The sequence below is a fragment of the Cobetia sp. 10Alg 146 genome, assembly GCF_029846385.1.
GTDB lineage: Bacteria > Pseudomonadota > Gammaproteobacteria > Pseudomonadales > Halomonadaceae > Cobetia > Cobetia marina.
Window position 1 is genome coordinate 115,344 of the sequence record NZ_JARWKT010000004.1, and the last position, 114,671, is coordinate 230,014.

Sequence of the window (114,671 nt, forward strand, 5' to 3'; positions counted from 1 at the left end):
CATCGCCCCTGTCACTCGGGACGACCGCCAGCCCTTCGATCTTGTAGTACGGCTGGCCAATGGCCGTTTCCAGCTTCTGACGAAACTCCAGTGAGCCCTCGACCCCATCACGTGGGTCCGGGTCGACCACCTGTACCTTGTCGGGTTCGCCCAGCGGCCAGATCAACAGGTGGTTGTAGGCATTGAGGGCATGGCTCTCGCTGTCGATGCGATCAAACCCGGTAGTCGCCAACATGTGACGCCCATCGGTGGTCAGCGCGAAGTCTTCATACTTGACCGCCTGACGAATCAGCGGGGTGGTCAGATACTCAAGTTGGCTATCATCCGGCCCGCTGGAATCCAACGGCAATGAAAAGACGGCTGAACGCCCCTCGCCCGGAATCGGTTTGTCACTCGCCATCAACAACCGCTCACCGTCATAGGCCACGGCGGAAATCTCGGCATTCACCAGCTTGCCATCCTCATCCTTCAAGCCTGCCGGAAAACAATGGATCGTGCCCTGTTGCGTGATACGTACCTTCGCCATCCGTTGCTCCTCGAAACGAAACATCATGACAATGGGACAGGCCAGGCTGGATTGAGTTCGGGGCGAATACTGCAAGCTTGAGAGGCCATGGCCCGGCAGCAATCAATGCATCACATTGCGAATGAAGCGCAGCATGTCAGTGCCGGTGTTGCGGTAGGCATAAGCCTGGTCACTGGGATAGACATGAAAATCGCCGGCGCGAATGACGATGTCCTCGCGTTCCAGCGTCAATGTCAACTCTCCCTGGGTGACCACCAGCATCTCGTGCCAGCCGGCATCATCCGGGGCGGAGTCGTAACGCTCGCCGGGGGCCAGAGTCCAGCTCCATAACTCGACTTCCTGTGTGGCCGGCTTGCTGGCCAGCAGTACGGCTCGGCTCTCTGGTGCCTTCCCGACCCAGGCCACCTCATTGATACGTGCCGAATCCTCGCTTTCCGGGGGCTGCACCAGCGCGTAGAAGAGCACCCCGAGCGCCTCGGCGAGCTTGTCGAGCGTGCCGAGGCTGACATTGACGTCACCCTTCTCGATGTTCACCAGCATCCGCCGACTGATCTCGGCCTGATCCGCCAGTGCCTGCTGGCTCAGCTCGGCCGCCAGCCGCAGGCGGCGGACGTTGGCCGCGACGTGAACCAGTACATCAGGTCTCTGATTTTCGTTGTGCAATATAATGCGCATCCGTACAATCTTGCCGACGACGAGGAAGTGGGGGCATAACGCCCGGCCCGCCTCCTCCCTTGCTACCTCATTGTCCACGAATCATGCCGCATGTGTTGCTGACTGACCATGCCCATCACCCACTGGATCACTCAAGGAGACCCCCATGTCCGTTGCTGTCGCAGCCTCCTCTTCTCGTCTGTGGCCCGTCGCCATGCTGCTGGTCGCCATGTGCTCGATCCAGAGCGGTGCTTCGCTGGCCACTTCCCTGTTCCCGATGATCGGTGCCGCTGGCGCGACGGCGATTCGTCTGATCATCGCCTCCGTTCTGCTGCTGGCCATTCTGCGCCCATGGCGCAAGGCAGTGACACGCAAGGCCTGGAAGTCCATCGCGATCTACGGCGTGGCACTCGGCGTGATGAATCTGCTGTTCTACCAGGCCCTCAAGACGGTGCCGCTGGGTATCGCCGTGGCACTGGAATTCACCGGCCCGCTGGCCGTGGCATTGTTGAGCTCACGTCGTTGGCTCGACCTGGGCTGGGTCGCGCTGGCCATCATCGGACTGGTACTGCTGTTGTTGCTGGGCGAGGACACCGCTGCGCCGATCGACCCCGTCGGTGCCGCCTTCGCCCTCGGCGCCGGCGTGTGCTGGGCGCTCTACATCCTGTTCGGCCAGAAGGCCGGGGCAGGCAACGGTACTCAGAGTGCTGCGTTGGGCATCACGATCGCGGCGGTGGTGGTCGCACCCATCGGCGTGATGGAGGCGGGCAGCGCCATGTTCTCACTCGAGATATTGCCGCTGGCCTTGGCCGTCGCCGTGCTCTCGACCGCCCTGCCCTATACGCTCGAGATGATCGCTCTACCGCGCCTGCCCACTCATACCTTCGGCACCCTGATGAGTCTGGAGCCGGCCGTGGCGGCGCTGTCCGGGCTACTGTTCCTCGGCCAGACACTGGGCCTACTTCAATGGCTTGCCATTGGACTGGTGATCACCGCCTCGGTTGGCACGACGCTGACCGGTCGCCGCACGGACGTCTTCGACGCCCCGATACCGGACTGAACAACGTGTGAGTCATGGTCGTTTCTCATGGCCCAGCGTGGTATATCGTTCTTTCCTTCATCACGTCCCATGAAAGCAGGAGGCAGCCGATGACCTTGCAGCGTTCACCGTCCTCACCCCCCACCGCCCTGCGCGCCACCGTGCAGATGGGAATCTGGTTCGGGCTGAGCTTTCTCACTGCCGCCATCGGTGCACTGGCTTCGGTAGATGCCAAGGCCTTCTACGCAAGCCTCACCCAGCCCGCCTGGGCACCTCCGGCAGGCGCCTTCGGACCAGTCTGGACGGCGCTCTTCGTGATGATGGCACTCGCCGCCTGGCGGGTCGCGCGCGACGGTCTGCATGCCAGCAACGGTTTCCGCTCGCGCCATCGTCTGGCGCTCGGACTCTTCGTGGTGCAACTGATCGTCAATGCCCTGTGGAGCTGGCTGTTCTTTGCCTGGCATCTCGGTCAGGCGGCCTTCATCGATGTGCTGGTGCTGTGGACGCTGATCGCCGTCACCCTGTTCACCTTCTGGCGCATCAATCGCTTCGCTGGGCTGTTGATGCTGCCCTATCTGGCATGGGTGACGCTGGCCAGTGCGCTGACCTGGTCCGTCTGGCAAGCCAATCCCGCCTTGCTGGGGAGCTGAGCGCTGCGCACCGTGAGCCTCTCGCCCTGACGAACACACCAGATACGCCAACGCCCGGCCGACACTCTGCAGGAGTCTCGGCCGGGCGTTGGCGTATGAAGCACTGTCTTTTGAATCGTCCTCTTGCTGTCGCGACCCTGCCGCCATGGGCTCTGATGAGTGATCAGAGCTGCTGACGCGCCTTCAAGCGACCTTCCTCCACCACCAGCACGCGATCCGCGACCTTGCGCAGCAGCGCCGCATCATGACTGACCAGCACCAGCGCCGTACCCTGCTCCCGCACCATCTTCACCATGCAGGCGATCACCTCCTGCTGGACCAGCGGGTCGAGGCGTGAGGTCGGCTCATCGGCGAACACGAAGCGCGGCTTGATCAGCATCAGACGCAACAGCGCGAAACGCTGCAGCTCGCCACCCGAGACCTGTCCCGGCAGACGCGAGAGCAATTCCGGCGCCAGGCTCAGTTGCGCCATCAGCTGCGGCAACTGGCTGTCATCGAGACGATGGCGTGCGCTGAGATCCTTCAGCAGGCGGCCCAGTGTCCGGCGTGGCGGGAAGGTCGCCACGGGGTCCTGATAGAGCTTCTGATACTCCAGGCGTTCGGCATACTGAAGCACGCGTCCTGAATGCGGTGCCAACAGGCCGAGCAGCGCATCCCCCAGCGATGACTTGCCGCAACCTGACGCGCCCTGGATGCCGATGATCTCACCGCCCTTCACGCTGAGCTCCACGTCACGCAGGAGCGAGGTGCCCCCGCGCGCGATGGTCAGATTCTCGGCACGGAGGATGGTATCGCCTGCCGCCTTGCCATCACGGCTTGCACTGTCCGCTGCCGGCTTGAAGGCGACCTCCGGCCAGGCCTGCGGCGCGGCATTCACCAGGCGTCTCGTATACGCATGTGTCGGCGCGGCCAGCACGTCACGCGTCGCGCCCTGCTCGATCACCTGACCCTTGCGTACCACCATCAGGCGGCCGCCGATCTGGTGCGCCAGCGCCATGTCATGGGTGATGACCATCAAGCCGGCACGCGGTGTCTCGGCCAGCGACTTGAGCAGCAGCTCGCCGATCTCGCTGACGCGGGCGGCGTCCAGCCCCTTGGTCGGCTCGTCGGCGATCAACAGCGGCGCGCCGCCGGCGCGGGCGGCCACGAAGGCCACACGTTGCGCCATGCCACCGGACAGCTTGCCCGGCAACTGCTCGCTGGCGGCGGCGACACCCAGCTGCTCCAGATCACTGCGCGCGGCCGCATGGGAGGCCTGCGCTGGACGCCCCGCGACCAGACGATATGCCTCACCGACCTGACGAATCACCTTCATCAGCGGGTCCAGCGCCAGCCAGGGCTCCTGGGGCAATACCGCCATACGGCGACCCCAGAGCGGGCGACGATTCTCTGGCGTGTGCAGAGGATATGACTCGCCGTCGAGCCACAGGCTGCCGGAGGCCACAAGCTCCCGGGGCAGCGTGCCCAGCAGAGCCTGAGCCAGCAGGCTCTTGCCGGAGCCTGTCTCGCCGATCACCACCAGCGGCTCTCCCGGCTTGAGCGCAAGCGAGACAGGCGCCAGCAGTGCCGTCTGCACGCCGCGGACCCGCACGCTCACGTCCTCGGCGCTCAGCACCACATCATCCGCCGTTGCCCCACGCCGCGTGTGAGAGGCAGGCGTGGTCATTGTCGCGACATTCATGGGCGCGCTCCTTCGAGGGTGTCAGCGGCGGTTGACGTTCTGGCCTTGCTGCCGGACATCAGCAACAGCCCCAGCAACAGCAGGAAGGTGACCAGCACCGGCGTCAGCAGCGCGAAAGGCGCTTCACGCCAGTACGGCAACAGCTCGACCATCATGGTACCCAGCTCCGGCGTGGGCTCCGGAATGCCGACGTGCACGAAGCCCAGCGCGGCAATCGCCATCAGGGCGTTGGCCATGCCGAAGGCCATCGCCGTCATCATCACGGGGGCCATTTCCGGCCACAGGTGATGACGAAAACGGTACCAGGCCCCGAAGCCCAGCAGACGGCTGGCCTCGACGCCGGGACTCGCCAGCACGCTGCGACCGGTGGCACGTGCCAGGCGGAAGAATTCCACCCACAGCACCAGCGACAGGCCCAGCCACAATGCCAGCGGCGTCGACGGCAGGATGACGCTGACCATCAGCACCAGCAGCAGCCCCGGCAATGCCAGCAGGCTATCTGCCACCAGGCTCAACAGGCGCTCGGCCCAGCCACCGCGTCCCGCGGCCAGCAGGCCCAGCGAGATACCCGAAAACGCCGCCAGAATCACCGCCCCCGCGGCAATGGAGAGCGACAGCCCGAGCGCCGCCACCAGGCGGTGATACAGGGAGCGCCCCAGATGGTCATAGCCCAGCGGGGCGCTGGTGATCACCTCCCCGGCATCAGAGACACCGACGGCGTCCGCGCCCTGCAGCGCACGATAGAGATGCTGTTCCAGCGGGTCCCCCGGTATCACCAGATTGCCCAGCAGAGCCAGCAGCACGAGACTCGCGACAATTGCGGCCCCGATCACCCGACGCAATGGCCAGTCAAGACGTGGACGACGCACGGCACCCATGCGCTGCGGCGCAAGCCCTTCCACCACCTGATTCATTTCACACCTCGTGGGTCCAGTTGGCGACCCAGCAGATCGACCAGCAGATTGATCAAGACAAAGCCGACGCCCAGCACCAGGGCGGTGCCCTGCACCATCGGCACATCGCGCGAGAAGATGGCGTGCACCAGCGCATGGCCGATGCCCGGCCAGCCGAAGATGCTCTCGATCACCACCACCCCTTCCACCAGGGTCACGAACTGCAGTCCCAGATAGGTCACCAGCGGCAAGGCCACATGGCGCAGGCCGTGACGCCAGAAGGTCTGGGCGTTGCTGAGGCCCTTCCAGCGCGCGAAATCATGAAAAACCGTCTGGGTGACGGCGGCCATGGCATCGCGTGCCAGGCGTGCCGATACCGCTGCCAGCCCGAGCGCCAGCGTCATCGCCGGCAGGATGAAGTGCTGCGGCTCACCGTGACCGGCGGCCGGCAGCAGCCCCATCTCCACCGAGATCAGCAGGATCAGCACCAGCGCCAGCAAGAACTGCGGCGTGGCGCGCAGCAGACTGCAGACGGCCAGCAGGCTTCGGTCCAGCCAGCCACCGGCACGCAGACCGGCCAGCAGCCCCAGCGGCGGGCCGATCAACAGCGAGATGCCCAGCGCCGCGCCGGCGAGCGACAGGGAGTTGCCCAGCTGATGACGAATCTCTACCCACACCGATTCCCCGGAAATCAGTGAGGTGCCCAGCTCCAGGCGCAGGATATCGCCCAGCCAGTAGAGGAAGTGCAAGCCGCCCTGTGCCTCGAGGCCCAGTTCGGCGCGTACCGAGGCCGCAGCCGCCGCATCCAGCGCGTCATAACCATAGCGACCGGCCGCGATGCGCCAGGCGGCATCGCCGGGCAGACTCTGCATCATCAGATAGCTGGCGCCGCCGACCATCAGCACCACCATCAATAGCTGCAACAGACGTGAAGGGAGATTCATGGTGCCCACCGCAATTCTGAAAGGCCGAAACTACGCTCCCAGGGATCTACCTGAGCGCGTTGCAGTCGATGAGAGATCGCCAGGTTCTGGTAGTACCAGGCGATGGGGATCACGGGTAATGCCCGCTGGATCACGCCGCTGGCCTGTGCGCGCGGGTCCTCACCTTCGGGCGTGGGACCGTAGCCCTCGCGTGCCATGCGCTCAAGCTCTGCGGTGAAGTCCGCATCGAACCAGCCCATCGCGCCCCAGTCGCCACCGGGGGCTTCAGGCGTTCCCGCGTAATCGCTCAGCACGTTGCCGATGGGGTCCGGCACCATGGCCAGATTGCGCGCGAACAGCGCCATGTCGAGGCTGCCGTCATGATGACCGGCCGGAATTGCCGAGAAGTTGGTGATATCCAGACGTGTCTGGATGCCGATGGCGTGGAACTGACGCTCCAGCACCGTGGCCACCAATGGCAGCTCCGGACGATCCGAAAAGGTGATCAAGCTGATCGCGAGGCGCTGACCATCCTTTTGACGAACGCCATCCTCCGCGACCTTCCAGCCAGCGGCGTCCAGCAATGCACGCGCCTCGGCGACATCCTGATGGAGTTCAGGCAGCGCGGGGTCATGCCAGCCTTCCACCATCGGCGGGAACAGCTGGCTGGCACCACGCGGGTAGCGCAGCACGACCTGCGCGATGGCGGTGCGATCGATCGCCAGACTCAATGCGCGCCGCACATCCGGGTCCTGGAAGGCAGGGTGATTGGCATTGACCTTCAACAGCATCGTGCGCGGCGTCGCGGCCGCCGCCAGGGTCACGCGCGGTGACTTAGAGAGACGCTGACGACTGGCGGGGTCCAGCCCGTAGGTGAAGTCGGCATCTCCGCTCTCGGCGATCAATGCCCTGCCCTCGGCGCGGCTCACCGCCTGATAGCGCGCCTGGCGCACCTCTGGCTGCGGGCCCCAATAGTCCTCGAAGGCGGTGACTTCCAGGCTCAGCGGCGGCGTCATGCGCAGCATGCGATAGGGGCCGGTGCCGATGACCTGCTGAGCGGTGCCTGACTCATCGAAGGACGCCGGTGCCAGAATCTGCTGGCGATAATCGGCCAGATAGGCGGGCAACGCGGCGAAGGGCTCGCTGAGGGCAATCACCAGCGTCTGGTCATCTGCGGCGACGATCCGCTCGATCGGCACTGACTTCAGAAGGCCCGGCTTGGCACGTGCGATCTCGAGTACCTGACGCGCGACTTCGGCATCCAGACGGCTGCCATCATGGAACTGCACGCCGGAGCGCAGCGTGAAGCGCCACTCCAGGCCATCATCTGAGACCTTCCAAACGGTCGCCAACCCCGGCTGTAGCTCTCCCGTGGCATCCACCTCGACCAATGTCTCGACGACCTGCATGCGCTGGAAAAGGATACCGCTGAGCAGCGGGTCCGCTCCCTTGATGTCAAAGGGCGCGACGATCTCCAGACGACGCGACGTCGCCTGCTCATCGCCCGAAGACTGAGCGGATGCCTTGACGGCCTGAGGCATGCCAAGACCGAGCACCATGAGCGTCATTCCCAGCCAGCACGTGATCTGCTCAGCCACGGGCCGGGAATGCCTTGCAGATCGGGAAAGATCAGCCGACACGGAAGCTGTCAGAGAGCGGAAAAGCGACTTGTACCATCGCCGTTCAGCGTCAGGAGGCCTGAGCCTGCTCAGAGGGTGGACCATCGTCATTGCGCATCCTGTCAAAAAGACATGTTCGCTGCCGTCAGACAGCGCGAGAAAAGCGCAATGTTATAGTATAACGAACCAGCGTTGGCAATCCCGAGCGGCATCTGGTACTGGACAGGCATTCACTTGTCAGGCTGTCCTGAAAACCTGAAGATAGTGCGCTTGAATTAGCACTCACTAACTGACTGGATGGTCGGCCTGCAGAAATTGCAACGTGACGGATGCTACTCCCTGACATAACTCTCAAAAGAATCGGAAGGATCATGGATGATCTCAGCATTTCCCCCATCTACGACACACCTGCCAACCGCTACCTGAATGCAGCGGCGCAACGGCTGAGTTGTGGCAACATGCTCGCGACCTACAAGCGTCATGGTTTCCATTGGGATGCAGAGCAATTCGAGGAAAAATGGCAGGACAACAAGAACTTCGCCGTGCGCCTCAATGGCGAATGGATCGGCTTCATCAGCCTCAAGTCGCTGAACGACATGGTGTATCTGCGTGACCTGCAGCTGGTGGCCCAGTGGCAGCGACGCGGTATCGGCTCCACCTGTCTGAGCTGGTTGATCGATTGCCTCAGCAAGCGTCAGCCCCACGACACCCTCCTGCGGCTTCGGGCCTTCTCCGACAGCCCGGCCATCGCCCTGTATGAACGTCATGGATTCGTGAGACTCGAGGAGCCCTTCACCCCGACGCGCGCGGGAGGCATCATCGCCATGCAGCGCAAGGTCAAGACGGGGGCCAGGGCCATGACATCCAGTGAGATGTCTTCGCCCCCTCTTCGCCATGACGCCATGGCAGAAAGCTCGGCAGCGTCTCTGCAATGACAACAAAACCGCCCGATCTCATGACCGGGCGGTTTTGTTTGCTTTCTGGGATGGCGCCCGACACCCCGCTTGGGCATCGGGGCTGGCCATCTCTCAGCGCGCCAGGAAATCCAAGATATAGCGCACGGTTTCTTCGGGCTTCTCGTCAGTGACCCAGTGACCGGCGTCCTTCACCCAGATCAGCTCGGCACCCGGGATGGCATCTGTGAGCATCGGGGCGTAATCCGGCTTCTGGAAGTTGTCCTTGTCGCCCCACAGCACCAGGGTCTTGATCTCGATATTCTTGAGCTCACCGGCAATGGCCTGGGTGTATTCCTTGTTGAGACGACGCATGTTGCGGAAGAAGGCTGCCTTGCCTTGCTCGCTGTTCCACTGGGACACGTAGCGCTCGACCATCTCTTCGGTCGCCACCGCCGGATCATGCACACCACTGGGCATGAAGCCGCGCATGGTGCTGATGAATTCCTCGACGCTGGTGGCTTCCTCGACGCCCGGCTCCAGCAGCTGCTTGAACTCCGGAATCGGCCAAGAATCGAAGCATACGCTGTCGATCAGCACCTGGCGACGAACGCGCTCGGGGTGGTTGACCGCCATCAGCTGACCGATACCCCCACCGATATCATGCGAGACGACATCCGCACTCGCCACACCCAGTGAATCCATCAGCTTGATGAAGATGCGTGTCTGGGCATTGATGGAAACATCAGCATCCACCGGCATGTCCGACTCGCCATAGTTGAGCATGTCCGGGGCGATGACACGGTAATGTCTGGCCAATTCCGGCATCACATCGCGCCACATCAGCTTGTTGGTCGGAATGCCGTGAATCAACAACAGCGGCTGACCTTCCCCCATTTCCTTGTAGGCAATGCGGTGACCTTCGATCATCGCATAACGGGTTTCCAGGGCTTCCATTGTCACGTTGTCGTGGCTCATTGCTGACCTCCTTGCTTGCTCGATTCTCAATCACGGCCTCGGCGATCTCGATTGCCGAACCTTGTGCGCCGTGAACGTGGAGCCACCGTACGTATTTTTGAGCAATCACTCAACCTCTTTTTTGATCAATCACTCAAAATACGTTTCAATAGCCGCAATCTTCAAAGGGAAAGCCCAATGGCCCGTGTCATCAACCGTAGTCTGCTCGATCTTCGCCGCCTGACCATCAATCTGGTGACCTACCCCGAAGGCCACAGCGTGATGCGTCATAACGACCCGATGGGTAGCGGCAGCTACTACAAGCTCAATATCGTGATCAAGAAGCCCCGCCAGGGCGGTGTCTTCGAGACCGATGGCAGCCTATTTCGCCTCACGGACCGCGTGGTGTTCTTCCGCCCCGACCTTCACGAACACAGCGTCAGCCGCATCGAGCGCGGCAAACGTGTGCTGTTGAGCATCGCCTTGCACGCGCCCTGGCGCTGATCCGCAGTGAGCCTGCGATCGAGAGTCGTGAAGTGAAAGCGGATAGTGAAACAGATAGCGGGTAACGGCTGGCGACAGAAAAACGCCAGTCAGCAATCGCTGACTGGCGTTTTTTCCCACCTGAATCCAGGCCAATAACTACGTGCTCAACAATGAGCTACCTCGGCTATTTCATCCGGTCCAGCCCGACGCGATAGCGGGCAAAGCCCATCTCGTCCTGATCCACCAGCGTCATCGGATAGACCGCCTGGGCATCGATGAACTGCTGCGCATCCTCGCCGGGGGCGGTGGTGAAGCGAATGTCCAGCGGGGTGTCCGTGTCGATCGCGGCCAGCCGCCAGTTGTGATCCGCCGCCGGGTCCACCGCGCCCTGCTGCTGCGTCTGGCGCGAGATGTACTGGGCCAGAATGCTGCGATTTTCATCCGGTGACGCGAAAGCGACATGCGACTCTCCGGTGCCGGGGAAGTCCTCGCCGTAGGCGCGATAGTTGTTGGTCGCGAGCAGGAAGACATCGTCGTCCTTGACCGGCTCGCCCTGGTAAGTGAGGCCCTGGATACGGTGGGCATCGGCGTCGATCAGCGCGCAATTGCCGTCATAACGCGCCGGCTGCGTGACATCCACCTGATACTCGACGCCGTCGATCACATCGAAGTTGTAGCTGCGGAAACCTTCCCAGTTGATCAGGGGCTGGGGCGTGGCGAGATTCGGGTCAATGCGATGGAACTGCCCGGCACTGCACTCGAGCCATTCCCGCACTTCCTTGCCGGTGACCTTGAGCGCCACCAGCGTATTCGGATAGAGATAGAGGTCGGCGGCATTGCGGAAGCTCAGCTCGCCGGCCTCCATCTCGGTGAACTGGGTCGGGTCATTGTGACGGCCACCGACCTTGAACGGCGCGGCCGCCGAGAGAATCGGCAAGCCTTCCAGATCCGGGTCGCCTTCGACGAAGCGTTTGACGTAATCAGCCTGGGCACGATTGACGATCTGGATCGTCGGGTCGTCCTGCACCAGCGCCAGATAGCTCTTCATCGCCGCACTGGCGCGGCCGATGCTGCGATTGACGTACTCGCGCGTGGCGTCGTGCTCATGCTCGACCAACGCTGCCAGTTCGGCATCTTCCGCCACCTGTGCCTCGCCCCCTACCTGAATCGGGCGCGCCTCTGTCTGGCCGCTCACTACCCGCCACTGGCCCGAGGCATTGCTCAGTTCGAGATCCATCACGCCGACATGGCTGCCCCAGTGCCCCGGCATCATCGCCGGCACCCCATTGAGGGTGCCCCTGGCGATATCGGCCCCCGGCACCTCGGCGAATTCCTCGCTGGGGAAGACGGCATGGGCATGTCCGAAGGCGATGCCATCGATGCCCTCGACCTGCGAGAGGTAATACACCGAATTCTCGGCCATCACCCGGTAAGGGTCGGTCGAGATGCCGGAGTGCGGGATGGCGATCACCACATCCGCGCCCGCCCGGCGCATCTCGGGCACCCAGCGCCTGGCGCTTTCGGTGATGTCCTCTGCCGTCAGACGGCCCTGGAGGTGCTTGCGGTCCCAGGTCATCACCTGCGGCGGCGCGAAGCCGATATAGCCGATCTTCAAGGTCTGAGCGTTGCCTTCACTGTCGGTGAAGACATGAGCGGTGATCTGGTAGGGCGTGAAGTACGGCTCGCCGGTCGTGGCGTCCAGCAGGTTGGCATTCACATAAGGGAACTGCGCGCCGGAAAGCGCCCGTTCGAGATACTCGAGCCCGTAATTGAACTCATGATTGCCGATGTTGCCGACATCGTAATCCAGCTGATTCATGACCTTGTAGGCCGGGAAGACATCGCCCTCCTTGAGCCCCTCCGCCGCCATGTAATCGCCCATCGGGCTGCCCTGAATGAGGTCTCCGTTGTCCAGCAGCACGCTGTTGGCCACCTCGGCACGCGCCTGCTGGATCAGACTCGCCGCGCGCACCAGGCCGATGCGCACACTGGGACGGTCCTTGTAATAGTCGTAATCCATCACGTTGGCGTGGATGTCGGTGGTCTCGATCACGCGCAGTGACAGCGTCGCGGCATTGGCTGGCTGAGCGATCATCACGATACCCCCAATGCTGGCCAGACCGAGGATGGCTGCCCGCAGGCGACGCATTGCACGCGGACGCCGGGTGTTCCCCGCAGCCTCTCTGGTACCAGAGGCCGGCTGACCTTTCCTTCCGGATGATGCATTCGCCATCTCTCACTTCCTTGTCATGGGGTGATGTTCCTGTGGCCCTTCAGGGCAACGCTCCATTATTCAGATGCCGACGCCTCAGGCAACTGGCGGTCCCTGCCCGCCAACCAGCCGATTCCCGCCATCAGCACACTGAGGGAGGCACACACCATCAATGCCAGCTGCCAGTCACCCTGCCGATCGTAGAGCGCCCCGATCAACGGCGGCCCCATGGCCGCGAGCAGGTAGCCCAGGGTCTGCGCCATGCTCGACAGCGACGCCGATTGCATGGCATCGCGCGCTCTGAGTCCCATGAACGACAGGGCGAGAATGAAGCTGGCCCCGGAGCCCGCGCCCAGCAACAGCACCCACACCAGCGCCCACCCCGGCATCAGCCACAGCCCGATGAACCCTGCCAGCGACATGCAAGGCGTCGCGAAGGCGATCAGGCGTTGATCCTTCAGGCGCGGCATCAGGGGCACCAGAATCAATCCCGGCAAGGCCGAAGCCAGCTGCAGCAGGCCGTGCAGCGAGCCCGCCTTTTCCGGCGAGAAGCCATTGTCCGCCAGCATGCTCGGCAGCCAGCTGTTGACGGTATAGAACAGCAGCGAATTGATCCCCATGAAAAGCGTCACCTGCCAGGCCAGTGGCGAGTGCCACACGGCTGCCTGACGCACCGGCCGCGCGGCACCCTTCTCGGCTACCTTCTCGGCTTCCTTCGCCGCCGTCGGTAGGGAGCGATGCGACAACTGTGGCCACCACACCACCATCGTCACCACTGGCAGGATGACCACGATGAGCATCGCGAACTGCCAGCCATCCGCACTATCCTGCGCCAGCGGCACCATCACCGCCGAGGCGATGGCGGCCATGATGCCCATGGTCAGCACATAGCAGGAGGTCAGCAGCGCGATGTGTCGGGGAAAGCTGCGTTTGACCAGACTGGGCAACAGCACATTGCCCACCGCGATGCCCGCCCCGATCAAGGCGATCCCCACATAGAGCGCCAGCGTGTTGCCCTGCACCCGCAGCACGATGCCGGCGGCGATCGCCAGCAAGGCAAGGAAGACACTGCGCTCAAGCCCCACATGCCGTGCGAGACGGGGTACCCAGGGGGACACCACGACGAACGCCAACAGCGGCAGAATCATCAGCAACCCTGCCGCCGTGGCATTGAAGCCCAGCGCCGCCTGCAGACGCTCAAGCAACGGCGCGATACTGGTAAAGGGCGCACGCAGATTCATGGCAATCATCAGGATGCCGGCGATCAACACGGCAGGATGGCTCAATCGCCGAACAGGAGAAGAGTGGCAGAGTTCAGTCATGAGACGCTCGCAGCGAACTTGGAACGGACAGATAGCGGGACGACACATCAGAGGTGAATTCCCGCGCAGATTAACGATAGCGTAATCGCCAATATCGCTGCAGAATTGAGCCATCATGACATCAGATACCTGAAATCAGACAATCTGCGAGCCGACATGTCAGCCACCTCCTCAAGGACCTCCGCGACGCCGATTTCCCTTGCCACGCGAGACGCAACCTCATCGTCGGGAGTCGCCAGCGGTCACTCCTCCGTGCCCTTCTCCAGCAGCGTCTGCGAACATGACCCGGACATCTACGAGATTCCGGCCAGCGCCCTGCATGTGGATACCGGACAACAGGTGATGGAAGTCCCGATCCATCAGCATCGCAAGGGACAGCTGGTCATCGCCCTGCATGGCGTCGTGACCAGCCGCGTGCCGGAAGGGCTGTGGATGGTGCCGCCGCACAGCGGCGTCTGGATTCCCGGCAACCTGCCCCACAGCAACCACCTGACCCGTGGCGGCCGCGTGTGCCACCTGTTCATCGAGCCCGGAGCGCTCGAGATGCCGAGTCACAGCTGTACGCTGTCGATCTCGCCCCTGCTGCGTGAGCTGGTGCTGCGTCTGGCGGAGCTGCCCCAGCCATATCCTGAACAGGGGCCGACAGCGCGGCTGGTCGATGTCCTGCTGGAAGAACTGGCCTGCATGCCCAGCGAACGTCTGCATCTGCCCTTGCCTGAAGACCCGCGGCTGACCCGCATCAGCGATGCCTTGATCAAGACACCGGATGATCGGCGCACCCTGGCCGAGTGGGCGAGCGAACTGGCGATGAGCGAACGCACCCTCGCCCGCCTGATCCAGCGCGACACCGGCCTGAGCTTCAGCCGCTGGCGCCAGCAACTCCACCTGGTGGTGGCGATCCGCCTGCTGGCCGAGGGCATGAGCGTGCAGCGCGTCTCGGAAGACGTCGGTTATCAGTCCGTCAACGCCTTCATCAGCATGTTCAAGAAGCTGCTCGGCACCACGCCTGCCCGCTACCTGCAGGAGCGCGAGCAACGCCGCTCGGGCAGTGAGCGGCCTCAAGAAGTGACTTGAGGGTCAGATTCATCCTCACGTTACCCCAGTTCAGATATCCTCCGCTGTTCCTCATTTTCCCTTTTCCTTTTTACCGACGAGACATTGCATGAACCGCATCAACCCCGAAAAGCTGTTGCAGAGCAAATGGACCGCCGTGACCCCCAGGAATCGTGAGCGACATTTCATCGTCACGCGCGTGATTCGTGATGATCAGGATGAGCATGTGGTCGAGGTCGTGTTGCAGGCGGTGCTGACACATCGCGATCACGTGCTGGGCTGGCATGAGCTGAAGCAGGACGATGTCTGGCAGATGGGCTGGAAATGATTTCCTGAAATGAGCATCGCTGAACGCACAAACGCCGCTCATGAGCGGCGTTTGTGCGTGAACCTGCACGAAATTGAGCGAAAGACTGTGCATGGCCGAAGTCGCGCCTCAGACGATGACTTCCCCTTCCAGCTGATCACACAGTGTCGCCATGCGCTGCACGGCTTCCAGCAGGGTGTCATCCGGCACGGTGAGGGCAACACGTATCAGTGGCCTTCCGCAGTCGCCGAAGACACTGCCGGGCATTACCGCGACCTGCTGCCGTTCCAGCAGCCGCCAGGCGAACTGCTCACCGTCCAGGCCGGTGCGTGAGACATCGACCATCAGGAACATGCCGCCCTGGGGCAGGCTGGAGGACAGCAGCGGGATGGCCGCCAGCGCCTCATGGACCAGGCGCGCGCGGCGCCCGAGTGCCTCGCGCAGTCGCTCGGTGGTATCGAAATCCCTGCGCAGCGCGGCCTCGGTCATATCGGCGATGAAGGGCTGATTGCCGAACAGCATGGTCTCGGAGACAGGCAACAGCCGGCGGCAGAATTCCGCTGAGCCGATGGCCCAGCCACTGCGAAAGCCGGTGGCAGCATGGCTCTTGGAGATGGAGGACACCACCACGGTGCGCTCACGCAGTGCCTCGATCTCCAGCGGCGAGACGAATTCGCCCGCGAAGATCAGCGCTTCATAGACCTCATCACAGACGATCCACAGGTCATGCTCGCGACACAGCTCACCGATGCGCTCGAGCGTCGCACGGTCCATGACCGCCCCGGTCGGATTGTGCGGCGTATTGAGCAGCAATACGCGACTCTGCGGCGTGATGGCCGCGGCCAGATCTTCCGGCTGCAATACGAAGCCATGCTCCATGCGCAGCGGTACCGGCTGCAGGTCACCGCCGGCACCCCGGATCACGCCTTCATAGGTGGCGTAATAGGGGTCGCCGGTCAGTACGCCGCATCCCTCTTCCACCAGCGCCAGCATCACCGCAAACAGCGCCGTCTGAGTGCCGGGGAAACACAGCACGTTGTCTGCGCTGATCTCGGGCATGCGCGCTGCGTAGCGCTCGGCCAATGCCGCGACCAGCCCCGGTTCACCACGGCCATCGGAGTAGCGGGTACGCCCGGCGCGCAGCGCCTCGACACAGCGCTCGACCAGAGCCGGGTGCGTGGCGATGTCGGGTTCCCCGATGGTCAGCTCGATGATCGGTTCTCCCGCCAGAATTCGCTGACGAGCGGCACTGTGGACGGCCCATTTGTCACCGCCCAGTTCGCTCAATCGTTCGGTGATGGTGGCGTAGCGCATGCTCAACTCCTGTGAGGTGGGGATGTTGTTGTCATCTCGACATGCTCAAGCAAGGTGCCGTGGGGCAGCCGCAGGATGCCCTCTGCCGCCCGTATCGCGATCGCGGGCAGGCGCTCGACCGGATAGAGGCCATGTTCCAGCCCACCTTCCAGCCACAGACCATCGATCAAGCCATTGAGGGCGATCGCCTGTTCCTCACAGATGGCGTCATCAGCGGGCTGATCATTGGCGCTCAGAACGGGTTGGATCAGTAACCGCAGCAGATCGAGAAACTCGCGATAGGTTTCCTGATGGACCGCCGAGTAGGTGGCATCGTGACGTACCCGACCGATGAAGGTCGCCCACAGGGAGACCTTGTGGGCGGCCAGATTGGGCTGGGTGAGGCTTGCCGCGATGAAGCGTGCCAGACGACACGCCGAGGATTCATCACTGGCCGGGCTGGCATCGGCGATATCGGAGGTCAGCTGGCCCATCATGTAGGCATAGGCGGCCCGCACCATGTCGTCCTTGGTACCGAAATGGTGGCGAATCAGCCCGGGGGAGACACCGGCTGCCTCCGCCACGCGGCGCACGCTGGCGCCGGCCAGACCATGCTGCGCGACACAGTTCAGCGTGGCTTCCAGCAGGTCGCGCCGACGCTGATCCTGGGAAAGGCGCTGGAACACCTTGCGACTCATCTGGGCCCCTCTCCTTCACTCAACGCCGGGATTGCCGCACTTGCCTCACTCTCACGTGACAGCGGCCACGCATCGAGGGAAGGCTTATCGACGATAGTCACTGCCAAGGCTCTCCAGCAGACGCAGGTGGGAATCCCATTCCAGTGCCAGATCGCCATCCTCATGGATGGCCATGTCGTACTGGCCGACCACATGCGCACAGATCTCGGGCGAGAGACGGCGCACCGGCTGGCCCATGGACAGGGTCGCGACCTGAATCTCGCAGCTGCGCTCGAGGTAGAACATGTTGTTGAACATCTCGGCGGCAGAGGCACCCGTGGTCAGCAGGCCATGATTGCGCAGGATCAGCGCCGGATTGTCGCCAAGGCTTGCCACGATGCGTTCGCGCTCATCCAGATCCAGCGCGATGCCTTCGTAGTCGTGGTAGGAGACGCGACCATGGAACTGCAGGGCGATCTGATTCAGCGGCAGCAGTCCTTCTTCCAGGCTCGATACCGCCACGCCGGCGCGCGTATGGGTATGCATGATCCAGCTGGCAGAGTGGCTTGCCGCATGAATCGCCGAGTGAATGGTGAAGCCGGCTGGATTGACCCGAGCGGCGCTGTCATCGACCTTCTCGCCGTTGACGTCGATCTTGACCAGCGAGGATGCGGTGATCTCCTCCCAGCGCCAACCATAGGGATTGATCAGGAAGTGCCCTTCCTCACCCGGCACTCGCGCCGTGATGTGGGTATAGATCAGGTCGGTCATGCGGTGGTGCGCCGCCAACCGATAGCAGGCTGCCAGATCAAGGCGTGCCTGCCATTCCGCGTCACTCATGGTTGATGTCTGCATGTCGCTGTCTCCTGTGATCAAGATGTCGCTGCCTGGGGTCGAGAAAGGCTCGGCTGAGCCCTGAAAAGCCTTGACGCCTCCACCTTCCGGTTCTCAATAGCCGAGGGCCACAATAGCCAAGGTCCTCAATAGACCAGGGCCTCAATAGCCGCGCTGGCGATCCACGCCCAACGTGAGCGGCAGGCCATCGCGCAACTCGCGCGCCGTGGCCACCACCTGCTCGGCCACCACCTCGGGGAGCGAGTCACTGGCGACATGCGGCGTGATGCGCAGGCGCGCGTCCTGCCACCAGCGATGATTGGGCGCCAACGGCTCCTCACGGAAGACGTCCAGCGTCGCGCCCGCCAGCTGACCGGACGCCAGTGCCGCATCGAGATCGGCTTCCACCAGGTGCTCGCCGCGGCCGATCTGTACAAGCCATGCCCCCGGCCGCAGCTGGGCGAACAGGGTCGCATTCAGCACATTCTCGGTGACCGGAGTCAGCGGCAGGATGTTGATCAGGTAATCCGCCCCCTGAGCCGCGGCCATCACCGCATTGTCGCCCGTCAGATAGCGCACGCCTTGCACTGGTGCGACGGGTTCGCTGCGACAGGCGACCGTCACCGTGAATCCCAGTGCCGACAGCGAAGTGACCACCGCGCGCCCCATGCTGCCGTGGCCCAGCACCGCCACCTGCGCCTTCTCGGGCGCGCGCATCGGCAAGGGCTGCCACTCACGGCGCATGGCATTGTCTGCCATGACGGCAAACTCGCGCTCTTGATGCAGCACTTCATGCGCGGCAAACCCGGCCATCAGAAATGCCTGATGCGGATCTCGTACCCGTGCCACCTGAACCTCATCTGACAGCCACGGATGACTAAGCAGAGCATCCACCCCCGCCGCGATCGACATGGCAAGCATGAGATTGGGGTACGGCGCGAAGGCGTCTTCTCCCGGCTGCCAGCAGATGGCGAACGCGACCTCCGTGGGGTCTTCGATCTCATGCGGGTTCTGCAGCACGACATCCTCGCCCAGCTGGCGCAGCGCCTCACCGTAGAGGCTGTCCAGGTCCAGGGATTCACTCAGGTAGACACCCAGAATCGGGGCTTGGCTTGGCATTGGCTCTCCTTGTGTCACGACTGGCAGCGAATGGGTTGCGGTGGATTTTCCGTCACTATTGCACACTCGTATAATTACTGCCAGCCGTCCTGTACTCCCCCGAGCCTTCATCGCCCTGCTGGCGCAGCGCCGCCTTGAGCCACAAGGAGAGGCGCAAACGCCTCTCCACTCTCCTCCCTCAAATCGAGGCTTCGCGCCGCCAGGGGGATTGAGCAAAGGGGATTGAGCAAACAAGAACGCCCGCGATCATCGAGCAAGGGCTCATGAACGCGGGCGTCAGTCATCGATGTCCTTTCACGGACTTCAGTCCTGCTGATTCTCCAGCAATGACTTCAGACCATGCGGCTGGCAACGCAGATACTGGGGCGAGACCTTGACGGTATCTCCCAGCGCGGCGGCCGCATGCCAGGGCCAGCGCGGGTCATAGAGAATGCCGCGCGCCAGGGCGATGGCATCGGCACGCTCTGTCACCAGCAGGTCTTCCGCCTGCTGTGGCTCGGTGATCAAGCCGACCGCGATGACGGGCATGACCACCTGAGCCTTCAGGGCCTCGGCGTGCGGGACTTGATAGTTGGGCTCCACCGGAATCTGCTGCTGCTCGCTGAGCCCGCCGCTTGAGACATGCAGATAGTGGCAGCCACGGCGGTCAAGCGCCTTGGCGAGTTCGATGCTCTGTGCGAGATCCCAGCCGCCCTCGACCCAGTCCGTCGCGCTGATCCGGATGCCCAGCATGACCTCGTCAGGAATCGCGGCGCGAACGGCGTCGAACACCTCAAGCGTCAGCCGCATGCGATTCTCCAGTGAACCGCCATAGTCGTCCTCCCGCTGATTGCTCAACGGTGACAGGAATTGATGCAGCAGATAACCATGCGCCGCGTGCAGCTCGATCCCGTCGAGACCGATCTCGACGGCACGCCGGGCCGCTTCCACGAAGGCGTCGATGGTCTGGGCGATCTGCTCGGCGCTCATCGCCTCGGGAAGCGGCCCCCCTTCACTGAAGGGAATCGCGCTGGGTGCCAGAGTCTGCCAGCCGTTGGGTTGTCCCGGAGCAATGGCAGTTCCGCCCTCCCAGGGCTTCTCGCATGAGGCCTTGCGGCCCGCGTGACCGATCTGCACGGCCAACGGCATCGGCGAATAACGACGGATACGCTCGATGACACCTTGCATCGCGTCACGCGTTGCCTCGTCAAAGAGCCCCACATCGCCATGGGTGATACGCCCTTCGGGGGAGACGGCACTGGCCTCGAAGATCAGCAGGCCGGCACCTGACTGGGCCAGGTTGCCGAGATGCTGGTCATGCCAGGCTTGCATCCGGCCATCCTGGGCGGAGTACTGGCACATCGGTGCAATGATGATGCGATTGTCCAGCGTGAGCGGGCCGAGCTTCAGCGGGGAAAACAGTGTGGACATGGATATCCTCCAGACACGTGCAGGAATAGGTTGGGCAAGGCTCATGAGCGGACATGACAGGGGGAACGGGTTCCATCTCCCCCGGCAAACCATTGCGGATACAGTTCAGGCACAATGCGGGCGAGAGGCAGGAGTCACAAGCAAAGGATGGCATCAGGGCCGGCAACGCTGAGTTGCCCAGGCTTCACGCAGGCTTTCTCAGGCACGCTCCTTACGCACGTTCTCTCATCCATCACGCGATCAATTGTCAGCGTGAGTGTCCACACCTTCGGTGGCCAGTCCTTCGATGGCCAGCCCCTCGATGGCCAGTACCTCGGAGACCAGCAGACGCCCGACATCGGCAATCGCGGCGTCACGCACCGCACGCTCGGCCTCGCTCTCGGTCAGATAGACCGCCACGATCAACGGGGCGTGATTCGGCGGCCAGATGATGGCGATATCATTGTTGGTGCCATGCCCCCCGCCCCCGGTCTTGTCAGCGATCTGCCAGTCATCCGGCAAGGCGGCACGCAGCTTGTCACTTCCCGTGGTATTGGCCAGCATCCAGCCCTGCAACGTGAGACGCGACGCCTCGCTCAGCGCCTCCCCCAGCAGCAGCCGCTGAAGGGTGGACGCCATCGCGTCAGGAGTGGTGGTATCACGGGGATCTCCCGGAGTGGCCTCATTGAGCGCCGTTTCACGACGATCCAGACGTGTGCTGTCATCCTTCAGAGTCCGCAGATAATTCGTCAGCCCGACAGGCCCACCGATGGCATCGAGAATCAGATTGCCGGCGGTATTGTCGCTGGTGGTGATGGTGGCCCGGCACAACGCCGCCAGTGTCATGCCATCGCCCTCCACCTGACGTTCGGTGACGGGGGAATAGGTCACGAGATCCGCCGGGCGAATCTCCACCTTGCGTGACAGCGACTCCTGGCGGGCATCCACCCGCGAGAGCAGATTGCCGCATGCCAGCACCTTGAAGGTGCTGCTCATGGGGAATCGCTCATCACCCCGCCAGCTGACACGTCTGCCATCGGCAGTATCCAGTACTGTCACACCAAGGCGCGCGCCGACCCGCTGCTCTATTTCCTGCAGATTGGCGACCACAAGTCCCTCGCGCTCCGCCTCGGAAGCGACCACGGACGCTGCGTGAGCCGGACTGATCATCAGCCATGACAGACAGGACGCCAGCATCGCGTCACGCCCACGACGCAGGACTCTTGCCCTTGCCGCGCCATGGGGCCTGGCCGGATCGCGCGGCGTTGTCGGGCGCCGACCATCGGCTGAGGCGCTACAGGCAAATCTCATGGGTCCATCACCTTTCATGGGGGCGCTACCTGACACCTCAGGTCGCGCAGTCAACGTGTCCGTCTGCAGACGTCGTGCAGCAGGTTGGTTGCATCATTGCCATGATGCTATGGCACAGGCGTCCTCGACAGATAGACGTATCGCCAATGGTGAACCCCCCATCCATCGGAGACAGTAAGCCCAGCATCCCCTTGGCGATGTCCCTGGACCTCGAACGATCCGCCTTCTCTCCTTGGATGGAGTTCTGCATGACCATCACCTGCATCAATGATCTGCAACGCCTGGCGAAACGCCGTGTGCCGAAGATGTTCTACGACTATGCCGACTCCGGCTCATGGACGGAAACCACCTATCGTGCCAACGAGGCTGATTTTGCCGCCATCGGACTGCGTCAACGGGTGATGGTCGACATGGACAATCGCACCCTGCGCACGCAGATGCTGGGAGAGGATGTGGCCATGCCGGTGGCGATCGCGCCCACTGGCCTCACCGGCATGCAGCATGCCGATGGCGAGATGCTGGCCGCGCGCGCGGCGAGTGACTTCGGCGTGCCCTTCACGCTCTCGACCATGAGCATCTGCTCCATCGAGGATGTCGCATCCGTCAGCACACGCCCCTTCTGGTTCCAGCTCTACGTGATGCGCGACAAGGATTACATCGGGCGGCTGATCGATCGCGCCAAGGCGGCGGAATGTTCCGCGCTGGTGCTCACCGCTGACCTGCAGATCATCGGCCAGCGCCACAAGGACCTGATCAATGGCCTGAGCGTCCCTCCTCGCCCCACCGTGGCCACCGCGCTAAACCTGGCGACCAAGTGGCGCTGGTGCGCCGGCATGCTGAAGACGAAGCGCCACAGCTTCGGCAACATCGCCGGTCACGTGAAGGACGCCGACAACCTCAGCTCCCTGTCGAAATGGACCGCCAGTCAGTTCGACCCCAGCCTGAGCTGGGATGACATCAAATGGATCAAGGATCGCTGGGGCGGCAAGTTGATCATCAAGGGCATCATGGAGCCGGAGGATGCCGAGATGGCCGTTCAGGCAGGCGCCGATGCCGTGATCGTCTCCAACCACGGTGGACGTCAGCTCGATGGTGCGGCCTCCTCCATCTCCGCTCTGCCGGACATTCTCGCGGCGGTCGGCGACAGGACAGAGGTCCACATGGATGGCGGGATTCGCTCTGGCCAGGATGTGCTCAAGGCGGTGGCGATGGGCGCCAAGGGCGTCTACTTGGGACGCGCCTTCCTGTATGGACTCGGCGCCATGGGCGAGCAAGGCGTGACGAAGACCCTGGAGATCATCCACAAGGAGCTCGATACCACGCTGGCCCTGTGCGGACTGCGGGATATCCATGACGTGGACACGCGTATTCTCAGGCCCGGCACCTATCCGGTGGCCAGTTCACAGACCAGAAGCTCGTGAGAAACACGAGCCTTTGATGACAGGCCGACATGCGCCGGTGGGATCCACCACGGCACATGTCGGCCTGTCCTCCTTTGCACGCAGCCCTCTCGGGCCAGCGCACCGGCTTGCATGGGCTTGCCTCAATGCACCTTGAGTCGTGGCCCCATGGCGTGGCGCAGAACGTCACTGACCACCTCGGCTGAGCCCTTGAGCGGCCCCAGCAGCAGGAACTGATGCTGACGCTGCAGTCCTTGATAGGCCGCGCGTGCAAAGCGCCCTCTCACCTGCAGATCCTCATGCCCATCGTTGCCTTGTGCATGGCTCAGCTTGCCGCTGAGCTTGCCACCGAGCTCACCGACGCTGCCCGCCCTGGCCAGCGACAACAGCGTGCCGCGATCCTTGAACACGAAGGCCTGAGCCGCCTCGCCCTGCTGGCGACGCGGCAGTTCTTCCGCCAGGAACTCGGCCTGTTCGCTGGCCACCTGTGCCGTGGGTGGCAGGGGTGCCTCATCGATGCAGGCACAGTCGCCCAGCGCGAAGATGGCTTCCTGCTCAAGGCATTGCAGTCCGGGCGTCACCTTCCATTGACGCTTCTTGTTGCTGGCCAGACCTTCGATCTCCTCGACGATGGCAGGCCCCACACGACCCGCTGCCCAGACCACCAGATCCGCGTCACGCGTCACCGACTCGTCGCCTTCACTGATCTCGACACTGCCGGGGGACACCTTGGCGACCTGACGAGACAGTTCGATCTTGATGCCCTGCTCCTCGAGTCGCTGATGGATCGACTCGCGCAGTTCCTGTGAGACACCGGGCATGAAGGTCTCGGTGGCCTCGAGAATCGTGATCTCGACCTTCGCGCCCTTGGGCACAGGGGCATCATGCATGCCACGCGCCTCATGCAGGTAAGCGGCCAGCTCGACACCAGTGGCGCCGGAACCGACGATCACCACCTGATACGGTCGCCCCGGAGACGCATGAGCACCATTCCCGTCACCATCCAGAGCGCCATCCTGGGTAGTTGACGCGCCAGCATCGCCTGTCGGTGCTGTTTCCATCGCCACATGATTGGCCAACAGGCCACGCGAGAACTGCTGGGCGATGCGCTCGGCGTCGTCGGGGGAATCCAGCAGGCAGGCATGCTCCAGCACGCCCTCGACGCCCATGTCAGGCGTCACCCCTCCCAGGGCCAGTACCAGCTGGCGATAACCTCTGACGCGGACCGGCACCTCGGCGGTCGCGTCATCTTCCCTGCCCGGTATCGCCGCAAGGGTGATCTGGCGTTGTTCAGGGTCCACGCCTTCGAGGGTGCCGCACTCGAAGCGAAATCCCCACTGCTCCGCCAGACCGGCATACCCCAACTCATCGACCTGGCGCCGTCCGAGCCCCGCCGCGATCTCATGCAGGCGCGGCTTCCACACGTGACTGGTGTCGCGATCGATCAGCAACACGTCCTTGTGGCCTGCCTTGGCCAGGCGGACCGCCAGTTCCAGTCCACCGGCACCGCCACCGACGATGACGATATCGGCGTCACGCGTTCGCTGAGAGTCATGCGTTTCCATAGGGCCTCCTTTCGCGGGGTCGAATAGAGAAACCTTATGTCAGACCAGGCGCTTTTCAAGACTGCCCCCCGGAACTTCGCCAATGCGCAGCCTTTGGTGCGACGCGTCATGTCCTTGATCGAATTCGCGACGCTCACGTTCACATTGCGGGTTTGACAGCGCTCGAGTCCGCGACTAAAGCTTATTTATACGAATAAATATGAATGACTCGCCTCCGCTCAGGACATCGCATGCCGACATCGCCTTCCCCCCTGGACACTTCACGTGCCAGCACCAGTGCCAACGCCTCCGGCACCCACCTGCCCAAGCGGCAGAAGCTGGCCGAGCTGATCAGTGATGATCTGAGGCGCAGCATCGTGCGTGACGGGTTGCGTGAAGGTGACCGGCTACCCAACGAGAAGGCGCTGATGGCGCAATACGGCTGCGCCAAGGGCACGCTGCGTGAAGCCCTCAAGATTCTGGAAGTCGAAGGCTTGATCACGCTGAAGACGGGCCCCAATGGCGGCGCCGTGCTGAATGCGCCGAGCATGGAGCCCGCCAGTCGCATGCTGAGAAGCTTCCTGCACTTCAAGACGCTCAGTGGCGCCCAGGTCTATCAGCTGCGCCGGCTGCTGGAAGTCGAGATGGCGGTATCGGTGGTGGGCCTGCTCAGCGAAGAGGATCTGGTCGCGCTCGAGCACAATGTCAGTGACTGCAGTTGCCATCAGCCACAGGACGAGGACCAGCGTCGCCAGCGTTTTCTGGAAATCGAGTTCCATCAGGTACTGGCGCGTGCCTGCCCCAACCCGCTGCTCAGTTTCATGTGCCAGTTCCTCAACGACATGCTGCACGAGCTTGTCGTCATCAAGAAGGCCTATCTCCCGGAGCGCAAGCAGTTCGATGCCGCCAATCAGCATTACCACACCGGCCTGATCACGGCGTTCCGCCAGCAGGATCACGAACAGGTCCGTCAGCTCATGACGGAGCACATGCAGGATGCCGAGCACCATATGACGGCCCTCGAGGTGGAAATGGCCGACCAGCTGCTCGTCACTCCGGCGCAGCTGATGGCCGACAGCAGAGCCTGACACCGCACGACACATCACAAGAACAATATTCACGAGAGGAAGGAAATCGATGACCACTGCCCAGATGGATACCTCCCCCGTCAGCACCCTGAGCGAGCTGCGCACCGACAGTGATCGCCTGTGGCAATCCCTGATGACCCTGGCCGAGCTGGGCGCCACGCCCAAGGGCGGCGTCAACCGCCAGGCGCTGACCGAACTGGACCGCCAGGCGCGCGATCTCTTCATCGAGTGGTGCAAGGCCGAAGGCTGCACGATCCGTATCGATGCCATCGGCAACATCTTCGCGCGCCGCGCCGGCACCGATCCGGACGCCCCGGCGGTAATGACCGGCAGCCACATCGATACCCAGCCCACGGGCGGCAAGTTCGATGGCTGCTTCGGGGTGATGGCGGGACTGGAAGTGCTGCGCAGCCTCAATCAGCACGACATCAAGACCCGCTGCCCGGTAGAGGTGGTGGTCTGGACCAACGAGGAAGGCTGTCGCTTTGCGCCCTGCATGATGGGGTCCGGCGTGCATACCGGCCAGTTGTCATTGCACGAGATGCTGGCTCAGAAGGACACGGATGGCGTGACCGCCGGCGAAGCGCTGGATGCCATCGGCTATCGGGGCAGCGATGAGATCCCCCGCGAGAACGTGCGCGCCTTCTTCGAGAGCCATATCGAGCAGGGCCCGATTCTGGAAGATGAAGAGACCACCATCGGCGTGGTGATGGGCGCACTGGGCCAGCGCTGGTTCGATCTGTCGCTGACCGGTCAGGAAGCCCATGCGGGCCCCACGCCCATGTCGCTGCGCCAGGACGCCATGCTCGGGGCGGCCGAGATCACCGTCGCCGTCAACCGCATCGCCATCGATCACGCACCGCACGGTCGCGGCACCGTGGGCGTGATGCAGGTCCATCCGGGCTCTCGCAACGTCATCCCGGGTCAGGTCAACATGACCATCGACCTGCGTTCGCTGGAGCCCGACTCCCTCACCGCGATGGTCGCCGAGCTGAAAGAAGTCGTCGAAGCCGTCGGTCAGCGACATCGTCTGACCTATGAGCTCACCCCTACCGCCGACTTCGTCCCCGAGCACTTCGCCGACAACTGCGTGAACGCGGTGCGCAATGCCGCCAGCCAGCTCGGCTACTCGCATCTCGACATCGTCAGCGGCGCCGGTCACGACGCCATCTTCATGGGCCGTATCGCCCCCGCCGGCATGATCTTCGTGCCCTGCGAAGGCGGTATCAGCCACAACGAGATCGAGAACGCCGCCCCCAAGGACCTGCACGCCGGCTGCAACGTGCTCTTCCACGCCATGCTGGATCAGGCCGAGATCGTCAGCTGAGGCGTGATTCCCCTCCCACAGGATGACAAGACGCCCCGCTCGAGAGGTCATCGAGCGGGGCGTCTTGTGTCTGGCGCTGAGCATGGCCTATCCGTGCGACCCGCCATGAGTCGCTATTGCAGAGACCGCTTCCAGAGACTCTCGATACTGTCCATCTCCGCCGGACCGAAGAGTGCCTCGGGCTCGCCGCGGTACCAGGCCCAGAGCTGATCCCCGAAGTCGAAGTGCCACCATTCGCTGGGCAGGTTGGTGAAACCGGCCTGGGTCATGACGTGATAGAGCAGCCGCCGGTTGTCGCGTGCCGCAGCCTGGGGCGTGTCTGCGCCAGGCGGATGACGTTCGAAATAGTCCGCGTGGGACTCAGGTGTCGCCTCATCGAACAGCGTCCCCATCTCGAGCAGCAAGCCATCGGCATCGCAGATCGTGACATCCACGGCACCGCCGGTGAGGTGCGGGCTCGGCGCGTCAGGATCACGACTGGGCAAGGAGACGAATTCCCGCGTACGCGCCAGCAGCTGGGCCTCGCAAAGCGAGGGGTCATACGTCTTGAGCGACTGATACAGCGTCTCGAACAGATACTGCTGTACCCGCCAGGGTCGCCAGCCATCCATCACTACCAGCGACAGCCCTTCCGGCAAGGCGCGTGCGGCCTGCAGCAGACGCTGATACACCGCACGCCGCACCAGACATTCATTGACCGCCCCGGGAATGCCGAGGCGTGCGTAGGCGGGATAGACCTTCAGGCATGACGGCCCGAGGCTGGTCGGCACCAGAGGACTGTCACAGCCCTTCACGGGAATGCAGGTCACCTGCGACCAATCCGGCTCGTCATGACTCGGGATGGCAGGAGGCGTAAAAGTCAGTGATGACGTCATGAGGTGTTATCCAGACAGGGTCGGCAACCACAGAGTTAAGGGCGGGAAGACGATCAGCATCAGCAGTACCGCGACTGCCACCAGCACGAAGGGCCAGATGGTGCGAAACAGTGAGGTGATCTCGAGCTTGCTGACCGCGGCGGCCACGAAGACGCAGGCCCCCATCGGCGGCGTGATCAGCGCGATGGTGATATTGAGCGTGATGATGACACCCAGATGCACGGGGTCGATGCCGGCGGCCATGGCCACGGGCACGAAGATCGGTGTCAGCAGCATCAGCGCCGAGACCTCTTCCATGAACATGCCGGTGACGAAGGTGATGGCACTGAGCAGCAACAGGATCAGGATCGGGCTGTCGATGTAGGGCGTCAGCAGGGCCACGAACTGATTGGGCACCTGGGCATAGGACAGCAGCCAGCTGACGATGGACGACACCGCCATGATCACGAAGATGGCACTGGTCAGACGCGCCGTATCCTTGATGGCACCCCATACCTCGACAAGCTTGAGCGGCCCCTGACACAACCCGCAGAGCAGCACGTAAGCGACGATCAAGGCGCCGGATTCCGTCGGGGTCACGATGCCCAGCACGATACCGGAGACGATGATCACCGGCGCGACCAGTGCCGGCAGCGCGCCGATGATTGCCGAGATCACTTCACTGCGTGCCGGTGCCTGACCGCGCGCCTGCAGGCCATGCCGACGGGCATACCAGGCATTCATCGCCATGAACGCCACCGCCAATACCAGTCCGGGCACGACCCCGGCCAGGAACAGGCTGCCCACGGAGGTATTGGTCAGCGAGGCGTAGAGGATCATGAAGATACTGGGCGGTATGATCGGCCCGATCAACGAGCTGCCTGCGGTCAGGCCTGCGGCGAAGGACGTCGAATAGCCTTCCTTGCGCATGGCGGGCACCAGCAGCGAGCCGAGCGCGGAGGTATCGGCGACCGCCGAGCCATTGACGCCGGCGAAGAAGACGCTGGAGACGACATTCACGTGACCCATGCCACCGCGCAGATGCCCGACCATCAGCCGCGCCAGGCGCATCAGGCGCTCGGTCAGACCACTGATGTTCATCAGGTTGCCGGCAAGGATGAACAGCGGAATCGCCATCAGCGAGAAAGCATTGATGCCACCGAAGAACTGCTGTGGTCCGAGACGTTCCAGCATCGAGATATCGATGAACAGAAAGCCGGTCACGGCGGTGGCGAGCAGGGAGAGAAACAGCGGCAGGCCCAGCAGGACGTGCACCACGAAGATGGCCAGCATTGCCCAGATCATGTGCGCGGCCCTCCTGTCTTGTCATCATGCGCCGGAAGGTCGGCGGCCTCCTCGTCCGGTGCGATCTCCAGTGTCTGGGATCTCAGCGGCCGTGGGCCATGCAACAGCACCTGGGCCGTGATCAACGCGAAACCGATCGGCATCGACAGCATCGGCACGCTGCGGCTGATGCCCAGCCCCATGGTGCGGAACATGCTCGCCGACATGGCGTAGTGCCAGGTCATCCAGGTCGCGCCCGTCATCAATACGAGCGTCAGCCACCATTGGTAATGGATCAGCCCCCTGGCCATGCGCGGAGGCAGACGCCGTTCCAGCAGCGCCACGCGCATGTGTGCCCCTTCTGCCCAGACGACGCCGATCGCCAGCATGACACTGGCGATGATGAGATAGCGGGTCAGCTCATCGACCCAGATGGGCGCGCCGCCCAGTACATAGCGCATCACCACGCCGTAGAGCATGATCAGCACCGTGGAAGCCAGCAGCATCGCCGCGAGCGCCAGCGTCACGCGGCCACAGGCATGCAGCAGGCCTTCCCTGAAGGAAGACAGTCGTGAAGGAGTCATGGAAGTCATTTACCGCAATCCACCAGAAAGGAGGGAGAATCAGAGCCCCGATGCCCGGACGACATTGCCCGGGCATCGAGGGAACTGCACCATCAGCTCATCAGGCCCAGGGCTCTCTCACGTCGAGAGGCGCTGACGTCGAGAGGCGCCCGGGCACTTGAGCGCTGTGGAAACCGCGCGCCTCACATGCCCCTCATGAAGAGAGACCGGCATCCTTCATCGCGGTATCGATCAGCTCTGGTGCGATGTCCTGACTCTTGAGCCACTCGAGGTAGGCCGGCTGGCCCTTGCTGCGAAACGCCTCGAGGTCTGCCTCGCTCGGGCGGATCACTTCCATGCCCTGCTCTTCAAGCGATGCGATGCGTGACTCGACCTGGCTCTGGTTGTCCTGACGGGCCTGGGCATTGGCTTCCTTGACTGACTCGAGCAGTGCGGTGCGCTCTTCGTCCGACAGGCTCTCGAGCAGCTGACCATTGGCGACCAGGAACTGATCCGAGTACTGGATGTTGGCCAGCGTCAGGTACTTCTGCACTTCCTGCAGGCTGCCCAGCAGGATGTACATCGGCGGGTTCATCTGACCATCCGCCACCCCGGTGCGCAGCGCCATGTAGACTTCCGTCCACGGAATCGGCGTGCCCGAGGCGCCGAAGGCCTCGTAGAGCGCTACCTGACTCGGGTCCATCGCGCGGAAGCGAAGCCCCTCGAAGTCATCCGGGCTGGTGATCGGACGCTTGTCATTGGTAAAGGCCAGAAAGCCCCCTTCCTCCACGACGGCCAGAATTTCGGCGCCATTGGTGCGCTCACTGAACAGTTGCTGCACCTGCTGCCAGTACTGACCTTCATCGAAGAAACGACGCGCCTCATCAAAGCCGTCGAACATGAACGGCGTGGCGCTGACATAGACTTCCGGCACGATGGGGGCCATGCCCGCGAAGGAGGCGATGTTCAGGCTCGGTGCGCTGATGACCTGCTCCATGCGCTCCTGCTCCTCTCCCAACATGCTGTTGGGGTAGAGCTTGAGCTCCAGCTCACCATCAGTCTTCTCTTCCACCAGCGTCTTCAGGTTGCTGGCAAAGACGTGCACGGCATTCTTGTCGGCATCCGGTGCGCCGTTGTAGCTGAGATTGATGGTCTGGGCCTGCACGCTGGCCGCCAGCAGGCTGAGCGCCAGAGTGGAACCGGTAAGCGTCTTGCGCAGCAGAGATGTCTTGGACAAGGACATGTGGATTCCCTTTTGTTTTTGTAGATATCGGTGGTATGCGGCGGGAGAAACGCCGTCCCGGGGATATGGCACTGTGGCCAGCCAGGTGGTGGGCGTTACCCTCACACGTCGAAAGTAGCGTTGTCGCTGTAGACTAATCAATCGTGCGAGTGTTGTTTTTTCGTCCACACCCATTGGACCTGACAAGCCCATCTCTGGCTTGGCGTTCCCACAGACCTGACATATCCAAAGACCTGACGTACCCCAAGACCTGACGTACCCAAAGACCAGAATGGCCCCGAAAACCGGAGTTTTCGGGGCCATTTCAATGACACGGCGAGGCCGTGCTGAACGAGGCAGTGTTGAGCGAAGCAGTGCTGATCGCGGCGCTACATCGTCAGTGGGTATGCTCTTCCTTGAGATCACTGCGCCAGCCCATGCCGGACTCTTCCATCAGGCGCTCATGCACGCCCTCGATATTGAGGCCGACCCACTCCTCATACTGAGCCAGATCACTGTACTCGGAGAGATCGACCTCCTGCTGGATCTGCTCCAGTGACTTGCCGGCGAGAATGCCCTCCGTCACCTGAGAATACAGTGACTCCAGATAGGTCAGGTAGCGTTCGACATCGGCGTGATCACCGATCTCGGCATGCCCGCCAACGAAGGTGTCGAAGTCATATTCCAGCACTTCACGCGTCGAGTTGATCATGCCCTGGATGTCATAGCTCCAGAGCTTCTGCCACGGCATGCGTCCGATGACGATCCAGTCGACCACGAACATCGTGGCGTGGTCCTTGAAGTACATGCTGATCGACCCCCGCCCGTCATTCGGGCCGTGATAGCGCAGCTGGACTTCCTTGCCGCCCAGTCGCAAGGTCATTTCATCCTCGAAGACGAGATCCGGCGGTACGGCCTTCGCCCGGGTGCTGGCGATATCCTGAGCTGCCAGCCGGTGCGCGATGAAGGTGGTATCCGGCGTGTCGAAGACCTCGCCGCCATAGATGTGATCACTGTGGTTGTGGCTATACACCACATAGCGAACCGGAGTGTCGAAGCGCTGCTTGATCTCGTTGTTCAACCAGCTCGCTGCGGCGTGATTCATCGGGTCCGTCACCAGCGCGCCCTGATCGGTGATCATGAACACGGAGCGATGGCGATCATCGATGAAGCGATAGAGCCCCTCTCCGAGAGGTTCTATCTCATAGGCTTGGGCCTGCAGACTGAAAGGAAGCGCTGCCAGCGCCAGTAGTGTCTTGAGGGGGCTCAGCATCGGAGGAAATCCTCGCATCAGGTGTTGTTGTCGTGAGATATCACTATGCCCAGACTCTGATACGAGAAGCCGTCAAGACTGGATGCGCCGAGGATTGACCCACTCGTGGCGCTGTCCAGCGGGTGTCACTTGCCGAGCAGACGCGGCGCGTCTGCGGTGAAGAACCGCAATCCCTGCTGCAGGTGGGTAAGGCAGGCCTCGACGGCCACCGTCATCTCACGCCCGCGCCGCGTACACATCTGCGCGCGGGTCTGTGCCAGGGCCGGATGCTGCATCGGCAACAGGCAGATATCGCCACGCCGCAACTCCTCCACCACGCTGAGCTCGGGCATGAAGGTGACACCGATTCCCGAGCGCACGAAGTTCTTGAGCACCGAGACGGAATTGGTGCGCAATTGCGCACGCAGTGAGACCCGCTCCTGCTGCGCCGCCTGATTCACCATCTGGCGCATGCCGGTGCACTCGTCGATCAATGCCAGTGGCCAATCCGCCACCTGTGCGAGCGTCAATGGCTTGCCGATCTCGAGCAGCGGATGTGCCGCCGGCACGATCAGGTCCAACGGCTGGCAGGTCTCCACATGACAGCAGAGAATCGGGTCTACCGGCGGGGCGTAGAGAAGCGCGATATCCACCTCGAAGTCGCGCAACAGCTCGGTCGCCTCATTCACCCCCGCCATGCGCACCACGACTTCGATACCGGGATGACGCGCCATGAAGCTCTGCAAGGGCAGCGAGATCAGATCGGCGATGAAGCCCTCGCCCACCGCGATTCTCACCTCACCGCTACGCAGCCCCTGCAGGGCACTCAGCTGCGAGAGCGCTGCGGCCTCCGCCGCCTGCTGACGATGGAAATGATCCAGCAGCAACACCCCGGCCTGGGTAGCGCGCATGCCCGTCTCGCTGCGCTCGCACAGCGCGACACCCACCTCTTCTTCCAGCTGCTTGATCTGGCGGCTCACCGCTGAAGGGTCGAGATTCAGATGTCGCGCCGCTCGGCGCAGTGAGCCCCGGCGGATGATTTCATTCAGCGCCGTCAGCGCCTTAGGATTGAGCATGGAGACAGTACCTGCCAGCAGCAGTGGAGGAAGAGGCAAGACTCGGATCACGCAGGATATCCTTGCAGACCGAGCGACTCCAGAGGCCCATATCGGGAAGCGATCGACAACGAAAAAGGAGCCGCATGAGCGGCTCCTTCTGGTTCGACGTGATCAGCAGTTACCTTTCTTGGCCTGCCCCGGCGGGCAGAAGTCACCGCCTCCCCGCTTGTGGTCATGGTGTCCATCACCGATCTCGATGATTGGCTCGGCATCGATCCGCGCCGGTGTATAACTGCACCCTGCTACGAAAAGGGCACTCAGCATCACCAGGCTGACAACTCGCACGCTAGACTGCATCATCATTTCCTTTCTTGAAAATACACATTTCTCGATGCTCCACATCGTACCGGAATGCACGCCATCGAGAACGCAATTTCTCAACGAATGGTAATGTGAGCCCCAAGCTTGCGGCATCAATCACAACAGGATCTTGCCATGTTCGATTTCAAGGAAGTGGAAGCCTTCGTGTGGATCACCCGCCTGGGGTCGTTCCGACTGGCTGCCCAGCATCTGCATCTGACCCAGCCGTCGATTTCCGAACGTATCAACAAGCTGGAAACCACCCTGGAAACCCGCCTGCTGGAGCGCACTCGCCGACCGGTACAGCCCACTCTCAAGGGGCGCGAATTCTATCGTCACGCCGAGGCGCTGCTGGAAGCGCGCCAGAAAGCACTGTCCATGATGGCATTGAGCACGCCCTTCCAGGGCGTGTTGCGACTGGGCGTCGTGGAGACCGTGGCGCACAGCTGGCTGCCCGGCTTTCTGGCCGAACTGGCGCGCCGTTACCCGGATCTCACCCTGGAACTGGAGGTCGACAGCTCCCCGGGGCTTGCCGCCATGCTCACCGCCGGCGATATCGATCTCGCCTTTCTGATGGGGCCGGTCACGGCGGAGAACGTGCTCAACCGCTTTCTGTGCAACTACACGATGGGCTTCGTGACCAGCCCGTCTCTTGGCTTCACCGAAGACAACTTCTCCTTGCGACGCCTGAATGCTCTGCCGCTGATCTCGTTTGCCCGCAACAGCCGGCCGCACCATGAACTTGGCTCGCTGCTGCATCAGATGGGACTCGATGACGTGAAGCTGCATTGCTCAAGCTCCTTGTGGACCATCGTGCGCATGACCCTGGATGGCCTGGGCGTCGGCGCCATCCCGCCGCGCATCGTCGCCGAGGAAATCCGCCAGGGCACCCTGCTCAGCCTGCCCTGCGACCTGCCCGAGCTGACCTTCACCGCCTCCTGGCCGACCCATATGGAAAGCGCCCTCGCCGAAGGGGTCTGCGAGCTTGCCATCGAGATCGCCCACCAGGATCAGGAGGCACATTCACGCCTGTCCTGAGCATCGCTGTCTGCCAACGACGCTCTCGCATTCCCCATGTTCCTGCTCCCACGTTTCCTGTCTCGCTCACGTCTCACGGGCCTGCGACCGGCCATTTCACACACCACATGAAAGGAATTTCCGATGGCTTGACTCGATAAAAATCGATTGGATTTATCTGGGCGTGCTTCTTATGGTGAAGACAGACAACAACAACTTCACAAGAAGCCCCCACGATGCCCCAGACACTTCTCAGTGCCGCGTCGTCCCCCCGCGAGGCGCGCGAGCAGATCCGCAGCGGTCATTGGGCCAGCCACACCAGCGGTATCGCTGCAGGCTTTGCCCAGACCAACCTGATCATCCTGCCAGCCGAGGCTGCCGGCGAATTCCTGCAGTTCTGCCAGGCCAATCCCAAGGCCTGCCCGTTGCTGGATGTCACGGCCGTCGGTTCTCCCGCCCCGACAGGGCTCGGTGAGAACATCGACCTGCGCCACGACCTGCCCGCCTATCACATCTACCGTCACGGCAAGCTTGAAGAAACGCGCACGGATATCGCCGCCCTGTGGCAGGACGATTTCGTGGCGTTTTCCATCGGTTGCTCGTTCTCGTTTGAAGAGGCGCTGCTCAACGAAGGCGTCGAGGTTCGCCATGCGCGCCTGAAGCGCAACGTGCCGATGTATCGCACCAACATTCCGCTGATCAGTGCCGGTCGTTTCCACGGCAACCTGGTGGTGTCCCTGCGCCCGATGTCGGCGGCGCATGCCATTCGCGCGATCCAGATCACCACCGACATGCCCCGCGTCCACGGCGCGCCCGTCCATCTGGGTGACCCCGCCTTGATCGGCATTTCCGATATCAACACCCCTGATTTCGGCGATGCACCTACGCTTGAGACAGGCGACCTGCCGGTGTTCTGGGCCTGTGGCGTCACGCCGCAACTGGCGCTGGAGAATGCGCGCCTGCCGTTGGCCATCGCACACAGCCCGGGCCACATGCTGATCACCGATATCCCCAATCATCGCCTCAAATACGGATGACCGCTTGTGGGAGCCACGGACCTGCTCCGCAACAGACAAGACCGTCAGATTCTTTCGATAACACCAGATGCACAACAACAATGGTGACTCCCATGAAGACACGTTTTGCCCTCTCCGCCCTTGGTCTCGCGCTCGCCGCTGCCGGTAGCGCCAATGCTGCCGACACCCTCAACGTGGTAGGCAGCTGGAGCAGTCTGGAGCTCAACCGTCAGTTCGAGAAGCCCTTCTGGAGCGAGACGCTGCCAGCTGCCAGCAGCGGTGAACTCAGCACCCAGGTGACCACCTTCGACCAGATGGGCATCCCCGGCTCCGACGTCTATCGCTACCTGGGCGATGGCGTCTTCGATGTCGGCATGACCGTGGCGGATTACACCGTGTCGGACGCGCCGGAACTCGAAGGTCTGGACCTGCCGATGATGGCCCCGACGGCCGAGGAGGCCCAGAAGGTTGCCGAAGCCTTCCGCCCACTGGCCGAATCCGCCATGAACAAGCGCTTCAATAGCCACGTGCTGGCCATCGTGCCGTATCCGGCCCAGGTGCTGTTCTGCAATACCCCGATCGAAGGGCTCGATGATCTGAAGGACAAGAAGGTACGTGCCAGTGGCCGCTCCACCGGTGAGTTCATCGAGGCGCTGGGCGCGCAGAGCCTCAACATCGCCTTCAACGAGGTGCCGGGTTCACTGGAGCGTGGCGTGATCGACTGCGCGGTCACCGGTTCGCTCTCAGGCTACAGCGCCGGCTGGCACGAAGTCTCCAGCCACCTGATGCCGCTGCCGCTGGGCGGCTGGGATTACGTGATCACCGCCATCAATCAGGACAAGTGGCAGAGCCTGAGCGCTGATAGCCAGACGCTTATCCAGCAACAGGTGGACAGCGAGTTCACCGCGCCGGTCTGGGAAAACGCTCGTGGCGAGACCGCGCGTGGCGTGGCCTGCCTGACCGGCGAAGGCGATTGTCCGCTGGGCAAGAGCGCCGACATGACGCTGGTCGACTTCAGCGATGACGATGCCAAGCGCGCACGTGCCGCACTCGAGGACACCGTCCTGCCTGCCTGGGCGGCACGTGTCGATGCCGAGACGCGCACGGCCTGGAACGAGAGTGTCGGCAAGGTCGTCGGCCTGACCGCCACCGCGGAGTGATCCACCGGCCCCTGCTCGCGAAAATTCGCTCGTCAGCAGGGGCCGATAGCCCCGCCCTGCCCTGATACGGCAGACATGCTCCCCAGAGACACGGCGCTGAACGCCAGAACCTCGCCTGATTGGCACGGGTCATCCTCGTTCAGCGCCCCAGCAGGACCCGACTCATGAACTCCTTCCTTCACGCACTCGATGTCCTCGTGTGCCTGACACGCGCGATATCGCGCCACGCCGCACGCCTGATGGGCCTGTTGCTGCTGGCCGTCGTGGTCTTCATCGGCGCGGAAATTCTCATGCGCCAACTGTTCAATCATCCGCTGCCCGGCGTGCATGAATATGCCGGCTATGTGCTGGCGATGCTCTCGGCGTGGGGTCTGTCCCACACCCTGATGGAGCGTGCCCACATCCGTATCGATGTCGTGCATGGCAAGCTGCCGGCCTTCTCGCGCCACACCCTGGATATCCTCGCGATGCTGGCGCTGAACCTGGTGGCCTGGGTGATCCTGATCAATGCCTGGCCGGTGTTCGGCAAGTCGCTGAGCAACGGCTCCACCGCCAACACCCCGCTGGCGACACCGCTGTGGATTCCGCAGCTGCTGTGGCTATCCGGTTATGCCTGGTTCGCGATCACCACCAGCGTGCTGGGACTGCGCGTTCTCGTTGCCGCCTGTCTGCGTGATACCACCACGCTGGAGACACTGGCCGGCCCCGATCACGGAGAAAGCGAAGGGGCTCTGGCCCAGGCGGCCTCCACGACCAAGGAAACACGCTGATGTTGGGCTTTCTTTCGGTGGGTATCCTCACCCTGCTGCTGGCCGGCATTCCGGTTGCGGTCACTCTCTTCCTGCTCGCCTTCGGGATCGACCAGTTCTACTCCTTCTTCCCACTGACCAAGGCGCTGGGCCAGAACCTGTGGTCTGCCGCGGACTCATTCCTGCTGATCGCGATTCCGCTGTTCGTGCTGATGGGCGAGATCATCGTGCGCGCCGGCATCGCCGAGAAGGCCTACCGCGCCATGGACCACTGGCTGTCGTGGCTACCGGGCGGCCTGCTGCACGCCAACATCACCACCTCTGCGCTGTTCTCGGCGACCTCCGGCTCCTCGGTGGCCACAGCGGCGACGGTCTCGACCGTGGCGCTCCCCCAGGGCAAGAAGCTCGGCTACGACCCCAAGCTGTTCTGCGGCAGCATCGCCGCAGGCGGCACCCTCGGCATCCTGATTCCGCCGTCGATCAACCTGATCGTCTATGGCTTCCTGACCGAGACCTCCATCCCGAAGCTGTTCATGGCCGGTCTGGTACCGGGCCTTGGCCTGGCAGCGCTGTTCATGCTGGCCTCGCTGCTGCTGTGTGTCTGGAAGCCATCACTGGGCGGCCCGCGCAAGAGCGCGAGCTGGAGCACCCGCCTCAAGAGCCTGTCGTTCCTGCTGCCGCTGCTGGTGCTGTTCATCGTCATCGTCGGTTCCATCTATCTGGGCTGGGCGACGCCCACCGAAGCCGCCGCCATCGGCGTGCTGGCCTCACTGGGCCTCGCCGCCATCAACCGCTCGCTGAACCTGTCGATGATCAGCCGCGCGCTGGACGGCACCGTCAAGACCACCTCGATGATCCTGTTCATCATCATGGCGGCCTCCTTCCTCAACTTCGCGCTGGCCTCCTCCGGCATGGTCCAGCAGGTCACCGGCCTGCTCGAAGCCTATGACCTGGGTCCCTTCGCGCTGCTGATGGCGGTGATCGCGCTGTTCATCGTGCTCGGCTTCTTCATCGAGACCCTGTCGCTGATGGTCATCACCATTCCCATCGTCACCCCGCTGATCGTCGCGGCCGGCTACGACAAGGTGTGGTTCGGCATCGTGATGATCCTGTTCGTCGAGCTGGCGCTGATCACGCCGCCAGTCGGCTTGAACCTCTACATCGTGCAGGCCTCTCGACGTGGCGAAGCCTTTGCCGACGTCATCATCGGCACCCTGCCGTATCTGGGCGCGATGCTGGTGATGGCAGCGCTGCTGGTGGCCTTCCCGCAGATCGCGCTGTGGTTGCCTTCGGCACTGTAAACCTGCTCTTGCCTGGCACCTGCTGGCAAGCCGGCAGGTGCCATTGGCGCCACACCGTTCATTCAAGACTTCTTGCACAGAACAACGACACCCCCCGATAACGGAGCGATTCCCATGCTGACCTTTACCCATGACAACGGCGAATTCACCCTTGATATCCAGCGCGTCGCGATTGCCGGCTGGGCCGGACGCGACCAGGCGGGCGTGCAACACCATATCGACGAGCTCAAGCTGCTGGGTGTGGCACCGCCCTCCCAGACTCCGCTGTTCTACCGCGTGAGCCGCGAGACACTGACCCAGGCCTCTCAGGTCGCGATGCTCGGCGGCGAGGGCTCCGGTGAGGTCGAGACCTGTCTGGTCAGCGACGCCGAGGGCACCCTGTGGGTGACGGTTGCCTCGGATCACACCGACCGCAAGCTCGAGGCCGTCGGCGTCGCCGAATCCAAGCAGCTGTGCGCCAAGCCGATTGCCCGTCATGCCTGGAAGCTCAGTGAGGTCATCGACCACTGGGACAGCCTCGAGATCGAAAGCGAGATCGAGGACGCCGGCAAGACCGTGCGCTACCAGCAGGGCACCCTCGCCGAGCTGCTGCCGGTCGCCACCCTGATGGAGCGCCTGCCCGCCGCCATCGCCAAGGATGGCCGCCTGGCCCCCAACAGCGTGCTGCTGTGCGGTACCGTGCCGGCGATCGGTGGCATCCGCCCCAGCCCGAGCTTTACCATGCGCCTGATCGACCCGCAGACGGGTCGTCGCATCGAGCACCGTTACGAGGTGGAAGAACTTGAGGTGGTGGCATGAGTGATGAAGGCATGAGCGCTGAGCGCGTGAAGATGGACAACGCCCGTGAATTCTGGGCGCGCTCGCCCCGCCAGCGTACGTTGACGCAGCTGCTGGCCGCCTATCAGGCAGGCAGCTTCGGTCCCGAGCAGACTGCCACGGTGCTTGCCGAGCGCCATCAGGCCCTGGGCGAGACCGCCAGCCACAGCATCATCAGCCGCGATGACGCGGTCATGAGCGCGCAGGCAGCGGCCCAGCAGCAACTCAAGGCAGCTGCGACGTCGTTGCCGCTGGGAGGGGTCCCTGTCTCGATCAAGGATCTCTTCGATGAGGCCGGCATGACGACCATGGCGGGCTCTCGCGCACTGGCAGAGAGTCACCCGGCAAGCCAGGATGCCCCGGCGCTGGCCCGCCTGAAAGCCGCCGGCATTCTGCACGCCGGTCGCACCAGCATGAGCGAGTTCGCGTTTTCTGGCCTTGGCCTCAACCCGCACGTCGGCACGCCGCCCAACCCCTTCGATGGCGAGCGCATCACCGGCGGTTCGACCTCCGGCGGGGCGGCCTCCGTCGCCTTCGGGCTGGCCGCGGCGACCCTGGGCAGCGATACCGGCGGCTCGCTGCGGATTCCGGCGGCCTTCTGTGGGCTGACGGGCTTCAAGCCGTCACAGGCCAGCGTGCCGGGAGATGGCGCCTTTCCGCTGTCACCGAGCCTGGACTGTATCGGCCCCATCGCGCCCAGCGTCGCCTGCTGTCGCACGCTGTGGGAAGTCCTGAGCGGTGAGGTCGCTGACCCGACGCCCCTCACTCGCCCGCTGACGCTGCTGGTGCCGGAGAGCGAGCTGGTCAGTGAAGTGGACGCCGATGTAGCCGCCGACTTCGCCGCCCTGCTGGAACGACTCGAGGGGCTGGGGGTTCGTCTCCAGCGCGCGCCGGTCGAAGCCATCGAGGCCGCTTACGCCATCAATCAGCGCGGCGGCCTGGTCATTCCGGAAGCGGCCGCCGTGCATCACGAACTGCTGGCTGCCCATGAAGATCAGTATGATCCGCTGATCGCCGAGCGCCTGAATGGCGGGCGTGACATCACGGCCAGCGAGTATCTGGCGCGCCTGTGGCCGCGCACCGCCATCCAGCAACGCTTCGCCCAGCAGGTGCAGGATGTCGATGCGGTGCTGATGCCGACCGTTGCCATGCGCGCCCCGCGTCGTGACCTGCTGGAGCAGGATGGCGCGCTGTTTGCCCAGCTCAACAAGCGTGCGCTGCGCAACACCAGCGTCTTCAACTATCTGGATGCCAGCTCGATCTCGATTCCCGCGCCGGCACCACAGAACAAGGAACCGCTGGGCCTGATGCTGTCACGCCCCCAGGGTCAGGATGTGGCGCTGCTGCGCGTCGCCCAGGCACTGGAGACACTGCTGGCCCGATGATGCTGTCCCGGCTGACCGCAAGACGAAAAAAGGGGCCTCCATCTGGAGGCCCCTTTTCCATGACACGGTTCTGATGACACGGTTTTCATTGTGCGATGCCATGGCGTGGTCAGTGGACTGTCAGCCCAGGCGGCATCACTGATTGAGAATGATCGCCGTGATCACACCGGTCGCGACGGCCGTCAGAACGTAGCGGCCATCCACATTCAACCAGCGATGCCCTTCCGGCGGCCGGGACAGGTGGTGTGCCTTCCAGTCACTTACCCAGTAACGCTTGTTGCCGTAATAATCGCGCGAGACGTGGTCGCCCCGCTTCCAGTGCTGGGGCCCAGCGGAATGATGCCCCGCACGGGCCTTGCCGTGTCCTTGCGCTGCATGTTGCTGCTTGGCCTGGTGCTTCTGACCTTGCTGATTGCCTTGATGGTTGCCTTGATGGTTGCCTTGCTGATTACCTTGCTGATTGCCTTGAGAGTGCTTGCGTTGCTGCTGATGCTGGCCTTGCCCACGATCATCACGATCATCAGGAGCCGCCTGCGCGACGGAGGCGCTCATCAGGGCAATCACCATGCTGCAGACTGTCAGGGTGCGGTTGCGCATCTTCGATCTCCTCGTCATGCCCGGGCACGTTCAACACCGGGAATTAGAAAACACTGTTCCCTAATTCTGATGACTTACGCTGCACTCTGCAAGTCTGCGCAGATTTCTTCACGTTTCCCGACAATGTGACCAAAGTTGTCGCCAAGATACCCAAAGATGTCGCGACTTACCGACAGAGATACCACGCAACACGACGAGATCCTGTCACGGGTGCCATGTCAGAAGTGCGGTTCACGGCCCAAGCAGTATCTCTTCAATGGTGCCGCTCTGAATATCCGTCAGGACGAATCCGCTGCGAAGCTGGAGCCAGCGCTGACCTTCGCCAGGTTCGGGTAGCTGATGTCGCTGCCAGTCCTCCACCCAGAGCGCCTTGTCAGACGCCAAGGCATCGGGCAACTGACCGCCACGTCTGAGCAGAGGCCCAGGTGACGCTGCCTTCGTATCGGACTTTCCTGCCGGAGGAGTCTCCGGGGCGGCCTTGTCCGCAACGGCCTTGGTCGGAACAGCCTTGTCCGCAACCGCCTTGGCCGGGGCACCCTTGTCCGCAACCGCCTTGTCCGCCTGCGCTTCTGCAGCCTGGCGTTGTTTCTGGATCTGCTTCAGCTCATGCATCTGCTCGGCCTGAACGCGTTCAGCCTTGGCCTGCCCTTCTAGCGCTTCGTGCTTCTTCTTGAGCTGCTCCTCATGACTCTTGCCGTCATCCGCGGCCTCGGCCTGCACCACCGAGGCACCCAACAACGCCAACGCCAGAGTCAGCCCCGTCAATGACCACCTGTTCATGTCTTGTCTCCTCGTCAGGCTGTATGCCTCTGGCGCCCTGAGCCCGGCTCAGACAACCATGAGTGGTCCCGGGAAGCGATGTGTCAGGCCCCCTGTTCTCCCCTCTCAGCATAACGCGTCAGCAGCGCAATGTGCGGTCGGATAACTCTCATCGAAACGATCTTTTATATGCCTGACAAGCACTTGACGCCAGATATCGCCCATCTGACCCAGATGAGAGGTGATCCCTGGGATCTCGGCAACGTACTGCCGCCCCCGTCTCGACTCACCCCGTGAGGCGGTCATAGAGCCAAGGGTTGCCGTGTACGATAGCCTGCGCGCCTTCATGCGCCAGCGATGCTCGGCGCTCGTCGCTGACCAGGATATTGGCAGCCCCTCTCCCGGACACAGGCGTGCGACCGGTTGCCCGGCCGCACGCCTTTCACGTCACCGCCTCAGCAGTGGGTTCGATCAGAAGCCTTCAAGCACGATCTTGCCCCTGGCCTTGCCGCTCTCCAGCAAGGCATGTGCGCGCTTGAGATTTTCGGCATTGATGGTGCCGAAGGTCTCCGTTGCCGTGGAGGTGATCTTGCCAGTGTCCAGCAGACCCGCCACCTTGGTGAGGATCTCGCCCTGACGCGCGATATCAGCAGTGGTGAACAGTGAGCGAGTGAACATCAGCTCCCAGTGGATGGACACGGCCTTGCCCTTGAACGGCACCACATCGAGAGTCTGCGGATCATCGATCATGCCGAAACGACCCTGCGGCGCGATCAACTCAGCCACTTGCGGTGCGTAGTGCTCGGAGAAATTGGTTGAGAACACGAAGGCCGGTGCACCGATGCCCAACGCCTCGATCTGCGCCGGCAACGGCTGGCTGTGGTCGATGACGTGATGCGCGCCCAGCGACGTGACCCACGCTTGGGTTTCTGGACGTGACGCGGTGGCAATGATGGTCAGATCCGTCAGTGCGCGCAGCAGCTGGATGGTGATGGAGCCCACGCCACCGGCCCCGCCGATGATCAGGATGGCACGTGCAGCGCCGGGTACCGGCTCGGTGACACGCAGGCGATCGAAGAGCATCTCGAAGCCGGTCAGCGTGGTCAGCGGCAGCGCAGCCGCCTCATGGACCTCAACGGACCTGGGCGCATGACCGACGATGCGCTCATCTACCAGATGGAATTCGCTGTTGGTACCGGCGCGGGTGATATCGCCGGCATACCAGACCTTGTCACCTGCGGCGAAGGAAGTGACCTTGTCACCGACGGCGACGACTTCCCCTACGGCGTCCCACCCGATGATGGCAGCTTCGCCTTCGGCCGGCTCGCGGCTCTCGCGGATCTTGTAGTCCACCGGGTTGACCGAGACAGCGGCAACCTTGACCAGCAGGTCGTGACCGGTGGCGACCGGTGTGTCCAATTCGATATCGACCAGGGCATCATCACGATCGATGGAACCGGCAGCGTAGTAACCAATGGCTTTCATCAAAGTCTCTCCTGAGATCATGTCAGTCACGGCAGCGCTGAATGGCTTTGCCGTGAAGCGATGACACCATGCTAACTCCATGGGCTGAGCGTAAAAACGACCCATATCCGCAAAGTTAATCCGGATAAAGCGGATAATGAGCAGCGAGTTTGCGGGTTGCCTCCAGGGAGACACCAGCGGGTCGTCGGCTACAGAGGCGAGGGACAAGAGACGACAACGCAGGACGGTCATCAGACACGTCCTGCGTTGGGGAAATACGCTGACAGGCAAGACAGGGCGAAGGACTGGCCAGACAAGCCCTTCGCCTGCCGCAAGCAGAGCCTGTCAGTTGGCGGGTGTCAGTTTGAGCAGGTAGTAATGCTTGTCGCTGCCATCGACACCCTGATTGAGCGCCGGGTGAGCATTCAGCTGATTGGTGGTGAGGTAGAGGCTGCCATCGGGCGCGAAGGCGAAGCCATCCGGCCAGCGCAAACGCTCATCATCCTGGGCAATGACCGACATGCCTTCGGGAGAGGAGAAGGTCAGCGCATTGTGCTCTGCGTCACCGGCGATGATGCCGCCGCGACTGGCGTCGAAGATGAAGCCATCATTGGGACGCTTGGTGGCGTAATGGGTGATGGCGCGCGACAGCTCCGCCTGCGTGGCAGTGTCATCGGCCAGCTCAGCCGCCGGCAGACGATAGATCTCACTGCCATTCACGCCACCGAAATACACGACGTCTTCTGCCGGGTCGAAGGCGATGGCGTTCAATCCCAGGTACCAGGGCTTCGGCTCGCCACTCTGCTCTCCCTCGCCATCACCATCGCCCTTGGCCGCCATCAGACGCCCATTGATGACCATGTCATGCGCCACCGGCATCAGCCTTTCATCGCTCTGCAGCACACGGCGCGTCTTGCCACTGGCGATATCCACCACCACGAAGGCCGGTTTCATGTGGGAGGCGGGGGCAGTGAAGGTCATGTCCGCGATATAGATCTTGCCGCGCCTTTCATCGATGACGAAATCCTGCAGGAAGGAGATCGGCAGCACGCTGTCTCCCCCAAGCGGGATCACCTTCTTGAGCGAATCACTGCGGGTATCCCAGCCCACCAGCTTGGGCGCACTGTCCTGGCTGCCCATGTCGAGCATCCACACCACACCCTGACGGTCGGAATGTACGCCGATGATTGACGCGATGCCGACCTCGCCTTCTGCCGGGCCATCGGCCCAATCCAGGTTCGGGAATGGCACACGCTTGCCGTCCTGGGTGATCTCGACCACGCGCAGTGCCGGAGCATCGAGTGGCTGCTGGGACATGATCAGGCGGCCATCCGGCGTGAAGGTGATGTTGCCGGGGCGGGTGTCCGAATACTCGGCAAAGGTACTGAGGGTCGCGTGGCTCCAGGCACTGGCTGCGGCGCTCAGGTGGTTGTCGGCGGAGGCTTCAGCCGTTGTGGCATCAGCCTGCACGGCAGAGGCAGCGCTGACGCCCAGCGAGGCGATGAAGATGGCAGTCTTGAGGCGAGAAAAACGCATGGGGACTCCTTGCCCGCCGGTTGGCGCTGTGCGCCGGGCCGGCAGGATCGATGAAGATGAGATAGAGAGACTGGACGATGACGTGGTCATCGCCCGGGGGTTGTAGAGATTGAGGTGCGACGAATCAGGCGCAAAGAATCAGGCACGGCGACGCAGTTCATCTTCCAGTTCACTGAGACGCGGATTACCGATGTAGAGCTGGGAGAGATCCTTGAGCGCCGCGGCGCCGATGAGCTGGCGAGCAAGCCTGTATTGCCTGCGTGGAATATCAGGACCACCTATCACCCGAAGGCCACACCTCAGACGGAAGCCGTCATCTCTTGCAAGGTGAACTCAGTGACCGCGCCTTCTGTCGCTGCCACGTACTCTTCCAGATGCGGTGCCTGCATGTGCTGCTGCCACAGCTCACGCGAGACCCAGTTCTCGTGAAAGGTGAAATGTGCCGGATTCTCGTTGTTCTGATGCAGGGTGTAAGTGAGGCAGCCTTCTTCAGCGCGGGTGATCGGCACCAGCTTGAGAAGCGCCGCCTTGACCTTCTCGATCTGGTCCGGCTTGGCGTGGATATTGGCGATGATGGTCAACTGGGACATGGAAGGAACTCCGTGATGTGTCAGGAAGGCTTGAGTTGCTCAAGCGATGTGATCATCCTAGTCACAAGCCTTGTCCGTATAAACATCCCCTTTTCGCAAAGATAATTCGGAAAAACCGCACAATGCTACTGGACAACATCGCGCTGTTTCTGACCATCGTCGAGAAAGGCAGCCTGACCGCCGCGGGGCGCGAGACGGGACTGTCGCCGACGACGGTATCGGAGCGTCTGGCTTCACTGGAGGCGCACTACGGGGTGGTGCTGCTCAACCGCACCACACGTGCCATCAGCCTGACCGAAGAGGGCCGCACGCTGATGGAAGAAGCCCGTGGTCTGCTCGACAGTGTCTCGGAGCTTGAGACCCGCATCCGCCTGGGCGCCCAGACACTCACCGGTCGAATTCGCATCAGCGCACCGAGCGACCTGGGTCGCAACGCCCTGTCTCGCGCCATCACCGAATTTCAGCGTCAGCACCCCACCATCGAGATAGAGCTGCTGCTGTCGGACAGTTACATCGATATCGTCAGTCAGGGGATCGATCTTGCGCTGCGTTTCGGCACCATCATGGACAGCACGCTGCGCGTGCGTCATCTGGGCCAGAAACGTCGCCTGCTGTGTGCCTCTCCCGCCTATCTGGCGCAGCACCCCGCACCGCTGACGCCGGCCGATCTCAAGCACCACAACTGTCTGGTGATGCGCTTTGGCAAGAGCCTCGACAATGAATGGCACTTCGGCAACCACAAGGTGCCGCAGATCGTCACCGTCAGCGGCAATCGCATCGCCAATGATGGGGAGCTGGTGCGTCAATGGTGTCTGGAAGGGTTTGGTATCGCCCTGAAATCGGAAGTCGACGTGGCGGATGACTTGCGCGAGGGTCGCCTCGTGGAGCTGCTGCCGGAGCACGCTGCTCCGCCCTCACCGCTTCAGCTGCTGTTCCCGCCCGCCCGCGCTCAACCACGCCGCGTGCAGGCCTTCGCCCAGCATCTGGTCGAGACCTTTTCGGACCACTGATCTGCCAATGCCCGTCCGGCTCGCCCATTCTCCTCATGACGTGCCGGGCAGAACGCACTTCCCGGCGAGAGACGACTCCTGCGCGGCCTTGGGGATCCCCCCACGAAAAAGCCCCCGCCAGCCTGAGGCTGACGGGGGCTGGGTGTCACATGACTCCCCCGAATCCAGGGGGATCAGATCACTTGAACTTGTCTTCGTAGCTGGACTTGGTGGACTTGGCAGAGCTGACCTTGTCACTTGCCTTGGTCTTGGCAGAGCTGACCTTGTCACTTGTCTTGGCCTTGGCAGAGCTGGCCTTGTCACTTGCCTTGTGCTTGGCAGAGCTGACCTTGGAAGAGGCACTGTCAGTCCGGGAAGTCACCTTGGAACTGGCGTTGTCCTTGGCTGTGGTGTACTGGGACTTGGCACTGTCCTTCGCCGCATCAGTGTAGGAATTTGCCATTGCCACTGAGGAGCCAGCCATGCCCATTACCATGAGTGCTGCAATCGTCATCCTGCGCATCGTACCTACTCCTCTCTACTCGCGAATTGTCCCCTTCCTGACCTGAAGGCCAGGGTCCAGGGAGACAGGGTGGTGGCACACTAACTCCTTGATATTTATGTTCGCAAGCCAGTCAGGCTCGCTTGACGAATGCTTGCATCTTGTCGAGGCGAGCGTATGAAACACGCGACGTCAGCGTCTGATGACGCACACCAGAGGCACATCGCCTGCCGCGCCAGACGGGCGTGGATCTCAAGGAGCGTGCCCGGCATGCAAAGACCCCCTGCAGCCGGAGGCTTCAGGGGGTCTTGTCAACAGCGGGCAACTGCCCGACTCAAGCCGTGGCGAGCAAAAGCGTCATGCCATCAGTGGCGCTCGTTCTTGAGCACGTCAGCATAGTTCTTCTTCTGATAGTGGGAATTGGTATCGCTCGCCTTGTTGCTCGCCTTGGACCTGGCATCGCTCGCCTTGTCGCTCACCTTGGACTTGGCATCGTGGGCCTTGCTGGCAACGTGAGAGGACTTGTCAGCCACCTGCCCGGAAGCGGCCGCCTTGTGGGATTGGGCAGAGGTCCTGACGCTGTCCTTGTGCTGGGTGTACTGGGACTTGGCAGCATGGCCATCATCGACCGGGTTGCCGGCCATCGCCACGCTGGAACCGGCCATGCTGGCCACCATCAGTGCCGCGATCGTCAATGTGCGCATCGTGTCTACCTCATTGTCTTGCAGGAATACCGCTCAAGAGGTCACACCTCAAGGCATACAATGAGTGCACACTAATGTGTTGATATTGCAGCCAGCAATTGCCCAACCGGGATATGACGATTCCTTTCACGTTGCTCGCAGGCTGTAGCCAACTCGAGACGAGCGTGTCTCATCAGGCACCTGTCCCACCCTCGCCCGCCTCATGGCTTTACCCTGCTCCGCGATCCCCCAAAGCGGTAAAGATTCATCAGTGAATCATTGTCTTCATTTCATGGACGCTAACACCGGTCGACGTGTCGATCAGGCTTGACCCAGCGCCAGAAAAACATTGTTATTTACTTGAGAAGAAAATTAAGTCACTGACAGGAAATAACCGAATTGAAACCACGTCAGTGAATGAGGTTCTTCATATCACAACAACAATGCCTTTCTGCCGACATTGGAGCCCAGAATGCCTCACGCGACCTGCACCTCAGACGATCACTTCATCCTCACCATCAGCTGCCCGGCGACGTCCGGCATCGTGGCGGCCATCACCACCTTCCTGACCACTCACGAGTGCTACATCAGTGAGCTGGCGCAGTACGATGATGAGGACAAGGGGCAGTTCTTCCTGCGCGCACGCTTCCGTTTCAACACGGGCATCGAAGGCGATATCGAGCGTATGCGTCAGGCCTTTGAAGATGTGGCGGCGCCCTTCGAGATGCAGTGGCAGATCCACGGTGGCAAGGACAAGATGCCGGTGCTGATCATGGTCTCCAAGTTCGACCATTGCCTGGATGATCTGCTCTACCACTATCGCAAGGGTGAGCTGGACATGCAGATCACCGCGGTCGTCTCCAACCACCTGGACCTGCGCCCGATGGTCGAGCGCGAAGGCATCCGCTTCGTCTACCTGCCGATCACCAAGGACACCAAGGCGCGCCAGGAAGCGGCCTTGATGGACATCGTCGAGGAAACCGGCACTCAACTGGTGGTACTGGCGCGCTACATGCAGATTCTCTCCGATGAGCTGTGCCAGAAGCTGGCCGGGCGCGCCATCAACATCCACCACTCCTTCCTGCCCGGCTTCAAGGGCGCCAAGCCCTACCACCAGGCACACGCCCGCGGGGTCAAGCTGATCGGCGCCACCGCCCACTACGTCACGGCAGACCTCGACGAAGGGCCGATCATCGATCAGGCCGTACAGCGGGTCGAGCACAACTTCGCCCCGGATGACCTGGTCGCCGCCGGCCGCAATACCGAGACCCAGGCGCTGACCAATGCCGTGCGCTATCACATCGAACACCGCGTCTTCCTCGCCAATGATCGCACAGTGATTTTCAAGTAAGGCGTCAAATAAGTCTTCAAGCAAGGCGTCACACAAGCCTTCAAGACAGACCACGTGTGAATCATCGGCCGTCACCCAAGGGAGGAAGCGCAGTCATGAATAGCCAAGCGACACCCACCGCGATCGCGGACGAAACACTCGCACAGCCCACCGCCGCCGTGATCGATGGCAAGGCCGCCTCGACGCGACTGCTGGAGGAAGTCACGGCAGAGGTCGCAAGCCTCGCGCAGCAAGGCGTGATACCGGGGCTTGCCGTCGTGCTGGTCGGCGAAGACCCGGCAAGTCAGGTCTACGTGCGCAACAAGCTCAAGCGTACCGTCGAGTGTGGCATGCAGTCCTTCGAGCACATCCTGCCCAGCGAGACCCGCGAGGCCGAGCTGCTGGCGCTGGTAGCGAAGCTCAATGCCGACGCTGATGTGCACGGCATCCTCGTCCAGCTGCCGCTGCCGGCCCATATCCAGGAAGACGCGGTGCTGGAGGCCATCGATCCCGCCAAGGATGTCGACGGCTTCCATCGCATGAATGTCGGCGCACTGGTGCAGGGTGCCGATGCCCTGGCGCCCTGCACCCCCACCGGCTGCATGCGCCTGCTGCGTGACACCTTTGCCGAGCGCGGTGGTGATCTTTCTGGCCTGCATGCGGTGATCATCGGGCGCTCCAACATCGTCGGCAAGCCGATGGCCAGCCTGCTGCTGGCCGCCAACTGCAGCGTTACCCAGTTGCACTCACGCAGCCAGAATCCCGCCGAACTCTGCCGCCAGGCCGATATCGTGGTGGCCGCGGTCGGGCGTCCGAACATGGTCAGCGCCGACTGGATCAAGCCCGGCGCCGTGGTCATCGATGTGGGCATCAATCGCATCGCGCAGTCCGCCGAGCAAAGCCCTACCGGCAAGGCGCGCACCCGCCTGGTCGGGGACGTGGACTTCGCTGCGGTCAGCAAGATCGCGGGTGCCATCACGCCTGTCCCGGGGGGCGTCGGCCCGATGACCATCGCCTGCCTGCTCGCCAACACCCTGACTGCCGCGCGTCGCCAGTCGGCCTGAACCACTAGAGGTACGTTTGCGCGTACCGGGAGTGAATGATGCCCTTTTCCCTGCTCAAGTACGGCCTGTCCTCCGAGTATCCGGCCGAAGTCGACCTCCCCCCGCCAACGGAGCTGAAGTCCCGCTACGACGTGGTCATCATCGGCGGCGGCGGGCACGGCCTGGCCACCGCCTACTATCTGGCCAAGTATCACGGCATCACCAATATCGCCGTGCTGGAAAAGGCCTACCTGGGCAGTGGCAACACCGCGCGCAACACCGCGGTGATTCGCTCCAACTACCTGACGCCGGAAGGCGTGCGCTTCTACAGCGAATCGGTGCGCATGTTCCAGGGACTGTCCAACGAGTTCGACTACAACATCATGTACTCGGAACGCGGCCAACTGACCCTAGCGCATACCGACTCCACCGTGCGTGCCTTCCGTCAGCGCGCCGAGGTCAACACCCACTTCGGTGGGCGCACCGAGATGCTGGATCGCCAGCAGATTCGTGAGCTGGTACCGAGCCTGAACCTGGACCCCGGCCACCTGCCGGTCATGGCGGGCCTGTGGCATATCGATGGTGCCACTGCACGTCACGATGCCGTCGCCTGGGGCTATGCGAAGGAGGCCGCCAAGCGCGGTGTCGAGATCCATCAGCTCACCGAGGTGCAGGACCTTGTGGTCGAAGGCGGCAAGATTCGTGCAGTGAAGACCAATCGCGGCACCGTGCAGTGTGGCTGCGTGGTCCAGGCGGTGGCCGGGCACAGCTCGGTGCTCGCAAAGAAGGCCGGCTTCACCATGCCCATCATCAGCTACCCGCTGCAGGCGATGGTCACCCAGCCATTCAAGCCGTTCCTGGACCCGCTGGTCAGCTCCTCTGCCCTGCACTGCTATGTGCAGCAGACCAGCCGTGGCGAGGTGGTATTCGGCGGCGGCTCCGACCCCTACCCGCTCTACAACACCCGCTCGACGCTGGATCTCAAGGAAAGCCTGATCGCCGCGGCGCTGGAGATGTTCCCGTTCCTGTCACAGGCGCGTCTGATGCGCCAATGGGCCGGCACCACTGACATGACCCCGGATTACAGCCCGATCATGGGCGAGAGTCCCGTCGAGAATTACTACCTGGATGCCGGCTGGGGCACCTGGGGCTTCAAGGCGACACCGATCTGCGGCAAGACCATGGCCGAGCTGGTCGCCTCCGGCGGCAAGACCCCGGACCTGATAGCCCCCTTCGCGCTGGAACGCTTTGCACGCTTCCGCCAGGTCAACGAAATGGGCGCGACCGCCGCCAGCCACTGATGCCATGCGGCTGACGTACAGGATCGACGCCAGGGGCTGTCCAGCAAGCGCATCGCAACAATCAGTCCCGAACGCCCGGCGCACAAGGCTATCGCACAAGAACAACGCTCAAGGATTTCCGCGATGAAGATCATGCCCTGCCCACTCAATGGGCCCCGTAATATCAGCGAATTCGTGTATGGCGGTGAACTTGCCGACATGCCAGACCCCGATACCTGCAGTGATCGCGAGTGGGCCGACTACGTCTTCTTCAGCGACAACACCGCCGGTGTCGTCACCGAATGGTGGATGCACGCCGCCTCCAGCTACTGGTTTCTCGCCGAGCGTCACACCGTGACCGACGAGATCCTGCGCACCTTCGATCCCTCCGAGCGCTTCACCCAGCGCGTGGAGTTTCCACTGCACACCACGGATAGCTCGGGAGAACGCGCATGAACGCCAGAGTCCCCATGACCCGAGGCGCACGTCTGCCGACCCCGCTGGGCCGACTGATCGACCGTGATACGCCCGTGACCTTCAGCTTCGATGGTGTGAGCTACCAGGGCTTTGCCGGCGACACCATCGCCAGTGCCCTGGCCGCCAATGGCCGCTGGCTGCTGTCGCGCTCCTTCAAGTATCACCGCCCGCGCGGCGCCCTGACCTTTGCCGGCCAGGATGCCAACACCCTGGTGCAATTGCCGGATGAGCCCAACGTGCTGGGCGATGAGCGCCAGATCAGCAGCGGCTTGCAGGTCACTGCTCAGAACGTGAATGGCAGCCTGGACAATGACCGCGACATGCGACTGGGCAAGTTCTCGAAATTCATGCCAGTGGGCTTCTATTACCGCGCCTTCTACAAGCCCAAGGGCGTCTGGAAGTACTGGGAGCCGCTGATTCGCCGCAAGGCCGGGCTCGGGACCTTGAATCTGGACGTGCGTGGCGACTATCACGACAAGGCCTATCTGTTCCACGACGTGGTGGTGGTAGGCGCCGGCCCGGCCGGCATGACGGCCGCGCTTGGGGCTGCCGAGGGTGGCGCCAACGTGCTGCTGGTCGAACAGGGCCGTCTGCTCGGCGGCGCCTTGACCTATGCGCGCTTCGACGCCGAAGGCCATGAGGCCAACCAGACACTGCAGACGCTGAGCGCGGCCGTCACGGCGCATCCGCGCATCGATGTGATGACCGAAGCGACCTGCAATGCCTGGTTCACGGACAACTACCTGCCGGTGATCCGCGGCAAGCGCCTCTACAAGGTGCGCGCCAAGGAATGCATTCTCGCCAGCGGCGCCTTCGATCAACCGGTGGTATTTCGCAACAACGACCTGCCGGGCATCATGCTCGCCAGTGCCGCCCAGCGCCTGATGCAGCACTATGGCGTGTTGCCGGGCAAGCAGGGCGTGGTGATCACCGGCAGCGATGATGGCTATCTGGCCGCGCTGGACCTGATGGAGCACGGCGTCAACATCGTCGCCCTGCTCGACATGCGCGCCCAGCCCGATGAGGCAAGCCTTGCCGATGCGGTGCGCCACTGCGGCATCGCCCTGAAGCTCGAGCACGCCATCTTCGAGGCGCAGGCGGAGAAGTCGCTGCATCACGTCACCGGCGTCGAGGTACGCAAGATCGTCGCGCGCGGCGAACTGGCCACCGAGGGAGAGGTGATCCCCTGTGATCTGGTCTGCATGACGGCGGGCTACATGCCGGTCTATCAGCTGGCCTGCCAGGCGGGTGCCAAGCTCTCCTATCTGGATGATGATGCACGCTTCAGCCTCAGCGGCCTGCCGGCACACCTGCACATGGCAGGCTCCGCCAATGGCCTCTATCACCTCAAGGACGTGATCGCCGATGGTCAGCGTGCCGCGAGCGCCGCCCTGAACGGGCTTGCCGCGGCAGGCAAGATCGTGGATGCCACGCTTGAGGCGAATGAGACGGCGGCCGTCACGCCGTCACGCCCCTTCCGTCAGCATGGCTGGCCGCTGTTCGCGCACCCCAAGGGCAAGGAGTTCGTTGATCTGGACGAAGACCTGCAGATTCGCGACATCCTCAATGCCACCCGCCACGGCTATCGCGACATCCAGCTGGTCAAGCGCTTCTCGACGCTGGGCATGGGCCCCTCCCAGGGCCGTCACTCGGCACTGCCAGCCGCGCGTCTGGTCGCCGAAGCCACCCAGCGCACCGTCAGCGAGACCGGTGTGACCACCGCGCGCCCGCCCTTCGTGGCCGAACCGCTGCCGCTGCTGGCCGGTCGCAGTTTCGACCCCTACCGCCAGACACCGATGCATCAGCGCCATCTGGCTCTCGGTGCCAGCATGATGCCGGCCGGCCACTGGGCGCGCCCGGCCTTCTATGGCCGCCCCGAGCAGCGCAATGACGCCATGCAGACCGAGGCGTTGGCCGTGCGCAATGGCGTGGGCCTGATCGATGTCTCGACCCTCGGTGGCATCGAGCTGCGCGGGCCGGATGCCGCCGAGCTGCTCAACCGCCTCTACACCTTCGCCTTCCTCAAGCAGCCGGTGGGTCGCACGCGTTACGCCACCATGGCCAACGAGCAAGGCGTGATCATCGACGATGGCGTCTCGTGCCGCCTTGGTGAGGAACACTTCTATGTCACCGCCACCACCAGCGGCGTGGACCGGGTCTACCAGCAGATGCTGAAGTGGAATGCCCAGTGGCGACTCGATGTCGATATCACCAACGTCACCGCCGCTTACTGCGCCGTCAATCTGGCCGGGCCCAAGGCCCGCGAAGTGCTGAGCAAGGTGTGCCGCGACATCGACCTGAGCCCCCAGGCCTTCCCCTATCTGGAGCTGCGCACCGGCCATGTCGAGACCGAGCTGCTGGGCACATCGGGCAGGATTCCCGCCCGTCTGCTGCGGGTCGGCTTCGTCGGTGAACTGGGCTACGAGATCCACGTGCCGAGCCGTTTCGGCGAAGCGCTGTGGGACCTGCTGATGCTGGCAGGCGAGCAGGCCGATATCCGCCCCTTTGGCGTCGAGGCCCAGCGTCTGCTACGTCTGGAAAAAGGCCACATCATCATCGGGCAGGATACCGATGGCATGAGCCATCCCGGCGAGATCGGCCTTGAGTGGGCAGTCAGCCACAAGAAGCCCTTCTGTGTCGGCCGTCGTGCGATCGAGATTCTTGCCGCCCAGCCCCAGACCCGCAAGCTGGTCGGCTTCATGCTGCCCAAGGACAGCCCGCAACCGCTGGAAGGTCAGCTGGTGCTCAGCGGCGGGGAACAGAGCGCCGACGCCGCCAAGCCCGGTGGCGACATCACCGGCAACGTGACCTCGTGTGAATACAGCGCGACGCTGGGTGCCATCATCGGCCTGGCCTACGCTGGAATCGACAGCAGTACGCCCGGCAGCAAGATCACCATCCGCACCCAGGGCGACGTACTGGTGCAGGCCGAGGTCGTGGCACTGCCCTTCTTTGATCCCAAGTCTGCCCGCCAGGAGCTGTGAAATGACGACATCAATGACGGACCACCTGGATGGCGCCACGGCGTTGGCGCGCTGTGCACTGCCAGCAAGCCTCACTGGCGCGTCGACAACCGACGCATCAAGTGATTCGGTGACGGCAACCGTTCTCAGCCACTGCGCACTCGCCGACATGAGCGCTCTGGGACGCGCAGGCGTTCGCGGCCGCGAGGCCGCCGACTGGCTGGGCGCGCTGGGCTTCACGGTGCCGGATACGCCCAATACGGCAAGGCTCCAGACGGATGGCAGCTGGCTGGTCAGGCTGTCAGTGGGTGAGTTTCTGCAACTGACGCCGACCATCACCCCCGATGCGGGCGTGGCCGAGCTGCCGCTCATCGCGCAGGCGGATGACGAACTGGCCCAGGGCAGGCGCGTGCATTCCCTGCCACGGCGGGATTCCCACGCCTGGTTCAGCCTGAGTGGCAGCAGCGTACCGACGCTGATGGCCAAGCTGTGCGGGGTGGACCTGCGCAGTGAGGCCTTCCCGCCCGGGAGCGTCGCGCAGACGTCAGTGGCACGCACCAACGCGATCATCGTCAACGTGGGAAGCCATCAGTGCCCTTGCTTCCACCTGCTGTTCGACATCGCCTCCAGCCACTATCTGTGGGGCGTCATGCTCGATGCCATGCGCGAATACTCGGGGCAGACCGTGACAGCCGCTGCCCTGCTGGCCCATCATCACGGCTAGCGATTGCGACGCAACCTTGGCATCCGCTCGCGCATGCCTCTCACGTTGTCACCCGCTCCCCGTCGTTGTCTGACTTCCAGGCAGCGACGGGGAGACTGCGTTTCACCTACGGCTCGCCATACGCAGCAAAAGGAACCAGGTATGCCCGATTCCCACGCCTCGCTCCCTTCCAGGCAGGATGTCGTGACCGATGACCCATCGCTCTCGACCGCGCCTGCTCGCGAGAATGATTACACCGTGCCGGCGCTGTTTCGCGGGCTGAGAATCCTCGAGATGTTCAGCAGCAGGCGCAAGGTGCTGACCACCAATGACTTCGCCGAGGAACTGGGCACCACCAATTCGGCCATCTATCGTATCGTCATCACCCTCACCGACATGGGCTATCTCAAGAAGATCGCTCGCAACACCTATGAACTGGGGCCACAGGTCATCTCGCTGGGCTTCAGCTATCTGGCCAGTCGTGACCTGGTCGAGGTGGTGGCACCCCACCTGGACACCCTGCGCGACCAGACCACCATGTCATGTCACCTGAGCGTTCGTGAGGGCACGGATGCCATCTATCTCTACCGCGCCTTCGCCGCACAGCGCATGTCGGTCAACATCCCCATCGGCTCCCGTCTGCCGTGTCATGTCAGCGCCATGGGGCGCATCCTGCTCACGGTGCTGGGCGAGGATGAACTGCAGCAGCTCTACCGCCAGATCCGTCTGGATGACTACCCACCGCCGGCGCCCCAGAACCTGCCGGCCTTGAAGGATGCCATCGAGGAGGCTCGCCGCCAGGGATGGGTGGAAAGTCGTTCCGACTACGCCACCGCCATCGCCACGGGGCTTTATGACCATACCGGTCATCTGGTGGGCGCCATCAATATCTCGGGCCCCGATGCGATGATGGCCGACGAGCGCCGGCGCCTGCTGTTGCGCGGCGCGTTGATGGACTGCGCCCGCCATATCAATCATGAGCTGGGTGGCCTGCACCGCCGCTGACAGGCAGTTTCCGTCTGGTCGCTGCTTGTTCTCCCGGGACGTCCATCATCCCTCTTGTTTCCCTCTTGTTTCCCCCTCCTTTCCCTATCCCTTGCCCACCCTTTCCCCTTACGCTGCCCCTGGAACACGAGAAGGCCCGCCAATTGGCGGGCCTTCTTGTGTCACATGCTGGCGGGGCTCATCACATCAAACTCTGAGACTCCAGCACTTGGGGGGGGGGGCAGGCTCAACGCGCCGCCCCCTTGAGCACCGCAGCCGGGACTGCAGCGCTCGCCTTGCCGGCATGCCCGGACGCAGTGCCTTCTCCCTGTGACGGGGAGGACATGTTGACGAACTCCGGGTAGGCCCCCATGCCACATTCGTGCATGTCCATGCCTTCCAGTTCCTCTTCCTCGCTGACACGCAGGCCACCACAGACCTTCTTGATCACCAGCAGCGCCACCAAGCTTACGCCGAACATCCAGGCGAAGATGATCAGCGTGCCCAGGATCTGGGTACCGAACGCGGCGTCCGGATTGGAGAACAGCACTGCCATGATGCCCCACAGGCCGGCGGAGCCGTGTACGGAGATGGCACCGACCGGGTCATCGATCTTGAGACGGTCCAGTCCCACCACCGACAGCACCACGATGATGCCGCCTACCGCACCGACCAGCACCGCAAGGCCGGCAGACGGCAGCAACGGCTCGGCAGTAATCGAGACCAGACCGGCCAGGGCACCGTTCATCACCATGGTCATGTCAGTCTTGCCGAACATGGCGCGTGACAGCAGTGCCGCGGCCACCATCCCTGCCGAGGCCGCGGCATTGGTGTTGACGAAGATACGCGCCACGCTGTTGGCATCATCGAGACTGGCGATCTTGAGCATCGAGCCGCCATTGAAACCGAACCAGCCCATCCACAGGATGAACATGCCCAGCATGGCGATCGGCAGATTGGCACCCGGAATGGCACGTACCTTGCCGTCCACGCCGTAGCGCCCCTTGCGCGGACCGACCAGCAGCACCGCCGCCAATGCCGCCGCCGCGCCCGCCATGTGCACGACCACCGAACCTGCGAAGTCCTGATAGCCCATCGCATCAAGGAAACCGCCGCCCCACTTCCAGTAACCTTCCACCGGATAGATGACCGCGACCATCACCACCGCGAAGATCAGGAACGGCCACAGGCGCATGCGTTCCGCCACGGCCCCCGAGACGATGGACATGGTCGCGGCGGCAAACACCGCCTGGAAGATGAAGTCCGCCATGCTGGAGTAATAGGCCGCCCCTTCGCCAGCACTGATGTCGCTGAGGGTATTGTCAGCGCCGAGCATGAATGACAGCCCCGGAATCACGCTGCTGATGGCGTTGTCACCGGGATACATCACGTTGTAGCCGACCACCAGGAACACCAGACAGGCGATGCCGTAGAGCAGCGCATTCTTGGTCAGGATCTCGACGGTATTCTTGGAGCGCACCAGCCCGGATTCCAGCATCGCGAAGCCGCAGGCCATGAACATGACCAGCGCGGTACACATCAGGAAGTAGAACGTATCCAGCGCGTAGCTGAGTTGCAGCACATCGATATTCACCAGCGTTTCCCCTTTGTTGTTATTCGCAAGCGCTTTCGTCAGTGGCTTGCGATCCATTCCCTATCACGCCCTCGGTGCCGAGGGCTGTTTGCCGAGAGGGTGGTCTAAACCGCTGCCTGCGCCGTCGCCTCGGCATTGGCCTTGGCCGCAACGCTTGCCTCGCGGGCATCCAGCCACTCGAGCACGCTGGGCAGATAGCGCGTCAGCCCCTTGTAGTCAATCAGCTCCGCCGGCAGGGTCTTGAGCACCTTCAGCAGACGCGTCTGCCAGACTGGGTTGGTACACAGGTCCTCGAGGCTGATCAGATAGGTGCGGATACCGAAGAACAGCGCATGACTGCGCGGCATGCGCACCAGCGTCTGCAGCTCGACGCGCAGATGCACATCACGACCGGCGTTTTCGGCGGTGATGGTGGTGCGATCACTGCCCCACTCGGCATAGGTCTCCGGGGAGCTGTCCATGCGCGGATGGATGGTCATGGTCCAGTTGAGGCGTCGCACCGGCCCGCCGACCTGGATGGCGCACAGGTATTTGAGCGCGCGATCGAACACGCCCATCTCATGCGCCAGCGGCACTGGGCCATGCCACTGCTTGAAGCTCATGCCGGCATCGAAGGCCAGTGACCAGTCCGCCGGACAGGTGATCATGCCGGCGTCCATGAAGAGGTCACCGTCGCGCTGGTCCAGCAACGCGATATCGCCCTGCATCTGACGGCCGATATAGTCCAGTGGCGGCAGTGGCAGGCTGGTGTCATCGCCCATGCGGAAGCTCTGTTCCAGCTCCAGCAGATGGTTGCACCACACGCAGTCATCGCCGTCGCGCTCGAGACTGAAAGCCTGCGGATAGTCCCGGGCGTAGTGCGTCATCACAAATTCGAGGAAGTCCCAGGCTGCCGGCTGCATGTGTGGCATCACCAGGCAGCGTCTGGGGTCCATGGCCAGCACCCGCTCACGCTCGGCGATCTCGCTCAGATAATGCTCATCGATATCCAGCATGTGCTCGGTGATGGAACCCGGCTTGCCCGGCAAGACATGTGGCTCGATATTGACCGAGTAACGGTACTCATCTTCCGGGAACGGGAAGGGAAAACGCTGGATGGCGTAGTCGGAATTCTTGAAGGTGAACTGACCATGGAACGCCTGGTCATCTCGCGGGGAAAATTGCATGTTCCTGCTCCTTGGGGGTCCATCTCGCGAAAGACGGTTTCAGAGATCCAGCACCAGCCGCTGGCTGCGTGCCCGGGAAACGCAGGGCATCACGCAGCGCTGACTGGCCCGCTCCTGTTCATCGAGGAAGGCATCACGGTGCTCCGCCTCCCCCTCCAGCATCTCGACCCGACACTGTCCGCAGACCCCGCCGCGACACAGGCTTGTCACCTCGACACCGCTGCGCTCCAGCGCTTCCAGCAGGGATTCCTGGGCACCGACCGCCACTTCCACGCCGCTGCCACGCGCCACGGCCGTGAAGGGAGTCCCCGGTTCCGGGGCGGCAAAGACCTCGTGATGGATGCGCGCGAGACTCCAGTGCAGCTCGCGCGCCGCGTCCTTCACGGCATCGATCATGGCCTGCGGGCCGCAGAGATAGACGTGAGTGCCGGCGGGCTGACGCGCCAGCAGGGCCTTGAGATTCGGACGCTCGAGACGGTGCTGGGTGATGTTGCCACTCGCCAGATAGGGCGCGGCCTCCGGGAAGCGGGCGACGTCGAGGTCCTGGCTGCGCAGGTGCAGCTCCCAGCTGGCGCCACGACTCTCCAGCTCCGGCAGGTAAGAGAGAAACGGCGTGATGCCGATGCCGCCTGCCAGCATCAGGTGATGGCGCGCCTGCCAGTGCGGCAGAAAGAGGTTGGCCGGCGGGCTGAGCTCCAGCTCGTCGCCGACCTTGACGCGGGAATGGATGGCTTCGGAGCCCCCACGCGAGACCGGCTGACGACGCACCGCGATGCAGTACTGCGAGGGATCATCCGGCGGGCTGATCAATGAATAGGCGTTGCGACACACCCGCCCTTCTCCCGGAATGCCCAGCACCACATGACTGCCCGGCGAGAACGGCGTGAAGGGTGAGGCCTCATCGGCAGGCACCAGAGTGAGACGGCGCACGCTGCTGCTGAGCTGATCGACCGCGGCGACCCGCGCCTTCATGAAGCGAGACATGGTGCCACCTCCTCCTGTGGGGGAATCTCTCCCGGGGCTTCCGCATCGATTCGCACGCCCATGTAGGCGCCGAGACGCTTGGAAAAATGATCACGCACTTCCAGCATCAAACCACAGCCATCACAGGCCGCCGGTGAGTGGATGACGTGCTCACTGACCTGCTGACAGTGCACGCAGAACACATGCCGCCCCAGGGCAGCCACCGGCAGCATCACCATGTCATCCAGCAACAGACCCTGCTGCTGAGCCAGATTGGCGACCTGCCACACGAAATGCTCACTGCCGATGATGATCAGACATCCCGCCGCGCCTACCTCGCCGATGGCACCCGCCAGCGCATCGCAGGCCAGGGGGCGATCATCGACGTCGTACCAGTGATGCAGGCGGGCGCTGTCGGCGGGCCCCGTGGGCAACGCCTCTGTTGCCGGAGCGGATTGCACGGCGCCTCCCACCTCGCGGCTACCGAGCTGCCCCAGCAGCGTACTGATCAGCTGACAATGCATCTGCAGTTGCTGACGGGCGTTGCCCGCCGCCTCTCCAGTGCCTGGCAGGCTCTCGGGAGACTGGCACGCCACCAGATACCGTTGGGCATCGGGCAGCGCCTCGATGCGTGGATAGTGTTGCCGACTTCGAATCCCGGCAGTGACAGAGGATGATTGCGGGCTTTTCATGACACGACCCTGCTCTGAGAAATTGTCCTTGTTGTAATGCCGCCGTCTTGACGATGACGGGCATCCGACTACCACTCCATTTCTTGAGCATATTTCGTGCCATTGACGGCAAAATCATTACCCCGCATGCCCGGCAAAATCGTCTGAAAACCCCATTTCACATATGAACAATCAATAGAGGTATTCACGCACCAAAACAGAACACAAAGCTCATGAATATCGGCTTGCATTCACCATTATTGCCCTGACCCAACCTCACCTCATAAGCCAATCGCTACGCCTGACATATTTCTCATTGAATGTCTTCAAGATGCTGAAAGAATGGAAAAATTTATCTTGGGAGAATTACGATCTCACAATCGACACGACACTACGCGCTTCTCCACCGCCAGCATTCTGATGTACTTTCGCTTGCATGATATTGGCCTTTTTCCTTGATTGTACTCACCACCAAAGAAAGCGCCTCACCGAAGGGTGAGGCGCTTTGATAACTCAATATCGTCAGGTCATATTTTTCTACATCAAGCGGAGCAGAGTTCTTGTCATTGCGACATTTTGCCTGGACAACATTGCGGCGATCTTGCTGACAAAAGGCTTCGCAGCTTTGCCATGACAATCATGCGCAATGGCAGCCATGCACGATCGCTCTCATGCGCAATGGCACACGCACGATAGAGATCGTGCCATCAGTAACCGCCCTGTCCCGGCACCCAGTTGGTGCCCGCCAACGGAACACGTGCCATGGCGGCCGCTTCCACATTCAGGGCGACCAGATCTTCCGGTTCCAGATGATGCAGGTGTGACTTGCCACAGGCACGTGCCAGGGTCTGGGCTTCCAGCGTCAGCACGCGCAGGTAGTTGGCCAGACGCTTGCCGGCCGCGACCGGGTCCAGTCGCTGGCTCAGCTCCGGGTCCTGGGTGGAGATACCGGCCGGGCACTTGCCATCCTGGAAGTCATCATAGAAACCGGCGGCGGACCCCAGCTTCTGATACTCCTCGGCGTAACGCGGATGGTTGTCGCCCAGCGCGATCAAGGCGGCGGTACCGATGGCCACGGCGTCAGCACCCAGCGCGATGGCCTTGGCGACATCGGCACCGTTGCGAATCCCGCCGGAGACGATCAGCTGCACTTCACGATGCAGGCCCATTTCCTGCAGTGCCTGAGTGGCCTGCGGGATGGCGGCCATGGTCGGAATGCCGACATGCTCGATGAAGACATCCTGGGTGGCGGCGGTGCCGCCCTGCATGCCATCCAGCACGATGACATCCGCGCCCGCCTTCACCGCCAGCTTGACGTCATAGTAGGTACGGGTCGCACCGATCTTGACGTAGATCGGCACCTGCCAGTCGGTAATCTCGCGCAGCTCGGCAATCTTGATCGCCAGGTCATCCGGGCCGGTCCAGTCCGGGTGGCGGCAGGCGCTGCGCTGATCGATGCCCTGCGGCAGCGTGCGCATGCCCGCGACTCGCTCGGAAATCTTCTGCCCCAGCAGCATGCCGCCACCACCGGGCTTGGCGCCCTGCCCGAGCACGACTTCGATGGCATCGGCCTTGCGCAGGTCATCCGGGTTCATGCCGTAGCGCGACGGCAGGTACTGATAGACGAGGCGCGAGGACTGGCCGCGCTCTTCCGGGGTCATGCCGCCATCGCCGGTGGTGGTGGAGGTGCCGATTTCCGAGGCACCACGCCCCAGCGCTTCCTTGGCCTGGGCGGACAGGGCACCGAAGCTCATGCCGGCGATGGTCACCGGCGTGCTGATCACCACCGGCTTCTTGGCATGGCGCGTGCCAAGCACGACTTCGGTCTCGCACTTCTCGCGATAGCCTTCCAGCGGGTAGCGCGACATGCTGGCGCCGAGGAACAGCAGGTCGTCGAAATGCGGCACCTTGCGCTTGGCGCCCCAGCCACGGATATCGTAGATACCCGTCTCTGCCGCGCGCTGGATCTCATGGATGACATCGCGGCCGAAGGTCGCGGATTCGCGCAGTGCCGGGTTGTAGGGCTGTGTTTGAGTCTCGTCGGTCATGTTGGGCATCCTGATCAGTAGGCTGAGGCGTTGTCGACCTTGAAGTGATAGAGCTGACGCGCAGATCCGTAGCGCGTGAAGCTGGCCGGGTCTTCATCGATTCCGGCACTCGCCAGCAGCTCCGCCAGTTCTTCCAGGTGCTCGGCACGCATGTCCTTGGCGATGCAGTCCGCGCCCAGCGATGCGACCGTGCCCTTCACGTAGAGTCGCGCTTCATAGAGCGAATCACCGAGACCTTCGCCAGCATCACCGCATACCACCATGCGTCCTGCCTGTCCCATGAAGGCACTCATCGCGCCGATGTTGCCCTTGACGACGATATCGACACCCTTCATCGAGATACCGCAACGCGCCGAGGCGTTGCCTTCGATGACCAGCAGCCCGCCGTGGGCGGTCGCGCCCGCAGCCTGGGAGGCATCGCCCTTGACCCGCACACAGCCGGACATCATGTTTTCCGCCACACCCACCCCGGTATTGCCGTGGATGGTGATGCTGGCCTTCTGATTCATGCCCGCGCAGTAGTAGCCCGCGTGGCCATCGATATCGACACTGATATCGTCATTGATACCGCAGGCGATGTTGTGAGCGCCGTCGGAGTTGACCACTCGCCATTCGCGCGCCTCCTTGAGGAGGTCGGCATCGTGCAGGGCCTGGTTCAGAGCGCGCAGCCCATCAACGGCCAGATCGTGAGTCTTCATCATTACGCAGCCTCCGTACGGGCGGTGTCTTTTTCCCAAAGGTACAGGCGGCCGGGTTCCGGCTCCCACACACGGGCGTCCTTGATACCCGGCAGACTCGCCAGAGCACGATATTCCGAGGCCATCGCCACGTAGTCGTCGGTTTCGGCAATCACGGCAGGCTTGCAGGCGATCGGATCCCGCACCACGGCGAAGCCATCACGGGTGCCAATGGTGAAGGTGAAGAAGCCATCCAGGTCCTTCAGGGCACCGGTAATCGCCGCTTCCAGGCTGTCGCCCTGCTCCAGACGCCAGGTCAGGTAGCCGGCGGCGACTTCGGAATCGTTGTCGGTCTCGAAGCTGATGCCTTCACGCCTGAGCTTGGTGCGCAGCCAGTTGTGGTTGGACAGCGAGCCATTGTGGACCAGGCACAGATCACGCCCGGTGGAGAACGGGTGGCTGCCCTGCAGGGTGACGGCGCTTTCGGTCGCCATGCGGGTATGACCGATGATGTGGCTGCCCTGCATGCCCTTGAGGCCATAGAGGCTGGCGATATGGGCCGGCAGGCCCACCGCCTTGAGGATCTCGATGCTCTGCCCCACGCTCAATACGCGAATCTGCGGGGCGCTGTCGGCAAGCCAGCTGCGCACGGCACTCTCTTCCCCGGCGATCTTGAATACCGCGACACTGGCATTGCTGAACCAGTCCGCCACCGTGCCGACCTGCTCGCCCAGGCCCTTGGCGATCGCGTCCCAATCCTCATCGACACCATCGCTTTGCAGCGTCAGCTTGATGCCAGCGTCAAATTCGTCGCCATAGATGGCGAAGCCAGCACTGTCCGGGCCGCGATCCGTCATCGCGATCAACATCGGCTCGAACAGCTCCCCCAGGCGCGATTCCAGCGCCGGGTTCTTGAGATAAAGCCCTACGATTCCACACATGGTGATGTCCTCTCACGGGCAGGAGGCGTCCTCCTGCCTGGTGTCTTGAGCGTGGTGGTGACAGTGGCGACCCTCGTCTGACATGACCCGCGAGATCCGCGAGCGCCGCCGGATGAGATCAGAAGAATTCGGCGTAGCGCTGGACTTCCCAGGCACTGACCTGGGCGTTGTAGTCCCGCCATTCCTCGCGCTTGAGGCGCATGAACTCGGCGCAGATCCCCTCGCCCAGGCTCTCGCGCAGAATGCTGTCCGCCTCGAGCGCATCGATGGCCAGCGAGAGATTCTGCGGCAGCGTCTCGATGCCCTTCTCGGCGCATTCGCTCGGGGTCAGCGAGTAGAGATTGATGTTGTGGGGCGTGCCCGGATCCAGCTTGCGCGCCACGCCATCCAGCCCCGCGGCGATGATGGCGGCGTGCACGAGATAGGGGTTGCAGCCGGCGTCCGGCAGGCGGAACTCGAGGCGACCGTAGGGCACACGCACCATGGCCGAGCGGTTGTTGTCACCGTAGGCGATGAAGACCGGCGCCCAGGTCGCGCCGCTGGTGCTGCCGCCGCCGACCAGACGCTTGTAGGAATTGACGGTCGGCGCGGCAAAGGCACACAGCGCCGGGGCATGTGCCAGCAGTCCGCCGAGGAAGTGGTACGCCAGCGGTGACAGGCCCATGCCCTGGGCGTCGGAGTCATCGCCGAACAGGTTGCGGCCGGTGTCATCACACACGGACAGGTGGAAGTGCATGCCATTGCCCGGGCGGTCCGCCAGCGGCTTGGGCATGAAGGAGCACACCATGCCCAGATCATTGGCGATCTCGCCGGCAGCCATGCGCACGAAGGTGAAGCGGTCTGCCGAGGTCAGCGCATCGCTGTAGGTGTAGTTGATCTCGAACTGGCCATTGGCGTCCTCGTGATCGATCTGATAGACGTCGAAGTCCACCGCCTGCAGCGATTCGACCAGACGTTCGAGGAATTCACGCGAACGTGACAGGCCCTTGTAGTCGTAGCAGGGCTTGGCGAGGGTATCGCTCTCATCCACCGGCAACAACTCACCCGCTTCCCCCCGGCGGAACAGCGAGAATTCCGGCTCCAGCCCAGTATTGAGCGTCCAGCCCTTCTCCTTCAAGCGCTCCAGCTGCTTGAGCAGTACCACACGGCTGTCGTTGGCGAACGGTTGCCCATTGACGTAGCCATCACAGGCCATGCGCGCATAGCCCGGCTGCCACGGCACCAGGCACAGCGAGTCCAGATCCCCCCGCGCCATGAAGTCCGGCCCCTCCGGCGACATGCCGAGACCACTGACGGCGAAGCCGGCAAAGCCGGCGCCCTTCTCGACCACATCCATCAGGCAATTGGCCGGCACGGACTTGGTCTTGGCAGCGCCATGAATATCCACGAACTGCGCCAGCAGATAGCGAATGTCGTGATCCTTGATGAACTGTTGCGCCTTTTCGGGTGACATCTGGGTTTCCTCTGAGAGCGGACCGGGTTCCATCTCCCTCGACACTGTCTGCCACCCCGGGAAACCTGACCCCTTGTGGTGACACGCCACGCCAAGATAGCGGATGAAACGAGTTTTTGTGATTCCTGCTGGTCAACTTTATTTCCCTCAAAGAAAAGCATACAGCATGCCATTTCGCCAGCTGCCGCCCAGAACTTTTCATCAACCTCCTGTTTTGCATGGGAATTTATTTTACGAGCTCGTTTTACCCCACAGAAAACGCCAGGTGACCCTGAGTAAATTCCTGCCCGTTTCTCGAAATAGGCATCATTTCGGTGCCCAGAGCTCCCTCTTCGCACCAGCATGACGCAAAGCGCTGATATTCACGCCCGAATTCGTGCTGCCAATCGCCGCCTGACTCGCTCCAGGGTTGCCGTGGCCATGGCCTTTGACGGAATTGGCAAGCCCCTTGCTTAACCATGAGGAATGTTTCTTTCCTTTCAAGAATCGACGCTCATGCGATCAGGCAAGGCAAGCAGCAGGCACAAGCCCTTGTGAAGCGCCTGAAGAGGCGCCTGAAGAGGCAACAGAACAACAACACTTCCTGCGGCGGATGCGCGTCTTGCGCGCCATCTCCGCCAGCACCAGCAGGACTACGGCACCACTCACTTACGCTAGGCAGCACGACTCACAGGAGAAAGGGACGCATGGCGAATTCATGGCGCATCTCGGCATTGGCCGAACAACACCGCAAGCTGGGCGCGGAGCTGGAAGACTGGAATGGCATGGGCACTGCCTGGAATTACGCCGTCTCGGACACGGCCGATGACCACGAGACCATTCGCACCCGCGCCGGTCTGATGGATGTCTCGGGGCTCAAGAAGATCCACTGCAACGGCCCGCACGCTCAGGCCGTGCTGGATTACGTCACCACGCGGGACATGTCCAAGCTGTATCCGGGCAAATCGGTGTATGCCAGCGTCTTGAATGAGGCCGGCAAGTTCGTCGACGACTGCATCGTCTATTGCCTGGCGCCGAACTCCTACCTCGTGGTGCACGGCACGGGCACCGCGAATGAAATGCTGGCCAAGAGTGCCCTGGGGCGCGCCGTCAGCCTGACCTTCGATGACGACATGCATGACATGTCACTGCAGGGGCCGGTCGCGGTGGATTTTCTGGAGCGTCACGTGCCGGGCATCCGTGAGCTGCGTTACTTCCACCATCTGCAGACCCAGCTGTTCGGCTACCACGTGATGATCTCGCGCACCGGCTACACCGGCGAGCGTGGCTACGAGATCTTCTGCAAGGCCAAGGACGCTCCCTCTCTGTGGGAACAGATTCTCGAAGATGGGGCCGACATGGGCATCAAGCCGTGCAGCTTTGGCACCCTTGACTGGCTGCGGGTCGAGAGCCACCTGCTGTTCTACCCGGCGGACAATTCCGAAACCTACCCGTATCCCGACCAGCCGGTGGGCGATACCCTGTGGGAGCTGGGCCTGGACTTCACCGTCTCGCCGGGCAAGACCGAATTCCGTGGCGCCAGCGAACACTTCGCGCTGCAGGGCAAGGAGCGCGTCAAGGTCTATGGCGTGCTGCTGGACTCGAAAGACGTCGCCCAGATCGGTGACAAGATCTACGCCGACGGCAAGTGCGTCGGTGTCATCACTCAGGGCATGTACTCGCGCCTGAGCGATCGCTCCATGGCGCTGGCACGTCTCGAACCCGGCTATGCCGAGCATGGCACCCCGCTGACCCTCAAGACCGGCACTGACGGAGAGACCAGCCTCTCGGCCATCAGCCATTCCCTGCCCTTCGATGACCCGGAAAAGGCCAAGCGACTGGCGCGCGGCTGAGCACACGCACCATGTCGGACACTGCAAGACCTGCAGTGATAACCGGGTGAAGTGTCAGGACGCATTGCGAACGCAAGACGCAAGAGGCCTCCTCGACGTGACGTCGAGGAGGCCTCTTGCCTCACACCCAGGCCAGGTGATTGAAAAGGACTCTCGAAAGGTACTCCCGCCCCCTTGGCAGACATCAAGGATGAGGGTTGACGGCAAAGTTGGTAATGTCACGCCATACCCCGCTCGCGAGCCGATGCGCCGCATGCCTCACAAGGGCATGCCGCGTCCTCGCCGGCCATCCCCTTCCCATTGCCACCCTCTCCGCTATAGGAGTCATCATGCCGCGAAAATCCCCCGCTCCCTCCGAGAAGTCGGAACAGGACAGCTCCGACACTCTGCCCCGTGAACTAGCGACCGACCCCGCTGCGCAGTCAGAGAGGAAAGACACCATCACGGCGGCAGCTGACGAGACGCGTCTCGGACTTGAGCAGCACATCGCGCGCGCGCTCAAGCAGCAGCGTGTCTCGCAGGGCTACAAGATTTCCGACGTCTCGCGTATCGCCGGTGTCAGTCAAGGCATGATCAGCAAGGTGGAGAACGCCCAGGTATCCACCAGTCTCGATACCCTAAACAAGCTGTGCAATGCCTTGAGTCTGCCGATCTCGAAGCTGTTCAGCGATTACGATGTCAATGGGCGTGGTGCCCAGCACATCAAGGCCGGGCAAGGCATGCAGGTGGTACGCACCGGCACCGAAGTCGGCCATGCCTATCAACTGTTGAGCTACAAGCAGGGCCCCAAGAAGCGCTACGAACCCTTCCTGATCACCATGGATGATGCCAGCGAAGTCTTCCCCAACTTCTGTCATGCCGGGCATGAATTCATCTACCTGCTTTCCGGTAACCTCACCTACCGTCATGGTGACAAGTTCTATGACATGGGTCCCGGTGACAGCCTGGCCTTCGATGCCGGCGTTCCGCATGGCCCCGAGAAGTTGAACGAGGTCCCGATTCAGCTGCTGTCGATCATTCACTACGACGACAACGAATAGGTCATCCGCTTCACCGCGCCTGATGATCCCGACAGTCTCCCCGCCCCTGGATGGCCCACTTCCCCTGATGGTGGTTCATGACCGGCCCTCCTGGGTAGATGGCGCTTTCCGTGTCGGTGTCGCCTGGCGCAGGGCGTCCAGCTCGGTCAGATAACGCTCCAGCACCAAATTGGGCGCACGGCTCTTGCGCGTGATGGCGCTGTAATAGGTGACATAGGAGTTGGCCACCGGGCTGAGCGCCTGCATCTGGCCATCGCGCACCCAGCGCTCGGCATAGTGGGTGGGCAGATAGCCGAGATAACGCCCGGAGAGCACCAGAAAGGCGATGCCCTCGCGGTCGGTCGCCGAGGCGGATGCCCTGAGTGGCTCATGCAGCGCCTTGATCGTGGGCGTCTGCGCGTAGGCAGGCAGCACGGCATCATGCTGGCGTATTTCCTCCTGCCCCACCGGGCGTCCGCGCGCGCGAGTGTCGCCTTCCCGGGGCTCGCGAAACAGCACATGGCCCCGCGCGCAGTAAAGGCAGGAGGTTTCCTCGTAGAGCGAGCGATACTCGAGTCCCGGCAGCGTCTTGAGCGTCGGGATCACGCCGGTATGCAATCGCCCATCCAGTACGGCGCGCTCGATCTCATTGGGCGGGATCATGCGGATGTTGATCTTCACTTCCGGGCCGTGCTTCTTGAGCGCGCTCAGGGCGTGAGTGATGTGCATCTCCGGCATGGTGACCAGATTGTCGGTAATGCCGATGTTCAGCTCGCCCTTGAGCCAGGCGTGCAGTCCGTTGATGCGCGTGCGAAAGCCTTCCGCCGCTGCCAGCATCTGCATCGCGGCTTCATGGACGTCTCTTCCCTCATTGGTGAGCGCGAAACCACTGCGCCCCCGCTGGCAGAGCTTGAGGCCCAGCCGCGTCTCCAGGTCACTCATCGCCATGCTGATGGCGGAGCGACTGATGTTGAGCTCGATCTCGGCCGCCGAGAAGCCGCCGCATTCCACCACCTTGCGAAAGATGCGCAGCAAGCGCAGATCGGCATCGCCAAGCTGTCCTCTCATGCCGTCCTTGCGCATGGTCTGCCCTCCTGAGTTCCACGACATGGAAAGTTAAGTAAATGCTTTCCTGAAGATAAAGACAACGGCATTTATCTTATCAAAAGGGCTTTCTAATCTAGCCAGACAGGAGCCGAGATCCAACAACAACAGCACTCTTCGGGAGACATCATGACCGCCTTCGACACATCCCCTTCCGCCCAGGCAGGATTGAGCAAGGAACAACTTGACGCCTACTGGATGCCCTACACGGCCAATCGGCAGTTCAAGCAGGACCCACGCATCATCACCAAGGCGCAGGGTGCCTACTTCACGGATTCTCGGGGACGCCAGATCTTCGATGGCCTGTCGGGTCTCTGGACCTGCGGTGCCGGCCATTGCCGCCCGGAGATCGCCGAAGCGGTCAGCGCACAGCTGCGCGAGCTGGATTACGCGCCATCCTTCCAGTACGGCCACCCCAAGGCCTTCGAGCTGGCACATCGCATCACGGGACTGATGCCCGAGGGGCTGGATCACGTCTTCTTCACCGGATCAGGTTCCGAAAGCGCCGATACCTCACTGAAGATCGCGCGCGCCTACTGGCGCAAGAAAGGCAAGCCGACCAAGACCAAGCTGATCGGTCGCAGCAAGGGCTATCACGGCGTCAACTTCGGGGGCTTCAGCGTCGGCGGCATCGGCGCCAACCGCACGCTCTATGGCCAGGGGGTCGATGCTGACCATCTACCGCATACCCTGCTCAAGGAAAATGTCTTCACCCCCGGCATGCCCCAGACCGGTGCCGAGCGCGCCGATGAGCTGCTGGAGCTGATCGCGCTGCATGATGCCTCCAACATCGCGGCCGTCATCGTCGAGCCGATGGCAGGCTCCGCCGGCGTGCTGCCGCCGCCTGTGGGCTATCTCAAGCGACTGCGCGAGCTGTGTGACCAGCACGATATCCTGTTGATCTTCGATGAGGTCATCACCGGCTTCGGGCGCATGGGCGCCATGAGCGGCGCCGAGGAATTCGGTGTCACACCGGACATCCTCAATGTCGCCAAGCAGCTTACCAATGGCGCGGTGCCGATGGGTGCCGTGGTCGTCAAGGGCGATATCTACCAGACCTTCATGGACAACGGCGGCGCCGATTACATGATGGAGATTCCCCACGGCTACACCTACTCCGGTCACCCGGTGGCGTGTGCCGCGGCACTGGCGGCCCTCGACGTGCTCGAGAATGACCAGCTCATCCCCCGTGTCCGTGAACTGAGCCCGGTCTTCGAGAAGAAGCTGCACGAGCTCAAGGGCACTCGCTACATCAGTGACATCCGCAACTACGGCCTGGCCGGTGCTCTGCAGGTCGAGGCCTATCCCGGCGAGCCGGCGCGGCGTCCCTACGAGATCGCCATGCATTGCTGGAAGGCCGGCTTCTATGTGCGTTACGGCGGCGACACCATCCAGCTGGGCCTGCCGTTCATCACCGAGCACGATGAACTGGACCGTCTGATCAATGCCCTGGGCGATGCCTTCGCCGCACAGGACTGATGATCGACGCTTAAGACTGACAATCACGTTCAGGACTGACGATCACGTTCGGACTGGCGATCGACGCCAGCCACATCACTGCCCTTTTTCTTGCAAGTCATCTCATGGAGCCCACAACAATGAAAACGCTCGGTCACCTCATCAACGGCAACCTCGATCACAGCGAAGGCCGTACCCAGGACATCTTCAATCCCTCCACCGGTGAGGTCGGCGGTCAGGTGCGCCTGGCCAGCAAGGCGACCGTCGAGGAAGCCATCGCGGCCGCCGCCGCCGCCTTCCCGGAATGGCGCAACACGCCGCCGATCAAGCGCGCCCGAGTGATGTTCCGCTTCAAGCAGCTGCTGGAAGAGCACGCCGACGAGATCGCTCGCCTGATCGGCCAGGAACACGGCAAGATCTGTCACGATGCGCTGGGGGAACTCCAGCGCGGCATCGAGAATGTCGAATATGCCTGCAGCGCCCCGGAACTGCTCAAGGGTGAGCACAGCCGCAATACCGGCCCGGGCATCGACTCCTGGAGCGAATTCCAGCCACTGGGCGTCGTTGCCGGCATCACGCCGTTCAACTTCCCGGCCATGGTGCCGCTGTGGATGTACCCGATGGCGATCGCCTGCGGCAACACCTTCGTCCTCAAGCCCTCCGAGCGCGACCCGACCTCCACGCTGTTCATCGCCGAGCTGCTGATGGAGGCTGGCCTGCCGGCCGGCGTCATGAATGTCGTCAATGGCGACAAGGAAGCCGTCGATACGCTGCTGGATGACCCGCGCATCCAGGCGGTCAGCTTCGTGGGCTCCACGCCGATCGCCGAGTACATCTACAGCCGCGCCGCCGCCAACGGCAAGCGCTGTCAGGCCCTCGGCGGCGCCAAGAACCACGCCATCGTGATGCCGGACGCCGACATGGAATACGTGGCCAACTCACTCAATGGCGCCGCCTTCGGTTCCTCCGGTGAGCGCTGCATGGCGCTGTCCGTCGCGGTGGCCGTGGGCGATGACGCCGCCGACAAGCTGATCGCGCAGATGAAGCAGCAGATGGAAGGCCTCAAGGTCGGTATCTACAGCGACAAGGGCAATGATTTCGGCCCGCTGATCACCGCGGCGCATCGCGACAAGGTGGTGGGCTACATCGACAGCGCCGAGCAGCAAGGCGCGACGGTGGTGGTCGATGGCCGCAATCCGCAGGTCGAAGGCGGCGAGAACGGCTTCTTCGTCGGCGGCACCCTGATCGATGGCGTCACCCCGGAGATGACCTGCTATCAGGAAGAGATCTTCGGCCCGGTGCTGCTGGTCGTGCGCGCCGATTCGATGGAAGCCGCCATGCAGCTGATCAATGATCACGAATACGGCAACGGCACCTGCATCTATACCCGAGATGGCGAAGCCGCCCGCTACTTCAGTGATCACATCCAGGTCGGCATGGTCGGCATCAACGTGCCGCTGCCGGTGCCGGTCGCCTATCACAGCTTCGGTGGCTGGAAGCGCTCGCTGTTCGGCGATCTGTCCGCCTACGGCCCGGACGCGGTGCGCTTCTATACTCGCCGCAAGACCATCACCCAGCGCTGGCCTTCCGCTGGTCTGCGTGAAGGCGCCCAGTTCGCCTTCCCGTCCTGATCGATCGCCTTCCCGGCCTGATCCACGGATCATTGCCTGGTAACAACTGCGCCGGACAGCCCTGCTGTCCGGCGCTTTGGTGTGCGCATCACGCGAGATCATGCCGGCAGTCAGCCGCCGCCCCTTGCAGTGGCTAGAAACGACTCCACATAGTCAGGACATCTCATCACGAGAATCCCTGCCACAACTGCGGTCAACACCGTCACAAGGAGCCAGGATGATCTGGGTAATCGCCACCGTTACCGCCAAGGAAGGTCACGTTCAGGATGTCTTCAATGAACTCTGCGCCGTCGCGCCCACCGTGCGCGAGGAAGATGGCTGCCACGCCTACCACCCGTGCCTGGACTCCGAGCGCGCCGCCGACAAGGACAACGACCCACGCCCCGACACCATCACCGTGGTAGAAGCCTGGGAATCCCACGATGCCCTGCAGGCCCACCGTGAGACCGAACATATGCAGCGCTTCCGCGACAACGCCGGTGACTGGATCGCCGATGGCGATATCCGCATCCTGAGCCCGGCGGGCTGAAGACGCCCCTCAGTGACGTGCTCTGCACTGAGAACATCATCTTGCCGCTCCCGTTCAGGGGGCGGTTTTTTTGACTCATCGGCCAGCAAGGTGGCGTACAACCGTCGAGACAGCCTTCCCTTTTTTCCTTGTTTTCCTCTCGCCCTCTCCTCTCACTCTTCTCTCACTCTTCTCGCCCTCTCTTCGTACTCCTCTCGCGCCCTCCTCGTCACCACGGTATTCATGAGAACTGGCCGAACGCTGAGCAATAACAGACAAACAACTTTTAAAACAATCACTTGCGTGAAATCATTGAATATCCATCAACATGAAACCCCACGATGAGGCAGAGAAAATCCCTCAATGATCCGAGAGGCATCACGAGAAAAAGAAGGGGAATTCACACAGTTCAATGACATTAAATGACAGACTTTGACGTCCTGAAACAACAAGAATTACACTTGATTTATATTGAACGAAGATTCAATAAAACGCCAGATATCTCTGGGCATGACGCCATCTTTATGGACCTGGAGTTTAGATAATACTTGATAGCGATCTGCTCGAATCTGTCAAGGGTGGACATGTCGCAAACCAGACACTAAGGTATGCAGCCTTCATTAACTCAATCTTAACGCTCACCGAAAGCACCAGGACTCGCGACCCACTGGATCACCAGTATTTTCGAAAGACTGTCGAAACCTCGACATTATCGATAAGAGAGGGAATCCATGACGCAGCATTACGCTGATGAGGGCAAGTGCATGCCACGACGCCCGCCACCCCGCACTTTCTTCCCTGGAAAGTGCTGACACCTCGTAGCTCGCAAGTGTGACAGGGTCTGCCTGTTCACCAGACGAAGACGCCTTGGACACGACAACCATCTCAAGGCAAGACGGCTCAGAACCTTCCTTTCATGACTCTCATCACCGCACTCCTGAACAGCTCGCTGCTCAGGTCAACAGGTGTTCTGTCATCCATTGGAGGCTCCGTACTTGAACAACGACTCTCTCTATCAATTCTCGACCATTACCGTTCTTCTCCTGCTGATCGCCTTCTATGGCGGTACCTACCTGATCACTCTCACCATTCGCAAGAAAAAGGAAGATGCTGACGAGTTCATGGTGTCCAACCACCGTGTCGGCTTCGGCATGGGCGCCGCCAGCATGACCGCCACCTGGATCTGGGCCGCCTCCTTCTATGCCGCTGCCACCTCCGGCTATACCTATGGTGTGTCAGGCCCGATCCACTATGGATTCTGGGGCGCGCTGATGATCCTGTTCATCTATCCCTTCGGCCGCCGCTTCCGCAAGCTGGCCCCCAACGCCCATACGCTGGGCGAGCTGATCCATGCACGCCACGGTTCGAGCAGCCAGCTGATTCTGGCCTTCTCCAACGTGCTGGGCAGCATCATCAGCCTGATGGTCAACTTCACGGCCGCCGGTGCGCTTGTCTCGGTGCTGTCGCCGCTGTCCTTCCAGACAGGCGTCATCCTGGCGGGGGTCGGGGTGCTCTGCTATACGCTCTGGTCGGGCTTCCGCGCCTCGGTATTGACGGATTTCGCCCAGCTGGTGGCACTGATGGCCATCGCCATCGTCATCATTCCGGCCGTGTTCTTTGCCATGGGTGGCCCTTCGGAGCTGGTGGAAGGGCTCAAGCATGTCACGCCGCAACAGGCCGACTTCTTCTCGACGGATGCCATCCTCAATCAGGGGGCGCCCTTCTTCGTGGCCGTGCTGGCGTATGCCATCGGCAATCAGACGATTTCCCAGCGCCTGTTCGCGGTCAATGAAGATCACATCAAGCCGACCTTCATCACGGCTACCGTCGGCTACGGTGCCATCGTGATCGGTCTGGGGATGATCGGTCTGATGGCGCTGACCCTCGGGGTCGAGCCGCTCAATGGCGACATGAACAACCTGATTCCGCAGATGGTGTCGGAGTACCTGCCGCCCTTCTTCATCGCCCTGTTCTTCATCCTGGTGATCGGCTCGCTGTCCTCCACCGCTGACTCCGATCTCTCGGCACTCTCGGCGATCATGATGGCGGACGTCTACGGCAAGAACATCGCCCGCGGCAAGGCCGACCCTCGACGCATGTTGCTGGTCGGGCGTCTGACGATGATCATCGCCACCGTGCTGGGGATCGTCTTCGCCAGCTTCTCCCTGGATATTCTGGTGATGCTGGTCTTCGTCGGCGCACTCTGGGGCGCCATCGTCTTCCCGGTGATCGCCAGCTGCTTCTGGGATCGCATCACCAACCTGGCCTTCACCAGTTCCGTCCTGGTCGCCATGGTGGTGTTCTGCATGGCACGCTTCGAGTGGGTGCCGCTGGAGGGTATCAGTGGGCTGACCTTCGAGCTGCTCGCCAGCATCGGCGGCGGCGTCATCATCGGCCTGATGGTCTTCGGCTTCCTCGGTCGCATCGCCGGACTGGTCGCCGGCGTGCTGGCCATGCTGGCCATGGTCATCTTCGCGACCGGCGAACTGCGTGACTACACCGTGCTGCTGGCCTCGCTCACGGCCTACGGCACCAGCACCCTGGTCTGCGTGATCATGAGTCTCGCCAGCCGCCAGCCGCGCTTTGACTTCACCACCATCACCGACAAGGTCGGCCATTACGACGAGTCCCTGACCTGATCGGGATGCTTGCCACAAGCGCCCCGGCGGCCCTTGGCGTCGCCGGGGACTTTCCTACTGCACATTTCAGGAGACACACGCCCATGACATTCCTGTTTGCCACCTATGTCCTCATCTGGCCATTGCTGACCCTTGGCGTACTCGCCGTGATCTGCGGCGCCGTGGTACGTGACAGCCGTCGCGCTCGCAAGGAGCACCGCGAGCTGGTCTGATCGGTCCGCGCGCAGAAGCCGAAACGCCCGCCTCGAGACTCTCGGGGTGGGCGTTTCGGCTTCAGACAGGGCACTCCAGCTCGCTGCCCTCTGGTCGGAGTCACTCAGCGGCCAATCCGGTCAAGCATTCTCTCCATCGTCGCGACCACTTGACGGCACAGCGCATCATCGAGTGCGTCGGCGTGCGGCGGTGCGAAACGCTGGGCGTCGTTGTCGAAGTACTGACCATTGGCGCCGGCGAATTCCTCATCCAGTGCCGCACGTACCAGGATATCGGCACCGATGCCAAGATCCTTGCCCGGTACGCCGAAGCCTTCCTTGACCATCTTGCTGGCCAGCAGAGAGCCCGGGTTGACCGCGATCAGGATAGGCCCCTGGCCTTCCCAGTCCTGGGCAAGCGTGCGGGTCCACATGGTGATCGCGAGCTTGCTCTGGGCATAGGCCGCGTAGTGGTCGTTGAACGCGACCTCGCCGGTCAGGGCCTTCAGGTCCACGGGGGATTGAGCCGCCGAGGACAGATTGACGACCCGCCCGGCCGGACGCAGTGCCGGCGCCAGTTTCTGGGTGAGCAGATAGGGGGCAAGGGTATTGACCACGAAGCGCAGGTCGAGACCGTCCGCCGTCACGACCTTGGGTGCCTGGAAGACACCGGCATTGTTGATCAGGACATCCAGACTGGCATTGGCCGCCAGCACGTCGCTTGCCAGTGAGTCGATGGCGACCAGGTCGGACAGGTCTGCCACGAAACCGGCAACGCGCTCAGCCCCGGCCAGCACCGCAAGTTCGGCGACGACACCATTGACCTTCTGCTCGCTACGCCCGTGGATCAGCACGCGATGGCCGCGCTCCAGCAGGGCCTTGGCCGTGACCAGGCCGATGCCATCGGTGGAACCGGTGATAAGGATGGTTTTCATGCGCTCTCTCCTTGAAATGTCACACGACGCTTGAGACACGAACGACAGGGTGTGCCGGATGGCCACACCCTGTCGTTCATCTGTGCCAGCGCAGTGTCAGGATGATCCTGTCAATGTGGCTTTCGGTCACGGTATCAGACCTCGACGATGACCTTGCCGGTTGCCTGACCGCTGCCCAGCCGCGCGTGGGCCTGGCCCACTTCCGCGAGCGGGAAGACCTGATCATCGATGATCGGCTTGAGTGCGCCGGCATCGGCGATACGCGCCATGTCGGCCAGAATCTCGTGGTGCTCCTGACGACGGAAGTCATGCAGCATCGGGATCAGCATGAAGACGACATGCAGTGACAGGCCCTTGAAGTGCGCGGTGGTCAGATCGATGTCCATGAAGGACACGGTCGTCGAGACATGGCCATTGAGCGCGGCAGCCTCGAAGGAGGTCGGCAGGTTGGCGCCGCCGACGGAGTCGAACACGATGTCGAAGCCCTTGCCGTCGGTGAGCCTGGCCACATAGTCGGCGACCTGCTCATTGCGGTAATTGATGGCACTGGCCCCCAGGCCTTCGACCAGCGTCTCGTGCTCATCACGACCGACGGTAGAGGCGACATCGGCACCGAAGTGACGGGCCAGCTGGATGGCGATGTGACCCACACCCCCCGCACCACCGTGAACCAGCACCTTCTGACCGGCCTGGATGTTGGCGCGCTTGAGGCCTTCATAGGCCGTGATGCCGACCAGCGGCAGCGCCGCGGCTTCCACCATGCTCAGGGACTTCGGCTTGTGGGCGATCAGGCGAACATCGGCGGCGATGTACTCGGCCAGCGTACCCGGCAGGTCGGCCAGGCCACCAGCACAGCCATAGACTTCATCCCCGATGGCGTAGCCTTCGACGCCCTCGCCCACGGCTTCGACAGTACCGGCGAAGTCCATGCCCAGCAGCGCCGGCAGTGCCGGAGACAGCGGAAGCTCTGCGCCCATCTCGCGAATCATGGTGTCGACGGTATTGATGCTGGTGGCGGCGATACGCACCAGTACCTGACCTGCCGCCGCTTGGGGCTTGGCGATTTCCGCCGCTTCGAACACTTCGGGACCACCGAATGACGTCACCAGCATCGCTTTCATGAGTCTGACTCCTGCGTGAATGTTCATGCCATGGTAATTATCTTCGGCATGAACAATAAACGGCGAGTTGATACAATCAGTTTCTATATTTTGTTGAATATCAGTCCACAACACCATCGCCTCGGGGGGAGATGACATGAATCTTGAGCACCTGAAGCTGTTCGTCCGTCTCGCCGCCGTGAACAGCATCAGTCAGGCCGGCGAGGACCTGGGACTGTCGCCCGCTGTCGCCAGCTCTCACCTGCGCAAGCTCGAGGACAGTCTGGGGGTACGCCTGTTGCATCGCACCACGCGTCATGTGGCACTGAGCGAAGAAGGTCGCGCCTTTCTCCCCCACGCAGAAGAGGTGCTGGCCAGTGCCGAGGCGGCGCGGGCTGCCGTCGGTGCCGGCACCACCACCCCCACCGGCACCTTGCGCATCACGGCATCGGCCTCCTTCGGACGCATGCATCTGATCCCCGGGCTGGCCGGCTTTCTGGCACGCTACCCGGACCTCGAGCTGGATCTGCGCCTGACGGATACCATCGTCGATCTGGTGGAAGGCGGCTTCGACATCGCCATCCGCAACTCCGCTCTCAAGGATTCGAGTCTGATCGCGCGGCGCCTGGCCCCGGACAAGCGTATCCTGTGTGCTTCTCCGCAATACCTGCAGCGCCATGGCACTCCAACCCGCCCTGCGGAACTGAAACACCATGAATGCCTGACGCTGATCGGGATGGATCAATGGAGTTTCCAGCACGAGAATCGCGTCGAGGTGATACGCATCAAGGGCCGCATACGGACCGACAATGGCGAAGCGGTGCGCGATGCCTGCGCCGCGGGCCTGGGCATCACCCTCTCCTCGACCTGGAGTCTCTATCGTCATCTGGCGAGGGGCGAGCTGGTGGAAGTGCTGCCCGAGACACCGCTGGTCAACGAGACCGGTATCTGGGCGATCTATTCAAGCTCCCGACAACTGGCCCCCAAGATCCGGGCGTTTCTGGACTACTTCTCCGAGTACTTCGGTAGCCCGCCTTACTGGGACCTCCCCCAGTCCTGAGCCGAAGGCGCGACGATTTCGCTGAAGACGGGCCCGCACGTCATAAGATGAGCGGCGCGACTCAGGCGATCTTCCAGCGCTTGAGCATCGGCCTGGAGTCTCGCCAGCCGCCAGCCGCGCTTTGACTTCACCACCATCACCGACAAGGTCGGCCATTACGACGAGTCCCTGACCTGATCGGGATGCTTGCCACAAGCGCCCAGGCGGCCCTTGGCGTACTCGCCGTGATCTGCGGCGCCGTGGTGCGTGACAGCCGTCGCGCTCGCAAGGAGCACCGCGAGCTGGTCTGACCTTGCCCACACGTAGAACAGCCACGGAAAGGCCCGCCCCGAGATGCTCGAGGCGGGCCTTTCCGTGGCTGTCGGGTCAACCGGATCCGCTCAGGCCACCCGATGGGCAGATGTCATGACCAGCAGACTCAGCAGTCGGTGGGCGATGACGGTTGGCGCTCGCCAGGCACGAGCATATCATCGTCGCAACGCAGGATGACCGCGACACGAGGACGAACCACATGGACATGATGAGCAGCATGAAAGGACTCGCCGGCGGCGTCCTGATCGGTCTCTCGGCAGTGATGCTGATGGCCTTTCTGGGACGTATCGCCGGTATCAGTGGCATCACGCGGGGCGCGCTGCTGGAATCAGGCCCGGACCGCCGCTGGCGTATCGCCTTCGTGCTCGGGTTGATCAGCGGCCCGCTGCTCCTTGTGCTGTTCAATCTTGACTGGGGCAATGTGGCCGAGGGCACGGATGCGCTGATCGGCGATCCCACCAGCGGGGTGCTGAGCATGATGTTCGCCGGCCTGCTGGTGGGCATGGGAACAGGCATCGGCGGCGGCTGTACCAGTGGCCACGGCGTCTGCGGCATCGCGCGTCTCTCCCCGCGCTCGCTGGTGGCCACGGGGGTGTTCGTGGCCATCGCCATGCTGACGGTCTTCGTGACCCGACATCTGCTGGGAGAGTCACCATGAAAGCTGTCACCGGCTTCATCACCGGGCTGGTCTTCAGCCTCGGCCTGACACTCAGCGGCATGACCGACCCCGCGCGTGTCGTCGGCTTTCTCGACGTGGCCGGAGACTGGGACCCCACGCTGATCTTCGTGCTTGGCGGGGCAGTCATCACCACCTTCATCGGTTATCGCCTCGCCTGGCGACGCAGCACTCCCCTGTTGGGTGAGCGCTTCCAACTGCCTACGCGCCGCGATATCGATGGCCGCCTGCTGCTCGGCGCGGCCCTGTTCGGTACCGGCTGGGGCCTGAGCGGATACTGCCCCGGGCCTGCCATCGTCTCCAGCAGCGCCATGAGTCTGCCATTGGCGGGTTTTCTACTGACGATGCTACTGGGCTGGTGGCTGGCCACGCGCCTGACTCGCACTCACTGATCCGAGCGCCACGCAAGAGAAAATCCTTGCATGAGAAACGCCCGCCGAATGGCGGGCGTTTCTCATGCAAGGCGAGTCACCACGACCACACGACGCCCTTTCTCTCAAGGGACCTCATTGCGATGATCTCGCTGATCAACAGCCCCGTGGGTCGTGTGCTGGATGAAGTCATATCCACATGAAGCGTCGAAAAGCCAAAAAAAAGCCCGCCAATGGCGGGCAGGGAATGTCGGGACAGGACATTCAGGACAGGAAAGCGTTTGAGCAAGGGTTCTGCCATTGACGACGAGTGCGGTCTTGCGTTCGGGTCAAAACACTTGCTCAAGCGTTCTTCTCTCTCACGAGTTGTTCTCTGGAGCACTGACCATCAGGAGACAACGTGATGGTCAGTGGGTCCATTCAGCAACTGACAGAGGTAGGTCGATGGCATATCGGCGTCCTTGGCTGTCTTGCAGAGTCGGGGACTATTGCGTTGCCGCGAGCGGTTACGCGCTCTCGTTCAAGGCATGTTCGACGCGTGTGGCAGAGACACTCTTGCCGGCATCGTTGACGTAATCCGCCGAATCGCTTGCCAGTGCACGGGTGGTGCCCTGGATGCCGGCGTTGCTGATGGATGTCTGGACGCGGCTGGCAGCGACACTCATGCCGGTTTTCACGACATCATCATGGTGCAGTGTGGCTTGCTGAGTGACCGGCTGTGCCTGACCCATGATCACGCGATCACTGAGGGTGGCACGTACGCGGGCATCGGCTTCGCTGTCATTGGCAGAGGCCACGCCAGTGGCGGCAACGGACAATGCGGCAATGGCAAATAGAGACTTGAGAGATTGCATGGGGGTTCTCCTATTGAAAAAGGTCATGTCAGTGCAGACACCTGGCCTGCAAGCGCCTGACGCAGACATCGGGCGTCTCAGACGTTGACGTCGCTCACGGCGTGACGAACACGGGTGCCGGCAACGCTATCGCCTGAATCATTGGCGACATCGAATTCCTGCAGGTGGATGGAGCGGTCATGGCCACGGATCTCGTCGTCACCGGAGGCAATCTGGAAACGGCCTGCAGAAGTGCTCATGCCGGTTTCCGCGAAGGTCGCCTGGCCTGTCGGTGCCTGCTGAGCGGTACCATGGATGACACTTTCACTGACGTTGTGCTGGACACGCTGGGCGGCCGGGCTGTCATCAGCCGCAAAGGTGGCGGTGCTCACAGTGGCGAGAGCGGCGGCGGCGATCAGGGTCTTGAGAGTGTTCATGATGATTTCCTCGATGAAGATGATGTGATGATCAGGCCTGGAAATGCAGGCCAGGGATAACGGTCAATCAGACGTTGCTGTCGCTCAGGGCGTGCTGAACGCGGGTAGCGGCGACACTCTTGCCAGCGTCATTGTCGAAGGCCTGTTCACGGCTGGCGGTAGCGCTGCCGTGCCCTTCAATGGACGACTGGGTCAGGGCAGTCTCGACACGACCTGCCGCGACGCTCTTGCCGGTTTCCGCGAAGGTGGCCTGAGCCGTCGGGGCCTGCTGGGCGGTGCCGACGACGACGTCCTGGCTGACGGACTGCTGGACACGCTGGGCAGCCGGGCTGTCATCCGCCGCGAAGGTGGCGGTGCTCACGGTGGCGAGAGCGGCGGCGGCGATCAGGGTCTTGAGAGTGTTCATGATGATTTCCTCGATGAAGATGAAGTGATGATCAGACCTGGAATGCAGGTCGGGGATGACGGTCAATCAGACGTTGCTGTCGCTCAGGGCGTGCTGAACGCGGGTAGCGGCGACACTCTTGCCAGCGTCATTGTCGAAGGCCTGTTCACGGCTGGCGGTAGCGCTGCCGTGCCCTTCAATGGACGACTGGGTCAGGGCGGTCTCGACACGACCTGCCGCGACGCTCTTGCCGGTTTCCGCGAAGGTGGCCTGAGCCGTCGGTGCCTGCTGGGCGGTGCCGACGACGACATCCTGGCTGACAGACTGCTGGACACGCTGGGCGGCCGGGCTGTCATCCGCCGCGAAGGTGGCGGTGCTGACGGTGGCGAGAGCGGCGGCGGCGATCAGGGTCTTGAGAGTGTTCATGATGATTTCCTCGATGAAGATGAAGTGATGATCAGTCCTGGAAATGCAGGTCAGGGATGATGGTCAATCAGACGTTGCTGTCGCTCAGGGCGTGCTGAACGCGGGTCGCGGCGACGCTCTTGCCAGCGTCATTGTCGAAGGCCTGTTCACGACTGGCGGTAGCGCTGCCTTGCCCTTCAATGGAGGACTGGGTCAGGGCGGTCTCGACACGACCTGCCGCGACGCTCTTGCCGGTTTCCGCGAAGGTGGCCTGTGCCGTCGGGGCCTGCTGGGCGGTGCCGACGACGACGTCTTGGCTGACGGACTGCTGGACACGCTGGGCGGCCGGGCTGTCATCAGCCGCGAAGGTGGCGGTGCTGACGGTGGCGAGAGCGGCGGCGGCGATCAGAGTCTTGAGATTCAGAGTTTTCATTGGGTTTTCCTTTCTATGTCCTGGGCAATATTGCCCTTGTGATGTCGTATGCAGTCTTGGCTGCATCCGTCTAGCTTGTTAACAGACTAATGATTATTGCGCTATCACACTAGCCGTGCTGCTGGCAGCTCACTGTTTCCATCAAAGAACCAGATTGCGTTACTTGGGCATTGCCCTGCTCCTGAGGAGTGTTGGTGAACCTCAAGAGGTACAACCTTCAACCCTCTTCTGCATCACTTCTGTACAACCTTGAAGGTGCGGACATCCCATGATCGAGAGCGGATCAGATGCTTGGCACTGTCCAGGACACTGCCGTATGACGTTTAAACTTTGGTCGCAATCATCAGAAAGGCATTCATCAGCAACTTGTCCTCTTACCCTGCTGAAACCCTCACCGTTGTGCTTGATGAGTATTACGCTTGAGCAAACGGGTTGGATGCATGCCATCTTCAAAAAAGTCGCAGGCGTCTTGACAGGTGCCTGCCGTCGACCAGATCCAGACTGCCGTTTCGTGCAATGTGGAGTGAGCGCATTGTGGACGAATCCCGCATCGGCACATATCCCCCCACTGGAACAGCATTGATTCCACCAGCGAACCAATAAAAGCCTGTATTGAACGTCTGGTCAGGCAGCAGTCTACGACTTTGGTAATAACCGCAGCGTTATCAATCGCTTACGAAACCCTCTGATGTTGTCCTCGGATCGCCCACATGAGGCATGCCCTCACCTTTGCGCTACCGACGTTTCGTGACAGCCGGCAAAAAGGCATCGTCAGACACGAAAACGCGGGGCAATCCAAGGATTGCCCCGCGTTCAGTCAGCTAGCGTTGCGCGTATCTCAATAGCCCGGGTATTTCTCCCAGACCCACCGCTCGTCCTTGCCACCCCCGTCGGTATAGAGCTCCCAGCGAGCGCAATCGTGCAGGTCCTGGGCGACCTCGCCGATGACCTCTCGCAGTTCAAGCGGCTCCAGCCAATCAGCAGGTATCGCCTCTTCTCCCCATTGCGCCCCGAGCAGGTTGCCCGTGATGGCCCCCGTGGAATCCGAATCCCCATCATGATTGACCGCGATCTGGATCGCGGAGCGGAAATCCCGCGCGGTGAGCGCGCAATACACGGACATCGCCAGGGCCTCTTCCGCGATCCATCCCAACCCCAGCATCACGACAGCCACCTGCGGCGCAGTGTCGGACTCGGCAAGCTCGCAGGCTTGCTTCAGGGCCTGCATGGTCTCTTCGCAGCCTGATTTGCGCTCGAGAATGCGCATGGCGTGCGCAAGTGCCTGTGCCATCGAGTCACCCGCCACCAGGCATTGGGTCATCACCGCCAGCACCCCGCCCGTCAGCTGACCGGTCACGTGGCCATGGGTCAGCGCGCAGACCTCTTCCCCGAGCGCGAAGCACATCTCATGGGAGGCTCCCATCACATGCGCGAACAAGCCGACGGGGGCCACGCGCATCACACCCCCACAGCCTTTGCTGTCGTTCTGCGCGGTGTCACTGTAGGTGCGCACCTGTTTGAGCGCGGACAGACACGTCATGCCCGGGGCGCGGCGCGAATGCAGTGCCGGCTGCTTGATCAACCAGCCACTGTCCAGCCATTCCTGTTCCGTTGCCTTTTGCGTGCGTTCCCCTTGGGTGTACAGCCAACGTTCATAGGCACTGTTGACCAGGCTACCTTGCGTCGTGATGCCTCTCAGACAGCCGCGCACGTGGCTACGCAACAGACCCTCGGCGGTAAACAGTGTCATCTGCGTATCATCGGTAATCCGCCCCAGCCCGCCATAGGCCGGTGCGTAATCGCGTATTCCTTCACTTCCGAAGCGCGCCTGGATCTCCTCGTGCGACAGGAACTCCACTGCCGCCCCCAGCGCATCTCCCACCGCACCACCCAACAAGCAACCCCGAAACCGCGATGTCGTCTCAAGCGTCATGTCCCTTTCCCCTTCAATGGCCATCAAGATGGCATCAACGACCCTCAACACGGCTTACGCTAGCAGCAACGGCACCTTTGCGGAAAAACGCCCACATCCGGTGGTGCACATAATCAGGCAGAACTGGATGGGCGCCCAGTATCGGTGAGCACTGAGGATGACAGCGGCGACGATGGCCACCTTATATAGAAGAACGGCCGCCCAGGGGCGGCCGTTCTTCTTGCGGCAGTCATGACCTCATGCCGTCATGCCCTCATGACGTCCTGCCGCGTGCCTGTCAGCGATGACTCGGCTGCTCGGCGCAGGCAAATTCTCAGGAGGCAAGCTCGAGAATGTCGTCATACAGCGCTCGGGAGAGTGTGACGCCCTCCTCCAGATGCTTCTGGCGAGCCTGATAGCGACGCTCGGAGGAAAGACGCGCGCCCTGCTGCTTGACCAGGTCGAACAGCCGTTCAGAGCGCAACATGTGCTGCTGGGGGCTGCCCCCCGTGAGACGCGCCGGGTCCATCGCGATGATCATCTCCCCATGATACGGCAGGCTGCCCTTGCCTTGATCATGCTCGCTGGATTCGATACTGAGCATGTCACCGATCAGCGGCCCTGCGATCAACTCGATCATGATCGCCAGCGCAGAGCCCTTGTGCTCACCGAACGGCAGCATCGCGCCATGATCCAGCACTTCGGCCGGGTCACGGGACGGCGTACCATCTCGATCAACCCCCCAGCCCAGCGGAATCTCGTCCCCCTGACGACGATGCAGCTCGATATCGCCACGCGCGATGGCGCTGGTCGCGAAGTCGAACACGTAGGGATTGCCATCCCCGCGCGGCCAGCCGAAGGCGACGGGGTTGGTGCCCAGCAGGGGCTGGCTGCCTCCATACGGCGCCATGTACGACTGGGTCGGGTTGCAGGCGATGGCTACCAGCCCTTCACGGGTCAGGCGCTCGATCTCGACCCACAATGCCGTGCCATGCACGCAATGGTTGATGGCCAGAATGGCGATCCCATTGGCTCTCGCCTTGCTGAGCAACTCAGGCACGCCCTGCTGGAAGGCCAGCGATGAGAAGCCACCCTTGGCATCCACCTTGACGACAGAGGGCGCCGTATCCTCGACCACCGGCACGGCGTCCGGCACCACTCCTCCATTGTTCAGCGTGGCCACGAACCCCATCAGGCGATAGAGCCCATGGGAGCGACAGCCATCCATCTCGGCCGCGACCAGCGCATCACTCATGGCCTCGACATTCGATTCGCTGAAGCCATGGCGTGTCAGCACCTTGTGGCATAGCGAGGTGAGCGCCTCTCGATCGAGATTGATGTCCATTTCAGTATCTTCGTGCTTTGCATCACTCATGCGAACGCGTTCCTTTTCGATAAGGCGACCATCATTTCCAGGACGGCCCGCTGATGGCATCAGGCAACCACAGCGCAAGCCCCGGGAATGTGAGAATCAACGCCAGTACCACCAGCTGCAGGACGATGAAAGGCACGACCCCCTTGTACATGTGCTTGAGCGTCACTTCGGCAGGCGTGATGGCGCGTAGATAGAAGATGGAGGGGGCAAGCGGCGGGGTCAGATAGCTCGTCTGCATCACGATGAGGAAGGCCACGCAGAACCAGATCTCATCAAACCCGAGCATTCCGATGACCGGCATGGCCACGGGGATGACGATCAGCACCACCGAGATCATGTCGAGCACGAAACCGGCCAGGAAGGCGATCAGCAGGATGGCACCGAGAATGAACCATGGGCTCATGCCGGTATCCAGCAGCAGCGACTGAACGGTCGCCATGCCACCGGAGGCGAAGAAGACACCGGCGAACATGTTGCCACCCAGCACGATGAGCAGAATCATGGCGGTGATGTTGAGCGTGCGTATCGCGGCATTCCACAGGATGGACAGCGTGAGATTGCGATAGCCCAGTGCCAGCAAGACGGAGCCTAGCGCACCACAGGCTGCCGCTTCCGTCGGCGTGGCGATGCCCATCAGAATCGTGCCCAACACCACCATGATCAGACTCATGGTCGGCAGCAACGCACTCAGGGTGATGGTGAGCAGCTTGCCCCAGCCCGGATGTTGCTCATCTTCTTTCAGTCGCGGCGCAAGCGCAGGCTTCAGCGCGCAGACCACGACGATATAGACGAGGAACAACAGCGCCATCAGAAGCCCCGGAATCAACAGACCACTGAACAGTGACCCGACGGAGACACCCGCGACAGGCCCGAGAATGACCACGGTAATGGAAGGCGGAATCGCCGTGCCCAATGAGCCACTGGCGCAGATGGTGCCGGAGATGAGTGACTTGTCATACTGATGCTTGAGCATGACCGGCACTGCCAGCATACCGATCACTGCCTCGGTCGCCCCGACGACGCCGCTGGCAGCCGCGAAGATGGTCCCCATGATGACCGCACCGACGCCCAGCCCACCGGGCAACCGGCGCGTCCACAGATGGATGGCACCGAAAAGCCGCTCGGCGATGCCGGAATTCTCGAGCATCGCGCCCATGAAAATGAACAGCGGCACGGCCGCCAGAATGGAGTTGGACGCCGTATCTTCGATCTTGGTCAACAACTGATAGGCCGCAGCATCACCGAACTGGGCGACGCCGAAGACCGTCGCGACGACGATCATCGAAAACGCGATCGGGAAGCCGAGCACGATCAGCGCGATGAGGGCCGGGAACATGATCAGGGCAAGGAAATCGCTCATGAGGACACCTCCGCGCCATGATCATGGCCCAGCAACGTGCTCCAGAGCTTGAACATCTCCGCGATCACCTGCAGCGTCAGATAGACAAAGCCCAGCCACCACACCCCGAAGACCGGCCAGATCACCGGATTCCAGGCCGAGCGACCAGAGCGCTCATTGCTGGAGAAGGCCTCGATCGCATAGAACGAAAGCTCCCAGACCAACCAGCCCAGTACGGGGAGCAATACGCCATAACAGGCCAGATGCACCCCGGCTTTCAGACGTGGCGAAAAATTCTGACTCAACACATCCACACTGACGTGCTGGCCCACGCGAAGTGCATTCGCCATGCCAAACATGAAGATGGCGCCCATCACCATGTAGCTGACCTCGAACGCCCACAGGGTGGGCCTTCCCAGCACATAGCGACTGAAGACCTCATAGACCAGCGCAAGCACCAGCGGCAGTATCAGGACAGCCCCCAGATACCCCGCCCAACGGGTTTGACGCTCAATGGCATCGACTATTTTCATGACAACCTACCGAATGACAGCCAGGGGGAAGCACAGGCAAAGGCCTTGCCTGTGCCGGAAACGTCAGTTCCTGCGGGGTTCAGCGCCCCATTTCCCCGATCGGCAGACGGTAATCCTGCCAGGTGGTCATGCTGTCCTTGAAGGCACGTTGTGACTCGAGCACGCGCGCGAACCACTCGTTCTCACCCGCCTTCTCATCTTCCCAGGCACGTGTCTCTTCGTAGATGGCATCGATGAAGGATTGATCCAGCTGCACGATCTCATTGGGCCCCTCTTCCAGCTCCTTGAAGGCCTTGAGGTCGGCATAGGAGCTGTCGAGCCAGGATTCGAACACGCTCAACTTGCCGGCAAGACGCAACTGGCTCTGCTGGGCTTCGCTCAGGCCATCCCAGGCATCGACATTCACTTCACACTCGAGGATGCCACCGGACTGGTGGACGCCGGGCAGGATGACGTACTGCGCCACGTCCTGGAAGCCGGTCGGCTTGTTGAGCTCCGGGCTGCCCCACTCCGCGGCATCGATGACGCCACGATCCAACGCCGTGTAGATGTCACTGCCTGCCATCACCACGGTAGAGGCCCCTAGGCGCGAGGCGATTTCCGCCCAGGCACCGGATGTTCTCAGTCTCAGTCCCTGGAAGTCTTCCAGCGTCTGTACCTTCTTGCTTGAGTGCAGGAATATCTCGGTGCCCAGGGTGGAGCACGGGAAGGCCACGACGCCGAAGACTTCACGACGGAACGCTTCATAGAGCTCGACACCGCCACCCTCGTACATCCACAACATGAACTCTTCCGGCGTCAGGCCACTGGAGTGCCCAGCCAACAGCGCCGCCGTCGGGTCCGTCCCGTAGTCATAGTTGATGTAGTTGTGGCTGACCTGCGCGACACCGGACTTCACGGTATTGGTCACGCGCAGCGCGCCACCCAGCGTACCGCCCGGGAACACCTGAATGCTCACGTCACCATTGGTCAGCTCATTGGCATAATCGGCAAACGTCTTGGCATCTCGCTCAAGCCAGGGGCCGCCCCCCCAGGGAGTTGCCATCTTCCACTCGATATCGGCGGCCTGGGTGGTCGCGGTGACCAGCAGACCGGCTGCGATGCCCATGCCGAGCACATTTTTCGTGAGGCTATGCATTCTTGTTTTCCTCGTATTGTTCCAGTCGAAGGTGATTCCGTCTCTGAGCGTCTTGCACCGCAGTACGGGCATCCCCCATCTCACGATGCCCGCGATCACACATTCTCTCGCTGGAAGACCTCCACCGGGCGCGACATGACGTCCACGAAGGCGAGCAGATCCACCACCAGCAATTTCACTTCAGGAACCAGAGTTGCATATACGCAACATTGCGTCAAATGTGAATATTGGCTCGACATTTTGCACGAGGAAGCTCTAAATGAACCCTATCAAGACCTACGAGCACGCCGCTTCCCCATGACTCGGCACGCGGTGGCAAGCGCTTTTCAGCCGACAGGCGCTGCGCACTGACAACGCTCAGGGACCCGACAATTGCAGACGATCACGATGGAGCACGCTGACATGACATCTCACCAGGAAACGCCGATCGCTCTGAAGCACAGAGAACGCAAGGCAGGCGCCATTGGTGACAACCTCAAGGCGCTACGCAAGGAGAAGGGACTGACCATCGCGGCCGTGGCCAGCGCGTCAGGAATCTCGGCGGCCAGCGTGTCGAGAATCGAGAATGGACGTATCTCACCGACCTTCGAGGCGATCGTGAATCTCGCCAAGGGCCTGAAGGTGGATGTCAGCGAGCTGTTCTATCACACGGAAGACACGTCATTTCGGGGGTGGCTCGCCCTGACGCGAGCGCAGGAGGGAGACGTCATCGAGACGCCCAACTACCGGTATCGGCCGCTTTGCAACAACGTGGCGTCCAAGGAGTACATGGTATTGGAAACCACCGTGCTCAATCGCAGTCTCGAGGAATTCGGCGGCCTGCAGAAACACTCCGGCCAGGAACAGATCATCGTGACCAGCGGCGAGGTGACCGTCTGGACCGAGCTTTACGACCCCATCCAGCTCAAGGTCGGCGATAGCCTGGCCTTCGACAGCACCCTCGGACACGCCATCACCTACAACGGCGACACCCCAGCGACCATGACCTGGGTATGCAGCGCCTACGCCTGAAGCCACTGCCGGCAAACGGCGCATGCAAAAAGGGCCTCACTGGAGGCCCTTTCTTTTGTGCTTGCTGACTGACGTCTGGCCACGCGGCAGGAATCAGCGATTGAGGATGATCGCAGTGATCGCGCCCCCGGCAACGGCCGCCAGGACATAGCGCCCATCGATGTTCAACCAGCGATGCCCGCGCGGCGGCTTGGACAGGTGGCGGTGATGCCAGTCCTTTACCCAATAACGCTGATCGGAATAATAGTGACGCGGCAGGTGGTCGCCACGACGCCAATGATGATCACGGCGCGACTCGTGGCGGCGTTCTTGATGCTTGTGGTGTTTCTTGTAGTGCTTCTTGTGATGATGCTTGTCGTGATGACCATGTCCATGGCCATGACCACGATCATGCGGCCCGGCCTGCGCCAGGGGAGCGCCCATCAGGGAAACGATCATCATCAGAATGGTCAGTGTGCGTGTTCGCATGGCTGGCCTCCTCGCAGTGCCCCGCCGCCCTGTCGGCGTCGGGTGTCAATAAGGGCATTTCCTGATTAGGAAACAGTGTTGCATAACCTTATCGACATCCCGAGGAGGCCGCAAGATGTCTCAATTTTCACGATCTTTGTCGTTATTTCGTGCATATTCCGTCGCCTGGCACCGAAGTTGATGTCGCTTCTACCCAACACCCTACTGCCTTGCACCATCTCTCTCGGTGAGCGGTCACGGTACCGCCATGCCTGCCTTGCGCACTTCGCTCGCTCCTCCATTGCCTCCCCCATTGCCTCCTCAGTGCCCGAGTACCTGTCAGGAAATCGATAGCGAGTCATGCACCACATTGGTTCACCCAAACCATACTCGACTCGGTCTTTCATCACCTTCTCTATAGGCAGGTTTCGCCAGGACACCAGGTTTCCATCGCCGGACAGAGCGTGAGAACGGAAAAATTCACTTTGCTGAATCGTGTCATTGAACACCGACATTTCCCCGTAACCTCACGTTTCATGCGGCCTTCAGCCCCTTCGAGACCAGAATCTCCGAGATCACCCGGGGACATAGCCCAAAGTTCAAGCACGCGGGCTTTGCGTTTTGATGACCATTCATCGATCATTTGCACCACACCTGAGTCATTTGATCGACAAAAGACGATCTACCCCTGTCATCGCCGATAGGAATGCCAAGGCGGCTGCGTGACACCTCGGGTAGGAGCAGCAAGACAAGCCGTAAAAAAACAGGAGCCAATCATGGCCAGTACTGCGCCAGATTTGGATCGGCAGATCGCCCATATGGACGACGAGCTACTGCCGGTACCACGTCACAAACTGCACCGGTGGCCGCACTTTGCCGGTCTCTATGCCGCCGAGCACGTTGCCGCGACCGAGTTCGTCATCGGTGCCACCTTCGTGGCACTCGGTGCCGGTATCTGGGATATCCTGCTGGGCCTGCTGATCGGTAATGGTCTGGCGGTACTCAGTTTCTGGTTGATCACCACACCGATCGCCATCGAGACTCGCCTCAGCCTCTTCACCTATCTCCACCGCATCGCCGGTGATTCGATGTCTCGGCTGTACAACTGGGCCAACGTGATCATATTCACCGCCATCTCGGCTGCCATGATCACCGTCTCCGCCACGGCGGTCAGGCTGTTGTTCGACATACCCGCCCAGACCCAGGCCTACCCCACCAGCTTCGAGTTCATCCTGCTGGCGCTGGCCGTTGCCGCCATCGTGGTACTGGTTGCCGTCTATGGCTTCAATGCCTTGACGGAATTTGCCAGCATCTGCGCTCCCTGGCTGATGCTGATGTTCACCGTCGGCGGCCTGGTGCTGCTGCCGGAACTGGCCGAGTCCGTCACCGGCAACACCAGCCTGGACAGTTTCTCGAGTTTCATTGATGTCGCAGGCAGTACCGTCTTCACCGGGATCAATTCCCAGGGCGAGGCAGGCATCGGTATCTGGGAAGTCATCGGCTTCTCCTGGGCGGCCAACACCTTCTCCCACTTCGGTCTGATCGACATGGCGCTGCTGCGTTATGCCAAGCGCATGCGCTCCGGCCTTGCGACCAGCACCGGCATGATGTTCGGCCACTACGTCGCTTGGATCTCCGCCGGCCTGATGGGCGCCGCTACCGCTGCCGTCGCGGGTATCAGCATCGATGTGCTGGAGCCGGGTGAAGTGGCACTGCACGCCCTTGGCGCCGCCGGCTTCGTGATCGTGGTCGTCGCAGGCTGGACCACCGCCAACGCCAACCTGTATCGCGCGGGCCTTGCCGCACAGTCGGCCATGCCGAACCTGTCGCGCAACAAGGCGACGCTGGCCGTGGGTATCTGCGTTGCGGTACTCAGCTGCTTCCCGTTCGTCTATCGCAGCATGCTGCCGCTGCTGACCTACGCCGGTCTGGTACTGGTGCCGGTCGGCGGGATCATCTTCGCTGAGCATCACCTGTTCCCGAAACTCGGCTTCAGCCGTTACTGGGCGCGCTACAAGGGGGTGAAGCACAACACGCCGGCGCTGGCGACCTGGGCGCTGTCTCTGATCTTCGGCTTCGGTCTCGAGATGGTCGACGTGATCCCGTTCTATTATCTGTTCCTGCCGACCTGGTTCGTCTCCATCATTCTCTACACCCTGATGGCCAAGTCCGCCGGCGCCGCTGAGTCCTATCCGGAAGCGGAAGCCACCGAAAAGCACTTCCAGGAGCGAGTCGATGCCTTCCACGCCAAGCAGGCCGACACGACCAATCATGCCCCGGTCAAGGACACATCAGGTCTGACCAAGGTCATCCGAGCCATCTGGATGGTGATCGGTCTCGTCATTCCCCTGGTGCTGGCGCTGCGCGTGCTGTTCGGCAGCCCGGACCTGGCAAGCTACGAAGCGAACCGCGAGCTGTTCTATGACGTGACCATCTGGTCGACGATCATCTACTTCATCTTCGCGTACTGGGAACTGCAGCGCAGCAAGGCGCTGTTCAACAAGCAGTCCCCGAAGCAAGCGGCCACCGCTGGCTGAGTCGGCAGGGGACACGCAAGTCCCCTGCCTGGTCCGCGGCGAAGGTAGCCTGACTCACGAGGGCAACCTTCGCCGCTGGCCGTTACGACCTACCCTTTCTTTACCCATCTTGACCCGACCGCGATATGCGGCAGGAGACCTCCCCCCATGACTCGTCTCTCCAATGCCAGTCTGACTCAGCTGGACGCCAAGGTTGCCACCCCGAACTACGATCGTGCTGCGGTCAGCGCCGGCATCGTCCACTTCGGCGTGGGCGGCTTCCATCGTGCACACCAGGCCATGTACCTCGACGAGCTGATGAACCAGGGCAAGGCACTGGACTGGGGCATCGTCGGTGTCGGCGTGATGCCGGGCGATCGCCGCATGCAGGAAGCCCTGTCCTCTCAGGACCACCTCTACACCGTCGTGCTCAAGCACCCGGACGGCAACTACGAGCCGCGCGTGGTGGGCTCCATCATCGATTATCGCTTTGCCCCGGACTCCCCGGATGCCGTGATCGAGCTGATGGCCGACCCGGCGATCCGCATCGTCTCGCTGACCGTCACCGAAGGTGGCTACAACTTCCACCCGGTCAGCGGCGAATTCAATCTCGAGAACGCCGACGTCCAGCACGACCTGGCCAACCCGGGTGAGGCCAAGACCAGCTTTGGCCTGATCACCGAAGCCCTGGCACGTCGTCGCGAGCGCGGCGTTGCCCCGTTCACCGTGATGTCCTGTGACAACATCGAAGGCAACGGCAACGTCGCCCACAAGATGTTCACCGCCTACGCGCGTGCACGCGATGCCGAACTGGCCGCCTGGATCGAAGCCGAAGTGCCCTTCCCCAACTCCATGGTCGACCGCATCACGCCGGTGACCACCCCGGATGACATCGAAGAGCTGTCCTCACGCTTCGGCGTGGAAGACGCCTGGCCGGTGGTCTGCGAGCCCTTCACCCAGTGGGTGCTGGAAGACCACTTCGCCAATGGCCGCCCGGCCTTTGAAGATGCCGGCGTGCAGCCGGTGGAAGACGTCGAGCCCTATGAGCTGATGAAGCTGCGCCTGCTCAACGCCGGTCACCAGGCACTGTGCTACTTCGGCTATCTGGCCGGCTATCGCTACGCCCACGAAGCCTGCAACGACCCGCTGATCGTCGACTTCCTGCTCGGCTACATGAACGAGGAAGCTCGCCCGACGCTGGCCCAGCTGCCGGGCATCGATCTCGATGCCCACTGCCAGACGCTGATCGAGCGTTTCGCCAACCCGGAAGTCAAGGACACCCTCGCGCGCCTGTGCGCCGAGACCTCCGACCGCATTCCGAAGTTCCTGATCCCGGTGGCCCACGCACAGCTCAAGACCGACGGTGAACTGCGTCGTACCGCGGCTGTCGTGGCCAGCTGGGCACGTTATGCCGAAGGCGTCGACGAGCAAGACGAGACCATCGACGTGGTCGACCCGCTGAAGGTCGAGCTGATGGAACGCGCCAGCCGTCAGCGCGAAGAGCCGACCGCCTTCCTGGACAACCGTGAACTGTTCGGTGATCTGGTCGATCAGCCGCGCTTCCGCGATGCCTACCTCAAGGCCCTGAAGAGCCTGCACGACAACGGTGCCCGCGCCACGCTGGAAATGCTGGTGGCAGACGCCAAGTAAGCTTCACGCGAAGTGAACAGGCCTGTGGGGGAAGGCAAGACTGCCATCCCCCACAGGCGTCAGCAGAAAGACAAAAAGCGAGACAGGCCACCGCCTGTCTCGCTTTTTTTGTGCCTCATGCCACGCCTTTCCTCACACCAGCGCGACGGTCCACAACCCTGCCAGCATGACGCCGATGCCGACCCACTTGACCATGGCCGCACGCTCGCGCAACCAGACCACGCCGAGCACCACCCCAAGCGGGATCGACAACTGACGCATGGCGACCACAAGGCTGACCTCTTCCGTCAGCGTCATGGCGATCAATACCAGCCCATAGGTCGCCATCACCATCACGCCGGTCAGCAACATGCTGCCCCGCTCGCCCCGCCACAGCATCGGCAGGCGACGACGCTCAGTCGGCAACAGCATCACCAGAGGTGCGCCCCAGGCGACCGTCATCATGGCCTGCAACACCAGAAAGACAGCGCCTGCAGACGTCGGCGAATAGCCGACACTCAGCATGATGTCGAGCGCCTGCTTGTCGATCAGCGAATAGCCGGTGGTCCCCAGCGCTGCCAGCAACGCGAACCCCAGCGCGGGGGTCAGATAGGTTCTCGCTCGCAAGCCCTGCGGACTGCTCAAGGGCAACATGAGCGCACCGAGCACGATCAGCCCCATGCCGGTGAAATCCGACACTGTCAGCGCCTGGCTATCCAGCAGGCTCAAGGAGACCAGCGGCACCAGCACCACGGGCAAGGCACGCGCGATGGGATATAGCACACTGACCTCGCCGCGCGCATACGCCCAGGCGAGCCCGCCCATGTAGAACGCCTGACACAGCCCCGTGGCCACCAGCCAACCCCAGAACTCATCCGGCAGCTCGTTGAACGCCGGCCCCAGTGCCAGCAACGGTGCAAAGATCAACGCCCCACTGCCCATGGCCAGCATGAAGAAAGCCAGCGACGGCGCTCGGCCCTTGCCCAGCAGATTCCAGCCGGCATGCAGACAGACCGAGATCAGGATGAGTCCCAAAGCCAATGAGCTCATGAGACACGCATTGCGTTCAGGATTCCCCAGGCATGGGTCATCGCCTGAACACTGTGACGTGAGCGGCAAGCCAGGCGGCGATTATGATTACGCATGTCTTCTTCCTTGTACGAGAAAAGCGCCATCAGCTCGCAGAGACTGGCTCCCACGTGACGGCAAGGATGAGGCGCTTTCTGACGGAATGCCGTCAGCACAGCTCGTCCCCAGGCAGTGGACAGGTGATCGCGGAAGACACCAGCGCGAGCCATCATCAGGCAAGGTCACCAGCCAGAGTGCGTTACCAGCCTTCAGCTGCGGCGTACTGGGGGCATCGGGCCGCCGAGGAGTTGGATTTGCCAAGACGCTATCACATTCGCAAGGTTCGCACTGATCGGGCATAGCTTGGCCTCACGGCTTTCTGGCTCGCCTAGCAAGCGCTCCCCCGCGGGCATTCGTGGTCGCCCTCTTTCTGCAGTAGGCTTGCGTGAGACTTTACTGATATGGGAGCCGCGACATGCATGACGTCAAACCCTTCGACCTCAGTCATCAGACCGCCGTGGTGACCGGTGCCAGTCGCGGTATCGGGGCCGCCATGGCGATCGCCCTCGCCGAGGCCGGCACCGATATCATTGCCATCAGTGCCAGCATGACCGCCGATGGTGGTGATGTAGGTGAACGTATCCGCGCCCTGGGGCGCTCCTTCCAGGGCATCGCATGCGACGTTTCCGACCGCAGCGCCATCCAGCAGCTGGCTGCGCAGTTGAGTTCGACTCGGGTGGATATCCTGATCAACAACGCCGGCACCATCGAGCGCGCTCCGGCCACCGAGCACACGGACGCGCAATGGGATCGCGTCATTGATACCAACCTCTCCGCCCCGTTCATCCTGACCCGCGAGATCGGCAAACAGATGGTCGCGCGCGGCAGCGGCAAGATCATCTTCACCGCCTCACTGCTCTCCTTCCAGGGCGGCATCACCGTGCCGGGCTACGCGGCCAGCAAAGGCGGCATCGCTCAGCTCACCAAGGCTTTCGCCAATGAGTGGGCCGCTCACGGCGTCAACGTCAACGCCATCGCACCGGGCTATATCGCTACCGACAATACCGAAGCCCTGCGACAGGATGCACAGCGCTCCCGCGATATCCTCGCGCGCATCCCCGCCGGGCGCTGGGGATCACCAGACGACCTCAAGGGCCCGGTAGTATTCCTCGCTTCATCTGCCTCGGACTATGTACATGGCACCGTTCTGACGGTCGATGGCGGCTGGATGGCACGCTGACGCTGGAAACGGCAAGGAAATGGCCATTCAGCTGCCCCAATAACACGGTCCCGCGTCATCGGAAATGAAAAGCCCCCCGACATTTGGTCGGAGGGCTTTTCATCTTGCTGTTGAGCAAACAGGGGAACCGCTCGATCCTGTGCCTACACCCCGGTGCAAGACTTGAAGCGAAGCGCGAGACAAGCATACACGAACACCTCAACGCCCTTATCCCAGGCCGTGCTTGCCACTCGCTGCAGAAATCAACGCCGCCCCACATACCGTATGGCAGCCGTGAAACGCTACCGGCTTGCCATTCAAGCTGATGGTGGGATGCCCCTCGATGATACTGCAGGTGCTGTGACCATCCTTGGGGCACGTCACCATGTCCCCCACCACTGCCACCGGCTTGCCCTCCAGCAGATAGTTGGACTGGGCAGACACCACCTTGCCACCATGAGTGGTGCTATCACCGAGCACGATGATGCCATCTCCGGAACTGAACATGGATCAACCCCTTAGAAAACGAATGAACGATAGTCAATACTCAATGAGTAAGGCGTAGGATCAAGTAATATACACCAATCAAATCTACTATCATCCCAATTGAGAAACATATAATTACCCACTCGTTTTCCCAGAATGACATTGTATTATAATTCTTCCAATTCAGCGTTTCCTCATCATCTTTTAATTGGCAAGCTTCAAGCACCTCTTTAGGCCATGCGGGTATCTTTGAGGTAAACATGGACAACCAACGGCCTAATACCATAGGAGTAGCGATAGGTGAGAATATGACTTTCAACAGTGGCTTATCGAAAATAGCGTATCCATGCAAAATCCCATATCTGGCACCTTCTCTGACGGAAGAACCTGGAACACAAAAATTAATTCTTGCTTTAGTAAGCTCAACTCCATCAGGCCTATCCATATAATCCTTAGCTATATTCCAGATATTTTCCAAAATGTATTTTCTATCAAGCATGTCACTGCCAATAGGTATGCGCTGTGTTTTACCTGACTTTTCTTCAATAGAGCTTAACCACACGACGCCGGGGATAAATAATACAGGATTCCCTTTCCCATCAGAGGTTGTATATTCGACACTCACTGAATCCCAATCTAAAATAGCTACGGAACCATCCCGCATTATGACAGAGACTTTTCGTTCAGCCTTAAGTATTCTTACTGAATACTGGTTAACCTTAAAAGAATCATACATAAACAAAAAGTAAACAGCCACATACATCAGAATAGCCATAAGTCCGCCTAATGCTGCTATTACAAGCAGTCCCATAGGCACTCTTTCATCTGAAATGACTATAATCGCGAAAGCTAAAATTATGCTAACAGAGATAGCTATTAAAAAAGCCGTGAAATTAAATCTGCCACGTGAGTCGTTCTCGCGGCCAACTATTTCAAGAAAATGATTATTGCACTCAGAAATCAAATAATTGCCATTCAATACCTTCTCATTGACATTCAATTGATTGACTCCTCAATTTATGTTCTGCTACATTTACAAATCCAAGCTTGAGCGGCATGCCGGTACGCATCCTCACAGATATACCAACTTGGTAAGTTCACGTAGATTCCTGACGAAAAATCCCACAGCCAAGGCTACGGGTTCATCGAATACAGATACCACATGGGTAAGCTCACGCCCTCACCTCAGGCCGTGCTTGCCACTTGCTGCAGAGATCAACGCCGCCCCACATGCCGTATGGCAGCCGTGAAACGATACCGGCTTGCCATTCAAGCTGATGGTGGGATGCCCCTCGATGATGCTGCAGGTACTGTGACCATCCTTGGGGCACGTCACCATGTCCCCCACCACTGCCACCGGCTTGCCCTCCAACAGATAGTTGGATTGGGCAGACACCACCTTACCACCATGTGTCGTGCTATCACCGAGTACGATAACGCCATCGCCGGAACTGAACATGAGCACTATCTCCGCTTTAGGGGATTCCAAGAAAAGGAAATACTTACATTATTTCATATTTACGCTGCTGTGAATGTCGCTCAAACTGACGATCAGCGACAGCAGGGTCCTCTGAAAACTCACCTGTATACTTTGGCTCTTGTAATATCATTGGATCATCTGATGCAACGATGCATTCGGCCTCTACTGACGAAGGCCATACAGGCTTCTTACAGGTGCCCAAAGTGAACCATCTGCCAAGCGTCAAAATCCAAAGTAATGGATAAAAAACAGGAGCAAGATAATACCGATAGTTGATAGCAAAGGGCCACATGTTAGCATAAACATGCATATAGCAGTTTTTCAAAGAGACCTCTGTTGACTTATCTATATGCCTATCCAAAGGTTCATCAAACAAGCTATCAAGCGGCTCTTCCATATAACGCCTGATAAATTCCCACATAGCCATTATTTGATTGACACGACTATCATCATAAAAATTGCCAACACTGAAAGTATCGACAATGACTCCATTTTTCATTACATGCCCACGCAAGTCACAATTATATTCCTGTTGATACCCTTTACCAATGTGCCAAAATATGTCATTCCAATTAACCTTTAGAACACCACCAGATTCTCGATCACGATAAATATACACCATCCTTTTTTTACGATTGAACCTAATAGGATAAAAGCTTACAGTAAGAAAATCTCTACCTAGATGATGCTTCCAGACAAAATAATCTGTTAAAGACAATATCAAAGCAATAATGAGAAATGTAACCACATGTATTGACATTACATCGATGGAATCTATATAGCTGCCTACATATATTGCAGAAAAAACACCTAAACCATTTATCAATGCAACCAATAAAAAGCCGAACGTTGTTTTTGACATTCCTCGGTGCCGATCAGCTCTATCAATGAATTCAGCGTACGTAGAATTCAGCTTTATTAAACTTCCATAAGAATCTGGAATAATCCCGTCTTGCCTGGATTTTGGAAGGGCCAAGAGACCGTCAGGATTTGATGAATACTTTATGGTTATTGCCCTCTACAATTTATATAAAACTTGGCCGCAGATTCTGAGTACAACACCTGAACTTCCCTGTGGGGTATTACACTTAAAGTCTGCGGCCGTGGTACATAACATGGTGGAGATCACCGCTTTGGGAATATATCTTCACCGCACTCATCAATTACACTTTGTGGCCGCTGTGGTAAACGACAATAGCGACAGAAAAAGTAGTGGCCCACGACTTGTACGCTAAAGGGGATCAAAAACACTGCGCGTACGATGGAATAGATTATATGAAACTTCTTTCCCTCTGAGGCTTTAGATCTGGGCTGAAACCGGTGGGCTGCCTCGGAGAGACTTGGCTTCAAATCAAGTGACCCTGTGACAGGCTCTACCGAATCGGGTCCCTCTTGCATATAACGGCGTACATATTCGAACCTGGCGGAAAGATCCTTGATCATCATTTGACGAGTATTATCACTATCAGTGATCATATAGTGGTAATCGTCGAACGAGAAGCTATCCCTTACACTATCATCTTCGTTGAACAGGTAGCCCTTTAGCTCGTAATAATATCCTTCTATACTGCCAGCCGAATAAGCGAGACAGAATGTGCACTCATCCCAGGAACAGGTTTTGGGTTGAAAATCGACATCACTTACAAAATGAATATTTTTTGAATCATGATTAAATATTGTATACTGAAACCCTTGAGTCTTTAGCTCGCTTTTCGCAGAAAATAAGAGAGGATAAGAAAACAAAAAACCAAGGGAAGCCATAAAAGATAATGCGATGATACCACCAACATCAACCTGTATTTTATAAACCCAAGGCATTACCAGTGGGAAAAACAAAAAGAAACCTAATATTACGCCCCCTCCCAGGGTTCCCCAAGAAACATATAATCCTCTTTCACGAAACCAGGACTCAGACAAAACCAAACTATGGCAATTAATGGCGCATACAAACTCTGGCGACTTTATCTCCTCTGCTTTCTTTTTGACATCAAACATATGTTTTTTGGAAAACGATGAATAATCAAGTCGATTATTGCTTAAAACCCCGACAGCTTCGAGTATCTTTCTCTGGACTTTATTCATGATCTGTTTTCCAGTACCTTTTGTAACTCTTTATCACTTATCTGGATGCTGGGCCAATAATATTAGTAGGTAGTTCATAATCGATATGGAGCTACAAATGCCCAAAACCCTCACGGAGTGGCCATGAGGGTTTTGGGGATAACTCACTCATCCCAGGCCGTGCTTGCCACTTGCCACAGAGATCAGCGCCGCCTCAAATGCCGTATGGCAGCCGTGAAACGCCACCAGCTTGCCCTCCAGCAGATAGTTGGACTGGGCAGACACCACCTTGCCACCATGTGTCGTGCTATCACCGAGTACGATGACGCCATCGCCGGAACTGAACATGGATGACTCCTATGCTGTACTGAAAATTGACATTGTCAAATAGAGTACAATTATTGATACATTAGCCAGTATTTATATCCAGCCCATAAAATCAAAGCAAGCAATACTAAACTACCAACAACAAAGCAAATTACTGGCCACGTTTCTTCCCAAAAATTATTCTCTGTATTGTCTTTAGATTGCTTACTATACTCATCGCGTACAATATCTTTATGCTGCAGATTCACCCATTCAGGCCAAACTGGAAGTTGACTAGTTTTAATAGATAATATTCTACACCAGATAAATAAAACTGTAATTGGGGAGGAAAGAAATTGCAAAGCATAGTTTGGCGCTAGTAATGCCATTCCTCTTATAATACTAAATCTTAGACTTTCTTTCTTTTCTTTTATAGGCATGCATAATTTCAGTCTCTCAGAACACTTTTCATATCCATTTTTTTCTTCCATGTATATGCGTATAAATTCCCATAAAGATACTGCATCATCATACTCTCCCCAAGCAGGATACCCTAACGTAATAGATTGTTTTATAACTCTTGTTTCGTTATCCAAGATAAAACCGCGAACCTCATAGAATGAGCTGAGAGTTACAGATTGCTTATTCTCGGCTACATGTATATTTAAATCATGCCAAGAGATTTTTAAAAAACCGTCGCTTGGAAGTATTGCATATACTTCTTGTTTCTTTCTATCAAATCTTATTGGATAATAAGTTTTCTTAAATCCTTCCAGCAGGAACAGTCTTATACCGAAATATAAGAACGGTAGTATAAAAACTGTCATCCCGGAGAAAAAATACCATGCTTCGATTTCATTTTTTTCAAGTGTAGCAGTGAAAAAGAGAACAATTACAAACAATAATAAAGCTAACAATGGAATAGCATATAGCAACGAATGTCCTTTATGGGCATACCATCTATCTACCATTTCCAAGTAGTCACTATTTATCTCAACTACAGATAGATGATCATTTGGAGCATCATGTGCTTTCTTTCCTTTAATTAAAACATTACTCAATTCATACGCATTCATTCTTCTACCCGAAGGTAGGCTCAAGTGTTTGGAAAGACCCAATCCCTTTATGTCCATTTTATCACTATCTATATTTTATAGAATCTTGGTCGCAGATTCTGAGTACAACAGTAAAGCCCCACATAACATATTGTACTCAGAATTTGAGTCTGAAGCTTTAAAATGATGAGCACTACCGCTTTGGAAAAATATCCTTACCGCACTCATCAATCACATTCTGCGGCCACTGTGGTAGGCGACAATAGCGACAGAAGAAGTAGTGACCCACAACTTGTACGCTAAAGGGAATCAAAAACACTGCGCGTACGATGGAATAGATTATATGAAACTTCTTTCCCTCTGAGGCTTTAGATCTAGGCTGAAACCGGTGGGCCGTCTCGGAGAGACTTGGCTTCAAATCAAGTGACCCTGTGACAGGCTCTACCGAATCGGATCCCTCTTCCATAAAACGGCGTACATATTCAAACCTGACGGAAAGATCCTTGATCATCGCTTGGCGAGTATTATCACTATTCGAAATCATATAGTGATAGTCATCAAATGAAAAGCTATCCTTGACGCTACCATCTTCATTGAAAAGATAGCCTTTGAGCTCATAATAGTAGCCTTCGATACTGCCAGCCGAGTAGGCAAGACAGAATGTACACTCCTCCCAGCGACAGGTTTTTGACTTGAAATCGACATCACTAACAAAGTGGACATTATTTGAGTCGGTGTTGAAGATTGTGTACTGAAGCCCTTGAGTCTTCAGCTCGCTTTTCGCAGCAAAGAACAGAGGATAGGAAAATAAAAAACCAAGAAAAGTCAAGAATGTTAAAAGAAAAATTTCCGCGATACCAACTGGAACATCAGAAAACCAAGGCATTATTAATGCCATGTACAAAAAAATACTTATAAGTACAGAACCACCTAACATTCCCCAAGAAAAATACAACCCTCTTTCACGGAACCAAGGCTCTGCTAATATGAGACAGTCTTTTCGTTTAGCACACATAAAACTTGGTGGTTTTATCTCAGCCGATTTTTTTCTGACATCCAGTATATGTTTTTTAGAAAATGATGAGCAAGTAAGTCGGTTTTTACTTAAAAGACCCACTGCTTCAAGTATCTTTTGCTGGGCTTTATTCATGATCAGTTTTCCAGTACCTTTTGTAACTCTTTATCACTTATCTGGATGCTGGGCCAATAATATTAGTAGGTAGTTCATAATCGATATGGAGCTACAAATGCCCAAAACCCTCACGGAGTGGCCATGAGGGTTTTGGGGATAACTCACTCATCCCAGGCCGTGCTTGCCACTCGCCGCAGAAATCAGCGCCGCCCCACATGCCGTATGGCAGCCGTGGAACGCTACCGGCTTGCCATTCAAGCTGATGGTGGGATGCCCCTCGATGATGCTGCAGGTGCTGTGACCATCCTTGGGACACGTCACCATGTCCCCCACCACTGCCACCGGCTTGCCCTCCAACAGATAGTTGGATTGGGCAGACACCACCTTGCCGCCATGTGTCGTGCTATCACCGAGTACGATAACGCCATCGCCGGAACTGAACATGCTTATCTCCTATCTAGTAATAAAATGCTTCATAAAATTCTATCACTTAACCAAAAATAACTGCGATCAATAAAAATTTATCTTCAAAGATCAACTATATAATAATAAACATTGATCGCTATAAAACCACCATTCATTTATAGCTTCACATTTACTTATGAATAAAAAAGTGATATTATATCGCAACATTTAACTATTTGAGTGAATATAGTGAGTAATTCATCTTCTACTGTTATCTTAGCAATGTCACTTTTGCTACTGTCAGGTTGCAATGAATCTGAGTCCAATAGTAAGAAACTTACTACCTCCGATCAGGAAAAAATCGCGGCTCTTATCAAAAAAACTGAAGACAATATGATTTTTGTCAAAGGTGGTACCTTCCAAATGGGCGATTTTGGACCTATTGATGAGGGGACCAATGGCTTGCCTTACTCCGTTGACAAAGACAACAAGCCGTTACATACAGTGACTCTTGATAGTTATTCTATTTCTGCCACTCAAGTATCTTATGATGATTTTGACCTCTACACATTAGCTACTGGTAAAAATAAAGTCCATGCAGTAGGTAATGAAGCACAATATAGAGCTCCCAGCCTTCCAGTAGGAGTTATGTGGAAACAAGCAAACAACTACTGCTCATGGTTATCAGAGAAAACTAATAAGAAATATAGACTTCCGACTGAAGCAGAATGGGAATATGCTGCACGATCGCGTGGAAAATTTTATTTGTTTTCTACCAATGATGGCACCTATCGGCGAGGAGTTAATACACCAACATACGATGATATTAGAAGTAGCACTCCAGCTTACTCGTTATCATCACCAACTAAAATAAAATCTATTCCGCCTAATCCTCTGGGCATCTATCAAATGGGATTAAATGGCCTTGAATGGACAAATGATTGGTATGATGCTAACTACTATAGCAATTCACCCGAATTTAATCCTAAAGGTCCAAGTTCGGGTGATAAAAAAGTTGAAAGGGGTGGAGGTTTAGGAGAAGGTACTGCAGCTATGTTTACTATTAACCGAAGAAGCTCTTTATTAGATGGAAAAATAGTATCCCCGTCCGGAAAAGTTGAAGATGGTACACTTGTTGGGCACACCTTTAGGTGCGCCTCTACACCTAACTAAACATATAGCTACGCATAATCAAACTCATTGCCATTAAAAACACAGTGAGTTTGGTTATAACATGGAGAGTCGAATCCCTCTATAACGTTTGGTTGCTTCTGATATTCTTCGGTATCATTTTTTACAACTATGGTACCTTTGGATGCAACCACTCTCAATCTTTTCTTTATTAAAATCAATTCGTCTCGATACTTACTCGATATAGGGTAGGGATAATCTTCTTCTCCCATTCCGAGAAATTCTAAAACTATATCTTCACCATGCTTATAAGAATGTTTCCTCCCTTTTAAAGAATTGACCCTCTGCATAATATTCTTATATTCAGAGAATGACTGAACATAATTAAGCAGCTTTAAAATAGCTTCTTTCCTATCTGTCATACTACCAAAAATAGTAAACTCTGACACTAAAACAGAATAATCCCTGTTAGCTGGCAAATATTTATCATAACTATCTGTCTTAATAAGTAATGCTATAAGCTTACTCTTTGCTTCAGGTGGCAATATACTCAACCGCTCATCGTCGGCGTCAATAATTGATTTCATTACACTAGCACGTTTTGATGCCTCACTATAATCCTTAACGTAACTCGCATTATTAATGCCATCAACAATATCCTGAACTAGGCCGTCTACTTTAGAGCTTATTTCTTGAGGTAGATCATACATAAAATCTTCAATAGCTTGCCCGTATGCTATAGAGAGTGTAAGTATATTGGTTAGGACCTCAAATGCCGTATCTTCGATGAACTTTAGATAAATAAAATCAGAGTTCTTAAGTTGATAATACGTCCAAGTCGCAAATTCACGTACCAATTTTGCATCTACTTCATAAGAAACTTCCCCAGAAGCACCTAGACCTAAACAAATACCAGCCTTTGCTCTAATTCTGAATCTACCATTTTGATAAGAAACACTGAAGTTACCAGCGAAATTCATGCCAGCATACGCAGCCACCCCTGCGCCAGTAATGGCAAATGGCTTGAATTCATGATCTACTTCGGGGCTTTTCCATTCCAACTGCATTCTGGCGAATGCTTCGGCTTTACCACCTATAAATGCTTCAAGTGTAGCCTCAGCCTTTTGTTCATTTTTATCTTCCTCCATCAAGATAATAGATTGCTGGCTTCCAGGAGGGCCCATAGGTACCAACTCACCTTTGGTACCTCGCGCTTTTATCCCACCCTGAGCCACTTCAAGATCAACATTTACCTCAGCTGCGATACTTGCGCCGACAGCACCAGACATACTGATGAATGCATGTACACGTAACATTCCAAGTTGTAATACTTGCTTATCATCTAGTTCGTACATCAACTTCAGGCCACCTGATGGCCGATAATAATCTATAGACCCTTTAGCTTCAAACAAGGATAAATTGGACTCGGCATTTGCTTTTAGCCTGGCCTTGCCTTCAAGTGGCGTGAGCTCACCAGTCAATCCACTAGCCCCATATGTCCAGCGCGCTAATTGTGCCTCTCCTGATAACTCTACTTTTCCGTCACGACTCTGCTCCTTACTACTCGGCTCTCTACTGTACTTGAAATTAAGCTGTTTATTCAGCTCTTTTGTCCACTTATAGAGATCGACCGTGTCTTTATCTTTTTTCAACCATTCATCAAACCAAGTAAAATCTGTTTTCAAGGTTTTTGAAATAGACTGATCTTTCAATTGACTATATATGTAATCCCATACGACTTCACCTTTTTCAAGCACATCATCTGCCAAAGAGGTAGCACCATCTTGAGCTATAGGTTTCAACTCAACTTTGGATGTTAATCTATCTACTACCTGAGAGCGCATATAGCACATGCGGAAACTCTGCGCATTTCCATCATTACGTCTAATAGGTATCAATTCCACGATAACATTACTTTCATCATCTAGGCTAGATAGTGATACCAAAATCTCTCTTAATGCTTGATTTGCTTTATCAACTTTCTTTTGGCCGCTAGCAATATTTTTTTCAAACTCAGCCTTATACCTAACACATTCTGGATCTTCTTCATCACAAGACATCATCATGGCTTCGTAGTTACTTAAATCGCCTTGAAGCCTCTCAATCTCCGCGTGATAATTTTCGACAACCGTTTCCAACAATCGTATTTCTTCCATACATGCCACTACATTTTCAGCAGGCACTTTGATTAATTCGTTTCGCCCAACTGCATAGAAAAGTAATGGCGATTTACCTATTGGAGCATCCTTTCCAACGGCTACAAGCCGAGTCTGTACCTTACCCTCAGACATATCACTTCCCAGTTAAATTTTTAACAAGAATTTATTATGCAAAGTCATCTAACCGATCAAGTACATCGACTTTCATCTGCTGCGAGGAAGATGTATGTACGCGTTGTGTACGACCTTCACCGTCACTACGCCCTTCAAACACCTGTCCTTCGGCCGTTGTTATACGATATCTCGCATACTTGAGAGGAACTTGTGTCTGTTCATCCTTCAAAGTAAAGAATTCGGAATAGATACCTTGAGGATCAGGCAAGGGGGTCAGTGATTTACTTAAACTCGTTGGCCCACCAAAGCTATGTTGCGCGCCTTTGACATCGACCTTGCCCGGCCCATGCACTTCGATGTTGCCGCCACTCAGGCGGATATAGCCGCCGCCGCTGGTGAGCAGAATCTCGTTCTTGGCCTGGATGGTGACGGTGCCTTCGGTGGAGGTGATGGTCATGTCCTTCTCGGAGGTCAGTTCCATCGCATCACTCTGCGCCTGCATTTCCACCTTGCCGCGTGCGGCAAACAGCTTGATGCCGGCTCGTTGCACGAACAGCGAGAACTTTTCGGAGAGCGAGGCGATCAGGCTGCGGCCGGTGGCCAGGTTGATGTCTTCGCCGCTGGTGACACTGAGTGACTTGCCCTGCGCCAGATGGGTGGATTCCGGCGTGCTCAGCGCGATGCCTGCCGGTGAGCTGACGTGCAGCCAGGGGGCATCGAGACGAGCGGCTTCACCGCGCCCGCCCGCGCTGGCACTTGAGGCGGAGCTGCCATCAAAATCACTGCCACTGTCTTCCGCGCCATAGCGGCCCTGGGCATCTTCACTGGCCAGCTTGAGGTTATCGAGGGTCGCGAGTGCTTCCGCCTTATGGCTGGTGGCGCTGTCACTGAGCGTATTGGAGAGCTGATAGGCGCTGGCCAACTGCTGCTGAGCAGGCGTGAGGTCGAGTTGTTCGCCACTGGCGGCAATCTGCCCCCAGCTGGTCAGCAGCAGGCCCTGATGCGCGCGGATGGCGCCATAGGCGTCCGAGCGCAGCTCGAAGCCGGTACCGCGGAAGCTGCCGCGTGTGTTGCCCTGCTGATGGATCAAGTAGCCGAGGTTGAGCTGGGACTTCTCGTGCTCCGAGTTCAGGCGCACACGCTCCTGATCGGTCGCATCATCGAATACCAGCTCGTTGTACTTGTTACCGCGATAGGTCTTGCTCTTGAGGCCCGAGAGCAGGCCATTGGAGTGCCATTGCGGGGTCTGGTCGCCGTTGTAGACCCGCCCGGTGATCAGCGGGCGATCGGCATCGCCTTCGAGGAAATCGACGATGACTTCCTGGCCGATACGCGGCACGAACACGCTGCCCCAGCCGGCGCCGGCGTTGGGTTGCGCGACACGCAGCCAGCAGCTGGCGTCAGCGGCGCCCTTCTCGCTGCGGTCCCAATGGAACTGCACGCGCACGCGGTTGAGCGAGTCGGTGTGGATCTCTTCGTTCTCGGGGCCGACGACAATCGCGGTCTGCGGGCCACCCAGATTGGGGCGCGGATGATCGAGAGACGGACGGTACGGCTGACTGAGGCGCTGGCTCTCAAAGTCGATCAGGTACTGGCCGGTGCCGACATCGGCGTAGTCTTCGTGAGCACTTTCATTGAGGCCATGCGCCTGGCGCGCCTCCGCCATGCGCGCCTGCAGGCTGCCCGGTAGCGCCTTGAGGTGCGCGGAGACCGGCAGAGCATTCTCGGCACAAACGGTCAGGCCCAGCACCAAAAATTCGCGCTCACTGGAATCGCCGTCTTCATGGCGGGCGTGCTGGCTGAGCTCGAACCAGCGGCCGACCTTCAACTGGCGGGTCCCGCCAGCGCCGTAGAAACGCTTGGCGCGGGATTCATGGGCTTCGAGGCGATTGACGGTCAGGCGTTCGCCGCGCGAATGGTCATCAAAGTAGTACTCGCCGGGATAGTCGTAGACTTCCTGCTCGCTGAGGTTGCCCTGATCGCTGCGCGTGTCCTGACCGGAACGTTTTTCCAGGCCCGGCTGCTTGTAATCAAACGTCCCGAGGCTGACGCGCGTCGGTTGCTGCTGACGGCGGCCGCTCCACTGGGTGATGGAGTCTTCCAGTTCAGTGGCGTCCTGACGGTGGAAGCGAATCACCTGTGGCTCGACCGGCGCACAGGTCGCGACATCGTCGGTGATGACGAGGCGGTGGCCATTGAAGTCGCTGTCGTCAGAGGCGTGTTCAAAGTAGTAGAACAGCCCCTCCTGCTCCATCAGGCGATTGACGAACTGGAAGTCGCTCTCGCGATATTGGACGCAGTAGCTGCGCGCCGGATACTCGCGACGCAGGTCCAGCCGCCAGCCACCCTGGGCTTCGCCCTGCGCGATGGCGTGGTTCGAGAACACCGACTCGATGACCTCGACGGCGGTGAGGTCCTGGAAGATGCGGCTGTCGCGGCCGAGCTTGAGCATCGTCATCCACGGCACCAGCGTCAGCTGGTAATAGAAGACGCCGCCGTCCTCACCCAGCAGTGCGGCCGACTCGACCAGCCCCGAGAGCTTGCGGTAGCTGCCATCGGCCTGACGCACCGAGAGCGCCGCCGGCTGCGCCATCAGGGTCTTGAGCTCGATATCACCGTTCTGGGAGATGCAGTCGAGGGTGTAGGCAAAGGGACGCGACATGCGCTCTTCCCCCACCAATCGATGCGGGATGAAGTCCGCGCCGCTCATCTCAAGCGTGAGCAGGCGCTCGTTCTGATCCAGTGAAATCTCGAACGACTCCAGCAGGCTATCCAGCCAGGAATTCTCTGCCATCCTTAACATCCTCACGGTGCGCGCGCTTCTTCGCTCGGCAAGCGAGTGCACCGGCTTGTTCAGTTCGGGTCATGCGTCTCAAGACGCAGCGATGTGCAACATAGGACGAGCACAGTCAACACAGGACGAGCACAGTCAGCACAGGGCAAACGCAGCACCGTCAGCGCTAACCGGCACAGGGCATGAGTGCCAGTACCTGAGTCTGAGTATCGTCCCGCAGCGACACGACCAGGGCGCTGTCGTTGTCTTCCAGTTCCGCGATCGCCAGCACCAACGCCAACGCCAGCCAGGCGTCTCCCGGCCAACCGCAGAAGCTGTCGAGCGTGGTGCCATCCTCGATCATGTCCAGCCCCGGCCAGCGGTTCATCAGGCTGGTGCCGGCTTCCACCGCACGACCGGGCAGCCCGAGACTATCAATCACCAGACGCATGGGCTCGAACGGCTCGCGGGTAGAGGCATGCTCGTCATTTTCCGCCTGCACGGGCCACTGGCGCTCGATCAGCTGCATCAGCGGTGCCGGCGAGCGGCGCAGTTCTCGGCTGCCCCGCGCCGCATGGGTCAGCGTTGCCGCCAGCGGCACCTGCCAGCCCTGCAAGGGAGCCGGTGAGTCAGGCGCGAGGCGCTCGAAGAGCAGCGCCGCGACAGCCTCACCGGGAAACAGACCGCTCGGGCGGGAGGCATACGCCAGCTGTCCGCGCCGCGACAGTTCCGAGACGCTGCTGTCGAACAACAGCGAGTCGACGCTGAGCCAGATGACATGCGGCATGCCACCCGACGCTTCAGCGGCCAGCAGTTCATGCAAGTCCTGCTCGGCCACCGCGCGATGCGTGACGCTGCCCAGCGCGTCGGCGAAGGGCGTGGCCGCCACCGTCTCGCGCAGACGTGCGATGAACCCCTCCACCAGGCTGGCATGACGAATCGGCGCACTCAGCACGATATCGAAGGGCGCGCCCTCCGGCAGCGCTTCCAGCATCAACAGCGCGTCGATGATCAGGGCCTGGATCAAGGTCTCGAGCCGCTGATGGCGGCGATCGAGACGTGCCACCTGCTCGCCGGAGGCAGGCGATGCGCCCGCCTGCCCCAGCGCGATTTCGTGTACCAACAGGCCATAGCCATCCGGGCCACGCAGGGTCGCGGAGATCTCGGCCGCCGCCGATGACGGCAGCTGCCCCTTGGCCACCGCCCCTGCCGAGGTCAGCGCCACGCCATCCAGCAGACACAGGGTGTCGGTGCGGTAGTCGCTGCGCACCTTGACGACCGGCGCCTCGGGCTCTGCCGGGCGCACCTGCTGCAGGCGGTCATAGATCGAGCTCTTGAACATCATCAGTGATCATCACGCCGCTGAGTGCCCAGGGTTTCACGGATGCCATCCACGACATGTTCCTCGCGGATGACATCACGCAGCCATTCCTCCAGCGGCATGCGACCCCAGCGCACGGCGCGTTCGACCAGATACGGCACCGGGCTGTGCGGCTCGCTGCCCTTGAAGTACTGGGCGACGCCATTGAGCATGTCGAAGGCTTCCTCGCGGGTCTGCGGCGTGGTGCGCAGTGCCGCCGGTGCCATGCCCGCCTGAGCGGACGGCGTGACACTCGCATCCCCGGTGGAGGCATCGCCACTTGCGGCGTCCGTCACTTCTGCATCGCTCTCGGCAGATGCCTGGGCCTCATCATCCAGACTGACCCCGCGCTCGCCCAGCAGTCGCTCGATCAACTGGGTGCAATCCGCCAGACCACGCTGCAGCTGGCTGAAGGTCGGCGCGCTCCCCCCCAGTTGGGCATTGAGCTGCGCCACCAGACCGGCCAGCGCCTGCTGGCACTTGACGATCTGCTGGTGACGCTCGCGGAAGGTCGCCGTCTCGGTCAGCACCACGGAGCGCTGGAAGATATCGGCGTTGATCTTGCCATCGGCCAGCGCGCTTTCCATGGCATCCACGTCGGTACGCGCCAGGTTCTCGACCTGACGCGACTCCTCATAGCGGTCGAGCCCGTAGAGCTGCCCTTCCACCAGCGGCAAGGTGCCGATCATGCCGGCGAGGGTGTCATCCAGCCAGGTCAGACGGGCGACACGCTCTTCATCACCTTCCTCGAGCGTCGGGTAAAGCGTCTCCCAGTACTGCTCACACAGCGCCGTCATCAGCTCCAGCCCCCAGGCCAGACCCATGAAATGATCCCGGTGCGCCAGGCCTTCGCAAAGCCAGCCCGCCAGCGACAGGTCCTTGCTCTGCTCGGCCAGACCATCAGCAGTCAACGAGATGACGGCATTCCAGTCGGACTTCTTGAGATCGGCCTGCCATTCGCCCTGACTGAGGTAGGCCGGGTCTGCGCGACGCGCTTCCTTGATCTCGTCAAAGAGCAGCGAAAAGCCCAGGTCCTCTCCTGTCCCATGAGCGCCGATTGGCGCGAGCAGTTCGTCGCGGTCCCATTCGTCGGCCATCTTGTCTCTCCTGAATCACGTGTTGATCGCGTTGCGAGGCAACGCCTGCGAAATCACTGTGGCGCAGTGCTGTTGTTTCAGAGCCAGTTAGCACAGCGCTATTGGTATAGAGCTATTGGCACAGACCCTGTTGGCAAAGAGCTGTTGGCACAGAACTGACAGCACAATGATTTCGCAGGCGCTCATCGAAGCAAACGGGGATGCACAAGGGGAAAACAGGCATGCCGGGAGAGCCTTTCGCTCCCCCGGCATGTCTTCTACCCGGACGTGATATCCCCTGAAAACGAGCTCACGCCAGCACGCTGGCCAAGCCCCGGGATGCCACTCTCCTGTTCATGGACGGCGACTCACGCCGCCGCGCCATGAGCCGATGCTCAGGAGTAGACGCGGTTGCGCGTGCGATCCCAACCACCGGTGATGTTGCCGCCACCCTGGCCATCGCTGCGCTTCTGCTGGGTGTAGGTGACCTTGATACGTGCGAAGTTCAGCTTGATCTCTTCAGACGGCAGATCGTGACGCGCATCGTGCACGGAATCGGTCGCACCGCCACCGCCGGCCTGGGAGAAGGACGCCATGCCTTCCAGGTCCACGGAAGACACGATGACTTCCTCAAGCTTCACTTCCATGTAACGCACCTGCTCGCCACCGGCACGGTGAACCTGCAGGGTGATTTCCTTGATGTGCTGACCGCGGCAGCAAGCTTCGAACAGCTTCGGAGAAGCCTTGTCGATGAACTTCTTGATCGCGAACTCACTCAGGTTGACGCGCTCGGCAGACGCACCACCGGCGGAGCTGGCAGTCGCGGAAGTCGCCTGGCTGGCGCCGAATTCGAAGCTCAGCAGCTCGATCCAGTCCTTGTGGTTGGTATCCAGACTCTCGCCCGGGATGCCGTCGATCTTGAGGTAGGCGTCAAAAGCCATGGTAAAACTCCATTTCCGTCATGTGATGG

The 114,671-nt window shown here is 60.4% G+C and carries 106 protein-coding genes (1 of these 106 only partly in view); 39 read left to right on the forward strand and 67 right to left on the reverse strand.

From position 1 onward, the window contains the following. Together QD172_RS08775 and QD172_RS08780 are read right to left on the reverse strand one after the other, a co-directional pair. Positions 1 to 526: the 5' portion of a hypothetical protein gene (locus QD172_RS08775; protein WP_279855508.1), read on the reverse strand. It extends 512 nt beyond the left edge of the window; 526 of the gene's 1,038 nt are visible here — the first part of the coding sequence; it begins with the start codon at positions 524 to 526; its stop codon lies beyond the left edge, outside the window. A gap of 102 nt (positions 527 to 628) precedes the next feature. Beyond that, on the reverse strand, positions 629 to 1,201 hold the full coding sequence (locus tag QD172_RS08780) for an XRE family transcriptional regulator (protein ID WP_077376906.1): 573 nt from the start codon (positions 1,199 to 1,201) through the stop codon (positions 629 to 631). 145 nt (positions 1,202 to 1,346) lie between these two features. On the opposite strand from QD172_RS08780, the gene rhtA reads away from it, so the two are divergent. Then, positions 1,347 to 2,240, forward strand: a complete 894-nt coding sequence (gene rhtA, locus QD172_RS08785) for a threonine/homoserine exporter RhtA (RefSeq protein ID WP_279855509.1) — start codon at positions 1,347 to 1,349, stop codon at positions 2,238 to 2,240. An 89-nt stretch (positions 2,241 to 2,329) separates the two neighbouring features. Continuing rightward, the gene (locus tag QD172_RS08790) at positions 2,330 to 2,869 is read left to right on the forward strand and encodes a TspO/MBR family protein (RefSeq protein WP_254696469.1); all 540 of its coding nucleotides are present in this window, start codon (positions 2,330 to 2,332) and stop codon (positions 2,867 to 2,869) included. Positions 2,870 to 3,032: 163 nt separating this feature from the next. On the opposite strand, the gene QD172_RS08795 is transcribed toward QD172_RS08790, so the two are convergent. The 4 genes from QD172_RS08795 to QD172_RS08810 are packed head-to-tail and all read right to left on the reverse strand — an operon-like array spanning position 3,033 to position 7,964. After that, complete coding sequence (locus QD172_RS08795; protein WP_279855511.1) at positions 3,033 to 4,550, reverse strand: ATP-binding cassette domain-containing protein; 1,518 nt, start codon at positions 4,548 to 4,550, stop codon at positions 3,033 to 3,035. Further along, positions 4,547 to 5,464, reverse strand: coding sequence for an ABC transporter permease subunit (locus QD172_RS08800; protein ID WP_279855512.1), 918 nt, complete (start codon positions 5,462 to 5,464; stop codon positions 4,547 to 4,549). Before QD172_RS08800 ends, QD172_RS08795 begins: the two co-directional genes overlap by 4 nt. Next, positions 5,461 to 6,387 carry an ABC transporter permease gene (locus tag QD172_RS08805; protein WP_279855513.1) on the reverse strand — a complete coding sequence of 309 codons (927 nt, stop codon included), beginning with the start codon at positions 6,385 to 6,387 and terminating at the stop codon, positions 5,461 to 5,463. The genes QD172_RS08800 and QD172_RS08805 overlap by 4 nt, the downstream gene beginning before the upstream one ends. Further along, entirely contained in the window at positions 6,384 to 7,964 is a 1,581-nt protein-coding gene (locus tag QD172_RS08810) for an ABC transporter substrate-binding protein (RefSeq protein WP_279855514.1), read from the reverse strand. The genes QD172_RS08805 and QD172_RS08810 overlap by 4 nt, the downstream gene beginning before the upstream one ends. Before the next feature lie 392 nt (positions 7,965 to 8,356). Here QD172_RS08810 and QD172_RS08815 point away from each other — a divergent pair, with 392 nt between their 5' ends. After that, entirely contained in the window at positions 8,357 to 8,920 is a 564-nt protein-coding gene (locus QD172_RS08815; protein WP_279855515.1) for a GNAT family N-acetyltransferase, read from the forward strand. A 93-nt stretch (positions 8,921 to 9,013) separates the two neighbouring features. On the opposite strand, the gene QD172_RS08820 is transcribed toward QD172_RS08815, so the two are convergent. Next, positions 9,014 to 9,856 carry an alpha/beta hydrolase gene (locus tag QD172_RS08820; protein ID WP_279855516.1) on the reverse strand — a complete coding sequence of 281 codons (843 nt, stop codon included), beginning with the start codon at positions 9,854 to 9,856 and terminating at the stop codon, positions 9,014 to 9,016. Positions 9,857 to 10,033: 177 nt separating this feature from the next. Between QD172_RS08820 and QD172_RS08825 the strand changes: the two genes are divergently transcribed. Then, the gene (locus QD172_RS08825) at positions 10,034 to 10,339 is read left to right on the forward strand and encodes a hypothetical protein (protein WP_279855517.1); all 306 of its coding nucleotides are present in this window, start codon (positions 10,034 to 10,036) and stop codon (positions 10,337 to 10,339) included. 166 nt (positions 10,340 to 10,505) lie between these two features. On the opposite strand, the gene QD172_RS08830 is transcribed toward QD172_RS08825, so the two are convergent. Both QD172_RS08830 and QD172_RS08835 read right to left on the reverse strand, forming a co-directional pair. After that, positions 10,506 to 12,554, reverse strand: coding sequence for a bifunctional 2',3'-cyclic-nucleotide 2'-phosphodiesterase/3'-nucleotidase (locus QD172_RS08830; RefSeq protein ID WP_279855518.1), 2,049 nt, complete (start codon positions 12,552 to 12,554; stop codon positions 10,506 to 10,508). Positions 12,555 to 12,610: 56 nt separating this feature from the next. Continuing rightward, positions 12,611 to 13,855, reverse strand: a complete 1,245-nt coding sequence (locus QD172_RS08835; RefSeq protein WP_077376950.1) for an MFS transporter — start codon at positions 13,853 to 13,855, stop codon at positions 12,611 to 12,613. A gap of 156 nt (positions 13,856 to 14,011) precedes the next feature. On the opposite strand from QD172_RS08835, the gene QD172_RS08840 reads away from it, so the two are divergent. Together QD172_RS08840 and QD172_RS08845 are read left to right on the forward strand one after the other, a co-directional pair. Next, the gene (locus QD172_RS08840) at positions 14,012 to 14,929 is read left to right on the forward strand and encodes a helix-turn-helix transcriptional regulator (RefSeq protein ID WP_176503712.1); all 918 of its coding nucleotides are present in this window, start codon (positions 14,012 to 14,014) and stop codon (positions 14,927 to 14,929) included. A gap of 88 nt (positions 14,930 to 15,017) precedes the next feature. After that, the gene (locus tag QD172_RS08845) at positions 15,018 to 15,236 is read left to right on the forward strand and encodes a TIGR02450 family Trp-rich protein (protein WP_279855519.1); all 219 of its coding nucleotides are present in this window, start codon (positions 15,018 to 15,020) and stop codon (positions 15,234 to 15,236) included. Between the two features lie 108 nt (positions 15,237 to 15,344). On the opposite strand, the gene QD172_RS08850 is transcribed toward QD172_RS08845, so the two are convergent. The 6 genes from QD172_RS08850 to bla all read right to left on the reverse strand — a co-directional run bounded on the left by QD172_RS08850 (position 15,345) and on the right by bla (position 21,838). Then, a complete protein-coding gene (locus QD172_RS08850) occupies positions 15,345 to 16,529 on the reverse strand; it encodes a pyridoxal phosphate-dependent aminotransferase (protein WP_279855520.1) in 1,185 nt (394 codons plus the stop codon). A gap of 2 nt (positions 16,530 to 16,531) precedes the next feature. Beyond that, positions 16,532 to 17,206: a TetR family transcriptional regulator C-terminal domain-containing protein gene (locus QD172_RS08855; protein WP_279855521.1), complete on the reverse strand. Its 675-nt coding sequence runs from the start codon at positions 17,204 to 17,206 to the stop codon at positions 16,532 to 16,534. Between the two features lie 84 nt (positions 17,207 to 17,290). Beyond that, positions 17,291 to 18,040: a class II aldolase/adducin family protein gene (locus tag QD172_RS08860; RefSeq protein WP_279855522.1), complete on the reverse strand. Its 750-nt coding sequence runs from the start codon at positions 18,038 to 18,040 to the stop codon at positions 17,291 to 17,293. Between the two features lie 141 nt (positions 18,041 to 18,181). Continuing rightward, positions 18,182 to 19,138: an NAD(P)-dependent oxidoreductase gene (locus tag QD172_RS08865; protein ID WP_279855523.1), complete on the reverse strand. Its 957-nt coding sequence runs from the start codon at positions 19,136 to 19,138 to the stop codon at positions 18,182 to 18,184. A gap of 303 nt (positions 19,139 to 19,441) precedes the next feature. After that, entirely contained in the window at positions 19,442 to 20,548 is a 1,107-nt protein-coding gene (locus QD172_RS08870; protein WP_279855524.1) for an NADH:flavin oxidoreductase/NADH oxidase, read from the reverse strand. A 240-nt stretch (positions 20,549 to 20,788) separates the two neighbouring features. After that, a complete protein-coding gene (bla, locus tag QD172_RS08875) occupies positions 20,789 to 21,838 on the reverse strand; it encodes a class A beta-lactamase (protein WP_279855525.1) in 1,050 nt (349 codons plus the stop codon). Between the two features lie 248 nt (positions 21,839 to 22,086). On the opposite strand from bla, the gene QD172_RS08880 reads away from it, so the two are divergent. Continuing rightward, entirely contained in the window at positions 22,087 to 23,259 is a 1,173-nt protein-coding gene (locus QD172_RS08880) for an alpha-hydroxy acid oxidase (RefSeq protein WP_077376993.1), read from the forward strand. 122 nt (positions 23,260 to 23,381) lie between these two features. On the opposite strand, the gene QD172_RS08885 is transcribed toward QD172_RS08880, so the two are convergent. Then, positions 23,382 to 24,803, reverse strand: a complete 1,422-nt coding sequence (locus QD172_RS08885; RefSeq protein WP_279855526.1) for an FAD-dependent oxidoreductase — start codon at positions 24,801 to 24,803, stop codon at positions 23,382 to 23,384. A 230-nt stretch (positions 24,804 to 25,033) separates the two neighbouring features. Here QD172_RS08885 and QD172_RS08890 point away from each other — a divergent pair, with 230 nt between their 5' ends. Together QD172_RS08890 and QD172_RS08895 are read left to right on the forward strand one after the other, a co-directional pair. Beyond that, on the forward strand, positions 25,034 to 25,870 hold the full coding sequence (locus tag QD172_RS08890; protein ID WP_279855527.1) for an FCD domain-containing protein: 837 nt from the start codon (positions 25,034 to 25,036) through the stop codon (positions 25,868 to 25,870). 49 nt (positions 25,871 to 25,919) lie between these two features. Next, entirely contained in the window at positions 25,920 to 27,197 is a 1,278-nt protein-coding gene (locus tag QD172_RS08895; protein ID WP_279855528.1) for a Zn-dependent hydrolase, read from the forward strand. Between the two features lie 113 nt (positions 27,198 to 27,310). Here the strand turns inward: QD172_RS08895 and QD172_RS08900 are convergent, their stop codons facing one another. From QD172_RS08900 to QD172_RS08925, 6 genes are all read right to left on the reverse strand, one after another. Further along, the gene (locus QD172_RS08900) at positions 27,311 to 28,072 is read right to left on the reverse strand and encodes a M15 family metallopeptidase (protein WP_279855529.1); all 762 of its coding nucleotides are present in this window, start codon (positions 28,070 to 28,072) and stop codon (positions 27,311 to 27,313) included. Between the two features lie 6 nt (positions 28,073 to 28,078). Beyond that, the gene (locus QD172_RS08905) at positions 28,079 to 29,356 is read right to left on the reverse strand and encodes a TRAP transporter large permease (protein WP_077377007.1); all 1,278 of its coding nucleotides are present in this window, start codon (positions 29,354 to 29,356) and stop codon (positions 28,079 to 28,081) included. Continuing rightward, positions 29,353 to 29,928 carry a TRAP transporter small permease gene (locus QD172_RS08910; protein ID WP_279855531.1) on the reverse strand — a complete coding sequence of 192 codons (576 nt, stop codon included), beginning with the start codon at positions 29,926 to 29,928 and terminating at the stop codon, positions 29,353 to 29,355. The genes QD172_RS08905 and QD172_RS08910 overlap by 4 nt, the downstream gene beginning before the upstream one ends. A 184-nt stretch (positions 29,929 to 30,112) precedes the next feature. After that, complete coding sequence (dctP, locus tag QD172_RS08915; protein WP_279855532.1) at positions 30,113 to 31,141, reverse strand: TRAP transporter substrate-binding protein DctP; 1,029 nt, start codon at positions 31,139 to 31,141, stop codon at positions 30,113 to 30,115. A gap of 376 nt (positions 31,142 to 31,517) precedes the next feature. Next, positions 31,518 to 32,393, reverse strand: coding sequence for an MBL fold metallo-hydrolase (locus QD172_RS08920; RefSeq protein ID WP_279855533.1), 876 nt, complete (start codon positions 32,391 to 32,393; stop codon positions 31,518 to 31,520). Positions 32,394 to 32,518: 125 nt separating this feature from the next. Continuing rightward, the gene (locus QD172_RS08925; protein WP_136937949.1) at positions 32,519 to 33,448 is read right to left on the reverse strand and encodes a LysR family transcriptional regulator; all 930 of its coding nucleotides are present in this window, start codon (positions 33,446 to 33,448) and stop codon (positions 32,519 to 32,521) included. A 477-nt stretch (positions 33,449 to 33,925) separates the two neighbouring features. Between QD172_RS08925 and QD172_RS08930 the strand changes: the two genes are divergently transcribed. The 7 genes from QD172_RS08930 to QD172_RS08960 all read left to right on the forward strand — a co-directional run bounded on the left by QD172_RS08930 (position 33,926) and on the right by QD172_RS08960 (position 41,234). After that, on the forward strand, positions 33,926 to 34,828 hold the full coding sequence (locus QD172_RS08930; protein WP_279855534.1) for a LysR family transcriptional regulator: 903 nt from the start codon (positions 33,926 to 33,928) through the stop codon (positions 34,826 to 34,828). 215 nt (positions 34,829 to 35,043) lie between these two features. Further along, positions 35,044 to 35,844 (forward strand): putative hydro-lyase, encoded by an 801-nt coding sequence (locus QD172_RS08935; protein ID WP_077377024.1) that lies wholly within the window; start codon positions 35,044 to 35,046, stop codon positions 35,842 to 35,844. A 92-nt stretch (positions 35,845 to 35,936) separates the two neighbouring features. Continuing rightward, entirely contained in the window at positions 35,937 to 36,983 is a 1,047-nt protein-coding gene (locus tag QD172_RS08940) for a TRAP transporter substrate-binding protein (protein ID WP_279855535.1), read from the forward strand. 164 nt (positions 36,984 to 37,147) lie between these two features. Next, positions 37,148 to 37,753: a TRAP transporter small permease gene (locus QD172_RS08945; RefSeq protein ID WP_279855536.1), complete on the forward strand. Its 606-nt coding sequence runs from the start codon at positions 37,148 to 37,150 to the stop codon at positions 37,751 to 37,753. Continuing rightward, the gene (locus QD172_RS08950; protein WP_077377031.1) at positions 37,753 to 39,033 is read left to right on the forward strand and encodes a TRAP transporter large permease; all 1,281 of its coding nucleotides are present in this window, start codon (positions 37,753 to 37,755) and stop codon (positions 39,031 to 39,033) included. The genes QD172_RS08945 and QD172_RS08950 overlap by 1 nt, the downstream gene beginning before the upstream one ends. Before the next feature lie 114 nt (positions 39,034 to 39,147). Then, complete coding sequence (locus QD172_RS08955) at positions 39,148 to 39,831, forward strand: DUF2848 domain-containing protein (protein WP_279855537.1); 684 nt, start codon at positions 39,148 to 39,150, stop codon at positions 39,829 to 39,831. Continuing rightward, positions 39,828 to 41,234 carry an amidase gene (locus QD172_RS08960; protein ID WP_279855538.1) on the forward strand — a complete coding sequence of 469 codons (1,407 nt, stop codon included), beginning with the start codon at positions 39,828 to 39,830 and terminating at the stop codon, positions 41,232 to 41,234. The genes QD172_RS08955 and QD172_RS08960 overlap by 4 nt, the downstream gene beginning before the upstream one ends. Positions 41,235 to 41,369: 135 nt before the next feature. Here the strand turns inward: QD172_RS08960 and QD172_RS08965 are convergent, their stop codons facing one another. From QD172_RS08965 to QD172_RS08990, 6 genes are all read right to left on the reverse strand, one after another. Further along, positions 41,370 to 41,831: an RcnB family protein gene (locus QD172_RS08965; protein ID WP_279855540.1), complete on the reverse strand. Its 462-nt coding sequence runs from the start codon at positions 41,829 to 41,831 to the stop codon at positions 41,370 to 41,372. Positions 41,832 to 42,062: 231 nt separating this feature from the next. Next, positions 42,063 to 42,611, reverse strand: a complete 549-nt coding sequence (locus tag QD172_RS08970; protein ID WP_176503726.1) for an RcnB family protein — start codon at positions 42,609 to 42,611, stop codon at positions 42,063 to 42,065. A gap of 450 nt (positions 42,612 to 43,061) precedes the next feature. Next, a complete protein-coding gene (locus tag QD172_RS08975; RefSeq protein WP_279855542.1) occupies positions 43,062 to 44,075 on the reverse strand; it encodes a zinc-binding alcohol dehydrogenase family protein in 1,014 nt (337 codons plus the stop codon). A 324-nt stretch (positions 44,076 to 44,399) separates the two neighbouring features. Then, the gene (locus QD172_RS08980; protein WP_279855543.1) at positions 44,400 to 45,590 is read right to left on the reverse strand and encodes an L-dopachrome tautomerase-related protein; all 1,191 of its coding nucleotides are present in this window, start codon (positions 45,588 to 45,590) and stop codon (positions 44,400 to 44,402) included. Positions 45,591 to 45,728: 138 nt separating this feature from the next. Then, on the reverse strand, positions 45,729 to 45,875 hold the full coding sequence (locus tag QD172_RS08985; protein WP_181013924.1) for a hypothetical protein: 147 nt from the start codon (positions 45,873 to 45,875) through the stop codon (positions 45,729 to 45,731). A gap of 14 nt (positions 45,876 to 45,889) precedes the next feature. Then, the gene (locus QD172_RS08990) at positions 45,890 to 46,180 is read right to left on the reverse strand and encodes a putative quinol monooxygenase (protein ID WP_279855544.1); all 291 of its coding nucleotides are present in this window, start codon (positions 46,178 to 46,180) and stop codon (positions 45,890 to 45,892) included. A gap of 122 nt (positions 46,181 to 46,302) precedes the next feature. On the opposite strand from QD172_RS08990, the gene QD172_RS08995 reads away from it, so the two are divergent. Continuing rightward, positions 46,303 to 47,190: a LysR family transcriptional regulator gene (locus QD172_RS08995; protein ID WP_176503730.1), complete on the forward strand. Its 888-nt coding sequence runs from the start codon at positions 46,303 to 46,305 to the stop codon at positions 47,188 to 47,190. 178 nt (positions 47,191 to 47,368) lie between these two features. On the opposite strand, the gene QD172_RS09000 is transcribed toward QD172_RS08995, so the two are convergent. Continuing rightward, the gene (locus QD172_RS09000) at positions 47,369 to 47,653 is read right to left on the reverse strand and encodes a hypothetical protein (RefSeq protein WP_271303086.1); all 285 of its coding nucleotides are present in this window, start codon (positions 47,651 to 47,653) and stop codon (positions 47,369 to 47,371) included. 383 nt (positions 47,654 to 48,036) lie between these two features. Beyond that, complete coding sequence (locus QD172_RS09005) at positions 48,037 to 48,375, reverse strand: hypothetical protein (RefSeq protein WP_279855545.1); 339 nt, start codon at positions 48,373 to 48,375, stop codon at positions 48,037 to 48,039. Between the two features lie 451 nt (positions 48,376 to 48,826). Here QD172_RS09005 and purU point away from each other — a divergent pair, with 451 nt between their 5' ends. The 7 genes from purU (at position 48,827) to QD172_RS09040 (ending at position 57,155) form a co-directional block, all read left to right on the forward strand. Then, positions 48,827 to 49,705 carry a formyltetrahydrofolate deformylase gene (gene purU, locus QD172_RS09010; protein ID WP_077377058.1) on the forward strand — a complete coding sequence of 293 codons (879 nt, stop codon included), beginning with the start codon at positions 48,827 to 48,829 and terminating at the stop codon, positions 49,703 to 49,705. 95 nt (positions 49,706 to 49,800) lie between these two features. Continuing rightward, positions 49,801 to 50,748 carry a bifunctional methylenetetrahydrofolate dehydrogenase/methenyltetrahydrofolate cyclohydrolase FolD gene (gene folD / locus QD172_RS09015; protein WP_279855547.1) on the forward strand — a complete coding sequence of 316 codons (948 nt, stop codon included), beginning with the start codon at positions 49,801 to 49,803 and terminating at the stop codon, positions 50,746 to 50,748. Positions 50,749 to 50,786: 38 nt separating this feature from the next. Further along, positions 50,787 to 52,028 (forward strand): FAD-dependent oxidoreductase, encoded by a 1,242-nt coding sequence (locus QD172_RS09020; RefSeq protein ID WP_136937964.1) that lies wholly within the window; start codon positions 50,787 to 50,789, stop codon positions 52,026 to 52,028. 123 nt (positions 52,029 to 52,151) lie between these two features. Next, a complete protein-coding gene (locus tag QD172_RS09025; RefSeq protein ID WP_054555966.1) occupies positions 52,152 to 52,463 on the forward strand; it encodes a sarcosine oxidase subunit delta in 312 nt (103 codons plus the stop codon). Further along, positions 52,460 to 55,468 carry a 2Fe-2S iron-sulfur cluster-binding protein gene (locus QD172_RS09030; RefSeq protein ID WP_279855548.1) on the forward strand — a complete coding sequence of 1,003 codons (3,009 nt, stop codon included), beginning with the start codon at positions 52,460 to 52,462 and terminating at the stop codon, positions 55,466 to 55,468. The genes QD172_RS09025 and QD172_RS09030 overlap by 4 nt, the downstream gene beginning before the upstream one ends. Position 55,469: 1 nt before the next feature. After that, a complete protein-coding gene (locus tag QD172_RS09035; RefSeq protein WP_279855549.1) occupies positions 55,470 to 56,171 on the forward strand; it encodes a hypothetical protein in 702 nt (233 codons plus the stop codon). 141 nt (positions 56,172 to 56,312) lie between these two features. After that, positions 56,313 to 57,155 carry an IclR family transcriptional regulator gene (locus tag QD172_RS09040; protein ID WP_176503736.1) on the forward strand — a complete coding sequence of 281 codons (843 nt, stop codon included), beginning with the start codon at positions 56,313 to 56,315 and terminating at the stop codon, positions 57,153 to 57,155. 226 nt (positions 57,156 to 57,381) lie between these two features. Here the strand turns inward: QD172_RS09040 and amt are convergent, their stop codons facing one another. From amt to glnT, 8 genes are all read right to left on the reverse strand, one after another. Then, complete coding sequence (gene amt / locus QD172_RS09045; RefSeq protein ID WP_279855550.1) at positions 57,382 to 58,728, reverse strand: ammonium transporter; 1,347 nt, start codon at positions 58,726 to 58,728, stop codon at positions 57,382 to 57,384. A gap of 104 nt (positions 58,729 to 58,832) precedes the next feature. Then, positions 58,833 to 59,894, reverse strand: coding sequence for a DUF3445 domain-containing protein (locus QD172_RS09050; RefSeq protein ID WP_279855551.1), 1,062 nt, complete (start codon positions 59,892 to 59,894; stop codon positions 58,833 to 58,835). Positions 59,895 to 59,933: 39 nt separating this feature from the next. Further along, positions 59,934 to 60,878, reverse strand: a complete 945-nt coding sequence (locus tag QD172_RS09055) for a PDR/VanB family oxidoreductase (protein ID WP_279855552.1) — start codon at positions 60,876 to 60,878, stop codon at positions 59,934 to 59,936. Next, a complete protein-coding gene (locus QD172_RS09060; RefSeq protein ID WP_279855553.1) occupies positions 60,863 to 61,549 on the reverse strand; it encodes a dimethylamine monooxygenase subunit DmmA family protein in 687 nt (228 codons plus the stop codon). The genes QD172_RS09055 and QD172_RS09060 overlap by 16 nt, the downstream gene beginning before the upstream one ends. A 686-nt stretch (positions 61,550 to 62,235) precedes the next feature. Next, positions 62,236 to 63,576 (reverse strand): FMN-binding glutamate synthase family protein, encoded by a 1,341-nt coding sequence (locus QD172_RS09065; protein WP_077377081.1) that lies wholly within the window; start codon positions 63,574 to 63,576, stop codon positions 62,236 to 62,238. 14 nt (positions 63,577 to 63,590) lie between these two features. Next, positions 63,591 to 64,277 (reverse strand): protein glxC, encoded by a 687-nt coding sequence (locus QD172_RS09070; RefSeq protein WP_279855554.1) that lies wholly within the window; start codon positions 64,275 to 64,277, stop codon positions 63,591 to 63,593. Further along, positions 64,277 to 65,194: a glutamine amidotransferase family protein gene (locus QD172_RS09075; protein ID WP_279855555.1), complete on the reverse strand. Its 918-nt coding sequence runs from the start codon at positions 65,192 to 65,194 to the stop codon at positions 64,277 to 64,279. Before QD172_RS09075 ends, QD172_RS09070 begins: the two co-directional genes overlap by 1 nt. 118 nt (positions 65,195 to 65,312) lie before the next feature. Then, positions 65,313 to 66,647 (reverse strand): type III glutamate--ammonia ligase, encoded by a 1,335-nt coding sequence (gene glnT / locus QD172_RS09080; RefSeq protein WP_279855556.1) that lies wholly within the window; start codon positions 66,645 to 66,647, stop codon positions 65,313 to 65,315. 686 nt (positions 66,648 to 67,333) lie between these two features. On the opposite strand from glnT, the gene QD172_RS09085 reads away from it, so the two are divergent. Next, a complete protein-coding gene (locus QD172_RS09085) occupies positions 67,334 to 68,479 on the forward strand; it encodes an aminomethyltransferase family protein (protein WP_084208848.1) in 1,146 nt (381 codons plus the stop codon). 329 nt (positions 68,480 to 68,808) lie between these two features. Next, on the forward strand, positions 68,809 to 69,519 hold the full coding sequence (locus QD172_RS09090; RefSeq protein ID WP_279855557.1) for an XRE family transcriptional regulator: 711 nt from the start codon (positions 68,809 to 68,811) through the stop codon (positions 69,517 to 69,519). Between the two features lie 75 nt (positions 69,520 to 69,594). Here the strand turns inward: QD172_RS09090 and QD172_RS09095 are convergent, their stop codons facing one another. Further along, the gene (locus QD172_RS09095; protein ID WP_077377096.1) at positions 69,595 to 70,581 is read right to left on the reverse strand and encodes a LysR family transcriptional regulator; all 987 of its coding nucleotides are present in this window, start codon (positions 70,579 to 70,581) and stop codon (positions 69,595 to 69,597) included. A 150-nt stretch (positions 70,582 to 70,731) separates the two neighbouring features. Between QD172_RS09095 and QD172_RS09100 the strand changes: the two genes are divergently transcribed. The 5 genes from QD172_RS09100 (at position 70,732) to QD172_RS09120 (ending at position 77,050) form a co-directional block, all read left to right on the forward strand. Then, the gene (locus QD172_RS09100) at positions 70,732 to 72,081 is read left to right on the forward strand and encodes an aspartate aminotransferase family protein (protein ID WP_077377099.1); all 1,350 of its coding nucleotides are present in this window, start codon (positions 70,732 to 70,734) and stop codon (positions 72,079 to 72,081) included. 119 nt (positions 72,082 to 72,200) lie between these two features. Further along, complete coding sequence (locus tag QD172_RS09105) at positions 72,201 to 73,691, forward strand: CoA-acylating methylmalonate-semialdehyde dehydrogenase (protein ID WP_054555950.1); 1,491 nt, start codon at positions 72,201 to 72,203, stop codon at positions 73,689 to 73,691. Positions 73,692 to 73,908: 217 nt separating this feature from the next. Next, positions 73,909 to 74,220 (forward strand): putative quinol monooxygenase, encoded by a 312-nt coding sequence (locus QD172_RS09110; RefSeq protein ID WP_043332154.1) that lies wholly within the window; start codon positions 73,909 to 73,911, stop codon positions 74,218 to 74,220. Between the two features lie 974 nt (positions 74,221 to 75,194). Continuing rightward, positions 75,195 to 76,838: a sodium:solute symporter family protein gene (locus QD172_RS09115; protein WP_279855558.1), complete on the forward strand. Its 1,644-nt coding sequence runs from the start codon at positions 75,195 to 75,197 to the stop codon at positions 76,836 to 76,838. Between the two features lie 83 nt (positions 76,839 to 76,921). Continuing rightward, a complete protein-coding gene (locus QD172_RS09120) occupies positions 76,922 to 77,050 on the forward strand; it encodes a putative transporter small subunit (protein WP_218015038.1) in 129 nt (42 codons plus the stop codon). A gap of 104 nt (positions 77,051 to 77,154) precedes the next feature. Here QD172_RS09120 and QD172_RS09125 read toward each other — a convergent pair whose 3' ends face one another. Next, entirely contained in the window at positions 77,155 to 77,964 is an 810-nt protein-coding gene (locus QD172_RS09125; RefSeq protein WP_279855559.1) for an SDR family NAD(P)-dependent oxidoreductase, read from the reverse strand. Positions 77,965 to 78,098: 134 nt separating this feature from the next. Beyond that, a complete protein-coding gene (locus QD172_RS09130; protein WP_279855560.1) occupies positions 78,099 to 79,085 on the reverse strand; it encodes a zinc-dependent alcohol dehydrogenase family protein in 987 nt (328 codons plus the stop codon). 136 nt (positions 79,086 to 79,221) lie between these two features. Here QD172_RS09130 and QD172_RS09135 point away from each other — a divergent pair, with 136 nt between their 5' ends. The 3 genes from QD172_RS09135 to QD172_RS09145 all read left to right on the forward strand — a co-directional run bounded on the left by QD172_RS09135 (position 79,222) and on the right by QD172_RS09145 (position 81,504). Beyond that, positions 79,222 to 80,124: a LysR family transcriptional regulator gene (locus tag QD172_RS09135; RefSeq protein ID WP_176503749.1), complete on the forward strand. Its 903-nt coding sequence runs from the start codon at positions 79,222 to 79,224 to the stop codon at positions 80,122 to 80,124. A gap of 469 nt (positions 80,125 to 80,593) precedes the next feature. After that, a complete protein-coding gene (locus QD172_RS09140) occupies positions 80,594 to 81,094 on the forward strand; it encodes a YeeE/YedE family protein (protein ID WP_338080377.1) in 501 nt (166 codons plus the stop codon). Beyond that, the gene (locus QD172_RS09145; RefSeq protein WP_279855561.1) at positions 81,091 to 81,504 is read left to right on the forward strand and encodes a DUF6691 family protein; all 414 of its coding nucleotides are present in this window, start codon (positions 81,091 to 81,093) and stop codon (positions 81,502 to 81,504) included. Before QD172_RS09140 ends, QD172_RS09145 begins: the two co-directional genes overlap by 4 nt. A gap of 485 nt (positions 81,505 to 81,989) precedes the next feature. Here QD172_RS09145 and QD172_RS09150 read toward each other — a convergent pair whose 3' ends face one another. The 10 genes from QD172_RS09150 to QD172_RS09195 all read right to left on the reverse strand — a co-directional run bounded on the left by QD172_RS09150 (position 81,990) and on the right by QD172_RS09195 (position 90,273). Beyond that, positions 81,990 to 82,337 (reverse strand): hypothetical protein, encoded by a 348-nt coding sequence (locus tag QD172_RS09150; RefSeq protein ID WP_077377123.1) that lies wholly within the window; start codon positions 82,335 to 82,337, stop codon positions 81,990 to 81,992. Positions 82,338 to 82,414: 77 nt separating this feature from the next. After that, positions 82,415 to 82,753 carry a hypothetical protein gene (locus tag QD172_RS09155; RefSeq protein WP_279855563.1) on the reverse strand — a complete coding sequence of 113 codons (339 nt, stop codon included), beginning with the start codon at positions 82,751 to 82,753 and terminating at the stop codon, positions 82,415 to 82,417. A gap of 67 nt (positions 82,754 to 82,820) precedes the next feature. Continuing rightward, complete coding sequence (locus QD172_RS09160) at positions 82,821 to 83,159, reverse strand: hypothetical protein (protein WP_084208858.1); 339 nt, start codon at positions 83,157 to 83,159, stop codon at positions 82,821 to 82,823. Positions 83,160 to 83,225: 66 nt separating this feature from the next. Continuing rightward, positions 83,226 to 83,564: a hypothetical protein gene (locus QD172_RS09165; protein ID WP_084208858.1), complete on the reverse strand. Its 339-nt coding sequence runs from the start codon at positions 83,562 to 83,564 to the stop codon at positions 83,226 to 83,228. A gap of 67 nt (positions 83,565 to 83,631) precedes the next feature. Then, a complete protein-coding gene (locus tag QD172_RS09170; protein WP_084208860.1) occupies positions 83,632 to 83,976 on the reverse strand; it encodes a hypothetical protein in 345 nt (114 codons plus the stop codon). 838 nt (positions 83,977 to 84,814) lie between these two features. After that, positions 84,815 to 85,909 carry an ADP-ribosylglycohydrolase family protein gene (locus tag QD172_RS09175; protein WP_240704143.1) on the reverse strand — a complete coding sequence of 365 codons (1,095 nt, stop codon included), beginning with the start codon at positions 85,907 to 85,909 and terminating at the stop codon, positions 84,815 to 84,817. Positions 85,910 to 86,222: 313 nt separating this feature from the next. After that, positions 86,223 to 87,263, reverse strand: a complete 1,041-nt coding sequence (locus tag QD172_RS09180; protein ID WP_279855564.1) for an Ldh family oxidoreductase — start codon at positions 87,261 to 87,263, stop codon at positions 86,223 to 86,225. 31 nt (positions 87,264 to 87,294) lie between these two features. Next, complete coding sequence (locus QD172_RS09185; protein ID WP_279855566.1) at positions 87,295 to 88,623, reverse strand: TRAP transporter large permease subunit; 1,329 nt, start codon at positions 88,621 to 88,623, stop codon at positions 87,295 to 87,297. Continuing rightward, the gene (locus QD172_RS09190) at positions 88,620 to 89,135 is read right to left on the reverse strand and encodes a TRAP transporter small permease subunit (RefSeq protein WP_084208863.1); all 516 of its coding nucleotides are present in this window, start codon (positions 89,133 to 89,135) and stop codon (positions 88,620 to 88,622) included. Before QD172_RS09190 ends, QD172_RS09185 begins: the two co-directional genes overlap by 4 nt. A gap of 79 nt (positions 89,136 to 89,214) precedes the next feature. Further along, positions 89,215 to 90,273: a C4-dicarboxylate ABC transporter substrate-binding protein gene (locus QD172_RS09195; RefSeq protein WP_176493149.1), complete on the reverse strand. Its 1,059-nt coding sequence runs from the start codon at positions 90,271 to 90,273 to the stop codon at positions 89,215 to 89,217. 402 nt (positions 90,274 to 90,675) lie between these two features. Between QD172_RS09195 and QD172_RS09200 the strand changes: the two genes are divergently transcribed. Further along, entirely contained in the window at positions 90,676 to 91,284 is a 609-nt protein-coding gene (locus QD172_RS09200) for an XRE family transcriptional regulator (RefSeq protein WP_164850339.1), read from the forward strand. 93 nt (positions 91,285 to 91,377) lie between these two features. Here the strand turns inward: QD172_RS09200 and QD172_RS09205 are convergent, their stop codons facing one another. Further along, the gene (locus tag QD172_RS09205; RefSeq protein ID WP_279855567.1) at positions 91,378 to 91,752 is read right to left on the reverse strand and encodes an RcnB family protein; all 375 of its coding nucleotides are present in this window, start codon (positions 91,750 to 91,752) and stop codon (positions 91,378 to 91,380) included. A 755-nt stretch (positions 91,753 to 92,507) separates the two neighbouring features. On the opposite strand from QD172_RS09205, the gene QD172_RS09210 reads away from it, so the two are divergent. Both QD172_RS09210 and QD172_RS09215 read left to right on the forward strand, forming a co-directional pair. After that, a complete protein-coding gene (locus QD172_RS09210; RefSeq protein ID WP_084208867.1) occupies positions 92,508 to 94,268 on the forward strand; it encodes a hypothetical protein in 1,761 nt (586 codons plus the stop codon). A gap of 147 nt (positions 94,269 to 94,415) precedes the next feature. Beyond that, positions 94,416 to 95,897, forward strand: coding sequence for a mannitol dehydrogenase family protein (locus QD172_RS09215; protein ID WP_279855568.1), 1,482 nt, complete (start codon positions 94,416 to 94,418; stop codon positions 95,895 to 95,897). A gap of 132 nt (positions 95,898 to 96,029) precedes the next feature. Here QD172_RS09215 and QD172_RS09220 read toward each other — a convergent pair whose 3' ends face one another. After that, on the reverse strand, positions 96,030 to 96,926 hold the full coding sequence (locus QD172_RS09220; protein ID WP_279855569.1) for a drug/metabolite transporter: 897 nt from the start codon (positions 96,924 to 96,926) through the stop codon (positions 96,030 to 96,032). A 493-nt stretch (positions 96,927 to 97,419) separates the two neighbouring features. On the opposite strand from QD172_RS09220, the gene QD172_RS09225 reads away from it, so the two are divergent. Beyond that, on the forward strand, positions 97,420 to 98,184 hold the full coding sequence (locus QD172_RS09225; RefSeq protein ID WP_279855570.1) for an SDR family NAD(P)-dependent oxidoreductase: 765 nt from the start codon (positions 97,420 to 97,422) through the stop codon (positions 98,182 to 98,184). Positions 98,185 to 98,391: 207 nt separating this feature from the next. Here QD172_RS09225 and QD172_RS09230 read toward each other — a convergent pair whose 3' ends face one another. From QD172_RS09230 to QD172_RS09270, 9 genes are all read right to left on the reverse strand, one after another. Beyond that, positions 98,392 to 98,670 (reverse strand): PAAR domain-containing protein, encoded by a 279-nt coding sequence (locus QD172_RS09230; protein WP_279855571.1) that lies wholly within the window; start codon positions 98,668 to 98,670, stop codon positions 98,392 to 98,394. Between the two features lie 40 nt (positions 98,671 to 98,710). Next, entirely contained in the window at positions 98,711 to 99,649 is a 939-nt protein-coding gene (locus QD172_RS09235; RefSeq protein ID WP_279855572.1) for a hypothetical protein, read from the reverse strand. 180 nt (positions 99,650 to 99,829) lie between these two features. Further along, on the reverse strand, positions 99,830 to 100,108 hold the full coding sequence (locus QD172_RS09240) for a PAAR domain-containing protein (RefSeq protein WP_279855573.1): 279 nt from the start codon (positions 100,106 to 100,108) through the stop codon (positions 99,830 to 99,832). Between the two features lie 43 nt (positions 100,109 to 100,151). Further along, positions 100,152 to 101,105 (reverse strand): DUF6708 domain-containing protein, encoded by a 954-nt coding sequence (locus tag QD172_RS09245; RefSeq protein ID WP_279855574.1) that lies wholly within the window; start codon positions 101,103 to 101,105, stop codon positions 100,152 to 100,154. A gap of 149 nt (positions 101,106 to 101,254) precedes the next feature. Further along, a complete protein-coding gene (locus tag QD172_RS09250) occupies positions 101,255 to 102,211 on the reverse strand; it encodes a hypothetical protein (protein ID WP_279855575.1) in 957 nt (318 codons plus the stop codon). 147 nt (positions 102,212 to 102,358) lie between these two features. Then, entirely contained in the window at positions 102,359 to 102,538 is a 180-nt protein-coding gene (locus QD172_RS09255; protein ID WP_279855576.1) for a PAAR domain-containing protein, read from the reverse strand. Between the two features lie 50 nt (positions 102,539 to 102,588). After that, positions 102,589 to 103,572, reverse strand: a complete 984-nt coding sequence (locus tag QD172_RS09260) for a DUF6708 domain-containing protein (RefSeq protein ID WP_279855577.1) — start codon at positions 103,570 to 103,572, stop codon at positions 102,589 to 102,591. 172 nt (positions 103,573 to 103,744) lie between these two features. Beyond that, complete coding sequence (locus QD172_RS09265; protein ID WP_279855578.1) at positions 103,745 to 104,701, reverse strand: hypothetical protein; 957 nt, start codon at positions 104,699 to 104,701, stop codon at positions 103,745 to 103,747. A 147-nt stretch (positions 104,702 to 104,848) separates the two neighbouring features. Further along, on the reverse strand, positions 104,849 to 105,127 hold the full coding sequence (locus tag QD172_RS09270; RefSeq protein ID WP_077377206.1) for a PAAR domain-containing protein: 279 nt from the start codon (positions 105,125 to 105,127) through the stop codon (positions 104,849 to 104,851). A gap of 210 nt (positions 105,128 to 105,337) precedes the next feature. Between QD172_RS09270 and QD172_RS09275 the strand changes: the two genes are divergently transcribed. After that, positions 105,338 to 106,261 (forward strand): SUMF1/EgtB/PvdO family nonheme iron enzyme, encoded by a 924-nt coding sequence (locus tag QD172_RS09275; RefSeq protein WP_279855579.1) that lies wholly within the window; start codon positions 105,338 to 105,340, stop codon positions 106,259 to 106,261. A gap of 8 nt (positions 106,262 to 106,269) precedes the next feature. Here QD172_RS09275 and QD172_RS09280 read toward each other — a convergent pair whose 3' ends face one another. From QD172_RS09280 to QD172_RS09300, 5 genes are all read right to left on the reverse strand, one after another. Beyond that, entirely contained in the window at positions 106,270 to 108,510 is a 2,241-nt protein-coding gene (locus tag QD172_RS09280) for a hypothetical protein (protein ID WP_279855580.1), read from the reverse strand. A gap of 34 nt (positions 108,511 to 108,544) precedes the next feature. Continuing rightward, a complete protein-coding gene (tssI, locus tag QD172_RS09285; protein ID WP_279855581.1) occupies positions 108,545 to 111,286 on the reverse strand; it encodes a type VI secretion system tip protein TssI/VgrG in 2,742 nt (913 codons plus the stop codon). A 166-nt stretch (positions 111,287 to 111,452) separates the two neighbouring features. Then, entirely contained in the window at positions 111,453 to 112,610 is a 1,158-nt protein-coding gene (locus QD172_RS09290) for a hypothetical protein (protein ID WP_279855582.1), read from the reverse strand. Continuing rightward, the gene (tssA, locus tag QD172_RS09295) at positions 112,610 to 113,722 is read right to left on the reverse strand and encodes a type VI secretion system protein TssA (protein WP_279855584.1); all 1,113 of its coding nucleotides are present in this window, start codon (positions 113,720 to 113,722) and stop codon (positions 112,610 to 112,612) included. Before tssA ends, QD172_RS09290 begins: the two co-directional genes overlap by 1 nt. 374 nt (positions 113,723 to 114,096) lie before the next feature. Next, positions 114,097 to 114,642, reverse strand: coding sequence for a type VI secretion system tube protein Hcp (locus QD172_RS09300; RefSeq protein WP_084208878.1), 546 nt, complete (start codon positions 114,640 to 114,642; stop codon positions 114,097 to 114,099). Positions 114,643 to 114,671 lie beyond the last annotated feature (29 nt).

What these genes read in the sequence shown, in the direction of transcription:
- QD172_RS08990 (WP_279855544.1), bottom strand. Translation starts at nt 46,180, where the DNA reads ATGTCCCAGTTGACCATCATCGCCAATATCCACGCCAAGCCGGACCAG.
- QD172_RS09200 (WP_164850339.1), top strand. Translation starts at nt 90,676, where the DNA reads ATGACATCTCACCAGGAAACGCCGATCGCTCTGAAGCACAGAGAACGC.
- QD172_RS09110 (WP_043332154.1), top strand. Translation starts at nt 73,909, where the DNA reads ATGATCTGGGTAATCGCCACCGTTACCGCCAAGGAAGGTCACGTTCAG.
- QD172_RS08805 (WP_279855513.1), bottom strand. Translation starts at nt 6,387, where the DNA reads ATGAATCTCCCTTCACGTCTGTTGCAGCTATTGATGGTGGTGCTGATG.
- QD172_RS09065 (WP_077377081.1), bottom strand. Translation starts at nt 63,576, where the DNA reads ATGACCGACGAGACTCAAACACAGCCCTACAACCCGGCACTGCGCGAA.
- dctP (WP_279855532.1), bottom strand. Translation starts at nt 31,141, where the DNA reads ATGTCCTTGTCCAAGACATCTCTGCTGCGCAAGACGCTTACCGGTTCC.
- QD172_RS09000 (WP_271303086.1), bottom strand. Translation starts at nt 47,653, where the DNA reads ATGGCTGGCTCCTCAGTGGCAATGGCAAATTCCTACACTGATGCGGCG.
- QD172_RS08795 (WP_279855511.1), bottom strand. Translation starts at nt 4,550, where the DNA reads ATGAATGTCGCGACAATGACCACGCCTGCCTCTCACACGCGGCGTGGG.
- QD172_RS09030 (WP_279855548.1), top strand. Translation starts at nt 52,460, where the DNA reads ATGAACGCCAGAGTCCCCATGACCCGAGGCGCACGTCTGCCGACCCCG.
- QD172_RS09160 (WP_084208858.1), bottom strand. Translation starts at nt 83,159, where the DNA reads ATGAACACTCTCAAGACCCTGATCGCCGCCGCCGCTCTCGCCACCGTG.
- QD172_RS08995 (WP_176503730.1), top strand. Translation starts at nt 46,303, where the DNA reads ATGCTACTGGACAACATCGCGCTGTTTCTGACCATCGTCGAGAAAGGC.
- QD172_RS08955 (WP_279855537.1), top strand. Translation starts at nt 39,148, where the DNA reads ATGCTGACCTTTACCCATGACAACGGCGAATTCACCCTTGATATCCAG.
- QD172_RS08850 (WP_279855520.1), bottom strand. Translation starts at nt 16,529, where the DNA reads ATGCGCTACGCCACCATCACCGAACGATTGAGCGAACTGGGCGGTGAC.
- QD172_RS08835 (WP_077376950.1), bottom strand. Translation starts at nt 13,855, where the DNA reads ATGACTGAACTCTGCCACTCTTCTCCTGTTCGGCGATTGAGCCATCCT.
- QD172_RS09025 (WP_054555966.1), top strand. Translation starts at nt 52,152, where the DNA reads ATGAAGATCATGCCCTGCCCACTCAATGGGCCCCGTAATATCAGCGAA.
- QD172_RS09075 (WP_279855555.1), bottom strand. Translation starts at nt 65,194, where the DNA reads ATGTGTGGAATCGTAGGGCTTTATCTCAAGAACCCGGCGCTGGAATCG.
- QD172_RS08800 (WP_279855512.1), bottom strand. Translation starts at nt 5,464, where the DNA reads ATGAATCAGGTGGTGGAAGGGCTTGCGCCGCAGCGCATGGGTGCCGTG.
- QD172_RS08925 (WP_136937949.1), bottom strand. Translation starts at nt 33,448, where the DNA reads ATGCTCAATCCTAAGGCGCTGACGGCGCTGAATGAAATCATCCGCCGG.
- QD172_RS08790 (WP_254696469.1), top strand. Translation starts at nt 2,330, where the DNA reads ATGACCTTGCAGCGTTCACCGTCCTCACCCCCCACCGCCCTGCGCGCC.
- QD172_RS09135 (WP_176503749.1), top strand. Translation starts at nt 79,222, where the DNA reads ATGAATCTTGAGCACCTGAAGCTGTTCGTCCGTCTCGCCGCCGTGAAC.
- QD172_RS09190 (WP_084208863.1), bottom strand. Translation starts at nt 89,135, where the DNA reads ATGAAAATAGTCGATGCCATTGAGCGTCAAACCCGTTGGGCGGGGTAT.
- QD172_RS09170 (WP_084208860.1), bottom strand. Translation starts at nt 83,976, where the DNA reads ATGAAAACTCTGAATCTCAAGACTCTGATCGCCGCCGCCGCTCTCGCC.
- QD172_RS09120 (WP_218015038.1), top strand. Translation starts at nt 76,922, where the DNA reads ATGACATTCCTGTTTGCCACCTATGTCCTCATCTGGCCATTGCTGACC.
- QD172_RS09085 (WP_084208848.1), top strand. Translation starts at nt 67,334, where the DNA reads ATGGCGAATTCATGGCGCATCTCGGCATTGGCCGAACAACACCGCAAG.
- bla (WP_279855525.1), bottom strand. Translation starts at nt 21,838, where the DNA reads ATGAGATTTGCCTGTAGCGCCTCAGCCGATGGTCGGCGCCCGACAACG.
- QD172_RS09225 (WP_279855570.1), top strand. Translation starts at nt 97,420, where the DNA reads ATGCATGACGTCAAACCCTTCGACCTCAGTCATCAGACCGCCGTGGTG.
- QD172_RS09290 (WP_279855582.1), bottom strand. Translation starts at nt 112,610, where the DNA reads ATGATGTTCAAGAGCTCGATCTATGACCGCCTGCAGCAGGTGCGCCCG.
- QD172_RS08840 (WP_176503712.1), top strand. Translation starts at nt 14,012, where the DNA reads ATGTCAGCCACCTCCTCAAGGACCTCCGCGACGCCGATTTCCCTTGCC.
- QD172_RS09185 (WP_279855566.1), bottom strand. Translation starts at nt 88,623, where the DNA reads ATGAGCGATTTCCTTGCCCTGATCATGTTCCCGGCCCTCATCGCGCTG.
- QD172_RS09035 (WP_279855549.1), top strand. Translation starts at nt 55,470, where the DNA reads ATGACGACATCAATGACGGACCACCTGGATGGCGCCACGGCGTTGGCG.
- QD172_RS08890 (WP_279855527.1), top strand. Translation starts at nt 25,034, where the DNA reads ATGCCGACATCGCCTTCCCCCCTGGACACTTCACGTGCCAGCACCAGT.
- QD172_RS09020 (WP_136937964.1), top strand. Translation starts at nt 50,787, where the DNA reads ATGCCCTTTTCCCTGCTCAAGTACGGCCTGTCCTCCGAGTATCCGGCC.
- QD172_RS08820 (WP_279855516.1), bottom strand. Translation starts at nt 9,856, where the DNA reads ATGAGCCACGACAACGTGACAATGGAAGCCCTGGAAACCCGTTATGCG.
- QD172_RS09070 (WP_279855554.1), bottom strand. Translation starts at nt 64,277, where the DNA reads ATGATGAAGACTCACGATCTGGCCGTTGATGGGCTGCGCGCTCTGAAC.
- QD172_RS09055 (WP_279855552.1), bottom strand. Translation starts at nt 60,878, where the DNA reads ATGTCTCGCTTCATGAAGGCGCGGGTCGCCGCGGTCGATCAGCTCAGC.
- QD172_RS09060 (WP_279855553.1), bottom strand. Translation starts at nt 61,549, where the DNA reads ATGAAAAGCCCGCAATCATCCTCTGTCACTGCCGGGATTCGAAGTCGG.
- rhtA (WP_279855509.1), top strand. Translation starts at nt 1,347, where the DNA reads ATGTCCGTTGCTGTCGCAGCCTCCTCTTCTCGTCTGTGGCCCGTCGCC.
- QD172_RS08780 (WP_077376906.1), bottom strand. Translation starts at nt 1,201, where the DNA reads ATGCGCATTATATTGCACAACGAAAATCAGAGACCTGATGTACTGGTT.
- QD172_RS08975 (WP_279855542.1), bottom strand. Translation starts at nt 44,075, where the DNA reads ATGAAAGCCATTGGTTACTACGCTGCCGGTTCCATCGATCGTGATGAT.
- QD172_RS09095 (WP_077377096.1), bottom strand. Translation starts at nt 70,581, where the DNA reads ATGCGCAAGGACGGCATGAGAGGACAGCTTGGCGATGCCGATCTGCGC.
- QD172_RS08815 (WP_279855515.1), top strand. Translation starts at nt 8,357, where the DNA reads ATGGATGATCTCAGCATTTCCCCCATCTACGACACACCTGCCAACCGC.
- QD172_RS08905 (WP_077377007.1), bottom strand. Translation starts at nt 29,356, where the DNA reads ATGATCTGGGCAATGCTGGCCATCTTCGTGGTGCACGTCCTGCTGGGC.
- QD172_RS08970 (WP_176503726.1), bottom strand. Translation starts at nt 42,611, where the DNA reads ATGAACAGGTGGTCATTGACGGGGCTGACTCTGGCGTTGGCGTTGTTG.
- QD172_RS09050 (WP_279855551.1), bottom strand. Translation starts at nt 59,894, where the DNA reads ATGCAATTTTCCCCGCGAGATGACCAGGCGTTCCATGGTCAGTTCACC.
- QD172_RS09105 (WP_054555950.1), top strand. Translation starts at nt 72,201, where the DNA reads ATGAAAACGCTCGGTCACCTCATCAACGGCAACCTCGATCACAGCGAA.
- QD172_RS08865 (WP_279855523.1), bottom strand. Translation starts at nt 19,138, where the DNA reads ATGCCAAGCCAAGCCCCGATTCTGGGTGTCTACCTGAGTGAATCCCTG.
- QD172_RS09100 (WP_077377099.1), top strand. Translation starts at nt 70,732, where the DNA reads ATGACCGCCTTCGACACATCCCCTTCCGCCCAGGCAGGATTGAGCAAG.
- QD172_RS09130 (WP_279855560.1), bottom strand. Translation starts at nt 79,085, where the DNA reads ATGAAAGCGATGCTGGTGACGTCATTCGGTGGTCCCGAAGTGTTCGAA.
- QD172_RS09180 (WP_279855564.1), bottom strand. Translation starts at nt 87,263, where the DNA reads ATGAGTGATGCAAAGCACGAAGATACTGAAATGGACATCAATCTCGAT.
- QD172_RS09300 (WP_084208878.1), bottom strand. Translation starts at nt 114,642, where the DNA reads ATGGCTTTTGACGCCTACCTCAAGATCGACGGCATCCCGGGCGAGAGT.
- QD172_RS09215 (WP_279855568.1), top strand. Translation starts at nt 94,416, where the DNA reads ATGACTCGTCTCTCCAATGCCAGTCTGACTCAGCTGGACGCCAAGGTT.
- QD172_RS09090 (WP_279855557.1), top strand. Translation starts at nt 68,809, where the DNA reads ATGCCGCGAAAATCCCCCGCTCCCTCCGAGAAGTCGGAACAGGACAGC.
- QD172_RS08830 (WP_279855518.1), bottom strand. Translation starts at nt 12,554, where the DNA reads ATGGCGAATGCATCATCCGGAAGGAAAGGTCAGCCGGCCTCTGGTACC.
- QD172_RS09240 (WP_279855573.1), bottom strand. Translation starts at nt 100,108, where the DNA reads ATGTTCAGTTCCGGCGATGGCGTTATCGTACTCGGTGATAGCACGACA.
- QD172_RS08860 (WP_279855522.1), bottom strand. Translation starts at nt 18,040, where the DNA reads ATGCAGACATCAACCATGAGTGACGCGGAATGGCAGGCACGCCTTGAT.
- QD172_RS08845 (WP_279855519.1), top strand. Translation starts at nt 15,018, where the DNA reads ATGAACCGCATCAACCCCGAAAAGCTGTTGCAGAGCAAATGGACCGCC.
- QD172_RS09230 (WP_279855571.1), bottom strand. Translation starts at nt 98,670, where the DNA reads ATGTTCAGTTCCGGAGATGGCATCATCGTGCTCGGTGATAGCACCACT.
- QD172_RS08855 (WP_279855521.1), bottom strand. Translation starts at nt 17,206, where the DNA reads ATGAGTCGCAAGGTGTTCCAGCGCCTTTCCCAGGATCAGCGTCGGCGC.
- folD (WP_279855547.1), top strand. Translation starts at nt 49,801, where the DNA reads ATGAATAGCCAAGCGACACCCACCGCGATCGCGGACGAAACACTCGCA.
- QD172_RS09220 (WP_279855569.1), bottom strand. Translation starts at nt 96,926, where the DNA reads ATGAGCTCATTGGCTTTGGGACTCATCCTGATCTCGGTCTGTCTGCAT.
- glnT (WP_279855556.1), bottom strand. Translation starts at nt 66,647, where the DNA reads ATGTCACCCGAAAAGGCGCAACAGTTCATCAAGGATCACGACATTCGC.
- QD172_RS08900 (WP_279855529.1), bottom strand. Translation starts at nt 28,072, where the DNA reads ATGACGTCATCACTGACTTTTACGCCTCCTGCCATCCCGAGTCATGAC.
- QD172_RS09280 (WP_279855580.1), bottom strand. Translation starts at nt 108,510, where the DNA reads ATGTCTGAGGGTAAGGTACAGACTCGGCTTGTAGCCGTTGGAAAGGAT.
- QD172_RS08870 (WP_279855524.1), bottom strand. Translation starts at nt 20,548, where the DNA reads ATGTCCACACTGTTTTCCCCGCTGAAGCTCGGCCCGCTCACGCTGGAC.
- QD172_RS09250 (WP_279855575.1), bottom strand. Translation starts at nt 102,211, where the DNA reads ATGAATAAAGTCCAGAGAAAGATACTCGAAGCTGTCGGGGTTTTAAGC.
- QD172_RS08945 (WP_279855536.1), top strand. Translation starts at nt 37,148, where the DNA reads ATGAACTCCTTCCTTCACGCACTCGATGTCCTCGTGTGCCTGACACGC.
- QD172_RS09205 (WP_279855567.1), bottom strand. Translation starts at nt 91,752, where the DNA reads ATGCGAACACGCACACTGACCATTCTGATGATGATCGTTTCCCTGATG.
- QD172_RS09150 (WP_077377123.1), bottom strand. Translation starts at nt 82,337, where the DNA reads ATGCAATCTCTCAAGTCTCTATTTGCCATTGCCGCATTGTCCGTTGCC.
- QD172_RS09195 (WP_176493149.1), bottom strand. Translation starts at nt 90,273, where the DNA reads ATGCATAGCCTCACGAAAAATGTGCTCGGCATGGGCATCGCAGCCGGT.
- QD172_RS09040 (WP_176503736.1), top strand. Translation starts at nt 56,313, where the DNA reads ATGCCCGATTCCCACGCCTCGCTCCCTTCCAGGCAGGATGTCGTGACC.
- QD172_RS08920 (WP_279855533.1), bottom strand. Translation starts at nt 32,393, where the DNA reads ATGCTGAGCCCCCTCAAGACACTACTGGCGCTGGCAGCGCTTCCTTTC.
- QD172_RS09175 (WP_240704143.1), bottom strand. Translation starts at nt 85,909, where the DNA reads ATGACGCTTGAGACGACATCGCGGTTTCGGGGTTGCTTGTTGGGTGGT.
- QD172_RS09165 (WP_084208858.1), bottom strand. Translation starts at nt 83,564, where the DNA reads ATGAACACTCTCAAGACCCTGATCGCCGCCGCCGCTCTCGCCACCGTC.
- QD172_RS09265 (WP_279855578.1), bottom strand. Translation starts at nt 104,701, where the DNA reads ATGAATAAAGCCCAGCAAAAGATACTTGAAGCAGTGGGTCTTTTAAGT.
- purU (WP_077377058.1), top strand. Translation starts at nt 48,827, where the DNA reads ATGCCTCACGCGACCTGCACCTCAGACGATCACTTCATCCTCACCATC.
- QD172_RS08935 (WP_077377024.1), top strand. Translation starts at nt 35,044, where the DNA reads ATGCCCCAGACACTTCTCAGTGCCGCGTCGTCCCCCCGCGAGGCGCGC.
- QD172_RS09255 (WP_279855576.1), bottom strand. Translation starts at nt 102,538, where the DNA reads ATGTTCAGTTCCGGCGATGGCGTCATCGTACTCGGTGATAGCACGACA.
- QD172_RS08950 (WP_077377031.1), top strand. Translation starts at nt 37,753, where the DNA reads ATGTTGGGCTTTCTTTCGGTGGGTATCCTCACCCTGCTGCTGGCCGGC.
- QD172_RS09270 (WP_077377206.1), bottom strand. Translation starts at nt 105,127, where the DNA reads ATGTTCAGTTCCGGCGATGGCGTTATCGTACTCGGTGATAGCACGACA.
- QD172_RS09260 (WP_279855577.1), bottom strand. Translation starts at nt 103,572, where the DNA reads ATGAATGCGTATGAATTGAGTAATGTTTTAATTAAAGGAAAGAAAGCA.
- QD172_RS08880 (WP_077376993.1), top strand. Translation starts at nt 22,087, where the DNA reads ATGACCATCACCTGCATCAATGATCTGCAACGCCTGGCGAAACGCCGT.
- QD172_RS09210 (WP_084208867.1), top strand. Translation starts at nt 92,508, where the DNA reads ATGGCCAGTACTGCGCCAGATTTGGATCGGCAGATCGCCCATATGGAC.
- QD172_RS08960 (WP_279855538.1), top strand. Translation starts at nt 39,828, where the DNA reads ATGAGTGATGAAGGCATGAGCGCTGAGCGCGTGAAGATGGACAACGCC.
- QD172_RS09005 (WP_279855545.1), bottom strand. Translation starts at nt 48,375, where the DNA reads ATGCGCACATTGACGATCGCGGCACTGATGGTGGCCAGCATGGCCGGT.
- QD172_RS08825 (WP_279855517.1), top strand. Translation starts at nt 10,034, where the DNA reads ATGGCCCGTGTCATCAACCGTAGTCTGCTCGATCTTCGCCGCCTGACC.
- QD172_RS08965 (WP_279855540.1), bottom strand. Translation starts at nt 41,831, where the DNA reads ATGCGCAACCGCACCCTGACAGTCTGCAGCATGGTGATTGCCCTGATG.
- QD172_RS09125 (WP_279855559.1), bottom strand. Translation starts at nt 77,964, where the DNA reads ATGAAAACCATCCTTATCACCGGTTCCACCGATGGCATCGGCCTGGTC.
- QD172_RS08930 (WP_279855534.1), top strand. Translation starts at nt 33,926, where the DNA reads ATGTTCGATTTCAAGGAAGTGGAAGCCTTCGTGTGGATCACCCGCCTG.
- tssI (WP_279855581.1), bottom strand. Translation starts at nt 111,286, where the DNA reads ATGGCAGAGAATTCCTGGCTGGATAGCCTGCTGGAGTCGTTCGAGATT.
- QD172_RS08895 (WP_279855528.1), top strand. Translation starts at nt 25,920, where the DNA reads ATGACCACTGCCCAGATGGATACCTCCCCCGTCAGCACCCTGAGCGAG.
- QD172_RS09155 (WP_279855563.1), bottom strand. Translation starts at nt 82,753, where the DNA reads ATGAACACTCTCAAGACCCTGATCGCCGCCGCCGCTCTCGCCACTGTG.
- QD172_RS08885 (WP_279855526.1), bottom strand. Translation starts at nt 24,803, where the DNA reads ATGGAAACGCATGACTCTCAGCGAACGCGTGACGCCGATATCGTCATC.
- QD172_RS08980 (WP_279855543.1), bottom strand. Translation starts at nt 45,590, where the DNA reads ATGCGTTTTTCTCGCCTCAAGACTGCCATCTTCATCGCCTCGCTGGGC.
- tssA (WP_279855584.1), bottom strand. Translation starts at nt 113,722, where the DNA reads ATGGCCGACGAATGGGACCGCGACGAACTGCTCGCGCCAATCGGCGCT.
- QD172_RS09145 (WP_279855561.1), top strand. Translation starts at nt 81,091, where the DNA reads ATGAAAGCTGTCACCGGCTTCATCACCGGGCTGGTCTTCAGCCTCGGC.
- QD172_RS08940 (WP_279855535.1), top strand. Translation starts at nt 35,937, where the DNA reads ATGAAGACACGTTTTGCCCTCTCCGCCCTTGGTCTCGCGCTCGCCGCT.
- QD172_RS08910 (WP_279855531.1), bottom strand. Translation starts at nt 29,928, where the DNA reads ATGACTTCCATGACTCCTTCACGACTGTCTTCCTTCAGGGAAGGCCTG.